Source organism: Fuscibacter oryzae, from assembly GCF_016765795.1.
GTDB classification, from domain to species: domain Bacteria; phylum Pseudomonadota; class Alphaproteobacteria; order Rhodobacterales; family Rhodobacteraceae; genus Fuscibacter; species Fuscibacter oryzae.
Map to the genome: position 1 here is coordinate 56,924 of NZ_JAESVP010000008.1, position 103,054 is coordinate 159,977.

General features: G+C 61.7%; 98 protein-coding genes and 2 pseudogenes (1 of these 100 only partly in view). 42 read left to right on the forward strand and 58 right to left on the reverse strand.

Annotation, left to right across the window (positions count from 1 at the left end; genetic code table 11):
* The 4 genes from JI744_RS15195 to JI744_RS15210 form a co-directional block, all read left to right on the forward strand.
* A protein-coding gene (locus JI744_RS15195; protein WP_202661988.1) for a helix-turn-helix domain-containing protein crosses the window boundary here: on the forward strand, positions 1–689 show its 3' portion. It extends 424 nt beyond the left edge of the window; only the last 689 of its 1,113 coding nucleotides appear in the window; its start codon lies beyond the left edge, outside the window; the stop codon is at positions 687–689.
* A 127-nt stretch (positions 690–816) separates the two neighbouring features.
* Positions 817–2,988, forward strand: a complete 2,172-nt coding sequence (locus JI744_RS15200; protein ID WP_202661989.1) for a ParB/RepB/Spo0J family partition protein — start codon at positions 817–819, stop codon at positions 2,986–2,988.
* Between the two features lie 99 nt (positions 2,989–3,087).
* The gene (locus tag JI744_RS15205) at positions 3,088–3,561 is read left to right on the forward strand and encodes a hypothetical protein (RefSeq protein WP_202661990.1); all 474 of its coding nucleotides are present in this window, start codon (positions 3,088–3,090) and stop codon (positions 3,559–3,561) included.
* A 388-nt stretch (positions 3,562–3,949) separates the two neighbouring features.
* Entirely contained in the window at positions 3,950–4,114 is a 165-nt protein-coding gene (locus JI744_RS15210; protein ID WP_167384016.1) for a hypothetical protein, read from the forward strand.
* A gap of 241 nt (positions 4,115–4,355) precedes the next feature.
* Here the strand turns inward: JI744_RS15210 and JI744_RS15215 are convergent, their stop codons facing one another.
* The 3 genes from JI744_RS15215 to JI744_RS15225 form a co-directional block, all read right to left on the reverse strand.
* Positions 4,356–6,791 (reverse strand): S8 family peptidase, encoded by a 2,436-nt coding sequence (locus JI744_RS15215; protein WP_236019482.1) that lies wholly within the window; start codon positions 6,789–6,791, stop codon positions 4,356–4,358.
* Positions 6,697–7,779, reverse strand: a complete 1,083-nt coding sequence (locus JI744_RS15220; RefSeq protein ID WP_202661991.1) for an AAA family ATPase — start codon at positions 7,777–7,779, stop codon at positions 6,697–6,699. The genes JI744_RS15215 and JI744_RS15220 overlap by 95 nt, the downstream gene beginning before the upstream one ends.
* Before the next feature lie 291 nt (positions 7,780–8,070).
* The gene (locus JI744_RS15225; protein WP_202661992.1) at positions 8,071–8,391 is read right to left on the reverse strand and encodes an H-NS histone family protein; all 321 of its coding nucleotides are present in this window, start codon (positions 8,389–8,391) and stop codon (positions 8,071–8,073) included.
* 426 nt (positions 8,392–8,817) lie between these two features.
* Between JI744_RS15225 and JI744_RS15230 the strand changes: the two genes are divergently transcribed.
* The gene (locus tag JI744_RS15230; protein ID WP_202661993.1) at positions 8,818–9,222 is read left to right on the forward strand and encodes a single-stranded DNA-binding protein; all 405 of its coding nucleotides are present in this window, start codon (positions 8,818–8,820) and stop codon (positions 9,220–9,222) included.
* Positions 9,223–9,361: 139 nt separating this feature from the next.
* Here the strand turns inward: JI744_RS15230 and JI744_RS15235 are convergent, their stop codons facing one another.
* Positions 9,362–10,501: a hypothetical protein gene (locus tag JI744_RS15235; RefSeq protein WP_236019483.1), complete on the reverse strand. Its 1,140-nt coding sequence runs from the start codon at positions 10,499–10,501 to the stop codon at positions 9,362–9,364.
* A 304-nt stretch (positions 10,502–10,805) separates the two neighbouring features.
* On the opposite strand from JI744_RS15235, the gene JI744_RS15240 reads away from it, so the two are divergent.
* The 4 genes from JI744_RS15240 to JI744_RS15255 all read left to right on the forward strand — a co-directional run bounded on the left by JI744_RS15240 (position 10,806) and on the right by JI744_RS15255 (position 15,119).
* On the forward strand, positions 10,806–12,005 hold the full coding sequence (locus tag JI744_RS15240) for a DUF932 domain-containing protein (RefSeq protein ID WP_202661994.1): 1,200 nt from the start codon (positions 10,806–10,808) through the stop codon (positions 12,003–12,005).
* 138 nt (positions 12,006–12,143) lie between these two features.
* Positions 12,144–12,644, forward strand: a complete 501-nt coding sequence (radC, locus tag JI744_RS15245) for a RadC family protein (protein ID WP_202661995.1) — start codon at positions 12,144–12,146, stop codon at positions 12,642–12,644.
* Positions 12,644–12,820, forward strand: coding sequence for a hypothetical protein (locus JI744_RS15250; RefSeq protein WP_202661996.1), 177 nt, complete (start codon positions 12,644–12,646; stop codon positions 12,818–12,820). Before radC ends, JI744_RS15250 begins: the two co-directional genes overlap by 1 nt.
* 160 nt (positions 12,821–12,980) lie before the next feature.
* A complete protein-coding gene (locus JI744_RS15255) occupies positions 12,981–15,119 on the forward strand; it encodes a ParB/RepB/Spo0J family partition protein (RefSeq protein WP_202661997.1) in 2,139 nt (712 codons plus the stop codon).
* A gap of 63 nt (positions 15,120–15,182) precedes the next feature.
* Here JI744_RS15255 and JI744_RS15260 read toward each other — a convergent pair whose 3' ends face one another.
* Positions 15,183–15,410: a hypothetical protein gene (locus JI744_RS15260; protein WP_202661998.1), complete on the reverse strand. Its 228-nt coding sequence runs from the start codon at positions 15,408–15,410 to the stop codon at positions 15,183–15,185.
* A gap of 695 nt (positions 15,411–16,105) precedes the next feature.
* Here JI744_RS15260 and JI744_RS15265 point away from each other — a divergent pair.
* Positions 16,106–16,430 (forward strand): annotated as a pseudogene (locus tag JI744_RS15265) (DUF736 domain-containing protein).
* A 63-nt stretch (positions 16,431–16,493) separates the two neighbouring features.
* On the opposite strand, the gene purU reads toward JI744_RS15265, so the two are convergent.
* The 4 genes from purU to JI744_RS15285 form a co-directional block, all read right to left on the reverse strand.
* Positions 16,494–17,390, reverse strand: a complete 897-nt coding sequence (gene purU / locus JI744_RS15270; protein ID WP_202662086.1) for a formyltetrahydrofolate deformylase — start codon at positions 17,388–17,390, stop codon at positions 16,494–16,496.
* Between the two features lie 16 nt (positions 17,391–17,406).
* Complete coding sequence (folD, locus tag JI744_RS15275; RefSeq protein ID WP_202661999.1) at positions 17,407–18,288, reverse strand: bifunctional methylenetetrahydrofolate dehydrogenase/methenyltetrahydrofolate cyclohydrolase FolD; 882 nt, start codon at positions 18,286–18,288, stop codon at positions 17,407–17,409.
* Between the two features lie 19 nt (positions 18,289–18,307).
* On the reverse strand, positions 18,308–19,633 hold the full coding sequence (locus JI744_RS15280; RefSeq protein ID WP_202662000.1) for a D-serine ammonia-lyase: 1,326 nt from the start codon (positions 19,631–19,633) through the stop codon (positions 18,308–18,310).
* A 66-nt stretch (positions 19,634–19,699) separates the two neighbouring features.
* Entirely contained in the window at positions 19,700–20,965 is a 1,266-nt protein-coding gene (locus tag JI744_RS15285; RefSeq protein WP_202662001.1) for a serine hydroxymethyltransferase, read from the reverse strand.
* 132 nt (positions 20,966–21,097) lie between these two features.
* Here JI744_RS15285 and JI744_RS15290 point away from each other — a divergent pair, with 132 nt between their 5' ends.
* On the forward strand, positions 21,098–21,991 hold the full coding sequence (locus JI744_RS15290) for a LysR family transcriptional regulator (protein WP_202662002.1): 894 nt from the start codon (positions 21,098–21,100) through the stop codon (positions 21,989–21,991).
* Here the strand turns inward: JI744_RS15290 and JI744_RS15295 are convergent.
* The 4 genes from JI744_RS15295 to JI744_RS15310 all read right to left on the reverse strand — a co-directional run bounded on the left by JI744_RS15295 (position 21,988) and on the right by JI744_RS15310 (position 26,148).
* On the reverse strand, positions 21,988–22,761 hold the full coding sequence (locus JI744_RS15295; protein WP_236019485.1) for an amino acid ABC transporter ATP-binding protein: 774 nt from the start codon (positions 22,759–22,761) through the stop codon (positions 21,988–21,990). The two genes, JI744_RS15290 and JI744_RS15295, sit on opposite strands and share 4 nt — an antisense overlap.
* Positions 22,758–23,894: an amino acid ABC transporter permease gene (locus JI744_RS15300; protein ID WP_202662003.1), complete on the reverse strand. Its 1,137-nt coding sequence runs from the start codon at positions 23,892–23,894 to the stop codon at positions 22,758–22,760. The genes JI744_RS15295 and JI744_RS15300 overlap by 4 nt, the downstream gene beginning before the upstream one ends.
* Positions 23,894–25,036, reverse strand: a complete 1,143-nt coding sequence (locus tag JI744_RS15305) for an ABC transporter permease subunit (RefSeq protein WP_202662004.1) — start codon at positions 25,034–25,036, stop codon at positions 23,894–23,896. Before JI744_RS15305 ends, JI744_RS15300 begins: the two co-directional genes overlap by 1 nt.
* Before the next feature lie 95 nt (positions 25,037–25,131).
* Positions 25,132–26,148 (reverse strand): transporter substrate-binding domain-containing protein, encoded by a 1,017-nt coding sequence (locus JI744_RS15310; protein WP_202662005.1) that lies wholly within the window; start codon positions 26,146–26,148, stop codon positions 25,132–25,134.
* Between the two features lie 881 nt (positions 26,149–27,029).
* Between JI744_RS15310 and JI744_RS15315 the strand changes: the two genes are divergently transcribed.
* The gene (locus tag JI744_RS15315) at positions 27,030–27,353 is read left to right on the forward strand and encodes a DUF736 domain-containing protein (protein WP_202662006.1); all 324 of its coding nucleotides are present in this window, start codon (positions 27,030–27,032) and stop codon (positions 27,351–27,353) included.
* Positions 27,354–27,481: 128 nt separating this feature from the next.
* Here the strand turns inward: JI744_RS15315 and JI744_RS15320 are convergent, their stop codons facing one another.
* The 4 genes from JI744_RS15320 to JI744_RS15335 form a co-directional block, all read right to left on the reverse strand.
* Complete coding sequence (locus JI744_RS15320) at positions 27,482–28,807, reverse strand: type II toxin-antitoxin system HipA family toxin (RefSeq protein ID WP_202662007.1); 1,326 nt, start codon at positions 28,805–28,807, stop codon at positions 27,482–27,484.
* 1 nt (position 28,808) lies between these two features.
* Positions 28,809–29,057: a helix-turn-helix domain-containing protein gene (locus JI744_RS15325; RefSeq protein ID WP_202662008.1), complete on the reverse strand. Its 249-nt coding sequence runs from the start codon at positions 29,055–29,057 to the stop codon at positions 28,809–28,811.
* 172 nt (positions 29,058–29,229) lie between these two features.
* Positions 29,230–30,276 (reverse strand): zinc ribbon domain-containing protein, encoded by a 1,047-nt coding sequence (locus JI744_RS15330; protein ID WP_202662009.1) that lies wholly within the window; start codon positions 30,274–30,276, stop codon positions 29,230–29,232.
* A complete protein-coding gene (locus JI744_RS15335; protein WP_202662010.1) occupies positions 30,266–30,931 on the reverse strand; it encodes a DUF6088 family protein in 666 nt (221 codons plus the stop codon). The genes JI744_RS15330 and JI744_RS15335 overlap by 11 nt, the downstream gene beginning before the upstream one ends.
* A 643-nt stretch (positions 30,932–31,574) precedes the next feature.
* On the opposite strand from JI744_RS15335, the gene JI744_RS15340 reads away from it, so the two are divergent.
* From JI744_RS15340 to JI744_RS15380, 9 genes are all read left to right on the forward strand, one after another.
* Complete coding sequence (locus JI744_RS15340; protein ID WP_202662011.1) at positions 31,575–31,739, forward strand: hypothetical protein; 165 nt, start codon at positions 31,575–31,577, stop codon at positions 31,737–31,739.
* Between the two features lie 185 nt (positions 31,740–31,924).
* On the forward strand, positions 31,925–32,419 hold the full coding sequence (locus JI744_RS15345) for a DUF6878 family protein (RefSeq protein ID WP_202662012.1): 495 nt from the start codon (positions 31,925–31,927) through the stop codon (positions 32,417–32,419).
* A gap of 9 nt (positions 32,420–32,428) precedes the next feature.
* Positions 32,429–32,806: a DUF6915 family protein gene (locus tag JI744_RS15350; RefSeq protein ID WP_202662013.1), complete on the forward strand. Its 378-nt coding sequence runs from the start codon at positions 32,429–32,431 to the stop codon at positions 32,804–32,806.
* A 1-nt stretch (position 32,807) separates the two neighbouring features.
* Positions 32,808–33,014, forward strand: a complete 207-nt coding sequence (locus JI744_RS15355; protein WP_202662014.1) for a hypothetical protein — start codon at positions 32,808–32,810, stop codon at positions 33,012–33,014.
* A gap of 75 nt (positions 33,015–33,089) precedes the next feature.
* On the forward strand, positions 33,090–33,527 hold the full coding sequence (locus JI744_RS15360) for a hypothetical protein (RefSeq protein ID WP_202662015.1): 438 nt from the start codon (positions 33,090–33,092) through the stop codon (positions 33,525–33,527).
* Entirely contained in the window at positions 33,524–34,402 is an 879-nt protein-coding gene (locus JI744_RS15365; RefSeq protein ID WP_202662016.1) for a DUF7007 domain-containing protein, read from the forward strand. The genes JI744_RS15360 and JI744_RS15365 overlap by 4 nt, the downstream gene beginning before the upstream one ends.
* Positions 34,403–34,527: 125 nt before the next feature.
* A complete protein-coding gene (locus JI744_RS15370) occupies positions 34,528–35,091 on the forward strand; it encodes a hypothetical protein (protein ID WP_202662017.1) in 564 nt (187 codons plus the stop codon).
* Positions 35,092–35,269: 178 nt separating this feature from the next.
* On the forward strand, positions 35,270–35,524 hold the full coding sequence (locus JI744_RS15375; RefSeq protein WP_202662018.1) for a type II toxin-antitoxin system prevent-host-death family antitoxin: 255 nt from the start codon (positions 35,270–35,272) through the stop codon (positions 35,522–35,524).
* Positions 35,514–35,933, forward strand: a complete 420-nt coding sequence (locus tag JI744_RS15380) for a hypothetical protein (RefSeq protein ID WP_236019486.1) — start codon at positions 35,514–35,516, stop codon at positions 35,931–35,933. The genes JI744_RS15375 and JI744_RS15380 overlap by 11 nt, the downstream gene beginning before the upstream one ends.
* A gap of 19 nt (positions 35,934–35,952) precedes the next feature.
* On the opposite strand, the gene JI744_RS15385 is transcribed toward JI744_RS15380, so the two are convergent.
* Entirely contained in the window at positions 35,953–36,243 is a 291-nt protein-coding gene (locus tag JI744_RS15385) for a hypothetical protein (protein ID WP_202662019.1), read from the reverse strand.
* Positions 36,244–36,408: 165 nt separating this feature from the next.
* Between JI744_RS15385 and JI744_RS15390 the strand changes: the two genes are divergently transcribed.
* Positions 36,409–36,831: an antirestriction protein gene (locus JI744_RS15390; RefSeq protein WP_202662020.1), complete on the forward strand. Its 423-nt coding sequence runs from the start codon at positions 36,409–36,411 to the stop codon at positions 36,829–36,831.
* Between the two features lie 780 nt (positions 36,832–37,611).
* Entirely contained in the window at positions 37,612–37,935 is a 324-nt protein-coding gene (locus tag JI744_RS15395; protein ID WP_202662021.1) for a DUF736 domain-containing protein, read from the forward strand.
* Between the two features lie 273 nt (positions 37,936–38,208).
* On the opposite strand, the gene JI744_RS15400 is transcribed toward JI744_RS15395, so the two are convergent.
* Positions 38,209–39,234 (reverse strand): GlxA family transcriptional regulator, encoded by a 1,026-nt coding sequence (locus tag JI744_RS15400; RefSeq protein WP_202662022.1) that lies wholly within the window; start codon positions 39,232–39,234, stop codon positions 38,209–38,211.
* Between the two features lie 332 nt (positions 39,235–39,566).
* Between JI744_RS15400 and JI744_RS15405 the strand changes: the two genes are divergently transcribed.
* The 3 genes and pseudogenes from JI744_RS15405 to JI744_RS15415 all read left to right on the forward strand — a co-directional run.
* Positions 39,567–39,803 (forward strand): hypothetical protein, encoded by a 237-nt coding sequence (locus JI744_RS15405; protein ID WP_202662023.1) that lies wholly within the window; start codon positions 39,567–39,569, stop codon positions 39,801–39,803.
* 74 nt (positions 39,804–39,877) lie between these two features.
* Positions 39,878–41,239 carry an FAD-binding oxidoreductase gene (locus tag JI744_RS15410; protein ID WP_202662024.1) on the forward strand — a complete coding sequence of 454 codons (1,362 nt, stop codon included), beginning with the start codon at positions 39,878–39,880 and terminating at the stop codon, positions 41,237–41,239.
* 4 nt (positions 41,240–41,243) lie between these two features.
* Positions 41,244–41,804 (forward strand): annotated as a pseudogene (locus JI744_RS15415) (tyrosine-type recombinase/integrase); the annotation flags it as partial.
* A gap of 285 nt (positions 41,805–42,089) precedes the next feature.
* On the opposite strand, the gene JI744_RS15420 reads toward JI744_RS15415, so the two are convergent.
* Together JI744_RS15420 and JI744_RS19355 are read right to left on the reverse strand one after the other, a co-directional pair.
* Positions 42,090–42,563: a cupin domain-containing protein gene (locus tag JI744_RS15420; protein WP_202662025.1), complete on the reverse strand. Its 474-nt coding sequence runs from the start codon at positions 42,561–42,563 to the stop codon at positions 42,090–42,092.
* Positions 42,564–43,685, reverse strand: coding sequence for an Rrf2 family transcriptional regulator (locus JI744_RS19355; RefSeq protein ID WP_202662026.1), 1,122 nt, complete (start codon positions 43,683–43,685; stop codon positions 42,564–42,566).
* Positions 43,686–43,773: 88 nt separating this feature from the next.
* Between JI744_RS19355 and JI744_RS15430 the strand changes: the two genes are divergently transcribed.
* Complete coding sequence (locus tag JI744_RS15430) at positions 43,774–44,220, forward strand: group III truncated hemoglobin (protein WP_328757405.1); 447 nt, start codon at positions 43,774–43,776, stop codon at positions 44,218–44,220.
* Between the two features lie 209 nt (positions 44,221–44,429).
* On the opposite strand, the gene JI744_RS15435 is transcribed toward JI744_RS15430, so the two are convergent.
* From JI744_RS15435 to JI744_RS15445, 3 genes are all read right to left on the reverse strand, one after another.
* Complete coding sequence (locus tag JI744_RS15435; protein WP_202662027.1) at positions 44,430–44,813, reverse strand: response regulator; 384 nt, start codon at positions 44,811–44,813, stop codon at positions 44,430–44,432.
* Positions 44,814–44,904: 91 nt separating this feature from the next.
* Complete coding sequence (locus tag JI744_RS15440) at positions 44,905–46,485, reverse strand: ATP-binding protein (protein WP_202662028.1); 1,581 nt, start codon at positions 46,483–46,485, stop codon at positions 44,905–44,907.
* 157 nt (positions 46,486–46,642) lie between these two features.
* Positions 46,643–50,161, reverse strand: a complete 3,519-nt coding sequence (locus tag JI744_RS15445) for a CHASE domain-containing protein (protein WP_202662029.1) — start codon at positions 50,159–50,161, stop codon at positions 46,643–46,645.
* A gap of 286 nt (positions 50,162–50,447) precedes the next feature.
* Here JI744_RS15445 and JI744_RS15450 point away from each other — a divergent pair, with 286 nt between their 5' ends.
* Together JI744_RS15450 and JI744_RS15455 are read left to right on the forward strand one after the other, a co-directional pair.
* Positions 50,448–51,455 carry a response regulator transcription factor gene (locus JI744_RS15450; RefSeq protein ID WP_202662030.1) on the forward strand — a complete coding sequence of 336 codons (1,008 nt, stop codon included), beginning with the start codon at positions 50,448–50,450 and terminating at the stop codon, positions 51,453–51,455.
* A gap of 20 nt (positions 51,456–51,475) precedes the next feature.
* Positions 51,476–51,814: an Hpt domain-containing protein gene (locus JI744_RS15455; protein WP_202662031.1), complete on the forward strand. Its 339-nt coding sequence runs from the start codon at positions 51,476–51,478 to the stop codon at positions 51,812–51,814.
* Positions 51,815–52,045: 231 nt separating this feature from the next.
* Here JI744_RS15455 and JI744_RS15460 read toward each other — a convergent pair whose 3' ends face one another.
* Complete coding sequence (locus JI744_RS15460) at positions 52,046–53,455, reverse strand: DUF2235 domain-containing protein (protein WP_202662032.1); 1,410 nt, start codon at positions 53,453–53,455, stop codon at positions 52,046–52,048.
* Between the two features lie 509 nt (positions 53,456–53,964).
* On the opposite strand from JI744_RS15460, the gene JI744_RS15465 reads away from it, so the two are divergent.
* The 3 genes from JI744_RS15465 to JI744_RS15475 all read left to right on the forward strand — a co-directional run bounded on the left by JI744_RS15465 (position 53,965) and on the right by JI744_RS15475 (position 60,593).
* Positions 53,965–58,278 carry a strawberry notch family protein gene (locus JI744_RS15465; protein ID WP_202662033.1) on the forward strand — a complete coding sequence of 1,438 codons (4,314 nt, stop codon included), beginning with the start codon at positions 53,965–53,967 and terminating at the stop codon, positions 58,276–58,278.
* On the forward strand, positions 58,278–59,342 hold the full coding sequence (locus JI744_RS15470) for a DUF7146 domain-containing protein (RefSeq protein ID WP_202662034.1): 1,065 nt from the start codon (positions 58,278–58,280) through the stop codon (positions 59,340–59,342). Before JI744_RS15465 ends, JI744_RS15470 begins: the two co-directional genes overlap by 1 nt.
* 324 nt (positions 59,343–59,666) lie before the next feature.
* Positions 59,667–60,593, forward strand: coding sequence for a DUF2493 domain-containing protein (locus JI744_RS15475; RefSeq protein ID WP_202662090.1), 927 nt, complete (start codon positions 59,667–59,669; stop codon positions 60,591–60,593).
* Between the two features lie 375 nt (positions 60,594–60,968).
* Here the strand turns inward: JI744_RS15475 and JI744_RS15480 are convergent, their stop codons facing one another.
* The 13 genes from JI744_RS15480 to JI744_RS15540 all read right to left on the reverse strand — a co-directional run bounded on the left by JI744_RS15480 (position 60,969) and on the right by JI744_RS15540 (position 71,640).
* Entirely contained in the window at positions 60,969–62,345 is a 1,377-nt protein-coding gene (locus JI744_RS15480) for a ubiquitin-activating E1 family protein (RefSeq protein WP_202662035.1), read from the reverse strand.
* A 2-nt stretch (positions 62,346–62,347) separates the two neighbouring features.
* Positions 62,348–62,869, reverse strand: a complete 522-nt coding sequence (locus tag JI744_RS15485; protein ID WP_202662036.1) for a Mov34/MPN/PAD-1 family protein — start codon at positions 62,867–62,869, stop codon at positions 62,348–62,350.
* Complete coding sequence (locus tag JI744_RS15490) at positions 62,823–63,308, reverse strand: DUF7665 family protein (RefSeq protein ID WP_202662037.1); 486 nt, start codon at positions 63,306–63,308, stop codon at positions 62,823–62,825. The genes JI744_RS15485 and JI744_RS15490 overlap by 47 nt, the downstream gene beginning before the upstream one ends.
* A 3-nt stretch (positions 63,309–63,311) precedes the next feature.
* Positions 63,312–63,803, reverse strand: a complete 492-nt coding sequence (locus tag JI744_RS15495) for a hypothetical protein (RefSeq protein ID WP_202662038.1) — start codon at positions 63,801–63,803, stop codon at positions 63,312–63,314.
* Between the two features lie 82 nt (positions 63,804–63,885).
* Positions 63,886–67,197, reverse strand: coding sequence for an ATP-dependent helicase (locus JI744_RS15500; RefSeq protein WP_202662039.1), 3,312 nt, complete (start codon positions 67,195–67,197; stop codon positions 63,886–63,888).
* Positions 67,198–67,200: 3 nt separating this feature from the next.
* Positions 67,201–67,812 carry a hypothetical protein gene (locus tag JI744_RS15505; protein ID WP_202662040.1) on the reverse strand — a complete coding sequence of 204 codons (612 nt, stop codon included), beginning with the start codon at positions 67,810–67,812 and terminating at the stop codon, positions 67,201–67,203.
* A gap of 2 nt (positions 67,813–67,814) precedes the next feature.
* Positions 67,815–68,606, reverse strand: coding sequence for a hypothetical protein (locus JI744_RS15510; protein WP_202662041.1), 792 nt, complete (start codon positions 68,604–68,606; stop codon positions 67,815–67,817).
* Positions 68,607–69,129: 523 nt separating this feature from the next.
* Entirely contained in the window at positions 69,130–69,525 is a 396-nt protein-coding gene (locus tag JI744_RS15515) for a type II toxin-antitoxin system VapC family toxin (protein ID WP_202662042.1), read from the reverse strand.
* 11 nt (positions 69,526–69,536) lie between these two features.
* A complete protein-coding gene (locus JI744_RS15520) occupies positions 69,537–69,806 on the reverse strand; it encodes an antitoxin (RefSeq protein WP_202662043.1) in 270 nt (89 codons plus the stop codon).
* A 68-nt stretch (positions 69,807–69,874) separates the two neighbouring features.
* Entirely contained in the window at positions 69,875–70,177 is a 303-nt protein-coding gene (locus tag JI744_RS15525) for a type II toxin-antitoxin system RelE/ParE family toxin (RefSeq protein WP_328757411.1), read from the reverse strand.
* Positions 70,178–70,225: 48 nt separating this feature from the next.
* Positions 70,226–70,519: a hypothetical protein gene (locus JI744_RS15530; RefSeq protein ID WP_202662044.1), complete on the reverse strand. Its 294-nt coding sequence runs from the start codon at positions 70,517–70,519 to the stop codon at positions 70,226–70,228.
* Between the two features lie 103 nt (positions 70,520–70,622).
* Positions 70,623–70,958, reverse strand: a complete 336-nt coding sequence (locus tag JI744_RS15535) for a hypothetical protein (RefSeq protein ID WP_202662045.1) — start codon at positions 70,956–70,958, stop codon at positions 70,623–70,625.
* Between the two features lie 55 nt (positions 70,959–71,013).
* A complete protein-coding gene (locus JI744_RS15540) occupies positions 71,014–71,640 on the reverse strand; it encodes an acyl-homoserine-lactone synthase (RefSeq protein ID WP_202662046.1) in 627 nt (208 codons plus the stop codon).
* A gap of 102 nt (positions 71,641–71,742) precedes the next feature.
* Here JI744_RS15540 and JI744_RS15545 point away from each other — a divergent pair, with 102 nt between their 5' ends.
* A complete protein-coding gene (locus JI744_RS15545; RefSeq protein WP_202662047.1) occupies positions 71,743–72,429 on the forward strand; it encodes a helix-turn-helix transcriptional regulator in 687 nt (228 codons plus the stop codon).
* Between the two features lie 52 nt (positions 72,430–72,481).
* Here JI744_RS15545 and JI744_RS15550 read toward each other — a convergent pair whose 3' ends face one another.
* Positions 72,482–72,715 carry a WGR domain-containing protein gene (locus JI744_RS15550; protein WP_202662048.1) on the reverse strand — a complete coding sequence of 78 codons (234 nt, stop codon included), beginning with the start codon at positions 72,713–72,715 and terminating at the stop codon, positions 72,482–72,484.
* Positions 72,716–72,794: 79 nt separating this feature from the next.
* Positions 72,795–72,992 carry a hypothetical protein gene (locus tag JI744_RS15555; protein ID WP_202662049.1) on the reverse strand — a complete coding sequence of 66 codons (198 nt, stop codon included), beginning with the start codon at positions 72,990–72,992 and terminating at the stop codon, positions 72,795–72,797.
* Positions 72,993–73,155: 163 nt separating this feature from the next.
* On the opposite strand from JI744_RS15555, the gene JI744_RS15560 reads away from it, so the two are divergent.
* A complete protein-coding gene (locus tag JI744_RS15560; RefSeq protein ID WP_202662050.1) occupies positions 73,156–73,542 on the forward strand; it encodes a hypothetical protein in 387 nt (128 codons plus the stop codon).
* Positions 73,543–73,581: 39 nt separating this feature from the next.
* Here JI744_RS15560 and JI744_RS15565 read toward each other — a convergent pair whose 3' ends face one another.
* Together JI744_RS15565 and JI744_RS15570 are read right to left on the reverse strand one after the other, a co-directional pair.
* A complete protein-coding gene (locus tag JI744_RS15565) occupies positions 73,582–74,241 on the reverse strand; it encodes a hypothetical protein (protein WP_202662051.1) in 660 nt (219 codons plus the stop codon).
* Positions 74,238–75,005 carry a ParA family protein gene (locus tag JI744_RS15570; RefSeq protein ID WP_202662052.1) on the reverse strand — a complete coding sequence of 256 codons (768 nt, stop codon included), beginning with the start codon at positions 75,003–75,005 and terminating at the stop codon, positions 74,238–74,240. Before JI744_RS15570 ends, JI744_RS15565 begins: the two co-directional genes overlap by 4 nt.
* A gap of 910 nt (positions 75,006–75,915) precedes the next feature.
* On the opposite strand from JI744_RS15570, the gene JI744_RS15575 reads away from it, so the two are divergent.
* Genes JI744_RS15575 through JI744_RS15585 form a run of 3 tightly spaced genes read left to right on the forward strand, consistent with a single transcriptional unit; the run spans position 75,916 to position 80,162 of the window.
* On the forward strand, positions 75,916–76,458 hold the full coding sequence (locus tag JI744_RS15575; RefSeq protein WP_202662053.1) for a helix-turn-helix domain-containing protein: 543 nt from the start codon (positions 75,916–75,918) through the stop codon (positions 76,456–76,458).
* Positions 76,455–78,329, forward strand: coding sequence for a relaxase/mobilization nuclease domain-containing protein (locus tag JI744_RS15580; RefSeq protein ID WP_202662054.1), 1,875 nt, complete (start codon positions 76,455–76,457; stop codon positions 78,327–78,329). The genes JI744_RS15575 and JI744_RS15580 overlap by 4 nt, the downstream gene beginning before the upstream one ends.
* A gap of 12 nt (positions 78,330–78,341) precedes the next feature.
* Positions 78,342–80,162: a type IV secretory system conjugative DNA transfer family protein gene (locus JI744_RS15585; protein ID WP_202662055.1), complete on the forward strand. Its 1,821-nt coding sequence runs from the start codon at positions 78,342–78,344 to the stop codon at positions 80,160–80,162.
* Between the two features lie 183 nt (positions 80,163–80,345).
* Here JI744_RS15585 and JI744_RS15590 read toward each other — a convergent pair whose 3' ends face one another.
* The 6 genes from JI744_RS15590 to JI744_RS15615 form a co-directional block, all read right to left on the reverse strand.
* Entirely contained in the window at positions 80,346–81,305 is a 960-nt protein-coding gene (locus tag JI744_RS15590) for a dihydrodipicolinate synthase family protein (protein ID WP_202662056.1), read from the reverse strand.
* 97 nt (positions 81,306–81,402) lie between these two features.
* Positions 81,403–83,001 (reverse strand): choline dehydrogenase, encoded by a 1,599-nt coding sequence (locus JI744_RS15595; protein ID WP_202662057.1) that lies wholly within the window; start codon positions 82,999–83,001, stop codon positions 81,403–81,405.
* Positions 83,002–83,014: 13 nt separating this feature from the next.
* On the reverse strand, positions 83,015–84,106 hold the full coding sequence (locus JI744_RS15600; RefSeq protein ID WP_202662058.1) for an ABC transporter ATP-binding protein: 1,092 nt from the start codon (positions 84,104–84,106) through the stop codon (positions 83,015–83,017).
* A 4-nt stretch (positions 84,107–84,110) separates the two neighbouring features.
* Positions 84,111–84,899 (reverse strand): ABC transporter permease, encoded by a 789-nt coding sequence (locus JI744_RS15605; protein ID WP_202662059.1) that lies wholly within the window; start codon positions 84,897–84,899, stop codon positions 84,111–84,113.
* A complete protein-coding gene (locus JI744_RS15610) occupies positions 84,899–85,771 on the reverse strand; it encodes an ABC transporter permease (protein WP_202662060.1) in 873 nt (290 codons plus the stop codon). The genes JI744_RS15605 and JI744_RS15610 overlap by 1 nt, the downstream gene beginning before the upstream one ends.
* A 69-nt stretch (positions 85,772–85,840) precedes the next feature.
* Complete coding sequence (locus JI744_RS15615) at positions 85,841–86,983, reverse strand: ABC transporter substrate-binding protein (protein ID WP_202662061.1); 1,143 nt, start codon at positions 86,981–86,983, stop codon at positions 85,841–85,843.
* Positions 86,984–87,257: 274 nt separating this feature from the next.
* Here JI744_RS15615 and JI744_RS15620 point away from each other — a divergent pair, with 274 nt between their 5' ends.
* The 5 genes from JI744_RS15620 to JI744_RS15640 all read left to right on the forward strand — a co-directional run bounded on the left by JI744_RS15620 (position 87,258) and on the right by JI744_RS15640 (position 93,236).
* A complete protein-coding gene (locus tag JI744_RS15620) occupies positions 87,258–87,929 on the forward strand; it encodes a GntR family transcriptional regulator (RefSeq protein WP_202662062.1) in 672 nt (223 codons plus the stop codon).
* Positions 87,930–88,009: 80 nt separating this feature from the next.
* On the forward strand, positions 88,010–89,524 hold the full coding sequence (locus JI744_RS15625) for an aldehyde dehydrogenase (NADP(+)) (protein WP_202662063.1): 1,515 nt from the start codon (positions 88,010–88,012) through the stop codon (positions 89,522–89,524).
* 30 nt (positions 89,525–89,554) lie between these two features.
* Entirely contained in the window at positions 89,555–90,583 is a 1,029-nt protein-coding gene (locus JI744_RS15630) for a proline racemase family protein (RefSeq protein WP_202662064.1), read from the forward strand.
* A 49-nt stretch (positions 90,584–90,632) separates the two neighbouring features.
* Positions 90,633–92,081 (forward strand): aldehyde dehydrogenase family protein, encoded by a 1,449-nt coding sequence (locus JI744_RS15635; protein WP_202662065.1) that lies wholly within the window; start codon positions 90,633–90,635, stop codon positions 92,079–92,081.
* A 150-nt stretch (positions 92,082–92,231) separates the two neighbouring features.
* Positions 92,232–93,236, forward strand: coding sequence for an Ldh family oxidoreductase (locus JI744_RS15640; protein ID WP_202662066.1), 1,005 nt, complete (start codon positions 92,232–92,234; stop codon positions 93,234–93,236).
* Positions 93,237–93,358: 122 nt separating this feature from the next.
* Here the strand turns inward: JI744_RS15640 and JI744_RS15645 are convergent, their stop codons facing one another.
* From JI744_RS15645 to JI744_RS15690, 10 genes are read right to left on the reverse strand one after another with little or no spacing between them, the layout of a single operon-like run.
* Positions 93,359–94,336, reverse strand: a complete 978-nt coding sequence (locus tag JI744_RS15645) for an ATPase, T2SS/T4P/T4SS family (protein WP_202662067.1) — start codon at positions 94,334–94,336, stop codon at positions 93,359–93,361.
* 10 nt (positions 94,337–94,346) lie between these two features.
* Entirely contained in the window at positions 94,347–95,669 is a 1,323-nt protein-coding gene (locus JI744_RS15650) for a TrbI/VirB10 family protein (protein WP_202662068.1), read from the reverse strand.
* A gap of 1 nt (position 95,670) precedes the next feature.
* Positions 95,671–96,432, reverse strand: a complete 762-nt coding sequence (locus tag JI744_RS15655; RefSeq protein ID WP_202662069.1) for a TrbG/VirB9 family P-type conjugative transfer protein — start codon at positions 96,430–96,432, stop codon at positions 95,671–95,673.
* A complete protein-coding gene (locus tag JI744_RS15660; RefSeq protein ID WP_202662070.1) occupies positions 96,429–97,088 on the reverse strand; it encodes a virB8 family protein in 660 nt (219 codons plus the stop codon). Before JI744_RS15660 ends, JI744_RS15655 begins: the two co-directional genes overlap by 4 nt.
* A 34-nt stretch (positions 97,089–97,122) precedes the next feature.
* Positions 97,123–98,142: a type IV secretion system protein gene (locus tag JI744_RS15665; protein WP_202662071.1), complete on the reverse strand. Its 1,020-nt coding sequence runs from the start codon at positions 98,140–98,142 to the stop codon at positions 97,123–97,125.
* Positions 98,143–98,145: 3 nt separating this feature from the next.
* Entirely contained in the window at positions 98,146–98,631 is a 486-nt protein-coding gene (locus JI744_RS15670; protein ID WP_202662072.1) for a hypothetical protein, read from the reverse strand.
* A gap of 17 nt (positions 98,632–98,648) precedes the next feature.
* On the reverse strand, positions 98,649–99,446 hold the full coding sequence (locus tag JI744_RS15675; RefSeq protein ID WP_202662073.1) for a type IV secretion system protein: 798 nt from the start codon (positions 99,444–99,446) through the stop codon (positions 98,649–98,651).
* Entirely contained in the window at positions 99,436–100,542 is a 1,107-nt protein-coding gene (locus JI744_RS15680) for a lytic transglycosylase domain-containing protein (RefSeq protein WP_202662074.1), read from the reverse strand. Before JI744_RS15680 ends, JI744_RS15675 begins: the two co-directional genes overlap by 11 nt.
* A 6-nt stretch (positions 100,543–100,548) precedes the next feature.
* A complete protein-coding gene (locus JI744_RS15685) occupies positions 100,549–100,755 on the reverse strand; it encodes a hypothetical protein (RefSeq protein WP_202662075.1) in 207 nt (68 codons plus the stop codon).
* 14 nt (positions 100,756–100,769) lie between these two features.
* Complete coding sequence (locus tag JI744_RS15690) at positions 100,770–102,842, reverse strand: VirB4 family type IV secretion/conjugal transfer ATPase (RefSeq protein ID WP_328757422.1); 2,073 nt, start codon at positions 102,840–102,842, stop codon at positions 100,770–100,772.
* Positions 102,843–103,054 lie beyond the last annotated feature (212 nt).

Genomic DNA, 103,054 nt, shown 5'->3' on the forward strand with positions numbered 1-103,054 from the left:
CCGAGGCCTCAAAGGTCGCGGAAGAGCGTGAACGCCTTCGCTCCCTCAAGGCAGAAGCTCTGGCCCTGCGCGCTTCGCTCCTTCAAGACGAGCGCCTCGTTGAAGAACGGTTGTCTTCCCTCGGAATGGTCAGGAACATCCTTCGACGAGCAACGCTAACGGCCGACGCAGTGTTGCAGATCATCGCTGGTCTCCGCGAGCTCGGAGCCAACACCGCGCAAAGCTACGGAGAGAGCCAGAGTTCAGGCGCACCCGTAGATGAAATCCAAGCACGCGACCAAGCCCACATCGATGATTGCACGCGCGAAATGTCCGCCAGAAACGGACAAAATGACCGGCAGATAGAGTCCATAAAAAAAGAACTTATAAAGAAAGACGGGCACGCAAGGCAGACCAGCGCTGACGAAAGCATTGCAGGACCATCCATGAACCGCGACCCTGCAAGAATGGCATGGACAGACTTCTCATATGTCGCCGACTTCTTTCCAGACGCGCCTCAAACAGGAGAAGCCCTCAACCGCGTTCTCTTCGACATCGGTCGATTGCTTAGAATACGCCAAGAAAAACTGATGCGTGGCCTCCAGAAAGCCGGCGCTGGACGCCTTCTACTGATCTTGGACTACCTATTGGGGAAGGGCGAAGCGATCAGGCAGCCCGAGGCATACTTCGAAACGATCCTGCGCGCATAGAACATCCTGGTTGCACTTCTTGACCGCGGTCAAGACCGGCGATGAGAGGGAAAGGACCGAAGGCTGAGGGGTGACGGGAAGTGAGATCGGGAGAGTGGCTTCCGGTGCCCGTCGTGGAGAAGATCTGATGGCGAAAGCAGCCCAGAAAGTCACCCTGTCTCCCTCGCGGGACATCCCCTTCGACAAGCTCGTGCTGAGCCAGTCCAACGTGCGGCGCATCAAGGCGGGCGTCTCGGTCGAGGAACTGGCCGAAGACATCGCGCGGCGTGGGCTCCTGCAGAGCCTGAACGTCCGGCCCGTGCTCGACGTTGACGGGGTCGAGACCGGCACGTTCGAAATCCCGGCCGGTGGCCGTCGGTTCCAGGCGCTGTCGCTGCTGGTGAAGCAGAAGCGGCTGGCGAAGACGGCGCCGATCCCCTGCATCGTGCGGAATGCTGCGTCGGAAATCCTGGCCGAGGACGACTCGTTGGCGGAGAACACGCAGCGCGTCGCCCTGCACCCGCTCGACCAGTTCCGCGCCTTTCAGGCCTTGCGCGAGAAAGGTCAGGGTGAGGAGGCGATCGCGGCGGCCTTCTTTGTCACGCCCCAGATCGTCAAGCAGCGCCTGAAACTCGCCTCCGTGGCCCCTGCCCTGCTTGATGTCTATGCCGAAGACGGCGTGACGCTGGAACAGCTCATGGCCTTCACCGTGAACCCCGATCACGCGCGCCAGGTGCAGGTCTGGGACGCAGTGAAGAATTCCTGGAACAAGGAGCCCTATGCGATCCGGCGCATGCTGACCGAGGCCGCGGTTCGGGCATCTGACCGTCGCGCGGTTTTCGTTGGCACGGAGGCCTACGAGGCGGCGGGAGGTGTCGTATTGCGCGACCTGTTCGAGAGCGACGCTGGCGGCTGGCTCAGGGACCCTACCCTGCTCGACCGGTTGGTCGCGGATAAGCTTCACGCCGAGGCACAGGCGATCGCGGTCGAGGGCTGGAGGTGGATCGAAGTCTCGACCGACTTGCCCTATGGCTACAGCCACGGGCTGCGCCGCCTAGCGGGTGACCCCGCGCCGATGAACGAGGAAGAGAGCGCGGCGCATGCGGCGCTGCTCGCGGAGTATCGCGCGTTCGAGGAGGAATACTCGGGCCAAGACGAATACCCCGAGGAGATCGACACTCGGCTCGGCGAGCTTGAATTGGCGACGGAGATTCTCGAGCAGCGGCCGCTGATCTTCGATCCCACCGAGGTCGCCCGTGCGGGTGTCTTCGTGACGCTGGATCGGGACGGAGGTCTCACGATCTATCGCGGCTACGTCCGTCCCGAGGACGAACCGCGGGAAGAGTCCGCGGTCCAGAACGTCGGTGACGCGGATACCATGGGGCAGGGCGGCGATGCAGGTGTTTCCGGATGGCAGCCCACTGCGTCGTCTGGTGGCGGAACCGTCATCACCTCGGGTGGTCAGCCGATCGGCGCGGACCTGTCCGAGGATGAGGATGACGGGGCACTGAAGCCGCTGCCCGAGCGGCTAGTTTTGGAACTGACTGCCCACCGGACCCTGGCTCTGCGCGAGGCCATTGGGCGTTCCCCCGACGTGGCGCTGACGCTCCTGCTCCTGAAGTTCGTCACGGATACCTTCCGCACCTCCTCCGCGTCGGGCAGCTGTCTCGAAGCCTCGGTGCGTCACGTCTACATGTCGGCGCAGGCGCCCGATCTGAAGGACAGCGTGGTGGCCAAGTTGGTCGACGAGCGTCACGCGGCCTGGGAGGCCGATCTGCCCCTCGGCAATGATGCTGCGCTCTGGGACTATCTGACGGTGCTCGACCAGGGCAGCCGTCTCGCACTCCTGGCGCATTGCCTCAGCTTCGGGATCAACGCGCTCCATGAGAAGGTGAACCCCTATGGTGTCGGTATATCGGCCTCCGGCCTGGCCCGACGCATGTCGCATGCCCATCTCGTGGCCCGCGCGGTCGATCTCGACATGGTCGAAGCGGGCTGGGAGCCGACGGTCGACGGCTATCTCAACCGTGTGCCCAAGGCCCGGATCCTCGAGGCCGTGCGCGAGGCGAAGGGCGAGGGGACCGCGCAGCTCCTCGACCATCTGAAGAAGGGCGAGATGGCCACCGAGGCCGAGCGGCTTCTGAAGGGCAGCGGCTGGTTGCCCGAGGTTCTGCGCCGCGGTGATCTGGTCGCGCTGGACGGCCAGGAGATCGCGGAAGGGCAGGGGGAAGACGCGGTTCAGCCCGAGGAGGTTGATCTCCCGGCCTTCCTGACCGCCGATCTGCCGGAGAGCGTCGCGCCGATGATGGCTGCGGAGTGATCTGAGCCATCCGGGGGCGGGGAAACCCGCCCTCTCTCTCACAAAATACAATAATATCAATATGATGAATGCGGATTCTCGCATTCGGGATGAGGAATCATGTCTGCAACAACCATCATCGACACAGCCCCACTGGGGGCGCTGATCCGCTACACCGACGGCAGTCCCAAGCCGCCGGCACGTTTCACCAAGAAGCTCGCAGCCTGGGAGAGATCGAACGGCGTCGGCCGTCTCGTGAAGAAGGAACCGTCGCGGGCCTATCCGACCTGGACGGCACCGGCGTCGTTCACGCTGCACGAGGGGAACTTCTCCTCGGATGGGGTAATCCTCGTCACCATCATGCGCAGCCATTCGGCGGACAGCCGGCTGATCTTCGAGGTGGCCGAGGAACCCAAAGCCGGACAGGTGCGCGTGCTGGTGGACTTCGGCGGCAACACCGAGCTGCTGCATTTGGCGGAGTCCATCACCGCAGCCGAGCTCTGGATCGCGCGGGAAGGCTATCGCAACGCGCGGCTCGAAATCGTCGGTGCCGAGGACGGCGATAGGGCAGGGGGCACGGACTTGGCCGCCTGAGCCCTGACATGGCGTGAGGGGCAGGTCCGCGGGCGGGCCTCTCACCGACCACAACCCGTCCCGCGATACCGCGGGGCGCCAAAGGGTCCATCCCCCAAGACGGAGGTCTTCAACCAAGAGCCTGGCCGGGAGGCTGGTGGCGTTACAAGCATCAGCGGGACAACCGGCTCCTTACGTTTGGGCACCATCCCCCGCTCGCCATTCCCTTCTTTGCCCCGAGTCCTGTCTTCGAGATCAACCCGCGAGGGGTCGGACTGCGGGCGGAGCCCGTGCCGCCGGGTGGATTCGGGCGAGCCGAACGCACCCGGTGATGTCAGCCAGTCTTCGGGCCTGCGGGGTCCTGTCGCGCGGGGGATGGTCCCCCGCCTCCAAGACAGGAGCCAAACAGATGTCCCGTAAAGATGCTCACGCCTTCGCCGCCTCCCTCGCCGCCACGCTCATGGTTTCGATCGTCGTCTTCCAGGCAGGGGATGGAACCTTTGGCGCTGTCCCCGCCGATGAAATCGACGGCGACGAGGTTCAGGTGATCGCTGAGGTCGACCCGTGGGCATGATGCCCACGGCCTCGAAGGAGGCTCAGGATCGGAGCAAAGGCTCCGCTCCGAGCCTCTCGCCCGTCAACCGTTTCGGCGGACCACCAGTCCGCGTCCATCCTGCGATGCCCTAGCCATCCTGCATCGGCTGGCCCGACGGGCTGCCGCACAGAGCGGGAGTGCCTGATGCAGGTACCGCGTCGCGCGCAGCATTTCGCAAAAGCTAGGAAAAATGCCTTTGCCGCTGAGCACCGCTTGGACGCTACACTGCAATTTGGGCAATGTTCAGATTCGCGATCGCCGCTTCGATTTCTGTGTAGAGATCGGCCTCAACAGCACCGGCATCCAATTCAACGACAAGCACAAATCGTGCCGTTTTCTGTCCCACATCTTTAATCGACTTAGATTTCCACCATCCCGCCACCGGGTGGACAGCAAGGAGATTTCGGCGGGCAAGATCCGAGGCGGGACCACGAAATTCATCGATGTGCAGGGAACCGACATCACGTCGGTTACGACCGAATATCCAGCCATCATTGTCGGCAACCGGCTCCGCGTCAGGGTCATCAGCCAGTTTGTTAATTCTCGCCTGGAACTGCGCCTGGTTTTCGTTCGCACGGTTCAACTTGAACCTAAGATTATGGGAGGCGTAGCGGAACTTCGACCCGCGGGCGGCTTCCGAGGGATTTGGTTCGATGAAAGTGCTGAGGGTCACCCGAAGCGTGACTTCGGTTGCGCCTAGCTGCCGAAGCACTTCTTTGGGCCACGGAAGTTGGAAGAATTTCATTTGGTTATGGATAGGCTCGGCACCAGCGGTCGTACTCGGTCGATACGGGTTGATCGTATCCTGGACGATGAGCGACAGGGCATTTGCGGCGCTGCGGCGGGCGCGCGCCTCGTCGGGGACGCCGTAGCCGTACCTCTGAAACAGCCGGGTGAAGTCGCCCTTTGAAGGATTTGCCGGAAGGTGCGACTTCATCTGCCGCGTCCATCGTGCTGACGAGACGAAGATCGCCCGGATCGTTTCCGGCCAGAGATGGGGATAGTCTTCCCAGAGCTCTGTAATCGCTTTGGCCGCCAGCGCCGTCGCAGCGCTCGTATCGGCAGTCGTTGTGAGCGAGCGCAAAGGATACTGGTGATCTGTGGTGAGCAGCGAGAGCGCCGAATGCTTCATCGGCGGTGGAAGGCGATCCTGAACCCAGTTGCCGCCTTCCATTACCACGTCCGGCTTGATCGGCCAGTGACTCGACCAGCTAGCCGTCCGGGATGACGGAGCCAGATCGCCGGGAAGGGCAACTGCCTGCCCGGGCAGATCAGCAGGTATCCTCACCTTCTCGGTGTAGGCGCCAACACAGATGGAATTCCACGCCTGGGCTGGAGACTCAATCTCGTGGTCAGGATCATCGCAGATAGAGAGGTAGTCTGCACCTTGGAAACGATTCTGGTCCGTATTGCCTGCCGAAATCACGAACAGCCGCTGTCGATGTTGATTGCCTGACACCCCTGCAGTCAGTTGATCAATTTCGCTCGACCATGATGTCGGCGCGCCGTCATGGGGCGTGTCTTCGTCAGTAGTGCTTGCCATAGAAAAGGTTCGCCCGCGTTCTGCATTCGCTTCGACCGCGTTGACGGCATTCAGCACCACGGCTCCCAGCAGATGGTGCGGGTTCTGGCCTGCATCAGGGATGATCTTCGCGGATTCGAGTCGGTGCCCGATATGCACCGGCACGTTGCTTTGGATGACCGGGAGAAGGTCTCCGTAGAGCGAAAGACCCGCCAATTGCGTGCCGTGCCCATGAACATCGTTCAGACCCCAACCCGGTTCTGCTGCATGGCGGTCGACAGGGTCAAGGAAGGGCTGGATGAGCGGGTGGTTTAACCCGATGCCGCTGTCGAGGAGCGTGATGAATCGCGGGTTCACAGAGTGGGGCGGCTGCACCAGCCCTTCCATCGCCTGAGCCCACGCCGCCTGTTCCTCCGGCGGAATTCCTTCGAAGTAGTCGGACAGAACGGAGGGCGCTGCCAGAGCCTTCACCGTTCCGAAGCTGCGAACGGCGTCAGCGATCTGATCATGGGTTCCATGACCGACGACGACAACGTCTTCGGGAAACTGCAGGCGATCGCCTTCAAAACGGATCCCGAGCGCCACCGCACGCTCCAGAAATCGGTCGGCTTCGGCTCGCTCTAGCCATATCTCCCAAGGATGGACCTCTCCGTGGGCGGGGAACTTCGCGGCCGGACTCCGCCACAGTGCCCTCAACCCAGCTTCGACGATGGCGGAGATGCTTTGCACCAAGTCCGCGTTCTTTGGTCGGCCTTTTGGCGTCTCTTCTCCCTGAAAGGCCTCAATCTTTTCTCTAAGTTTGCCAACACCCGCAGCCGAAGCAAAAACGGTGGCCCTGGCTGGCGCGTCTACGTTCTCGGGGTCGGTGGAAACTCTGAGAAGATGGAGGCCACTCGCATCCAAGCTCTTCGTCACGAAGGGTTCGTTCGGCCTAGCCTGGATTTCGAGGTAGACGCCGGGCCGGTTCTGTGCGGTGGGATCACCGAGGGCGTCAATTGCCCGCAGCAGCGCCTGAGCATGCGCGCGCCGGTTCGGGACGTCACTCGGTCGATTTGCTTGGCCGCCGCCCTTGGCCCGAAACGCGACTGCTTGTCCTAGGCCGTTTATGATCAGATGAGGGCGATTTCGTTCCATTCAGCGATGTTCCAAGTCCTTGCAACGAACGCCTGCGCTCCATTGAGGCGACAAGCGTATCCGTCAGAATATTGTCTGTGGAGGACAAAACAGCGCGTCTTCCCGCGTCTTCGCCCGCTGCAACAACATCTGCCGTCGATAGGCCTTCGGCAACGCTAGATACAGCGTCCCAGTCCACACCATCAACATTGAAACCGACAAGACGGCGGCGCATCGCCTTCTGGACGGCCTCTCTGGAAGGCAGCTCGTAGGGCAGCACCAGTTCAAAACGCCGAAGAATTGCCCGGTCGAGGATTTCGGGAATATTCGTCGTCGCGACGACTATCGACGGGCCAGTATCCTCATCGAGGAACTGCAAGAATGAATTCAGAATTCGCCTTGCTTCACCAACGTCGTTCTCGTTCCCACGAGATGCCGCCAGTGCATCGATTTCGTCGAACAGGTAGACCCCGCGCGTCGTGCGGATTGCATCAAAGATTAGGCGCAGTTTTTGCGCGGTCTCACCCATGAATTTGGTGATGAGCCCATGCAGAAGCACAGTGAACAAGGGGAATTTCAGCTCGCCGGCCAATGCCTCGGCGCTCAGGGTCTTTCCTGTCCCCGGTGGGCCAGAAAAAAGAAGGCGTCGCCGCGGGTGCAGACCTTTCTTCTCGAGAAGGTCGCGCTTCCGGGTCTCGACGACGATGTGCCGCAATTCTTCGGAGAGGTGGTCCGGCAAGATCAGATCGCTGATCGTGGACGCGGGGTAGCGCGCACCCAAGATGCCCGCCAGATCGCCGCGCGGTGCTGCCAGCGGGGTAAGCTTTGCAATACTGCTCTGGCGCGGAACGCTGGATGCCTCCGCCCACTGGCGCAGCTGTTCTGCGAGCCGAGTATGGCCGCGCTGGTCTTCCGCGGCGGCAAGCTGCATCGCGAGATCGAAGAAACGCTCTTCGTCCCCCTCCGCATGGCTCTTTACGAGCCCGATAAGTTGCTGTGCCGACGCCATAATCGAGCCTTTTCGACCTTCTTGCGCGCGGTCAAATATTTCGCGCCTCCGGTGACAGTCTAGCAATTTCGCGGACTGAAACACCAGCGAAACCGGCCTTGCAGCTAGGTATTTCCCGCCACGTTGCCTGAGGGACTCAGCTGTTCACCTGCGCGTACGTCCTTGTCCGTGAACGCGCCGATCCGTCCGTTTTGACATCTCCAGTTCACGTCGTGAATTGTGTGTTGGGTGGAAGGTTATGGCCGGCAGCCAAGGGGTGGACCTGAGGATGTTTGGCTCGGGCATCGCCATTCAGGCGATGGCGAGGTCCTGCGGGATATTCCCCGCATCCAGCGCAGCGACAAACCACTGCGGTTTCCGGCCCCGGCCCGACCAGGTGAGGGTCGCGTTCTCAGGGTGACGGTACTTCGCCACGGCAGGCGCTCGAGAGGCTTTCACCTCGACACCGATCAGCTCGGCGAGGGAGTAGCCCATCTCTTTGGCAATCGCGTCGAGCTTGGCGCGGGCTTCGGCCCTCTGCCGGTCTTCGTAACTGGAAATCGCCTTGGTGAGGTCCTTCTGCAATTGCTGCAGTTCCTTGAGCGACAGTGCCTCGAGATCGAAATCAGCCATTTGGCACTCGTGTCCTGAATGATCGATCCCGGATAGCCGTCCAGTCGCGATATCGCAAATCCCTTGGAGTTCCCTGCGATAGGGCAGGTGGTGGGTTCCCACGTCTGCCGCAGGGTCGTTTCGCTGGAACAGGCCTCAGACCTGCCGCCCCGGCAAGGAAGGACGGGTTCTGCAAGGGCCTCAGGTCGTTCCCATCCCCGGCGCCATCCCTTCGACTGACAATCCCCTAAGCCTGTTCGGCCTCATGCGAGCAACCCCGCGTCAGTCCGGGCCGTGTTGGCCGCCTTCGGCGACCTGCCCGCTCCACCCCGGCCCTCTGGGGGTTTCCGGCCGCCGTTCCGTCGCCCGTGCACGCCTCACCCGACAGGCTTTTTCCGGGTCTTGTCGAAGGGACGGTCCCGGGGACAGGAAACACAGGAGCTTACCATGCAGAACATCGTCATCCTCGCCGGTAACATCGGTCAGAAGCCCGAAGTCCGCTCGACCCAAAGCGGCACGACGATCACCAACTTCACCCTGGCCACCTCGCGGCCGCGCCTCTCGGAAGGTCGCGTGATCCGCGACGAGAACGGCTACCGGGTGATGGACACCGAATGGCACCGCATCACCTGCTTCAATGGCCTCGGCAAGACGGTCGCAGAGCACTGCGACAAGGGCATGAAGATCCTCGTCCAAGGCCGCATCCACTACACGAAGTGGACCGATGCGGCCGGTGTGGACCGTTACGGCTGCGAGATCATCGCCGAGAAGGTCGACTTCCTCAGCCGCCCGAAATCGGCCGAGGGTGAAAGCCCCGAACTGGTCGACCGCGACGACGAGATCCCGTTCTGAGGAACGGGGTCTCCCCCTCGGGCCCGGCGGGGAAACCCGCCGGGCTAAAGGCTTCTTGGAGCCGCCGCACATGGCACGAAGGCTCGCCCACCAGTGCCGAACAACTTCGATGCGCCTGATCGCCCACTGTGCGCGACAACTAGCTTCCGTCCTCGTCTCCGGTGGCGCCGTGACTGCGATAGGCGTCGAGCATCAAGCACGTATACTCGACGGTGCTTTGCGTTGTGGTACCCAAGCCGGGCCATGCGAAAAGAGGATCTGACCAAACGACTTCTTGTTCGATCTCGATCCCGAGCAGTGCTGCGACTTCGACTGCTGTGCTCGGTTCCTTGTCCTCAGGCCAGTAATGCGTCTCGAATGACACGACCACGTCGAGATCGTCATCAACCCAGATCTCGGCCAAGCTCGCTCCCAAGCGCTCGCTGGCATTGGTGGCATCTTCGAACAGAGCAGTCCTGATCAAATGGGTCACCTTGTCCTTGTTGAGATCAAGTCTTGGCCGCGGATCGACGATAGAAATGACGGGCTCGATTTCTTGGCCTTCGGCGCGAGTTTGGACCGGCACAGGTTTTTCCTCGTTCGGTTTCAGCCAAAAGGCGTCTGGGAAGATGTTGAGCGGAGATGCACCGCAGCCGGGGCAGTGCCATTGGTGCGTAGCGATCTGCGGCCCTGTGATTTCTGTGTTGCAGTGGAGGCAGTACCAGAGGTTTGACTCCGCCATGTCCAGGAACGGATGACGGACTTTCCCCTCTGCATCCGGCTTGGTGGCGCGCCGTGGCCAATCGGCAAATCGTCGCGCCTTGACGCTCTGCATCAGCTCCTTGGCGATCCCGACCGCCTCCGCAAGCAGCTCACGATCATTCATCGGGCTGTTCTGGGCGTGCGGTAGGTCGATTTCAACTTGCGGCGCTGCCAAGGGGTTTTCCCGCAGAAGAATACGCCAGCCGTGACCATTCATGCAGACATCGCCGAGCATCGTTTTCAGCTCGTATGAATACCCCTGTACCTCACCACGGGTGATGACATCAGGCCCCCCGAAGACATGGTCGAAAGTTGCGCCCTCGTAGGAAGGGATCTTGTCCACAATGGCTTTGATAGCGGCGACCTGCGCTTCGGACGGGGCCCACTCCCCTTTGGCGCTGCCCGTCAAAGCATTCCAATGAGGAAAGCCCAATCGAGTAGCAACAAAGTCGAGCGCCACGTGCTGCGCTTGCCCCGTTGCTCTGGCATAGCGTTTTGCCAGAAGTTTCAATGCCTTAAGTTTGTCGTTGTCTGTCATGATCCATGTCCAAGCTGGATCCGACTAGGTGCCCGCTGCTAATCAGACCCGCCGATGGCATGAAGTCTGCTTTACGAAGTCGAAAACGCTGCAAAGCTTCGCGTGGCGGGCACACCGGCCTGCGATTGAGGCCGCCTTCAACCTCTGCCATTTTCCGGAGACGGTCAACACCAATAAGCTGAGGGCGCGATGTTCCTCCGACTGAGCGCCGTGCGCCCGAGAGAGTCCGAGTTTGGCTGAGTTTCCGGTGACGGGTTGAGGATTCGGGAGAGTGGCTCCCGGCGCCTGTCGCGGAGGGATGTCGATGGGCGTTGTGGAAGTTTTGGATCCGGTCGCGCCGGTGCGGGCCGGTGGCTGGAAGGTAGATGCAAGTCGGGGGGAGCGGAACGGGCGGGTGTCGTCCGAATGGTTCAACCGGCCGGACGACGAGCGCTACCTCTCGCTCGACGATCTCTGGTCCTCGGTAAAGGGACGGTCAGAACGGAGCCGTTCCCGCGTCGTAGCCACGGCGGATATTCGTGTCGAGGCCTCGCGCGACAATGCCGAACGGATGCACCTGATCCTGCCGAAGGCGCAGGAGCCGGTGGCGCCGACGCATTGGGCCTTCGGCCAACTTGCCAGCATCGTCGGCGCGCCAGCCTCCTATCTGCGGCAGTTGCCTGCGCCGCTGGCGGGCATCAACCTGCAGTACGGTCTGAGCAACCACCGCGCTGAGCAGGTGAAAACGTTCGAGACCGAGGATGGCCGCACGGAACTGCGCGCCGTGACCGGCCCCGACTACGGTCGGATCCATGACCATGAACTCGTCGAGGCGGTGCAACGCATCGCGGGCAATGGCACCGGCGACACCCGCTGGAAGGTGCCGGGCGTCCTCGACTGGTCAACCGGGGTTTACAACCCAGATGTCGAGATCAGCCGCGATACGACCACGCTCTATGCGTCGGACCGGGATGTCTTTCTGTTCCTCGTCGATGACCACAACCCGATTGAGGCGGGCCGACTGGTTGATGGTTCGCCGGACCTCTACTTTCGCGGATTCTATTGCTGGAATTCCGAAGTTGGCGCGAAAACCCTTGGCATCGCCAGCTTCTACCTGCGCGCCGTGTGCCAGAACCGCAATCTCTGGGGCGTTGAGGATTTCCAGGAGATCAGCATCCGTCACTCGAAGAATGCGGCGTTCCGTTTCGCCCATGAGGCAACGCCCGCTCTCGAGCGCTTTGCCAATTCCTCGCCGCAGGGTTTCGTGAACGGCATCAAGGCGGCGCGGCAGCAGATAGTGGCGCGCACGGATGAGGACCGGGATGACTTCCTGCGGAAACGCGGCTTCTCGAAGGCGGAGTCGGGCAAGATCATCGAAAAGGTGCTGCTGGAAGAAGGCCGCCCGCCCGAGAGCATCTTCGACTTCGTGCAGGGCATCACGCGGCTCGCCCGCGACAAGACCCAGCAGGATGCGCGGCTCGACATGGAAGGGCGCGCCAAGAAGCTCCTCGACCGGGTCAGCTGACGTCTGCGGCAGAGCAGGGGGCCTGGCGGCCCTCTGCTCGCACAAGCTTCTTCCCCTTTCCTCATCCCGGCCAACTCCGCCCGCGCAGCGCGCTGCTGCCTTTCGGGGGAGTTGGTCGGTTCAACTCATGAGACCCAAATGTCCCGATTTTCTGAAAAGGCCGCGCCTTTCGCCTCGCGGCGCTCTGGCGGCATTGAGCTGACCGCGCAGGAGCAGGCCACCGTTTTCGCTGCACGCGAAATCCTGTCCCGTCACATCAGCCGCAACCCCGTCCTGACGTCCTGGCAGGCGGTGATTGATTATTGCGCCCTGTCGGTGCGTGGCGAGGTCGAGCGGTTCCACGTCCTCTATCTCGACCGCAAGAACCGGCTGATTTCTGATGAGCGGCTTGGCGTCGGCACGGTTGATCACGTCCCCGTCTATCCGCGTGAAGTCGTTCGACGCGCCTTGGACCTAAACGCTTCGGCATTGGTCCTGGTCCATAACCACCCGTCGGGCGATCCCGAGCCGTCGGAGGCCGACATCGCCATGACGAAAGAGGTGCAGAAGGCCTGCGAAGTGCTTGGTCTTGCACTGCATGACCACATCATTGTCGGAGCCGGTCGTGAAGTCAGCTTGCGCGGTCGGGGCGATATCTGATGTTCAGCCATGCGTTTGATTTTGCGTTCGAGCTTGCCTCAAGACAGCAGGACGCCGCCGATGTGACTGCTGAAATGCTGCGCACAGCACTGATCCGGCGGGCCAGAACCCTGTCTGGGGAGGAGCTCCTCGAGGCCTGCGGTCGTTTTGATACGGTCGAGGTGGCGGATGGCTGAATTCTGGGCCTCTGGTTTGCATCTGTGGGCGACGGGCCAGCCTTTCGGCCGCAACTTGGTCAGGCACGCCGTTAGGATCAGAGGAAGAGAAGGGCAGGGGGTTTTCGACAGGTTGGAAGTCGAGAGAGAGGCTCTCGGCGCCTGTCGGGAGTTCGGTCCGATGACCACCATGCAGAAAATCACTCTCGCCTCGTCGCGGGATATTCCCTTCCACAATCTGGTCCTGAGCCAGTCCAACGTCCGGCGTGTGAAGGCTGGGATCTCTGTCGATGAACTGGCCGAATCCATCGCCCGCCGGGGCCTGATCCAGAGCCTGCACGTTCGCCCGGTGATCGGCGAAGATGGGGCGGAGACCGGCAAGTTCGAAGTTCCGGCCGGTGGCCGCCGCTACCGGGCGTTGGAACTGCTGGTGAAGCAGAAGCGCCTGGCGAAATCGGCACCGGTGCCTTGCATCGTCAGCGCGGCCGATGATTCCGTCCTGATCGACGAGGTCTCGCTGGCCGAGAACATCGAGCGCGCCCCGCTACACCCTCTTGACCAATTCCGCGCCTTCCAGGCTATGCGCGAGAAGGGCATGACCGAGGAATCCATCGCGGCGGCCTTCTTCGTCGATGTGAAGGTGGTCAAGCAGCGCCTGCGCCTCGTAGCGGTCGCGCCCGCGCTCTTGGACGTCTACGCCGAAGACGCCATGACCCTGGAACAACTGATGGCCTTCACCATCTCGGGCGATCATGCACGGCAGGCGCAGGTCTGGGAGGCGGTCAAGAACTCCTGGTCGAAGGAACCCTATCAGATCCGCCGCATGCTGACGGAAACCGCCGTGCGGGCCTCCGACAAGCGCGCGCGGTTCCTCGGGCTTGAGGCCTATGAAGCGGCCGGTGGCTATGTCCTCCGCGACCTTTTCCAGCAAGATGACGGGGGCTGGTTGCAGGACCCCGTGCTGCTGGAGCAGTTGGTGGGCGAAAAGCTGAAGGTGGAGGCTGAGGCCATCGCCGCAGAGGGCTGGAAGTGGATCGAGGTCGCGGTGGGCTTCCCCTATGGTCACACCATGGGGCTGCGCGCGCTTATGGGCACCACGGTCGATCTGACCGAAGAGGAGCGGGCCACGCGGGAGGCGCTGCGCGACGAATACGACCGGCTGGAGGCCGAATATGCCGAGGCCGACGACCTGCCCGAGGACGTCGATCAGCGGCTTGGTGAGATCGAACGCGTGCTCGGTGCCTTCGACAGCCGCCCGATGGCTTTCGATCCCGTTGATCTCGGCAGGGCAGGGGCCTTCGTCAGCATCGACAGCGATGGCAGCCTGCTGGTCGAGCGTGGCTTTGTCCGGCCGGAGGATGAACAGCGGGCTGCGCCCAAGGGTGATCCGTCCAGCGAGGCCATGGGCGGTGATGCACCGGCCGAGGGCGACCGCAGCGACAACCGCACAGCGGTGATCAACATGGCGGGCGAGAACCGGGGGCAGGAGGATGACGAGGACGAGGGTGATGCGATCAAGCCGCTGCCCGAACGGCTCGTCATCGAACTGACGGCGCATCGCACGCTGGCGCTGCGGGATGCGGTGTCAAATAACCCGCGCATCGCGATGACAGCGCTCTTGCACAAGCTGGCGACTGACTGCTTCGTCTCCCGCGCCTCCGGTTCGGCGCTCGAAGCCACGGTGCGGGATATCCACCTGCCCGTGCAGGCTGCCGATCTGGCGGACAGCTTCCCGGCGCAGAACATCGACACGCGGCACGCAGGTTGGAAGGCAGACATGCCGCTGGGGCAGGGGGATGATTTCCTCTGGGACTGGCTCCACGCACTGGACGAGGCCAGCCGTCAGGCGCTTCTGGCCCATTGCCTTAGCTTCGGGGTAAACGCGCTCTATGAGCGTCCGAACCCCTACAGCGGCATGGGGATCAGCCAACACGGCCTCGACCGTCGGCTGCGTGAGGCGGATCGTCTTGCTCGCACGACCCAGCTTGATCTGGTTGAGGCAGGCTGGAAGCCGACGGTGGCCAACTACCTCGGCCGCGTCACCAAGAGCCGCATCCTGGAGGCCGTGCGCGAAGGTGCCGGGGCCCAAGCCGTCGAACTGATCGCGCACCTGAAGAAGGGCGACATGGCACGCGAGGCTGAGCGGCTCCTCGACGGTTCCGGTTGGCTGCCTGAGCCGTTGCGGATGGACGACCTGGACGGTGGCAAGGACACCGTGGCTGAGGATGCTGCCGTCGAACTTCCCGCCTTCCTGACCGAAGACGAAGAGGTTGCTTCCGACGACGAAGATGAGCGCCAGCACCTGATCGCTGCTGAATGACCTTGAACGGGGCGGCTTCGGTCGCCCCGTTTTTTTATGCGGGCGGATTGAGAGGCGGTGTGTTCAGGCAAGCCGCTCGGAATAGCGCTTTTTCACGGCTCGGTTGATGAATTCGTTCAGCCCATCTCCCGCGCGCGCCAGCACAATCATGCGGTCGATATTGGCCTGCCCTGCCGATACAGAGGTGTATCGGTAAACTGCCCCATCCTTGAACGCGACATCCATATGCGTGGAGCCAAGCTTGTAGGCCCGGATGCCAGAATCCTTGTCCCAATCACGATATGGCGTCATCAGAACCTCACGTCACAACATGCTGAACAAGCATATCGCCTGTTCGTGCTTTGTTCAAGCGGGGGTGATGCGACTATGGCCCCAGGTTTCGACGGGTCTTTGCCAAGCGATCATTGTGCCGGCAGGAAGTGGGGCGGGGCGCGAGGGCTAAGGCCTCACCGTCAGATCATTGTCGAGTTGCGCGGGTTGGGATGGCGTCTAAGCCTGGTTCGACCAGCATTTTGGCCCGGCCGCAGCTGGTTCGAATCTCGTCCTTTACCTGCCATCACGCTGTCCGGCCTGAACCAAGTGGAGCGGCGGTTTCCGCGAGGCAACAGGGCAGGGGGAGGCGCAAGCTGGCCTGTGGCCTCCAGCGGTGGTTTCATCGCCTGTGGTCCCAGACCTGTCTCTCTTGACGGGCCTTCAGGGTCGCCTTGATCTCCGTGGATTGACTGTACCAGTCCGCGTTTGGGCGGCCTCTGGTGATGGGCTGATTTGCCCGAAGGACGTCTTCGCCTCGACCGCTTCGGCGCAACAGCGTCGTCACAACTTTCATCCCCTGCCGGCAGAGCCGCCATTCCTCGCGGGGCAAGAAAGTTCCTCCTGTGCTGTCCGGCCCCCGTGAACGGGGTGCGCCACCGGTCGCCTCCGGGCTGTTGATCGCCATCGAGGCGGCAAGGACGCGGGCCCGAAACAGAGCAAAACGGAGAAAGAACATTGCGACCATCGGCACCTTCAAGAAGACCGGCACCGAATACACCGGCGAAATCTTCACCCTCAGCCTGCAGGCCAAGGGTGTGCGCCTCGTCCCCGACCTGCGCGCCTCGGGCGAGAACGCGCCCAGCCACCGGGTTCTGGTCGGCCGCGCCGAGATCGGCGCCGCCTGGACGAAGAAATCGAACGAGGGCCGCGAATACCTGGGCCCTGAAGCTGGACGATCCGAGCTTTGCCGCCCCGATCTACGCCAACCTCTTCGATGACGAAGACGGCGAGGGCTCAAGCCTCATCTGGTCCCGCCCCAACACCCGCCGCGGCGACTGATCGCCTAGGCAAAGGCCCCGGTCGAAAGACCGGGGCCGACGGCGAATTCCTAAGCGAGGAGGCTCACCCCATCCTTTCGGACGCGAAGGAGCCGGGCGAAGCCGGAAACACGACTGTCTTTCCGCCGTTCAAGAAGACCCGGCCGTGAATATGGGCGTGGATGGCTCTCGCCAGCACGTTCGCTTCAACGTCTCGACCAAGGCTCACATAGTCGTCAGGCGATTGGGCATGCGTGACCCGGACGGTGTCCTGTTCGATGATCGGGCCTTCATCAAGATCGGCTGTCACATAATGCGACGTCGCGCCGATCAGTTTCACGCCGCGCTCATAGGCCTGTTTGTAGGGGTTCGCACCTTTGAAGGACGGCAGAAAGGAATGGTGGATGTTGATGATCCGACCCGACATGACGCGACACATCTCATCTGACAGCACCTGCATATAGCGCGCGAGCACGACAAGTTCGGCCCCGGTTTCGCGAAGGATGCGCATCTGCTCGGCCTCGGCCTGCGCCTTGTTTTCCTTGGTGACCTTGATGCAGTGAAACGGGATGTCGTGGTTTACCACGACCTTCTGATACTCCATGTGGTTGGAGATCACGGCCACGACGTCAATGGGCAAGGCCCCTATCTTCCAACGGTAAAGCAGGTCGTTCAGGCAATGGCCGAAGCGGCTGACCATCAGCACGACCTTGCGCTTGGTGCCCTCGTCGAACATCTCCTGCTGCATCTGGTATTTCTCGGCCAGGGGCACAAAGGCGGACCGCAACTCCGCTAGGCCCATCCCTTCGTCGGACCGAAAGCTGACGCGCATAAAGTAGCGTCCCGTGGTCTCGTCATCGAATTGGGCGCTGTCCTGGATGTTGCAGCCATGGGCCGAGAGGAAGGTTGCAATCTCGGCTGTCACGCCACGGACCGAAGGGCACGTGACCCTGAGGGCGAAGCGGTTTGGGCTTTGTGTCATCTGGTGTTCCTTTGGCTCAGGCATCCGCCAGGCCATGTTGGCGGGCAAAGGCGGTGAGGGTGTTTGACAGAAGGCAGGCGATGGTCATGGGGCCAACTCCGCCCGGCACCGGCGTGATCGCGCCGGCATGGGACGCCTCGGCAAAGGCCACATCCCCGACCAACCGGCTTTTTCCGTCACGCTCGACGCGATTGATGCCGACATCGATCACTGTGGCTCCGGGGCTGATCCAGTCGCCACGCACCAGTTCCGGGCGACCGGCGGCGACCACGACGATATCGGCAGCGCGGCAAAGCGCGGGCAGGTTCCGGGTCTTCGAATGCGCGACCGTGACGGTGCAGTTTTCTGCCATCAGAAGCTGTGCCATGGGCTTGCCCACGATGTTTGATTTGCCGATGACTAGGGCATTAAGCCCGCTCAGATCGACCAACCGGTCCTTCAGAAGCATCAGGCACCCGAGGGGGGTGCAAGGCACAAGTGCCTTTTGTCCCGTCGCCAGCAGGCCCGCATTCGAGATGTGAAAGCCGTCGACATCCTTGGCGGGTGCGATCGCATTGATGACCGCTGCGGCGTCGAGATGCGCGGGCAGAGGAAGCTGCACGAGGATGCCGTTGACGTGCGGATCAAGATTTAGCGCATCCACAAGCGCCAGCAAGGCGTCGGATGATGTGTCGGCCGGCAAGCGATGGACGAAGGACTGCATCCCGGCAGCGGTGGTCTGGCGATTCTTGGCGTTCACATAGACCTGACTGGCCGGGTCGTCGCCAATCAGCACGACGGCCAGCCCCGGCACCCGGCCTGTGGTGGATTTCAGAGTCTCGATACGGGCGGCAAGGCGCTGCACCAGCCCGGCCGCGAAGGCCTTGCCGTCGATCAGCGCCGCACGGGATTTGTCCATGCGTCTCTCCTTGGATGGGTCAGGTGTTCAGGGCGGCGCCCCGGCGCAGGAAGTCGTGGAACTGGTCGGCAGGCACGAAAGACCCGCCCGTGGCCCAGAGAATGTGGGTCGCGTATCCGACCTTGTCGGTCAGGTCCCGTTCCCGAAGGTAGCGCTGGCCTTCGGGCGACTGGACAATGAAATCAGGCCCGGCGAAACTGGCCGTGGCCGAAGGCTCCAGCATGATGCCCTGAAGGCGGTTTGCCTTTTCCAGCCAGCGAAAGAGATCGTCGTCGGCCACCGTAAAGACGCCCGACAGCATTGGCCGCATGACCTCGGCCACGAAGGCCGACATTCGGGCCACCGCCATGCCATCGGCCTCGGTCCGGTTGGTCAGGCCGACATCATAGACCGAAACAAGATCGCGCTGGCCGCTCATCATGTGAACTATGGCGCAGGGGGACTGGACCGGCTCGACGAAGAAGGCGTGGACGGCATCGCCGAAGATCGCCTTCAACCCGTAAGCCACGCCGCCTGGCGCCCCGCCTATCCCGCAAGGAAGATAAACAAACAAAGGATGGTCGACATCGACCGTCACCCCCGACGCCTGCAACTGAGTCGCCAGTTCGGCGGCGGCGGCGCTGTAACCGAAGAACAAGGTCTGCGAGCGTTCGTCGTCGACAAAGTAGATCAGCGGATCGCTTTCGGCCTCGTCACGGGCTTTTTCGACAGCGGTGGTGTAGTCTGCCTCGTGCAAGACCACCTCGACGCCCAGCTTGCGCAGCCGTTCAACTTTCCACGGCTTGGCATCAAGCGACATGTGAACAGCGGCCCGGAAACCCAGGGCCCGCGCGGCGATCCCGACGCTTAGGCCCAGATTGCCGGTGCTGCCAACCGCAATCATGTGGCGGGCGAAAAGCGCCCGCGCCTCGGGTCCTGCGAGTTTGGTGATGTCGTCGGTGGGCGACAGCAGGCCGTTTCGGCGGGCCAGGTCCTGGGCGAACATGAAGACCTCATAAACCCCGCCGCGCGCCTTGATCGAGCCTGCGACGGGCAGGGCATTGTCGGCCTTGACGAAGATGCGCCCGAATTCGAAACCACCATATCCCAGTGCAGGGCGCAATGCGGTAGCCTCGATCAAGTCAGAGCGGATATGGCCCCCAGTGGCGCGAAGTTCGGGAAAGACGGCCTGAAGCAGCGGCGCGAGGTGTTGCCAGTTGGCGCTGGCCTCTGCCACCTGTTCAGGGCGCACCGGCAGGTCCGGATCGGCGATACCGCCCGAACGCAGGTCCGGATTCAGCCAAAGTGTAGGCCGGGCGGCCAGAAGATCGGCTCGGGCCGGGGTGTCGGGAAGCTGAACGCGCATCGGGATCATCCGTCAATCAGAAGAAGGATCGGCAGGGAAGGCGAGCCCTCCCTGCCGGGTGTGGGGTCACGCATAGATCGGGAAGCGGGCACAGAGCGCCGCGACCTCGGCCTTGATGCGGGCCTCGACCTCGGCAGTCTCGCCTGCTTGGGCCGCATCGAACAGATCGGCGATCATGGTGCCGATGGCGGCAAACTCGGCCGCGCCAAAGCCGCGCGTGGTGCCCGCCGACGATCCAAGCCGCAGCCCTTTCCACTCCGACGGCTTGGCGCTGTCAAAGGGGATCGGGTTCTTGTTCGAGGTGATGTCGACCTTGTAAAGCAGATCCTGCGCCTGCTGTCCGCTCAGGCCCTTGGACGAGACATCGACCAGAACGACATGGGTATCCGTGCCGCCGGACACGATGGCCACACCGCGCGCCATCAGCGTTTCGGCCAGAAGATGGGCGTTCGCCTTGACGTTCGCAGCATAGACCTTGAACTCATCCGTCAGCGCCTCACCCAACGCCACGGCCTTGCCTGCGATGGTGGCAAGATGCGCGCTGCCCTGCACGCCTGGGAAAACGGCGGCTTGCAGTTTCTTCACCAGATCCTCGCGGTTCGACAGGATCAAACCGCCACGGGCGCCGCGCAGAGTCTTAGTTGTGGTGCAGGTCACGATATCGGCGAAAGGCACGGGCGAAGGATGCACGCCACCCGCCACCAGCCCCGCGAAATGCGCCATGTCGACCAAAAAGATCGCCCCCACCTTGTCGGCAATCTGGCGCATCCGGGCAAAGTCGATCTCGCGCGGATAGGAGGAGCCGCCCGCGATCAGCAGCTTTGGCTGGTGTTCGATCGCCAAAGCCTCCGCCGCGTCATAGTCGATCCGGCCAGTGTCGCGGTGGACACCATAGGGGATGATCTTGAACCAGCGGCCCGACTGGTTGGGTTTCGCGCCGTGGCTGAGGTGACCGCCCGAGGCAAGATCAAGGCTGAGAACGGTGTCGCCGGGTTGCAGCAGCGCAAAGAACACCGCCTGATTGGCTTGCGTGCCGGAATGCGGCTGCACATTGGCATAGCTCACACCGAAAAGAGCTTTGGCACGGTCAATGGCGGCCTGCTCGACCACATCGGCAAAGTCGGCCCCGCCGTGAAAGCGATTGCCCGGATAGCCTTCGACCGTCTTGTTGGTGATGACCGACCCCAGGGCGTCCAGCGAAGCAAAGCTTACCGAATTCTCGGAAGCAATGAGTTCGATCTGCCCTTGCTGACGCTTCTTTTCCGCTTCGAGAGCGTCAAAGATCAGCGGGTCGCGTGTGGCGAGATGGGTTCTGAAAAAAGCGGTCGTCATGGATGTCTCCCGGTTCCCGATGGGGGTGATGAGGTCACCCTAAAACAGGCAGACGGTTCAGAAAAAGTGAGTAATGTTGGCATATACGTTCTGATCGGCTAATGAATTCATGAATGGCAAAGGGAGGTCAGAATGGATCTGGGCAGATTGCGCGCCTTGCGGGAACTGGCGGTGCGCAAGACCATGGCGGCTGTCTCTGAGGCGCTGCTTGTTTCTCCTTCAGCGGTCTCGCAACAGATTTCACTTCTGGAGCAAGAGGTTGGCATCAAGCTGATCGAACGTCGCGGGCGGGGTGTTGAACTGACGCTTGCCGGCCACAACCTTGTGCATCGGGCTGAACGCATCTTTGCGGAAATCGAATCCGCCCGCGCCGACATTGCCGAGCTGAAACAGATCATCGCGGGCGATCTGCGGGTCGCGGCCTTCCCTTCCGTCGCGGCCGCCGTCATTCCGGGCACGATCCGCGCGTTGATGCAGGCGCATCCGCAGCTTTCCATCCAGTTCGACGAGATGGAGCCAGAGCAGGCCCTGGCAGCCTTGCGCAGTTGGCAGACCGATGTGGCGCTGATCGACGATCTGAACGTGCCGCCCGGCGCGCTGGATGCCAATATCGAGACGATGCCGCTGATGGAGGACGTCTTTAACGTCATGGTCAGCCTTGACCACCTGCTTGCCGAAAGCCCCTCTGCCACGCTGGAGGATTTGCGCGACGAGGCTTGGGTGATCGACACCGCCTCATCGAACTATACCCGCATGTTGACGCAGGCCTGCCAGACCTCGGGCTTTACGCCCCGCATCATGGCGCGTTGCAACGGGTTCGAGGTGACCGTGGCGCTGATCCGCGAGGGCTGCGCCATTGCGATCCTGCCGGGCCTGCGCGCCAGCCATGACCTTGAAGATGTCTGGGTCTGCCGGCTGAAACCCGAGATCCGCCGCAAGATTTCCATCGCCTTTCGCAAGGGCGAAAAACGCAGCCCCGCGCTTCAGGCCTTTCTTGCCAAGGTCAAAGAGCAGGCGCGCGCCTAGTGCTTCAACACGCGGGACAAGAAGGCGCGGGTGCGTTCGTTCTGCGGGTTGTCAAAGAACGCGTCCGGTTTGCTGGTTTCGGTGATTCGCCCCTGATCAACATAGATCACCCGGTCACTGACCTCGCGGGCGAACCCCATTTCATGGGTGACGATCATCATGGTCATGCCCTCGCGCGCCAGTTCGCGCATGACGTCCAGCACCTCGCCCACCATTTCGGGATCAAGGGCCGAGGTCGGCTCATCGAACAGCATCAGATGCGGCTCCATCGCCAGAGACCGCGCGATGGCGACACGCTGTTGCTGGCCGCCGGAAAGGGCGCCGGGGTATTTCAAGGCCTGATCGCGCAGGCCCACGCGGTCCAGAAGCTGCATCGCCTGCGCCTCGGCCTCGTCGCGGGATTTGCCGCGCACGCGGATCGGGCCAAGGGTGACGTTGTGCAGAACCGACAGGTGGGGAAACAGGTTGAACTGCTGGAACACCATGCCGACGCCGCGGCGGATGTCGCGCAGGCCCTTTACCTCGCCGAACTCACGCTCCTCGGCGCGGGGCATCCGGAAGCCGTCCACCTCCAGATTGCCGGACTGGTATTCCTCCAGCCCGTTCACGCAGCGGATCAGGGTGGATTTGCCAGAGCCAGAGGCCCCGACGACCACCAGAACCTCGCCCCGTGCGACCTCAAGATCGACGTCTTTCAGGACGTGAAAGCTGCCGTAGAACTTGTTCAGGTCCTTGATACGGACGATGGCTTGGCCTTGGCTTTCGGTCATTTGCGGGCTCCTTGGGCAAGTTTGCGTTCCAGCCGTCGGGCCTGAAACGTGATGACGCTTCCGACTGCAAAATAGACGAGGAACAGGAAGACGTAGATTTCGTAGGTGCGCCCGCTGTTTTCCGGGTTGGCAAGGATCATCTGGCCCGCACGCAGGAAGTCGGTCAGGCCGATGATGAAGACCAGGGGCGCGTAGTTGAAGATATCAAGGATGTTGCCAACCAACCCCGGCACGGCCACGCGAAGCGCCTGCGGCAGGATGACAATGCGCTTGGTGTCCATGTCCGACAGTCCCAGCGATTCAGCCGCTTCGGTTTGCCCCTTGGCGACGGATTGCAGACCCGAACGGATGAATTCCGCCGCATAGGCCGAGTAGAACAGCGTGAAGCCGATCAGACCCCGGACCACATCCGGCAGCGGGAACTGCGGTGCGACCAGCGGGAAAGCGACCCAGATGCAATAGACCACAAGGATCAACGGCACCGAGCGCATGACCTCGATGTATCCCGTGCAAAGCGCGCGCAGGCTGGCGATCCGGCTTTGCCGCCCAAAGGCCAGAAGCACGCCCAGCGGGATGGTCAGAAGCGCCGCGGTCAGGGTCAGCACGATAGACAGCAACAACCCGCCCCAGGTCGAAGGCCCGGCGGGTGACAGAACTAGAAGCACCGTGATCAAGACGCCAAACGCAATGCCTGTCAGGTTTGCGCGCAGGGTTTCACTGCGGCTTCCCGCTGCCCAGACGGCGAAAAAGCTGGCGACGACCAGCGCGGTCTGGGCAGAGATTGTGTCGAACCACGCCGCAGCAATCAGCGACAGGGCAACAAGGGCAAGCGCCGCAAGCAGGGCATTTCGGCCAAAGGGCATGGTGGTGGAACTGGCAAGCCCGGTCAGCCCGGCAATCAGGCATAGCGCGATCCAGACCAGCCACAGCTTTTCAACCGGGAACAGGCCCGTCATCAGCACTTTGATGCTGGACAGAACCACCGACCAATCCGCCAGCATGATCGCCCAATCCAGAAATCCCCAAAGCACCCAAGCCAGAAGCGGCAGCACGATCAGGGTCAGCCCCGTATCGAAGGGCTTTGCGAAAAGGTTCACATGCAGCCAGCGCAGGGATTTTGCAAAAGTGGTCATCAGCGCGCTCCCGGGATTTTCATACGGCGGTTGACGAGGTTGACGGCAAGGCTGATCAGCCAGCTAAGACCAAGGTAAATGCCCATCGCCAGGAGTACGCCTTCCAGACTGCGACCGGTCTGGTTCGACACGGTGCCGTAGACATTGAAAAGATCGGGATAGCCGATGGCAATGCCCAGCGAGGTGTTCTTGGCCAGGCTGATGTATTGGTTGCCGAAGGACGGCATCACCACCCGGAACACCTGTGGCAGAACGACATCGCCCAGGACATGCCGCCGCGAGAGGCCGATGGCATCCGCCGCCTCCCATTGTCCGCGGGGCAAGGCCTCGATCGCCCCGCGCACGATCTCACTGATATAGGCGGCGCTGTTGACGGTGATGGCGATAAGAAGTGCGGCATATTCCGGGCTGACAGCCATTCCGCCCGAGGCCCGGAACCGTCCCGCCTCTGGCAGATCGACCCCCAGCCGCAAGCCAAGAAGAAAGGCCAGACCAAGGATGACACCCACCGCGACCCCAAGGCCCCGCCTGCGCCCCTCGGCGGCTTTGATGGGCAAGAGGCCAAGCGGTATTAAGGCCATGGCCGCAATCAGAAGGCCAGTGCCACCTGTTACCGTAGGCTTGGGCAGCCAAAGCCCCTGCTGGCTGATGATTGCGCCCAGAACCTGCGGGGCCTCTTTGATGCCGGGCAGTTGCAGCACGACGGCCACATACCAGAAGGTCAACTGGATCAGCAGCGGCGTATTCCGCAGAAACTCGGTCAGACCAAAGGCCAGGGCACGCACCAGCCAATTCGTCGACAACCGGCATACACCCATGGCGACGCCCACAATCGTGGACAGCACGATGGCCACAAGTGCCACCTTGACGGTATTGGCTAGGCCGGCGCCTAATGCCTGCAAATTGGTCATCGACGACGCATAGGCCGTCAACCCATCTGCGGTCAGGGTCACGCCCTCGGATATCTCGAACCCCGCCGGGGCCTGCAGGAAATCGAAACTGAAATCGACGCCTCGGGCGGCAAAACCCTGCCTTACGCTGTTTCCAAGCAGGGCCAGCAGCGCAAGCGCAATGCCAAGAACGACGATCTGAGAAGCGGCCCGCTTCAGGCGGCGCAGATTGTAGGGGGTGAATGCAGACATCTGGCCTCGCAGGGCCGGGGGGACCGTGACATTTGCGGCGGCACCCGGCGGCAATGAAAAGGGCGCGGAAACATCTCCGCGCCCCAAGGTCATGATCAGTTCCAGAGCGGCGAAATCATCGTGCCGCCTTCGGTCCACAGCGCGTTCAACGTGCCCTTGCGGTCGATGGCAATGGTCGTGGTCGGGCCGAGGTTGCGATCATACATCTCGCCGTAGTTGCCGACTTGGGCAACGGCCTGCGCCATGAAGTCCGCCGGGATGCCGAAGTCAGCGCCAAAGGTGCCTTCCACGCCCAGGAACTTCCGGATCGCCGGATCGGCCGAGCCCTTGGTCTCTTCGACATTGGCCGAGGTGATGCCCGATTCCTCTGCCTGGATCAGGCCATAGGTGATCCAGCGCAGCGCATTGCGCCAACGGCTGTCATTGGCCGCGACGAAGCCCGCGAAGGGCGATTTCTCGATGATCTCCGGAAGAATGGTCAGATCATCGGGTTTGGCGGAATTGCCGCGCCAGGCCGCGAGCGCCGACTTATCAGTGAACATCGCGTCGCAGCGGCCGCTGTCCAGCGCACCATAAAGCTTTTCGAGGTTCTCGTAGGTCAGGACTTGGTTCTTCCATCCCTTGGCTGTCAGGATGTTGGCGATCGCGGCTTCGGTCGATGAGCCCTGCGTCGTGCAGAGATTGGCGCCTTCGAGGTCGTTGATGCTCTTGACGCCCGACGCGGTTTTCACCATTGCGCCGGTCCCGTCCCAGAACATGATCGGGAGGAAGTCGACCGTGATAGCGGACTCGCGGCCCGGCTTCACAGTCGTGTGGGCAAAGACAACATCAACCTGGCCGGTTTGCACCGCGGTGAAGCGGCTCTTGTCGGTCACGGTAACGTAGTTGACCTTGTTGGCATCTCCCAGAACGGCAGCCGCGACGGCGCGGCAGAAATCGACGTCCAGCCCCTCCATCTTCCCACTCTTGGTGTTCAGATAGCCGAAACCCGGTGCGGTATTGTCGGTCCCGCAGTTCAGCGTGCCGCGCGCCAGTACGTCTTCAAGCACCTCTGCCGAGGCCGGAACTGCGGCCATAAGCGAGAGGGCAAGCGTCAATGAAATCTTCTTCATACGTGTTTCCCCTGTTGTTGCCGACCCGCAAGCCACTGGTCAGCACCAGCCTGGCGGGCCGAGTTGCAGCCCCAGCTCAAGGGCATGTATGCAGGCTAGGGGTGAGAAACCGTTCAATCTAGTTAATTGGAATCACGCTAAGCATTAGCCTTGCTTCACTATTGGCAACGAGGCGGCAAAGGCGTTTGCAACCTTGATCATGGGAGTGCCGGTCACTGTCATCGCGTCTCTACAGTCCTATTGCCGCGCGATCATTGAAGCCACTGGAATTGGGGCGGGGAATAAGGGCATTGGCCTCACCGTCAGATCATCATCGAGTTGCGCCGGTTGGAGGGGAGTCTCTGCTTGCATCGACCAGCATCTGGGCACAGTGGCTACCCTCGTTCGAAAATCGTCCTCTACCTGCCATCACGCTGACAGACCTGAACCAAGTGGAGCGGTGGAAGCCGCGAGGCAACAGGGCAGGGGGGATGCGCAGCTTGGCCTGACTGTCTGCCAGAGGTGGTTTCTACGCTGGTGGTGCCTGTCCTGTCTCTCCTGACGGGCCTTCAGGGTCGCCTTGATCTCCGTGGATTGTCTGTCCCAGCCCGCGTTTGGACGGCCTCTGGTGATGGGCTGATCTGCCCGAAGGACGTCTTCGCCTCGACCGCTTCGGCGCAACAGCGTCGTCACAACTTTCTTCCCCTGTCGGTGCGGGCACCGTCATTCCTCGCGAAGCAAGAAAGTTCCTCCTGTGCTGTCCAGCCCCCCGACCCACCCCAGCATTCAAGCGTGCCGGGGACCCCGGGATACGGGGGGTGCGCCAGCGGTCGCCTCCGGGCTGTCGATCGCCATCGAGGCCGCAAGGACGCGGGCCCGAAACAGCAAAACGGAGAAAGAACATGGCGACCATCGGCACCTTCAAGAAGACCGGCACCGAATACACCGGCGAAATCTTCACCCTCAGCCTGCAGGCCAAGGGTGTGCGCCTCGTCCCCGACTTGCGGGCCTCGGGCGAGAACGCGCCCAGCCACCGAATCCTGGTCGGCCGCGCCGAGATCGGCGCCGCTTGGACGAAGAAATCGAACGAGGGCCGCGAATACCTGGGCCTGAAGTTGGACGATCCGAGCTTTGCCGCCCCGATCTACGCCAACCTCTTCGATGACGAGGACGGCGAGGGCCACTCGCTCATCTGGTCCCGCCCCAACACCCGCCGCGGCGATTGATCGCCAAGGCAAAGGCCCCGGTCAAAAGACCGGGGCTAAGGCTTCAACCCGAACAAGATTTTCAACATCTGTTGAAAACCCGGCATTCAATGAAAGATCGGAAGTGGCAAAAGCCTATTGGCGATGCCTTACAAGACCTTTCGGACCTGTTCCGCGCGCTCCATTGAATCCATGATGATCGCATCGATGACGCTGCCCGGTACTTGATCGCCCAGGCTGAGCTTTGTCCGTTCCAGCGCCGGACCGAGGCCGTCAGCCATGTCTGAAAGAAGCTCCAGCGCACGGTTCCTAGGAAGGCCACAGGCCTTGCCCTCGGCTTCAAAGTGGCGCGGCACGATTTCGTCAATGCCGTAGTGGCCGTCGATCGACATGGCGAGCCGGTAGCGTTTGCGCTGAAGGCGTCCGGCATGGACGACCGGCGCAACACTCAGGATGTCGTAGAGCGGAGCGAGACGGAAGCGGCCGCGGCGCCCCAGTTGCAGGCTGAAATTCTTGGCGTGCCCGTCAGAGGCGCCGATCAGGAAGTAGAAGATCTGGGCGCGGAAGAAGGTTTCTCGATCCCGGATAGGATCGTCAGATTCTCGCAGGAGTTCCATGATTTGGCTAATGCCGGGCCCACCTGCCTTTTGGTATTTCCGGGCCGAGGGGAAACCTAACGATTGGCACATGTCTTCCTGTGGCAAGCGCTTCAAGGATTCGTGATCCCAGACTCGGTCGAAGCGTTCGACCGCGAGTGCGACCTGTCCGGGCAGGACGATTTTCCTGACCGTAGCAACTGGCAACCCGATCTCACCGGCCAGAGTCATGCAGAACAGCTCGTTCTCGACGCTGTCGCTCATGTCGATTTCGTCCGGGCCGGGCAGGATGCCCATCGGAGTCTTGAAGATGTGGCTTGTTGGCGTAATACCGCGTGGTTTCGCCCAATGGTCGCCGATGCGAAGATAGGCGGTCTTTTCCTGTGCCCCGGCGATGGAGATCCGGAAATCCTCGTCATCCCCGAGTGCCAAAGGCGCGGCAGCAAGATTCTTCAGATCAGCGACCATTTCCTCTTCGGAAATCTGGCGATAATCCATATCTTGGGCCGCGGGTTCTTCCTCCAAGGGCAAGAATTGCAGCGCCCCCACACAGTCCCGCCCAAGCGCAGACAGAAGGGAGAAGACATCTTTGCCTTCGGCGCCGACTCGCGCCGCGATCTTTTCGCGCAACTCTCCTTCGGCATCGGGCAGCAGGTTGTCGAAAGCGGCAATCACCGGATCGCCTTTCCAGTCTTCTTGGGTCAGCGGCAGCACACTGGCGACGGGGAAAGCCAAGTCCGAGGCCAGCCAGGCTGGATCGTAGGAAAAGGCAACGCCGCCATCGGTAGCCCTGATCAGCGTGCCGACCCGTGTCCGTTCATACCAGACTGCCGTCTTGCTACGCCGGATGCCAGCCCGCCTGCGTGCCAAGCGCGCCATGTCAGTTCGTATCCTGATCAGGCATGCGCCCGGTCACGGTCAACTCAGCACCGAGGGCTTCGAGAAGGCGCAGATAGACGTCGAGGCTGACCGAAACGACGCCCGTCTCGATATCCGAGATGGTGGATTGGGCAGTACCCGTCGTTTCAGCGAGTTGCTTCTGGGTCATCCCCTGTGCACGCCTGCGGGCGCGAAGGGCTGCTGCCGCCTGCCGGAGGCTACGTATGGAATGGGTGAGGGGCTTTTCCATACCAAACTGATAGTCTGTCGGCGATATTTCGTCAATATAGCCAAAAGACGATTTTTCTGTGATATCCCAGTTAAGCTATAATTGGGAAATATCGTTCAAGGGCGATGCGGAAGTCTCAGCAGGGCGCAAAAAGAAGTAGAACTCGGCTAAGGCGAGCCGGACAGATCAAGCGTCAGCCCGTTGGGATTCCGGGCCTTCCATCGCCGCATTCCGGGCAACGGCGCTGAAAAACGTCTGAACCGTTCGCACCGTACCGCGCCCCGCAGTGGCGACATTGCAGGATGTAGACGATCTGGTTGTGGTCAGTGCCCGGCTGTCCGGTGCGGGACAGCACTTCCTGACTATTGCGGTTCACGTAACCTGTTGCCGTGGTTGAGGATCTGCGAGGGCCTTTACTCTTTGGGCGGGAGCGGGGCTTGTCAGTCGGGGGCCAAGTGGTTCCGAGAATCCAGCCTTCGACCTGAGCTGTCATCGCCACACTTTCCGGCTGGGGCGGCGCAAACGCCTGTTTGATTTCACCGCTGATATCGGCCTCTTGGAGCCAACGCGCGATTGCATAGGCATCGTGCTGGTCCTGAGTTCTTGCCTCGCTGCCATAGAGGCTGCTCCACAGCCTCGGATAGGCCTCGAGGATCACGGAGGCGTCCTGAGCAGGTTCCCAACCATCAAAAGGCCAGAAATCGACTTGCGGGCGAGCCTGTCGAATTTTGCGAAGCCATGGGATGCCGGCATGGGTTGATTTGGCGACCGTTCCCTGAACGTCGAAATGGAAAACTGACTTTGCCGATCCGGTAGCCTCTTCGGTCAGCCGCCGCCAATGCCTCTCTCCTTGCCGCGCCGCGCCATTCCCAACTGACCCGTCGCGAACGAAATCGACATAAGTGTGCTTGCCATCTGTCGGCCAGTGCGCACAGAAATCGTCGAGGAAATTCGACCAATTGGGCTCAAGGCCATGCCGCTCGAAATAACGTATGGGGAATGAAAAGCCGTGATCAATGCCGACTACAGTCGGCACCGATCCATCCAAGGTGTCGATCAGCCAATCGGCGAGGCTGTGCCTTGTCCAGTATCTCTTGGGGCCGGCGGGCGGCAATACCTCTTCGGCGACGCTGTCGCCCGAGGTTTGATAGACGCGCAGCCCTTTCAGGCTGGCCTCGGCGGTTTCTGCCCCTGAATAGTCGATGCCGATGGTGCGACGGAATCTGCGATTACCCATCATTGGAAGCTCGCCTGAAACTGTGTGGCGGTTCTTCAATGCGGTCGCCCGTCCCGAGATCGGCAATCGACAGCAAGGTGGCGCGCATCCAGGCAGGCGCTTGGGCGGCGCTTTTGGCGAGGGTCTTCTTGTCGCTGTCAGTGAGGCTTCGGGCAGCGACCTGCAACACATCTGCAGCCCGCGCCGCACCCACATGGCGTAGCGCCTGAACCACGGTTCCTGCCGGGCTGCCGGGGGCAATCAGATGCTTCGGTGATGCGTGGCGGAGATCGACCACACGCTTGCCCAGAACCACGCGCCGGGATGGGCCGTCGGTCAGCCAAGAGCTCTGGGCCGCGACCTGCGTCGAGAGGCCAAGTGCATTTGCGGCGCGCGCGCCATCGATCTGCAGATGCGATCCGGTTTCCCGGGCGAGGGCTTGCGCCACATCATCGGGCGCGGGGGTGAGGGCCCCTAGCTTGGGGTGTAACTTGGGGAAGTCGTAGAGCCCGCGTGCAAGCCGCCGGAGATGGCCTGCCTTGGCCAGGCGTGACAGGGCCTGATCGACGGTCGCACGGGCGGCCATATCGAGGAAGTCGCGCGGCGTGAACACGCTGCCGCGCCCGCTTGCACGGACGCGCTTCATGACCCGATCGGGAACAGAGGCGGACATCGACATCATGTGTCAGAAAATCGCTCATGTTTTTCTGACAATCAAGTGCGGAGATTTCAAGGTGGGTTTCGCATTGATCGACTGCAGGACTTCGGCAAGGAAGAATATGGCGCACCCCGGCAGGGCCGGGACCGGGCTCTGGTCGTCCCGACTGGAGCCTGCTGAGCAGTCTCCCCCCATTCGGGCAAAGATCCCTTGCGCGACGGCCAGTCTGGCCGGCAAGAAGTAGGTCCCGAAGGGTTCGGCACTTTGACCTGAAGCCAGGAATTTCCAGGTGGCGGGCAAGCCCGCCCGTATTCATCAGTTGCAGCGTTCCGCTTTTCCTTTCCGGCCCGAACCCCGCCAATCTTCTGGGACCCGCATAGCGGCACGGCTGGCGAGCAGTGGGCATCCTGTGACGGGGCAGGGCACCTGTCCTGGGTCAAAGCCCCATCCCCCGCTTCCATTCGCTGTCCTTGGTCTGATCCGTCTCTTTGACACTCAACCCCAGAGGGGTCGGCTACGCGGGCGTGCCGCCCTCGCGAATTCGGCCCCGAATTGGAAGAGCTGGGCCGAACGCACGAGGGTGATTGCAGATCCGGTCAGACACTTCGGGCGCCTGTCGCGCGGGGGATGGTCCTCCGCCCCCAAGAAGACAGGAGCCAACCCCATGTCCTACAAGGATGCCACCGCTTTCGCCGCCTCTCTCGCCGCCACGCTGATGGTCTCGATCGTCGTGTTCCAGGCCGGGGACGGCACCCACGCAGCGATGCCGTCCGATGAATACGATGGCGACGAAGACCTCGTCGCCCTGGAAATCGACCCCTGGCAATGAGGCGCGAAAGCGCCTCACCCCCCCATCCGGGAGCGCTTCATCAGCGCGCCCGTCCTGGGAAACGGCACCGAACCGAGGGGTCCGGCAAGGGAGAGATCGAGGAGGGAGCGGGCAAGGCGAGCCCGCTGAGACAGAGAGAGCGGCGGCGGGCTCGCCTGTAACCCGCTCTCCCCGGAGATCCCGAAATGACCATTCATCTTCCCGGCCGCGCTGCGCCGGCCTCTGACATCTCATCCGAACTGTCCCGCATCCTGGCCGATCAGGCCGAGCGTGATGCCGCCGAGGTGGAACTGCACGCCCGGAACAAAGAAGTGCTGTTCGACGGGCTCCGCCATGTCGGCGTTGCCCATGTGCTGGTCAGCTTCGATGGCTCGGGCGACAGCGGGCAGATCGAAAGCATCGAGGCCCGGAGTGATGCCGACCAGAGCGTCACGCTGCCCGCCGCTCAAATCACCTTTGCCGGCATCGACTGGCAGAGCGGGGCACCCACCGAGCGCCGTCTGACCCTTGAAGGTGCCGTCGAAGAACTGGTCTATGACCTCCTCTCCCATACGCATTCTGGCTGGCAGGACAATGACGGCACCTATGGCGAGTTCTGCATCGATGCCCGCGCCCGGACCATCCATCTCGAGTTCAACGAGCGGTTCACCTCGTCCGAACTCTACACCCATGATTTCTGAGGGGCGGCGATGGCACATCCGTATCACCACGCCCTGTCCTCGGTGAAGAAATGGGGCGGGACGGTCGACGATTATCTCGCCTGCCATGAATTCTTCGATGCCTCGAAGCTCATCCTGGCGGACTTCCGACACCGGGCGCTACGCCACCATGCCGAGGGGATTTTCTTCCTGGAGCAGGTCCAAGGGAAAACCTTGACCCTGTCGACAGGTCGGGTCATCCCGACCCGCTGGGTCGGCGAACAACATGTTCGCGAGGATCTGGGCTTCATCCCAAGCTTTGCCGACTGGGCGCGGTCGATCCGGGCCGAGCCCTGGATGGGCCGGACCCAGAAGATCGAGGCTGACGTCGATCCGCATCTGGCTAGCCCCGTGCGGGAGGTCATCTGACATGAGCCGAGCATATCAGAACCTCGGTCTTCCGCTTGAAGCCTCTCCCATCACGGTCGTCCGCACGGCGATCCGGCGGTTGCACCCCGACACGCTCGCAGTCCGCAGCTGGCGCGAGGCGCGTAAGCGCTACTATCGCGAGCTTTTGCAGGCCCATGCCGCCGCGCAACTCGCCGACCAAACCCCTCAGCCCGCGGAAGCGGGCTGATTTCCCTCTCACCATCGCAACCCACTGTGACCCGGCCATCGCGGCATGGGTTTTTCATGCTGAAAGGAGCCCATCGTGGCTGACTATTTTACCCAATTCTCCTGCGTCCTGGACGTGGGGACACCTGACAAGGCTGTCGCTGCGCTCGATCTCTTCCTGCGCTTGCGCGAGGAAGACGAGGCTTCGGACGATCCAGAGTTCTCGGGCTTCGCCCTTTCGCTGCCGGATGGCCCGGGCAGTTCCGTCCTCTGGATCCATGATGACGGCCAAGGCGATGTCGAAGGGGTCATCCGCTTCGTGCTGCGCCTCGCGGGAGACCTCGATCTCACCGGCCTCTGGGGTTTTGACTATGCAAACACCTGTTCCCGACCCCGGCTGGAGGCGTTCGGCGGCGGCGCGCATGTCATTGACCTCGGCGCGCGCAAGAGCGTCGGCTGGATCAGCACCCATGAATGGCTGACCGCAGTCCTGAACGGCGAAGACATCGACGCGGTGGAGGCGCTCGTCGCATGAACACTGCCGTTCTTTGCCGCAATCCCGCCTCTTTCCCCATCCCGGAATTCGGCTGCAGTGCCGATGGCATGATCGTTGCCCGGATCGGCGATGCCGCCTATGCCATGATCCCCACGGCTGATGGTCGGCATTTCCTCGGCAGCGGCTGGCGACTTTCCAAGCCTTTGTCGGACTGGAAGCGGTCCGACTTCTACGGCCATAGCGGCGATGTCGCAGACGAGGCTACTTTCCACGCCTTCGTTCAGGAACAGGCCGAGCATCAGGGCGAGAAGGCCGCCCTCGGTCGGCAGGACTTCCGCGCCTATGCCAACACACCCTGGGGCCCATCGCAGGGCGCGGTCCGCTACGGCGAGGGCGTCGTCTTCCACTCGACCTCCGGCCATGGCGGGTTCCACCTGACGGCGGACCGCAATGCCCAAGTCCATTCCTTCCTGCGCGCGACGGGCGGTTGGTACGAGGAGGATGCCGCCTGGGCCGCTGTTGCGACGGCTTGGCCCGATCTCTTCACGGGCTTTGAACGCCGGCAGGCCGAAGAGGCTCTGCGCCACAGCTGGCCGGATGCCGGGGAGGCGATCCATGGCCGGGCGCTCAAGCCCGGTGAATCCCGCACGCGTGATGGCGAAGCCTTTGCGCGCGACCATGCGAGCGATTGGGTCGTGATCTCGGCGATCTATTCCGACCAGCATCGCGGCTTCACCGAGGTGATCGCCACGCGGGGCGGACGGCGTGAACCCAAACCCGAGGAGCGCCGTTTCCTTGTCCCCTCGGGGGACTACAAGGTCGGCACCTTCGGTTTCGTCATCGATGAGGCGCGCCATGCCGTCTATGACGGCCCGTCGAGCTTCATCGGCTGGCGCGGCAGGGCAGGGGGGTGAACCTCAGATTGGGGGTGCCGATCTTGGCGTTCGGGCAACCGCCAGAGGAAGAGACGGGCGGGGGAATCCGTGACGGGTTTCAGGGTGGGAGAGAGTCTCCTGCCGCCCGTTGCGGAGTGATCCCGATGTCTGCACCCATTTCCCAAACGGCCTTCCGTGGCCCCGGCGACAACTTGATCGGCGGGGTTCTTGCCCGTCTTCGCCTCGCGGACCGCTTGCCCCTGCGGGTCATCTGCCGCTGCCTTGCGCATTGGGACGATCCGGCACTCGATCAGCTGTGCATCAACCGCGCGGTCGATCTCGGCACCTGCGGTGAGCTCGCGGCTGCCATGACCGTGGCCCGCAAAGCTGTCGCCTCCGGCCCTGTCGACGCCGGGCGAGATCCGGCCCTGCGCCTGGTGCCACAGTTCGTCACCATCCTGGATTCCGAACACTGTATTGTGCTGGCGGGGGAGGTGCAGGCAGGCGACATTCACTGGTGCACGCCGGTCGACAGCGATGCCGAAGCGCGGCGCGTGGTGAGCGAGGCCTGCGGGTTTCGGGCCAAGGTCCGCGCGGCCACGGACGCCGACGATCCCGCATCTGCCGCTGCGCTGCTCACCCACGCCCAAGCGCTGGAAGGTCGTCTGGTCGACCCGTTCTGGCGCGACTTGGCGGCTGCCGCAGTCGATCTTGTCCTGGCGGCCTGATCCTTACCCGCACTCGGAGACCGAACGGCCTTCTGGTGATGCCGTGGATGAAACTCTTGCCGCCAACGGCCATATCTTCCCCAAAGAAAGGCAGCTGTTCGGATCGCATGGGCTCAGATCCGCCCACTTGCAGAATATCCAGCATATCTGTATATTCTGTCCAAATGGAGGTTCCGGCATGCAACACCTACCCGAGTTCAAGGCCGCAGACCTGACGCGGCACACCAGCGAGCTTTTCGATGCGGCAATCCGCTCTCCGGTCGCCATCACCAAGCATCGCAAGCCAAAATTCGTGCTGATGAGCATGGATCAATACCAGCAACTCGCCAAAGGCGCGACCCAACAGGTTCACATGCTGGATGAAATGCCGGACGGCCTCAAGGCGCTGATGATCGAAGGGCTCGAGCGGGACATGAACCAGGATGCCGAATAAGCCCACAGCCGGAGAGGTCTTCCGCTACCCGTTCCTCTGGAAGCGGGAAGAACTGTCCGGCGAAACCGAGGGCCGCAAGAAGCGCCCCGTTTGCATTGCCGTGACGGTCGCCAAGCAGGATGGCGAGACGGTGGTCTTCATCCTGCCGATCACGACACAGCCGCCACAGGCCGCGCGCCATGCCCTTGAGGTGCCCGAAATCGAGTCGCAGCGCGTCGGCCTAGAGACCCATGTGCGCAAATGGATCATGCTGGACGAGGTCAACACCGACATCGTCGAGCGCTCCTATGTCTGGGATGACCGCAAGCCGCTTGGCGCCTTCAGCCCAGCCTTCACGGCCAAAATCCGCGTCACTCTCCTTGCGCTTGCCAAGGCGGGTGCCGCAAAACTCGTGGACCGCACGAAGTAACCGCCGATGGACTTCGGCCTCACCGGTTCCCGTCGATCCACTTTGACATCAGCCCTCGGTCCCGAAAGCATTCGTCCGGCACGGCGCGGCGCTTGATCAGCGCGAGCCGTTCGGCAAAGGCGACCTGCTTGGAGGTCGGATGGCTGGTGTCAGCAGGTTTCAACTTCGCTTGCGCCTCGATCCAGGCGCTGAGCGAACGGCGGTCCTGTTGGACTTCCCAGGGCAGCAGGCTCTGGTTGCGCAGCGCCAGCGACCGCGCATAGGCGATCTGGCGTTCGGTGGCGGGCAGGGCAAATGTGGCAGCGTCCATGATGGGTCTCCCATTCGGATCGTCCCTCTAATATAGAACATATAGGGAACAAAATCAACTCCGCGTCTGCCAGAGAGCGAGAGTTGGGTCGGAAATCGGGGGCGTTCGTGCGGGTCGAGTGAGCCGCCGGGGCGCGCCATTCACCCCTGATCCGGAGGATTTCCGATGACCCAAGCTGCAATTGCCCAGAAACCCGTGACCCTCGTGCCCGAGGCGCGCCGCATGGCATTCCTGCCATTGCTCTTCAGCCCCGCCCTGATGGTGATCGGCGAGCGGGCCGTCTTTCAGTTCATGTCCTGGCTGGCCCCCGACGACTACGCCGGTGGACTTTGGCATTTCCACGAGCGGGGCGGCCAGCCTCTGTTCATGTCGCCCGACGCTGACAAGCGGTTCCGCATCTTCTGCGAGACCAACGGCTACATGGGCGAGGTCTCGGCCGAGGCCGCCGGGATCATCGCCACCCTTTTCGCGCTGTCGCATCTCTCGTTCCGGCATGAGGCCGACGAGCTGGCCGATGCCTACATGCGGCTTTACGAGTTCGCAGGTGACCACCCAGAGGCGGGCGAGATCTTCAAGGCGATCGACTAACGCAGGCGCCGCACAAGCCGACGGACAATTCCTGACCCATTCGCACCCTCCGGCGGTTTCGTCGGGGGGTGTTTGCATTTGCCGGGTGCAGGCTGGCACAGTCAGCATTGGCCATCGTCTCGCCGGTTGCGGCATGCGGATTTCCACGGCTGGATGGCCCCGGGGGTTTCGACGGACCTTTGCCAAGCGATCAAGCGGCAGGAAATGGAGCGGGGACGTGGGCACGGGCCTCACCGCCAGATCGTCATCGAGTTGGGCAAGTTGAACTGGTCGTGTCAGCCCGGAATGACCAGCGACGCGGCCCAGTCGCAGCTGTCGTTCGATGTTCGTCTCGTTCGCTGCCTTCACGCTGACAGACCTGAACCAAGTGGAGCGGCGGGCGCCGCGAGGCCGCAGGGCAGGGGGGAGATGCGCAGCTTGGCCTGACTGGCTGCCAGAGGTGGTTTCATCGCCGGTGGTGCCTGTCCTGCCTCTCCTTCCGGGCCTTCTGGTGCGCCTTGATCTCCTTGGATTGTCTGTCCCAGCCCGCGTCCAGTGGCCTCTGGTGATGGGCTGATCTGCCCGAAGGACGTCTTCGCCTCGACCGCTTCGGCGCAACAGCGTCGTCACAACTTTCATCCCCTGCCGGTGCTGGCACCGTCATTCCTCGCGCGGCAAGAAAGTTCCTCCTGTGCTGTCAGGCCCCGCGAGCGGGGTGCACCAGCGGTCGCCTCCGGGCTGTCGATCGCCATCGAGGCCGCAAGGACGCGGGCCCGAAACAGAGCAAAACGGAGAAAGAACATGGCGACCATCGGCACCTTCAAGAAGACCGGCACCGAATACACCGGCGAAATCTTCACCCTCAGCCTGCAGGCCAAGGGTGTGCGCCTCGTCCCCGACCTGCGGGCCTCGGGCGAGAACGCGCCCAGCCACCGGGTCCTGGTCGGCCGCGCCGAGATCGGCGCCGCCTGGACGAAGACATCGAACGAGGGCCGCGCATATCTGGGCCTGAAGCTGGACGATCCGAGCTTCGCCGCCCCGATCTACGCCAACCTCTTCGATGACGAAGACGGCGAGGGCTTCAGCCTCATCTGGTCCCGCCCCAACACCCGCCGCGGCGACTGATCACCAAGGCAAAGGCCCCGGTCGAAAGACCGGGGCCGAAGCGCTGCTTTTCGACACAAAGGGCGGATTGTAGACAGATGCCGATACGACGATGCGTTACGGTATCCGGATGGAGCGGAGTTCGTTTGCCGTGCAGCAATTTCAGCCACCTCCGACGTGGAGGGCGAAGAGTTGACTGGCACGACCGCGACCGCGTAGTCGCGAAATTCGACAGATGCGGCCGTCCGATCAGGTTGCAGGTGCTTCAGGCGACGACTTTGCGCAAAGCGGTGCCTAGCGAGACGATCTGTCTGGCCCCCACGCCCTGCCCTCAGCAAAAGTTCGAAGTGGTGCGAACTTCTTTCTGTAGGCGGCTGGCGACAAACCAACTTCACGCCTGAAGATACGTCTGAAAGAGGCGGGGTCCTCATAGCCCACCAGCGCACCGATATCTTCGGCAGGCGTCGAATTGTTTTCAAGAATGCGCTTGGCTTCCTCGATCCTCAGGCCCTGCACATATTCGATGGGCGAGCGGCCGGTCGCAGCCCCGAAACGACGCGAAAGCGTGCGGCCGTTCAGTCCCGTCCGTGCCGCCATGGCCTGAACCGGATTGGGTAATGTGAAGTTCTCGGCAAGCCAAAGCTGGCATTCGGAAACCACGAGGTCAGAGGTGTTGACCCGCCGGTTCATCGCCGCGAAGGGCAGTTGCCCATCTTCGTGACCTGCGAGCAGGTGGATCTTCGCGGTCTCGCAAGCCTGCCTGTGGCCGCAAAAGGTGGCCGTTAGATAGAGCGCCAATTCCTGCCAGGAGGTCACGCCGCCTGCGGTTACAATGCCGTCCGCCTCGGCAGCAAGACAAAGCACACAGTTCTTTTGCACCCGAACCAGAGGATAGTTTTGGGCAAACAACTCGCCATAGGCCCAGTGCACTGCCGCATCGCGACCATCCAGCAGCCCCGCTTCTGCCAGAACAAGGGCGCCCGCGCAGACTGAAGCGACCAGCGCACCCCGTTCGTGCATCCCGCGCAACCATGCGGCAATCTCGGGGTACTCTCCCGTCGGCGCCTTGCTGATCGGGCTGTACATGTCACAAACGACGACGGCATCTGCCTCTTCGATGGCAGACATGGCGGCCTGTGGTTCGACCAGAACATTGCTGGCGCATCTGAAGGGCCGCCCGTCTTGGGAAACGATCTTCACATCCATGGATTCCGGGCCAGGCGCACCTTCGGTCATATCCGCGAAGACGGCACCGACGGAATACAGCACGTCATACAGGCCGTAGAGCACGGATGGCGTCGTGTTCTCTGCCGCCAGCAAGACGATCTTCGGCTTTCTTGTGGTGTCCATCAGCGTCCCCGTTGGCCTCCGATGCACTTTTCTTGGCGAGACTGTCCGTTTTGCCTTGGTTTCGTCAGTTCTGCCTCTGACTTGAGGCCCCGCGCAAGGCTTAAGTTGGGATGCAGGTTGGAAGTGTCAGCCTGACGGACCCAAACGATGTCCAAAGCCCAAGATAAGGATCCAAACGCCTCCGAGCATGGCCTCCACCAAGTCGGCACATCTCATGCGCCGACATCGCTCATATCCTCTGTGCTGATACGCAAACACTGTCACGGCCAATTCGAAACCCATCTCAAATTAGGAGCGCCAAAATGACATCTTCTCTGGCAGTCGTCGCCCCCGCGCAGCGGTCTCGTTCATTTCGCCTCGCCTTGCGGTCCACTCTTTCGCGGATTGCTGAAAAGATTGGTTCCGGCTGGGCACAGGAGGCTGATCTTGCGGACGTTATGGAGCTGTATCACGTCGATGAATCCACGTTGAGGGACAAAGGCTTGACCAGAATGGATGTCATTCGTCTTCTGGAAACCAGGTGCTCGACCGTTGAATAGAAAACCTGCGGATCCACAGATATGCCCTCCCGACCAGAGACAGGGGATTGAAAATGGGAAATGCTTCAGCGCCAATGTCATTGGACGAAGTCACTGGAGTGGTACTACGGCCCGGAGACGCCGATTACGATGCGGTGCGCTTGGTCTGGAACGGCATGATCGACCGCCGCCCGGCCGTGATCGTCCGGTGCCGGACGTCCGGCGATGTCAGGGCCGCAGTGCTGCATGCACGGCGCGAAGGCCTTGCCATAGCGATCCGCAGCGGCGGGCATAACGTGGCGGGATATGCCGTCTGCGAGGGTGGGGTGATGATCGACCTCTCGCTGATGAATTCTGTTCGTGTTCACCCCGGCCTGGAAAAGGCCACGGTCAGTGGCGGTGCGACCTGGGCCGATGTCGACGCGGCCACCACGCCTTTTGCACGGGCGACACCTGGCGGTCTGATCTCGGCAACCGGGGTTGCGGGGTTGACGCTGTCTGGCGGGATCGGCTGGCTGCGCGGCACGCACGGGCTGGCCTGCGACAACCTGCTTGCTGCTGATGTGGTGACCGCTGAGGGTGATCTGATCCGCGCCAGTCAGACCGAGAACTCCGATCTGCTCTGGGCCCTGCGGGGAGGGGGCGGCAATTTCGGCGTCGTCACCGCGATGGATTTCGCCCTGCATCCCATATCGCCAGAGATATTCTTCAACGCGCCGCTTTACCCCGAGGAAATCGCCGCCGAGATCCTGCCGCGCTGGCGCGATTTCATGCAGGCGGCACCCGATACTCTTTCCGGCCTTGCCGAGTTCTCGACCATCCCCGAAGACCCCTCCTATCCCCGCGAAACCTGGGGGCGTCGCGTGGTGGCGCTGGCAACGGTCTTTGACGGCCCTGCGGACGAGGGCGAGCGCGTCACCCTGCCGCTGCGCCAACTGGCCGAACCGCTGCTCGATTTCAGCGGGCGGATGTCCTATCGCGTGCTGCAGACGCTGTACGACGGGCTGTTCCCCAAGGGGCGCGACCGCTGCTACTGGAAATCGACCTACCTGAAGGGACTGGACGATGAAGTCATCTGCGACGTCCTTGCCGGCCTGTCGCGTCGCCCTTCGGAGATGACCTTCTCCTCGATCTGGTGGCTTGGCGGTGCGGTGTCGCGCGTGGCACCCGAGGCCACAGCCTTCGGCGACCGCTCGATGCGGTGGATGCTCAGCCTCGACGCGATCTGGTCAGCGGCAAAGGATGACACGACGAACATGGGCTGGGTCCGGGGTCTCTGGCAAGAGTTGCAGCGCCATTCGACCGGACGGCTCTATCTGAACTTCCCCGGCCTCGGCGAAGGTGACAGCTTGGTCCGCAATGCCTTCGGCCCAGATACCTATGCCCGACTGCAAGGTGTCAAGCGCCGCTACGATCCGGGCAACGTGTTTCACCTCAATCAGAACATCCAGCCATAGGCCTCTGGACGCTGCCGCCGACCGGCGTGCAACCGACATAATCCGCCTCTGCATGTCGACCGGCAGCCGGGTCGGCGAGGTGCGGCAGGCCCGGTAGGAATAGTTCAACCTCGAACTCAGCATCTGGAGCAGGCGCGCCACCACCACCAAGCAGCGCAAGGTCCATCGCGCCCCGATCTCTGGAGAAGTCGTCGGCATCGTTCGCTATCGTCAGCTGCTGTGCCGAAAGGCAACCCTTGGCTGTTTCCGGGTGATACGCCCGGCCAGCCGGTGAAGGAAATTCGCCGCTTCTTGGTTTCTATCCAGAAACAGGTCGAGCGGTCAGGCGTCCGCATTCATGACCTGCGTCACGCCTTTGCTCCGCGTTTAGTCAACGGCGGCGCCTCGCTCGAGATGATTGGCAAGCACCTGGGCCACAGCCAGATGCGGACCACCCAGCCCAATGTCCGCCTGATGGATGCCCGCACTGCACGCATGCGTCGATGCTGTCGCCAGCATACTCCGGCGACGCCCCAAGCTGGTGCATGGCGCTGACGCCCTCGCTGCGGCTCGCAAGACTGCCTGATCTGCTGCGTCTTAAGTCGGGCAGTAGCTGAAACCGCCTGATCATGTTGTTTGGGGGTGGAAAGCAGTCATTCGCGGTAGGGTCCGGCTCGCCAGGGGCGATTCCAGTGAGAATGCGAAGAGAACCTGGATTGGTCCGGGATTCGGAGAAACGGGTGATGAACTTTGCAATCGACCGGGCCGGTCTGCGCGGTCTCTCGATATCGCAACTGATTGAAATTGGGGATGACGATTGCGCGACCCCCAAACTAGAACTCACGATAGGTCGCGAGAGCCAAAAGCGCTCTTACGCGGCCTCGAGCATCTGGATCCCGTGGCGCTGGCAGGCGGCGACGATCCGGCCGATCATCTCGTTGGAGGGCGGACCGGGCGGCGGCATGACGTCAGAGCCCGCATCCTTGAAGAAATCCACCATCTCGTGTTCCAGCACGGCCGCAAAGCGGGCGGGTTTGCCGGACTGGTTGCTGTAGTTGTGCCCCAGCCATGAGGGAACCGTCACAACGGTGCCGACACCGGCGGTGATCATGCGCGGCGGGCCGTCACCGAAGATGCCGAAGGTCACTTCGCCTTCGGTCACGCGGAAGATTTCAGGCGAGGCATGGCGATGCGGCGGGGTGCCCGAGCCGGGCATCACCGTCACGTCAACAACGCTGAGGTTAGCGCCGTCCACGTCGCCCATGAACCGGACATGATCGCCGATCACCCAGACACTCGGGGCATCGGACAACGTGGTCACGCTGGCGGATCTTGCAGCAGTCATTCAGTCTTCTCCTTTTGCGGTCAGGGTTGCGCCTCTCGACTCCGACCGCAGGGCAGTCATCAGAAGCGTCAGGGCACGTGACACGGTCTTGCCCGCGTCCTGCCCCGAAAGACCGGCATAGTCCTTCAGGGTTTCCCAGGCGGTCGCGCTAAAAAGCAGATGGGCTAGCGCCTGGAATTCGTGCCTTTGCGTGGCGGAGAGGTCGTGCAATCCGGCATCGACGATGCGGGCAAAGCTTTGCCTGCGCGCGGGAACGGCTTCCTGGCGCATGGCGCGCCCCGAGGGCGAATGCAGGCTTGCGCGGATGACATTTTCATGCGCGTCGAAGCCGGCAAAGATCTCGGGCGGCATTGCCAGCAAGTCGGCCAGCGTCGCCGGCAGGATCTGCGGACCAATCCGGGCACCGATCCAGACCCAGAAAGCGCGGAGCAGCTCGGTCTTGTTCGGGAAATGCCGAAAGACCGTGCGGCGTTCCACGCCCGCAGCCTTGGCGATTTCGTCGAACATGATTTCGTCACCTCCGGTGGTGTCCAGCACGTCTGCCAGGGCCTGGAGGATCCGGTCACGGGTCGCATCCGCCTGGGCCCGGCGCAACGGGCTGTCATAGGGTCTGGAATCAGGTGTATTCATGCCATTATAAGTGACATCAATTTCTCCACTCGTCAAGTCCCCCGTGATGGCACTGGATGCGGCCGGGGCCGACTCTGGTGCGGAAGCGGTCGTCGGGCGCAGCGCGACATCGGCCAGTGTGGTCGCGTCCAGCACGTCCATGAAGGCCTGTCGCGCCCGGCGGAAGACGCGCGGTAGGCGGCAGATCCCCGCAATGGCGCAGTCATTGGCCTCGCCCAGGCACTCCACCAACGCAAAATCCGTCTCCATTGCCCGGACGACATCACCGATTCTGATCTCAGAGGCCGGTCTGGCAAGCCGCAACCCGCCGGAACGGCCGCGAATTCCGGTCAGGACTCCGTCGGAAGTGAGTTCATTCGCCACTTTCATCAGGTTGGCGCGGGACAGGCTGAACCGTTGCGCAGCCTGTTCGATGGTGACCAGGCGACCATCAGCCTCGTACACAATGAGCAAGAGCCGCAGGGCATGATCGGTGGAATTGGTGAGCCGCACGCTGTTCTCCTTTAAGATGCAGTTTATATGTATATTAAGTCAGTCTATCTAAAAATATGCAATCTATAAGCATCTATTGGGGGCGGCCGTGAAAGCCAATCCCTCCCAGACTTCGGATGAAAGAAGCGACCGCAAACTGATCGCGCTTGTCGTCCAGCGCTTCTACGCGCGAGTGCGGGCAGATGCAGTGCTGGGCCCGATCTTCACCCCCCGCGTCGAGGACTGGCCGGATCACGAGGCGAAAATCACGCGATTCTGGTCCTCGGTGCTTTTGATGAGTGGCGAGTATCATGGCAGCCCGATGCAGGTGCATCTGAACATTCCCGCTCTGGGCCGGACCGACTTTGACCGCTGGCTGGCGCTGTTCGACGAGGCGTTGACGTCAAGCTGCAATGCGGACCAGGCCGCGGCCTGTCAATCGGCACGCAAAACTGACCCCCTATCGGCGTCCAAAATTGACCCCCCCTGTGGGGCGTCGAGATCAGGGCCTGAGCCGACGGAACTGATCACAGAGTGGAGGCGGGTCAGGCCCTGATCGGGGGCATCAGTGCGAGGCCACCTGCGTCCTGACTTGGGCGTGACGCAGGATCTCAAGAATATGCGTCTCAGTGTATCTGCTTGTGTTCATTCAGAATCTCTAGGTTCATCGAGGCGAGAACCTCTAGTTATGCAGCCCTTACTTTCGGGGGATTACCCCGAAACACAAACATGCACGCGCTGCCGCTCTCTTGGAGTTTCGCAAGCCTACGGTCTGCGAGACCAGATCGCGATGACCTGAGTGGCTAGTTGCATCGGGTCGAAGGGCTTCACGATCACATCTAAAGCGCCTGCAGCAACTAGTTTGTGGAGGTCAGAATGCTGCGCCTTGGCAGTCATGAAAATCGCGGGCGTAGCACAAAACTCCGGCATTGCGCGGAGGCTTTGCAGAGTTTCCTCACCATTCATGCCCGGCATCATGACATCAAGGAGGAACAAATCTGGTCGCGCCGCTACTGCACCATCCAGCGCCTCCCGGCCCGAAGAAAACTGCACAACTTCCAACCCACCAACCATTTCCAGTGCGATCAGCGCAATCTCTCGGATGTCTGGGTCATCTTCAACATGCACTATTCGGGGCAATAGGGGCATCGCATCTCCGTGCGGACTGTATCAGCAAAAGGGGCTAACCCCGTCCTACCAAGGCCAAACATTTCCTGGCAAGCTCGTTGCTGCGCCCCCATCAGGCAACAGCCCTAAAGCCTTCGGATATCGGCAGATCGACATGGAACGTTGTCCCCACGCCAACCTTGCTGGTGAACCATATGCGTCCGGCCTGCTTTTCGATGATCGTCTTGGCGATGCTCAAGCCGAGCCCGGTTCCGACATGCTGTCGATCGATCTGAGTATGCGCTTGAACAAACCTCGAGAACAACGTGTGATGGGCTTCTGGTGGAATGCCGCAGCCGCGATCAATTATCGATAGGCGTATGCCACCAGGCCGCTCGACAACCTCTAGGTCAACGAATTGCCCCCTTGGAGAAAACTTGACGGCATTGGACAACAGATTTGTCAGGACCTGCATCATGCCGTCCCGGCTGATCATGGCGAAAATCGGCGAAGTTGGCCCCATGTAGCGCAATTCGACCCCGTATTCATGGCCGTATCCCGCATTGGCAGCCACCACTTCTTCGGCGAAAGACACGATATCGACTGGCGCCACAGCAAAGTCCGTCATATTGGCGTCCAGCTTTTCTAGGTCGAGCAGATCATTGATCAGGCGCAGCAACCGATCCACGTTGCGTTGCGCCACTGTGATCAGGCTGCCTACACGTTCAGACATAGGCCCAGCCACGCCAGAGGCAATGAGGTTAAGCGATCCCTTGATCGACGTCAGTGGAGAGCGCAGTTCGTGGCTGACCGTCGCGACAAATTCGGCCCGCTCGTTTTCGGCTCGCTTGCGTTCCGTGATGTCACGCACCACTGCTACAAAACGCGGTGTGCCATCAAGGCTGTGCTCCAGCTGCAGATTGACCTCGACGGCGCCTCCACGGAATATTGTTTCGTATAGAATTGAATCTACATCACCCTGCAGGAGTGGCGTGACACGAGCCCGAAATGCCTGCTCGTCGAAGACCTCACTGAGATCACCAAGGCGCTTGCCTACAGTCTCAGACTCACCCCAGTTCGACGACGCCAGGGCGCGTTTGTTAAGGTAGAGGAGCTCAAAGGTCTTGGTTGAAAAGATATAGACCTCATCCCGAAGCCGGTCGATCATCGCACGGTCCTGGCGCTCTGCCTGAAGCAGCTTGGACTCTGTGATATCTGTCCGCAGTGAAATTGTGCGGAGCAAGGTGCCAAGGTCGTCGTGGACCGGAATGATTGATGACCGGGTCCACATGATTCCGCCGTCCCTGCGCCGGATCTTTGTCTCGCCCGTCCAGACTTGGCCCGCGCGCAATTTCGAGGTCAGCCCTAGGCACTCATCTTTCGGATTTGAGAGCAGAATATTCCGAAACTCGTGCCCTACCAACTCATCTGGGGCATAGCCAGTTGCCCTGGCGAGACTGTCGCTGGCAAAGGTGATCCGCCCGTCGGCACCCGTAATGTTGACCATCGCATGGGCGTTCAGAGCACGCAGGTAAACTGCAATCTCATCGTCCTTTAGACGCAGAGCGGCCTCATACTGCTTCGACAGTTGCTGAGCGCGTGCCAAGTAAAGAAGCAAGCTAAGCGCCAAGATGATCACGAGCATGTAGTGATCCAGGACCAGTCGGACATAGGGAGAAAGCATGATGATGGTCTGGTCAGTCAAATCGTTCATCAAGCCCCTCCATCGTAGCTGTGTCGCTCCGATGCTGTGTGGCGCAAAGCCAAGTTCGTCCGTGCCCTAAGCATCAAATAGTTCAGGACTGTGGCCAATTTGGGCTCCCATTCCGGAAACTAGGTGGCAGAAATGGTGTCTGCAGCTGCGCCTTAGCTTAGCCGAATGGCACGGGTCCGGCCGGTCGGCGCTGCGCCGCAATGAGTGCAAGGCACTGGCGCGTCATGTCATCAAGCCGTACGCGGGATTTGACAAAGGTCATTTGCAAGCGGGGATCGCTACTAAAGTGCTCGGTCGAACTCAGGGCGACGACCTGGGTGGATGGATGCCACAGCGCTAGATACTCGAGTAGGCTCGAACCATCCCTCTCGCTGAGACCTCTATCCAGGATAATCAGGTCAAAGCTGTTGCGTGAAAGGATATCTTGGGCTGCGGCTCCATTCGCCGTGTTTACCATATCGGCGGCGGAACCGAAGGCCGCTGTCAAGACCTCTGAAAAGTCATGGTCGTCTTCGACATGCAGGATGCGCGGTGTAACCATCGCTGTTGCACCGGATAGCTCGGTTGTAGCGGCATGCTCCGCATTGGCCGTTGTCTCCTCCCATGCGGCCAGCGTCACCCAGAACGTGGTCGACACCTGTGGCTCGGAAACGAAGCCAATAGAGCCATCCATTTGCTCGACGAGCCGTTTTGCGATGTGCAGGCCCAGACCCGTCCCTTCGGTCTGCCGATTGGCTGTACCGTCGACCTGCGAGAACGGCTTGAAAATGCGGTCGCTGAAGTCAGCAGGGATGCCACGCCCATTGTCCGTGACTGATACCCTTATCCGATCGTCAAGCCGCTCGATCGCAATCCGGACTTTCCCACCCTTCGGCGAAAATTTGGCCGCATTCGACATGAGGTTGGACATAATCTGCTGAAAACAGCGATCATCAAGCTGCACAAGTAGGCCGGGAGCATCCCGCACAAGATCGTAGGTTACGCCAAACTGTGCCGCGAACGGCTGGTTCACCAGCATGGCCTTTTTCACGTGCACCGATATATCTGCGGGGACAAGCATCGGCTTAGGAGGACCGGACTCAAGCCTTTCAAGATCGAGGATATCGTTGACCAGTAGGATCAGGCGATCGCAGTTCTTCTGTGCGATCGAGAGCATACGCTTAGCGCTGTCGGTAAGGCCGTCAGACATTGCGTTCAGCAATAGTGAGATTGATCCGTTAATCGACGTGAGGGGCGTACGCAGCTCGTGACTTACGGTTGAAACAAACTGCCTTTTCAGCTCATCTACCTGTCGCTGGTCGGTGATGTCTGTTTGCAGACCGATCAGCCGTGAGGCACGCCCATCTGCATCGCGTTCTTCGCCAGCCGCATCTGATCGCATCCAGTGCCAGGCTCCGTCCTTCATGCGGACCCGGTACTCCGAGACTGATCGCGGCGAATGACCCTCGATGCATGCGAGGTCCGCTTCCGTCACGCGTTGCAGATCGTCTGGATGTATCCTTTGAAGCCAGGCCTTCTGGGGATCGATGTCTTCATCACCATCATATCCCATAAGCTCGCGCCAGGTGTGCGATACAATCGACGTCCCCGTTCTCAAGTTAATATCGAAGACCCCGATCTTTGCACCTGTCAGTGCCAGATCCAGCCGCCGTTGCGTGCTGCGTAACTGGTCCGCAGTACTGCGTTGTTCGGTAATGTTGCGCATTACGGCCGTGTAGCGCCGCTGGTCATCACTGTTTTTCCACGGGATGATCTGCACATCAAGTATGTGGCTCTGTCCAAGATTTGACGTCGTCGTCAACTCACCACGGTAAGGCGCACGATCCCCTGCAGTTTCGGATTGGTCGAAGTAGTCGCCGATCTGACCATTCAACAACGAGGTAAACGGCTTGCCTAAGATATCTTGCGGGTTGCAGGCCAAAAGCTGCGGCAGGGCGTCATTGGACCTGAGCACGTGCCCTCTTTCGTCAAGAAGTGCTATCGTTGCAACGGCAGTTTCGATGATCGAGCGGTTTTCATCGACTTGTGTAGCCAGTTCGCGAGTGCGCAGAGCGACCATTTCGCGGACCAACTCCTCGCGGCGGAATGCACTTACAAGGAAAAACGCCAGCAGTACGGAGAAAGACAATCCTCCAATCAGAAAGCTGGCTGGTTTCAGGCTGAACAGCCGTGCTTCGAGTTCCGGGGTGCTTTCCGACACAATGGTCCAGATCTGTCCATAAACCTGAAGACTGTCGATCACCCGAAACTGCGCAGTATGGGCCTTGATAGAAGGTGTGTTATCGCTGGCATAGAACCTCCGGTCTGGATCGGCCGTGGGACCATTGTAGATTGAAATGCGCAGGTCCTCACTCTGGCTTGTGGTCAGATCCGCCATTAACCGGGACACTATGATTGGCGAAAACACCAAACCAGCGAAAGCGGCGCGGCGATCGGCGACAGTCCGCAGTTCTGCTTCGCCGGAGTAGACCGGCATCATCAGTGCGAGGCCAGCACCCCGTGCTTCGTCCTGAACCAGGGTGATCGGCTCTGTCAGGGAGACCTCGCCGGTATCGCGCGCTCTTGCCGCAGTGACGTAGCGGTTAGTCTCGAAAGCAATGTTCAGCCCAAGTGCCGTCTTATTCGTAGCCAAGGGTTCGATGTACTTGATGACAAGCATCGGGCCAGCACTAATCGCGGGTCGGATTTTCAGATCGACGACACCATCGGCTCTTGTTTCAGCTAAAAAACTTTCCGCCTCGCCCGGCGCAACAGGCTCTATGAAGCCGATCCCCTCAAGCCCGAACAGACCTTCTGACAGTTTCAGTGACCCCACATAGTTTCTCCAATCAGCCGAGCTAACGCTCTCTGACGCCCGAAACAGGCCAACTCCGCCGCCCAGCCCAAGTTTATAGACTTCAAGCCGATGTTTAAGTACTTCGCGGGCGTCATGCGCCAGCGTTTCGAACTGCGCCCGGTCAGACTGATTGCCAACGCGTGACATCTGGGCCCATGACAGAAAGGTTATCGCCACCGACAGAGTGACATAGAACAGTGCTTGCCAAGTGAACCGAGGCAGTGCGGTACCCTTCCAGAAGGCGACGGCTATCCTGTTCCATGGGCCCAAAACGGCCACTGATAAGGCAAGTACGACCGCGATCACATCGCCGACCCACCAGACGACCCAGTGGTGCACAAGGTCTGCCGAGTCTATGGTTTGCGATAAAGAAAACAGGCCGATGCCGGTGGACGGAACAATCAGGCATGTTAGTGGAACGACCCCGCAGACTATAGCCGCGAGATGCGCCCTACCTCGAAGCCGAAGTGGAAATCCACAGATGAGACGGATAAGCGTCGCCCCGATCAACGCCTGCAAGGACATAGCCAGCGCCAAGACGAAGGTCCGGAAAATATCGTCGAACTCGGTGAATTCCCAGTAGTGTACCCAAGCAAGGATGACCCGGCTTGCAACCGCACCGAGAAATACGCCCGGCCACAACTGGCGCCCAAAAACAAGGAGGGCACCAACTGCTGCCCCGGCACCACGCAGGATCACTACATCGTCTGCCGTCGCCGGTACAAAAATCACTCCCGTCAGGCTGAGCGCGCAAAAGATGAGCGCCAGCAAGATGATCGGCGCTATGCGAGGGGCCGATGCGCGCAAAAACACAATCTCCGCCTGCTGTTTGCTGGCCATATAGATCTACTTTCACTCGCGAGACGATGTGCTATACACGTTATGGTTGACCCACAAAAGGGCAAACTCGACGAAGTCTTCCCTCAGGGACTGAACTGCAAAGTCCGGAGAAATCCGGGCCCAATCTGAGATGCTTGCAGGTGCCACGTGACTGATTTTAATGTGCTTTGCCATATTCTGGCCGAATTTCCTTACAATCAACGGGCGAGTAATGAAGTGGCCTTGGTTCGGTGGGTTCGAATCGCAGAACGTGGATCTGCAAAATAGCTCTTCCAGAGGCTGACTGATGATGAAGATACTTGCTGTAGATGATGATGAGCTCATCCTCGAGCTTCTGGTCGAAAGCCTGCGCGCGAGCGGATTTTCTTCAGTCCAGACCGCCACCAGCGCCAACGCAGCCGCGCGATTGATCTCGACCGCAACTGAACCGTTCGACTGCTTTCTGTTGGACGTCGTGATGCCAGAAGTAGATGGCATTGCGCTGACCCGCTGGATCCGAAAGTCACCGCTGTACGGCGCCGCGCCGATTGTGATGATCACCTCGATGGCTGAGAAAGCCTTTATTGACAGAGCCTTCCGGGCGGGCGCAACGGACTATGTCACTAAACCGTTTGATGCCGTCGAAGTCACCACGCGGGTTCAATTGGCCGCGCGGCAGGTACAGGCCAACCGAGCGGTACATGATGCTGGCATGCAGGTTCAGGCCCTGCGCGCGAAGATTGACGCTCAGCACCACACGCCCCTGTCCGAACCGGTTGCTCTGAACGATGTTGAAGGACTTATTGATTTCCTTGCCCTTCAAAACTATTTGCTTCAACTATCGCGAGGGTCTTTCTTAGCTACAAGTGTCGTTGCCCTGCGCATCGTCGATGTAGGCAACATCTATGCACGTTGTTCACCCGCTCTGTTCCGAGATGTTTTGGCCGACGTGGCCGAAAGCGCTCTCGGTGCGATGAGCGGCTCCCAATGTATAATGGCCTATACCGGGAACGGTACCTTTGCAGGCGTTGTTGCCTGTTCAGACAGAAATGATTTCGAAGACGTCGAGCTTATGATTAACTTGACGATCGAGCGTTTGGAATTGGTCGATGATCAGCAGCGCCCTCTTGAGGTTCGCGTTGCAATGGGTACGCCGCGTGCCATCGGAGTGATGCAATCGGGTCGTGCAGCGGTTGCGAAGATGCACCGTGCGATTGAGGATATTTCCTGGAACATGCCGCAATTGGCCACGCTCAAGACCAAGACAAAGCGTGGTGCAGGGATGCTGCTGAGAGCCCTCACACAGGCGATATGACTCAATTCCGGAGTTGTGGCGTGCTACAGTCCCAGACCATTGATAAAAAAGTCGCGGAAATTCGTCCGCGATTTCTGCGACTCCTGGCACAGCGCCTGAATAGATTCGAAGAAATTCGTGATCTTCTGGAGACAGAACCGAACTTGGCGCCGTTGCTTGAGGAGATCGGTACGGGTGCGCATAGCATTGTTGGCTTGGCTGCGACACTCGGCTTCCCCGACCTTGGCAGTTTGGCGCAGAATGTGGAGCTGGTGGTCAATCGTGTAACTAGCGCAGAAACGAGCACGCGGTCCACAATTGAGTTTTTTGATAGCATCGACGATCTGCTGGGAGAGATGGCCCTGATCTTGCAGGCTTGATCGCCTCTGAGGCAGAGTTTGTTCCCAGAGAAGGTCCGACCGCAGTCCTGCCCCCTCCGCCAGTTGGATCTGTCAGACGGCACTCGCTCCAGAACCTTTTCACATGGCTGCCGTTCGCTTAGACCCTCACGAACGGCAGCTACGGGCCGAATTGGCGCCGACCGCTTGAAGAATGTCACGGTCATGCCTTTCTCGTGCCGCCCAGCGGAAAGGTGGAGTGTCGTGCCCTTGCTAGGTGGATGACTTGTTGGAAACAGATGCGTCCATCAAAGCCTCGAAGTGGTTGGAAAGTTTCCCATGCCCCCGAAGCCCTTCCGGTCGGTACGGGCGCTCTAGGTCATAGTGCAAAACACCAGTCGCCCCGAAACGCTCGTATACTGTTGGGTGAACAATCGCCTCGGGATGGATTTTGCGATCGATTTTCTTCGCAAACCGGAAAGCTAGGCTGCGTGTTTCATCGTGCTGCATACCAAGCGCCGAAGGGTAGGTTCTCAGCACACTGCCATCTAACTGCAAATTACCAGGTACGCTTTGCGCGGCCGCGACCATCCAGCCAAGGGCAATATCAGAGAGCCGCGACTGATCTTCGGGATAGCTACCACCGATGTCTGAATGATTTCCGGCAAACCAGATTTGCTCGAACCACGGCGGCTCGCCTCTACCGACTTGCCGCCACTCGCCAGGGTGCCCCCAAGATACTCTATCAAAATCGCGACGCCGTTCATCGATCGCGAGTGCATGTCTTGCCCACCCGACGTTGATGTTCAAGGTGCGGTCATAGAACTGCATCTTGAATTCGGTGAGGTGAAGTGTCCGCAACAAGTGAAACTCTGGTAGCCCGAATGCTACCTTGAGGTGCGTCTTCAGGTAAAGGACTGTGCCTAAGAAGGTGCAGAATGCTCCCAGGCTGGCAACCCAGATCCAAAATCCGCCCGTTAGCCACCAGCCAATGGTGCCAGCGACAAGAAGGGCCGTAACGCCCAGAGTTGCAGCTACGAAGATTGATCCCCAACTCGCTAGTGATGCAACCGTATCGAATACGCCAACGAAGTGCGGATAGACGTTTGGGTGCTCGCTGTTTCCCGAACTATACTCGGTCCGAAAGCGTTTGGCCAACGCCGCACGCTGGTGCAGATAGGCAGTGTCTCGGGGAGAACTGACATGCTGATAGATCTTGGTAACTGCTTCTCGCGCGATCCGTTGGCAGCTTGCCGTATCTCGCTTGAGCGGGCTACCATCTTTCATGCGGGTTGGGACGCCGCATAGCGCGATCACGCCACCCAGGCAGCGGACGGTGTAGGCGCCGCGACTAAACCCGAAGAGCCATATCCTGTCACCAGGAGACCAAGTCCGAACAATCTCAGCGTAACAATCTACAATATTCTTGGTCAGGCCCAAACCGGTTGCTTGGCAAACAACATTGTAGATCTTCTTGCCGATTGCACCGAAGAAGCCCAAACCCGGAGGCAATGTTCCAATGCCGGCATCGTAGTATGCAAACTGCTTTGTTGGATCGACCGTGCTCTCCGGCCCGCAACGTGTGGCCCGGTACATTTTGTAAATGTTGCTGCGCCGCTCGTCGAAGCGCACTCCACTACTCTGACCAGTACCGTCGGCATAGATGAGAATGTTCTTTTCCATGACGCATGATCCAACGCACAAGACGCACACGACTCATGGTACCCACAATTCACCCGACCTACAACCTATTGTACGAAAGTCGCAGAACTCGGTTGTAAGAGGCACTCTATTAGATTGTTCTCTCGCAGGCCTTTCTAGGAGCCTTCGAAAGGTTGGACTGCCTTAGATGCTTTGGACGCGGCAATCTTGGCAATCAGTAGTGAGCTTCCAATGGCACCTCACTGCCGACCGCCTGACCTGGCCGTTGGGGCCTCCGCAATCCCAGGCTCGATCGTCCGCTAAGGGCCGGCTTCGACCTATGCTTGATGTCAGTATGTGGCACCTCCCGGCGTGCCGCCGGGACCGGGCCCTAGTCCTTCGGACTGGAGCCTGCCGAGGCAGTCTCCCCCCATTCGGGCGACTGTCCCTGGCGCGAAGAGGGAGAGAGGTGCCGGGACGGGTCAGGTCCGGCGGGTGAGAGAGAGCACTGATCGGGCCTGACCCGTTCCAGCTCTCTTGAGGAATTCCCGATGAACGATCTTTCCCCGGCGACTTTGGCGCAAGCGCCGGTCGCCTCGGCTACTGCTATCCTGGCTGCGGCTGGCCTTTTGCTACCCTCGCTTGAACGCGGGAAGCGGGTCGACGCCCCGATGCTGCGCACGGCGATGGAATCTGCCTTCGGCGCTTCGGACGCTTCCGGCCTTTGGGACTGGAAGGCGAGCTATGAGGCCTGCGAGGTCGCGACAGCCCTCTTCCTGCGGAAGTACGGTCGGGCGATTTTTCGCCAAGCCGACGCACCTGCAGCGCGGCTGGCCACCCTTGCCAAGATTGTCGACCTCCTGCCCAGCCACACACGCCGCTCCGAGGAGAGCCAGGCGCTGCAGCAGTTCTCCACACCGATCCCGCTGGGGCTCGCTGCGCTGACTGCTGCCGCGATTGGCCACGACGACGTGGTGCTTGAGCCTTCGGCAGGCACTGGCCTCATGGCGATCCTCGCCGAAATCTCGGGCGGCAGCCTGATCCTCAACGAGTTGGCCGACACCCGGGCTGACCTACTCGCTTCCCTCTTCCCGGCACTTTCCATCAGCCGCTTCGATGCCGCGCAGATTCACGACCACCTCGATCCTGCGGCCGTGCCGTCGGTCGTCCTGATGAACCCACCGTTTTCCGCGATGGCAAATGTCACCGGCAAAGTTCAGGACGCCGCCTTCCGGCATATCGCTTCCGCTCTCTCGCGCCTTGCTCCCGGCGGGCGCTTGGTCACGATCACGGGCGCCGGATTCGGTCCCGACATGCCTGCCTGGCGCGATGCCTATGTCGGGCTGCAGGCGAGGGCGCGCGTGGTTTTCTCGGCGGCGATCGACGGCTCGGTCTATGCGCGGCATGGCACGACGTTTCCAACACGGTTGACGGTGATCGACAAGATCCCCGCCGACGATCCCACGCGCTTCCCCGCCTCTCCCGGTATCGCGCCCGACGTTGCGACTCTGCTCGGCTGGATTGCCGACCGTGTGCCGCCGCGTCCTACAGTCGAATTGCCGAAACCGCCGTCACCTACTTCGCCTGCGCGCTCAGTCCGCGGCTATCTCGCTCGGGCCAATGCCGCCCCCGCCGTCCGCAAGCCGGTTTCATCCCCCACCGCCGTCGAACTCGTCTATGAGACCATTGACGCGGCACGCTCCGACGCCGCCCGCCTGTCAGATGCGATTTACGAAGAATACGGCCTGCAATCGGTCCGGATTCCCGGTGCCGTGCCGCATCCGACCAAACTGGTGCAATCGGCAGCCATGGCCTCGGTTGCGCCGCCACACCCGACCTATCGGCCCTTGCTGCCTGCCGACATCTGCCAACGGCTGTCCGATGCCCAGCTGGAGACTGTGATCTATGCCGGAGAGGCCCATTCCGACCATCTTGCCGGAAGCTGGACCATGGATAAGACCTTCGACACCGTCAGCGCTGCGGCCGAAGCCGCCTCGGGCGCGGTTCGTTTTCGCCGCGGTTTCATGCTGGGCGATGGCACCGGCGCTGGCAAGGGCCGCCAGTCGGCCGGGATTATTCTCAACAACTGGCTGCGCGGGCGTCGCAAGGCGGTCTGGATCTCGAAATCCGACAAGCTGATCGAGGACGCGCAGCGCGACTGGTCGGCGCTTGGCCAAGAACGGCTTCTCGTCACGCCGCTTTCGCGCTTTGCCCAAGGCAAGCCAATCACCCTGTCGGAGGGCATCCTCTTCACCACCTATGCGACGCTGCGCTCGGATGATCGCGGCGAAAAGGTTTCGCGCGTCCGCCAGATCGTCGACTGGCTGGGCCGCGATTTCGACGGGGTCATCATCTTCGACGAAAGCCACGCCATGCAGAATGCGGGCGGCGGCAAGGGCGAGCGCGGCGATGTCGAGGCGTCGCAACAGGGCAGGGCGGGCCTGCGCCTGCAACATGCGCTGCCTGATGCAAGGGTGGTCTATGTCTCAGCCACCGGGGCCACGACCGTTCACAACCTTGCCTATGCGCAGCGGCTCGGCCTCTGGGGCGGCGAGGATTTTCCCTTCGCCACCCGCGCAGAATTCGTCGAAGCCATCGAGGCCGGGGGCGTTGCGGCCATGGAAGTTCTGGCCCGCGACTTGCGCGCCCTCGGCCTCTATACGGCACGATCGCTCTCCTATGATGGCGTCGAATACGAATTGGTCGAGCATCAGCTGACTGAGGAGCAGCGTCGCATCTATGATGCTTACGCGGGGGCCTTCGCCGTCATCCACAACAACCTCGATGCGGCGATGGAGGCGGCCAACATCACGGGGTCCGATGGGACGCTGAACCGGCAGGCCAAATCCGCCGCGCGCTCGGCCTTTGAATCCACCAAGCAGCGCTTCTTCGGCCATCTGCTGACCTCGATGAAGACCCCTACGCTGATCCGGTCGATCACCGCCGATCTCGCGGCGGGCCAGGCGTGCGTCATCCAGATCGTTTCGACCGGCGAGGCATTGATGGAACGGCGCCTCGCCGAAATCCCGACCGAGGAGTGGAATGACCTGACAGTTGATGTCACTCCGCGTGAGTATGTGGGCTCTTACCTTCAGCATTCCTTCCCGGTGCAGCTCTACGAGCCCTTCACCGATGGCGAGGGCAACCTGTCGTCGCGCCCGGTGTTCCGCGATGGCCAGCCGGTCGAATGCCGCGAGGCTGTTCGCCGGCGCGACGAGATGCTGGAACAGCTCGGATCGCTGCCACTCGTTCCGGGCGCGCTCGATCAGGTGATCCAGCACTTCGGGACCGAAGTGGTTGCGGAGGTCACAGGCCGCTCTCGCCGCATTATCCGCAAGGGCGAAGGCCCTGCAGCGCGACTGGCGGTCGAGACCCGTGCGCCTTCGGCCAATCTTGCCGAAACCTCCGCCTTCATGGATGATCAGAAGCGCGTGCTGATCTTCTCCGATGCCGGCGGCACCGGGCGCAGCTATCACGCCGAGCTTTCGGCCAAGAACCAGAGGCTCAGGGTCCACTACCTGCTGGAGCCCGGTTGGAAAGCGGACGCTGCCATCCAGGGCCTTGGCCGCACCAACCGGACCAACCAAGCGCAGCCCCCGCTGTTCCGGCCGATCTCGACCGATGTGAAGGCGGAGAAGCGCTTCCTCAGCACCATTGCTCGCCGCCTCGATACGCTGGGCGCGATCACCCGCGGCCAGCGCCAGACGGGAGGGCAGGGGCTGTTTCGGCCCGAGGACAATCTCGAAAGCCTCTATGCCCGCGACGCCCTGCGCCAGCTTTACCTTCTGATCGTGCGCGGCAAGATTGAAGGCTGCTCGCTGCAGCGCTTCGAAGCGGCGACAGGCCTGAAGCTGATGGACAGCAATGGCATCAAGGATGACCTGCCGCCGATCACCACGTTCCTGAACCGCCTCCTGGCCCTAACCATCAAGATGCAGGGCATTCTCTTCACAGCCTTCGAGCAACTGCTTGAAGCCCGGATTGACGGGGCGATGGCCTCTGGCACTTACGACCTCGGGCTGGAGACGCTCCGCGCCGAAAGCTTCCGCGTCACCGACCGACAGGTGATCTACACCCACCCGACCACCGGCGCAGAAACACGGCTTCTCTCCATCACGGAACGCCGCCGCAACCGGCCGCGACTCTTGGATGAGGCTCTCGCCGAACTCGACGACCCCCGCGCTGCCCTGATGATCAACACCCGCTCGGGCCGGGCGGCAGTGCAGGTGCCCACCACCAGCCTGATGCTGGACGATGGCGAGATCGAACGGCGGGTGCGGCTGATCAGGCCCACGGAAAGCCAAAACATAGCCATCCGCCTGATGGGTGGTACGCAATGGGTCGAGACGGACCGCCCCACCTTTGTCGCCGCTTGGAATGCCGAGGTGGCTGAAGTGCCAGAGTTCACCGACAGCACACTGCACGTCGTCTCGGGTCTTCTCCTGCCAGTCTGGAAGCGCCTGCCCCAGGACGAAACCCGCGTCTATCGCCTTCAGACCGATGACGGTGAGCGGATCATCGGCCGCAGGGTCTCGCCCGCTTGGGCAGCGACGGCGACAGGGGCAGGGGTGCCGAACCTTTCCGCCGATCAGGCTTATGCCGCACTGATCGAGGGCAAGACGATCATCGATCTGACAGAGGGCCTGCAACTGCGCCGCTCCCGCGTGATGGGGGTGAACCGGATCGAGTTGACCGGGTTCACCGAAGGAATGCGCGAACGGCTGAGGGCCTACGGCCTCTTCAGCGAAATTATCTCGTGGAAACTGCGCTTCTTTGTGCCGGTTGGATCTGATGGCGCGTGTGTGCTTGCCAAGCTCTTCAACCTTTGGCCTATCTCCCGCATTTCTGAGCGTGAGGTTGCCTGATGTCCCGTATTGATGCCGCAGATTTGGCGCAGCGCCTTGGCCAACAGGCCGAGGCTGTCTGTCGAACCTATCTTTCCAACGGGCGCAGACAGGGCAACTACTGGCAGGTTGGCGATGTCCGCAACACGGCAGGGCGCTCGATGTTCGTTCGCCTCACCGGCCCCGCTTCAGGCAAGGGTGCCGCTGGCAAGTGGCAGGATCCATCAGAAGGCAGCCACGGTGATCTCCTCGACGTGATCCGCGAAAGTCTCGGGCTTAGGGACTTCGCCGACGTGCTCGAGGAGGCCCGGCGCTTCCTTAGCCTGCCGCAGCTGGAACCGATCCCAAACGCCCCAACCCCGAAGCTCGCCCCCGCACTCTCTGGATCGTCGGAAGCGGCGCGGCGGCTCCTCAGTATGTCCAGTCCGCTCAAAGGTTCGCTGGCTGCAACCTATTTACGGTCCCGTGGCATCACAGAACTCCGCGACACAAGCGCCCTGAAGTTCCACCCCAACTGCTACTATCGGGGGCAGGGCGAGGATCAGACCGAGACCTGGCCCGCCATGATCGCTGCCGTCACCGACCATGCAGGCAAGGTCACCGGTGTGCACCGCACTTGGCTTGCGCGTGATGGCGGCTCAAAGGCTCCTGTCGACACACAGCGGAAGGCGATGGGGGATTTGCTCGGCCACGCGGTCCGGTTCAGGGTGGCCAAAGAGGTCATGGCAGCGGGGGAGGGCATCGAGACCGTGCTCTCCCTCCGACAGGCCCTGCCCAAAATGCCGATGGCTGCAGCGCTGTCGGCCGGACATCTCGCAGCCCTCCTCTTTCCGGCACATCTGCGCAGGCTCTATATCGTCCGCGACAACGATCCGGCGGGGGACGGTGCAAGGGATAGCCTGGTCGCCCGGGCCCACGAGGTTGGGATCGAGGCCATCACGCTCTCGCCAAGCTCAGGGGATTTCAACGACGATCTCACCACCCGCGGTCTGGATGCACTTCGGGCGCATATCCGGGTGCAACTCGCGCCAGAGGACGTCAGTCACTTCCTGACGCAGGATCATGTGACCCGTCGCAGCGGGTGATCCCAGAGGTCCGATCTCATCACGGGCATACGAGGCTGCAGTTCCATCAGCGGGACCGCGCCTCGGCCTTCTAGAGGGCGAGCGGCCCACAACCGGTCCGGTCAGGCAATGGCGGCGCCCGACTATTTTCCGCCGGCGGCGATCCACCCCACGCGACAAATCGCGCGGGGACCCCGTCTCGCCGCCTTTGCATCGCGAGGCAAAATAGTCGGGCTTGGCCATCGAGGCCCTCGCAAGAGGCTCGGGCTGCCAGACCGGACCGCTTGTCGGCTTTTCGTCGCCATGAAGGCCGCGACGGTCGCGGTCCAGACGATGGAGCATCCCATGTACGCCCATGACGAATTCGAACCTGATCACACCTCCTCGCCGACCGACACCATGATCCAGGACCTTCAGCTTTATGGCTACCGTCCCGCAGCGGGCGAGGCCGATCCCCGGATCACGCCCCAAGACCACGTCATCCAGACCGCCGTCGCCGACATCTTCGACGCCTTGATCTCCACGATGGCCGACACCAGCCTCGATTTCGACCTCGACGAGATCCTCTGGTCGACCGTCAACACCTTCCACCGCGCCGCCGAGCGGATCGAGACCAAGCTCGACGATAACGAGCAATCGCAGAAACGCCTTCAGCGCGAACAGGACGGCTCCGAGGTGAAATCCGTCCAGCTTGAAACCCTGATCGACATCGGCCAGGGCCTGATCGACCGGCGCGAGAGCATGGAACTCTTCCGCGAAACCGCCGCCGACCTCTTCCTCAAAGCCACCGGCACGCACTGGTCACCGCGCTCGGGCTCGCGCACCAGCCATCGCCACCTGACCGCCGCGATGATCGACAGCCGCGACTTCATCGCCGCCAAGAAACGCGCGGAGACCGAGAGCCTGGTGCCTCCGGGACCCAAGGTTGCCTTCTCGGGCGGGGACACAACCGATCACCGGCTGATCTGGGACCGTCTCGATCAGATCCACGCCAAACACCCCGACATGGTACTGTTGCACGGCGGCTCACCCAAGGGCGCCGAGCGCATCGCGGCCACCTGGGCCTCCAACCGCAAAGTGCCGCAGGTCGCCTTCAAGCCGGACTGGACCAAACACGCCAAGGCCGCGCCCTTCAAGCGCAACGACCAGATGCTAGACTGCATGCCGATCGGTGTCGTGGTCTTCCCGGGCACCGGCATCCAGGACAATCTGGCTGACAAAGCCCGCAAGATGGGCATCCCGGTCTACCGCATGGCGACGGGCAGCGCGTAACAGGCCGTGTGAAAACTCGAGTGTGCCTCGTCATCGACGGGGTACCTTCGACGTGCGTCAGACTTCCCCGTCATCTCGGTGGCTGCCGAAGGCTGATGCTGCGGATTATGTTGTAAGCCAGTACCGAGAGCGCCATTTCCGTTTGGGTTCCCCGAAGGCCGCGGGTCAGGAACGTTCGCTTCGCGCCCCCATTTCAGTCGTTTGTCAGACTGCCCGCAAACGGCCGCGTCTGGCCAAACCGCCACGCGATACTTTGGTCAAACACTGCCAGCCGGCATCGCGGCGCCAAGTCATTGTCTGTCGCCCACGTGGGAACGCATAGACCCGCCAGCACATCGGCGACGTGGCCGTCCATCGCCCCAAACCCGGCGAGCTTCACCTAGCGGGGGCCATTGGCAGAGCGGAAACGTGACCGTGGCTGTAAACAGGCGCAGGCATGATGATGGTCGCTACATCGTCAAGTGAATCGCTCGCGGTCGCAAGAAGCTCGTAGGCGCTGCCCCCATGAAGTCGGCGTAACAACTCCGAAACCGCCAAAACTGCTGCCAGCAGCCCAACAAACGGCACGCCCACAGTTCGCGAGGCGAGTGTGGCCAATCCACATTCGTCCATCCCGTCAGCAGCCATGGTCGCATAGGCGGGCAGGTGAAGATCGCCGCTTGCCGGCACGTTTACGCCAGACCAGATCGACCGCGCAGAGCGCGACGCGGGAAAGGTGTGCAACGACAGGCCACGGAAGCCATCGGGACCGGCACCGAGCCCGGCCTCGACCACCAAATCGAAGAGCGCATCTTCCAGCGCGCTACGCGCTAGTGCATTGTCGACACCGCAGAACGCGACTCCTGGTTCACTGGCATCACGCCCCGTCCATGCGCCGAAGCGACGCTCTTCGATCACCACCTTGAATCCGCGTGTCTCGAGCCAAGCGGCCGCCATCCGAGTCTTCTTTTGCCCGACCGTAGCAGGAAACGTCAGTAGCGAGGTGCTGACGTTAGAATCGGCCAGTGTATCGAAGTCCTGAAGCATCAACTCGACCTCATACGGGTTGGCATATGGCAGGGCAGCTAGTGCCCAGCAGAATGCCTGGCCAAGATTGCCAAGCCCAATCAGCCACAAGCGCGACGGCAGAAACTCAATCACCGGCTCGTCCAGATCCACATCGTGCCAAGATGCTTCAGGCCGCCACAGCGAAAGGCCGGTAGCGCGGTGCCCGGCCATTGGGTGATCGTCTGCGAGATAGCTGAAAACCTCGCCAACGCAGCACGCAGCAGCCACCATCGGCGCAAGCGCGAAATTTTCATCGTCGGCAAGGCTCACCCCATGCTGCAACGGTGCAACGCCGCCTCGCCACCCCTCCCAGGTCATCCGCCACGCCGGCACCCCTGTCGGCACAGAGAGCGCGTTGCCAATCACCGCGACCGGCAAGTTGCCGGGGGATGTGTCGGAGCATCTGCCTCCCAACTCTGCAACGGCGTCCCGTAGCTTGCTGGCTTGGGCCAGCGCAGTGAGGCTTTGGCAATCCGGAACGCCCACGACCGTAACCCCTCCGAGAAGCGTCCGGTGCGCTAGATTCACCAGCGTCAGTACAGCCACTTGTTTGGCGCGCGATGTCTCGATGTCGGCCCCGACATGTACTGCCAGGCTGAAGCCTTCCAGCATCGTAAGCGCCGCGGCGTAGGTGTCGGCGCGCCCGCTGTCCATGAAATATTTTGCGGTCCGGTGCAGGTTCTCTGCGCTTATCTCGTTGCTCATCCTCATGCCCAAAACCCATAATAGAAGTAGCCCTTGGCGTTCGCCACGGTGCGGTCGAACCACATGTGCGAGCCGCGATACTCGAAAATGCCGAGCGCGTTTTGCTCCACCGGCTCCGCCGCGAAATCCGGGACGATGATCGCGATGTGGCCTTCACGCGCCACCATCGGATTCTTGCGATCACTGCCGCTCTGGTGAGCCGCGCCTCGATGGGTGTGTACATCGGCCACCACGGTCAGCTCATGGTCACGGCAGTACGCCCAGAGCTTGGCGAAGGCATCGCCGTGCAGGACGCAGACGCCGGACGAGTACGCGGCGGGATCAAGCTGGTCGTAGTAGATGATCGACGTCGCCTTCCGGCGATTCCCCTCGGCCCTGCCCAAGAGAAATGCGCCGGCTTCCGTCTTCCCGCCACCCCGGCGGCGCAGTTCGGCGAGCATCACGCGCCACATCGCGTGCGGCATCGACAGCCGATGATCAGGCGCCACGAATGCCCGAATAGTCGCTTTGATGGAAAAGGTCATAGAGTTGCTCCAGGTAACAAACGATCCCACGGGTCGGATTCCACAGGCGGCTCGGATGGACGGTGATCCAGTCCGGGTGCCCCTCGATCGAGAGACGGTCGCAGGGCAAGTAGAGGCACCGTCCCTCCCGCCAATCCGGCCGGAAGACCGACGCGACGATGGCCCCCCCGGCGGGCCAATCCTTTGGTGCGAGTGGCCCGTTCGTTTGCAGGTTCCAGGGCTGCGCGCTGACCGGCAGCTGCGGATACCCGGTGCAATCGAAGCGGAAGCCGAACTCCGCCGGTGCATTTGGGTTCGGCGGTGCACTGACCGCGATCAAGGCGTGTGGCCAGGTCATGGCGACGATGCGCCAGCGACCTTCCAACTCGCCCGCACGGAAGCTGGAGGCCGCGAGCGCGGCCTCCAGCAGCAGGCGATCTGGCGGCATCACCAGATTCATGCTTTAGCCCTCCACTCGCTTTTCCGGGACGAGATCGAAGCAGACGGCGCAGGTTTCGCGATCCGTCAACTCGTTCAGCGGTGTGTCGCTCGCCGGGCGGCGCGTCGTGCCGCACATCTGCAGCACGTGCTCTGCAGCGTCATGGGCACTGAGCTTGAACTTCTCGGTCGCCCATGCCTTGGCGCGACGCACGCGCGCGCCAGGGGTGAACTTGTGGGTCTCTGTCTCGGCCAAATAATTGACCGTAACCTCGATCTTCTTGCACTTGGTGACATGCACATGCGAGCCCTGCTTGATTCCGACGACGGAACCCGTCGGCGTCATGTCGTGCGGCAGTTCGGCCTCGTCGACGAAGATCACCGTCTCGTCGTCGACTTCGACGCCGGCATTCGCAATGAGGGCCAGCAGATCGCTTACGAACGCCGCCTCGGCAATCTCGACTTCGACTGCGCTTTGCAGCGCATGGCTGCGGATGAAGATGGTTTGGTTGGGCATCGGGTGTTTCCTTTCCGGGTCAGTTGGACCCTCTGAAAAGGAAGCGCCGCCAGCGCCAGAAAATGGGGCGGTCGGCTAGGCTCTAGCCACCGCAGGTGAGATAGTAGGGACAGCCCGGACAGTTACGGCCAACCTCGGGATGAAAATCGCCCGCCTCAATACTTGCGATCGCCTCAGAGTATCGTTCTAGCAATTTGCCATCGTCCTTGAAGGGCTGTGCTACGCGCTCACCTGAGGCGAGGTAATAGGTTTCGACAACACTTCGACGTCCCGGGTACAGTTGGCGTACCCCGAGCCGCAGCAGCGCGTAGATCGCCTTGTTGTGTTCAGACTTTGACTTCTTGCCGGTCCGCACCCGCTGAACGGTGACAGTTCCGTCAACGCCCATGATCACGCGGTCTGGGATCAAGGTGATTGAGCGGCCGTCGAGCGGAACGGTCCATTCACGCCGGTCGTAGTGTCCCGTCTCGGCGAGCACAGTCTCGGCCATGCGTTCAATCATCTGCCGCGCGATACCGCGATAGTATTTCTCAAATGGATGTTTTGTGGGGCCGCTCGATTTCCAGTCAGCCTCCAGACGTACAAGCGCGCTGGTAACGGACACGCTATTCCCGGCGGCCCGCTCTGCCTCCATCCATCCGACCGTCCTGTAGACACACCCATGAAAACTGACATATGCGGAGCCTTCGGGACCGCCCTGCAGCCCGTCTGCGGCTTGATAGCCATATCGGGCGGGACAATCGATATAGGTGTCGAGGTCGGTAGCTGCATAAGCAACCAAGGGATGTAGGGCGCGTGTGAGACCTGTCTGGCCGCTGGGCTGAGGGGTCGGCGAACGATGGGTGGTTGTAAGCGGGCCGAGCACACCGAGGAACTTGGAGGCGCTCGCCGCCCGCGATGTATATCTGTCGGCGCGGCTTAGGGCCAGATGGTCACGCGCGCGCGACATTGCAACAAAAAACAGCGATCGTTCTTCGTTGTCGTGATCGTCGGCACCCATTGCGAGGCGCGCAAGCGAGGGTGGCGGCGGAATGCGGACTGGCTTTCGGCTACTTGGCATGTACATCGTGGCGATACCCGGCAAGTGCACACCGCGGAACTCTAGGCCCTTGCTGCCGTGGATCGTCATGACGCGTACAGCGTCCATATCGGTCGCTTCCGAGGAGATCGCGCGGTACGCAGTGTCTTCGTTGAGTGCCTCGATGCGCCTGATGCGCGCAAGGAATCGACGCCGGCTCCGTTCTCCTATCGCCCCGAACTCTGCCGTGACCTTGAGAAACTGGTAAATCGCTACGAGTTGCTGTTGAGCGGCTGGGTCCTGTCGTACAAGCAGGGGGCGCAGATAGTTACTGCGCTCAAACAGCCACGTCGTGAGCATTGTCCACGGTGAAGCATGGAGCATGCCGCTGAGTTGAACACCCAGCCTTGCAAGGCCAACCCGCCCCCGATCGCTTAGATCTGGAACGTCCGCTGTCCGGGTGAGGGCGTCCAACACGCCTATTTCATTCGCACGACTCCATTTCACCAGAGCAAGCGCGTCGACACGCAGCACGCCGTATTCGGAAAGCCCCGCGAGCCGAGCAAGGCCGATGGCCCCACTTTCAGCATCTAGTGCCAGCAGGGAAAGCAGATCGCGAATTTCCGGTCGTTCAAACAAGTCGCCCAAATAGAGGAGCGGTACATTCATCGCTTCAAGCGGCGCGGTGATGCGCGCCAATGTCAGGTGCGAACGGGCTAGGATGACTTGATCGGCAAGGGCTATTCCTTCAGCACGCAGTGCCTCGATCCTATCACGAATCCCTTCCGCCTCTTCTCGGGCGGAGGGAGCTACCAACATTCCGATGCTGCCGGGCTCCGTGCGCTTGACTTTCCAGGTTCCTGCCGAATTCATTTCATTATTAGCGAACCGCTCGAACGCACTGACGATGGGCCGCGTTGAGCGATAATTGGTGCTCAGCGCACGACGCGCACCTTGGAAGTCGTTGACGAACTGGGCCACATTATCTGGCTCGGCACCCCGGAAGCGGTAAATCGATTGACGTGGGTCTGCGACGACCCATAGGTTGGGATTGGCGCCAGCGAACGCCTGTAAGAGCTGAGCGCTCGCGAAGTTGACGTCTTGGTATTCGTCAACGAGCACGTGCTTAAACCCCGATACATACTCCCGCACATCCGGATTAACATTGATCAGCGTGATCGAGAGCTGAATGAGATCGCCAAAATCAACGGCATTCGCCTCACGGAGCGCCTGGTCGTAGACGCGGTAGATGTGTGCGAACTCCAGCATCTTGTCTGCGGCTTCATTGGCTTCATCGCCGCTTGCGGCACGTTTCGCCTCTCCCGCCGCGTGGGCGTAGTCGTCTGGCGAGACTAGCTCGTCCTTGCAGCGCGAGATGGCGCGCAGAACCGGGGCAAGTTCGTACGCGGGCTCATAGAGGTTTTGGAAGTGAACGAGATCGAGTTTCTCAAGGTTCTCTTCGAGCACTGCAATCGAACCGGTCTGGTCGAGCACGCGAACGGATGCGCTGAAGCCAAGCGCGGAGGGCCACTTCTTGATTAGCTCCAGCCCGAACGCGTGAAACGTGCCTACCCACATTTGGATAGCAGCTTCCGGATCGGCAGCAGATATGCGCTCGCGCATTTCTTCCGCAGCGCGGTTCGAGAAGGTGAGCGCGAGAAATTCGGTGGGCCGAACGTTCTGAGCAAGTAGGTGGGTGATGCGACTGACGAGTGTACGCGTTTTGCCCGTGCCGGGACCTGCATCGAGAAGAAGTGGACCGGCATTCCATTCCACGGCTTCCCGCTGACTTTTGTCCAAGCCGATAAGCTCGGTGGCAGGAAGCGGCGCTGCGTCGCGAAGCGGCGGTAGGAGCAGAGCACGCGCCATCTGGCTGGTGACCAACGCCACTGGCAATCCAAGCTCGGCTGCGACATCGGTGGCCCCACGCCCGTTGTCCACAAATTCCTTGCGCAACCAGTCGGCGGGACAAAGAAACTCTCCTGCGAATACGTCCGCTTGGACTTCCTTACGTTCGCTTGGCGAGTAGCCCTCCACCCGCCCCGCCCCGCTGTCAATTGGGTCCCCGCCAAGGGCGTGCGCTGTTGCGTGCACCTCGGTCCGCGCGTCCTTGTGGAGGTGGAAATGGCCGAGTTCATGCGCGATGACTACGTGCTCGTTTATTGCCTCCTGACCCGTCGCGACATTCACGATCTCTGAAAGGCGATCAAGCGAGCCAAGTACGCCGGGCGCGAGCGCGATACGTCGTAGTTGGAGGTCTTCCGCAGCTAAGCCGCCAAAAACAAGCGCTGCCGCTCGCCGGTCGCCATTAGCGCGACCCAGTGCAGCGAGATGGGCCTCGCGCGCCTTTCGCCGAACATCGATCCATGCATCCACGCCCTAGTCCTCTTCAAGCCAATACCGCATCCGCTCCGGCGACATGCCGCTGCTCTCAATGCTTTCCCGATAGCTGAGTTGTAAGATCTGTGGTGGTCCGGAGGCCTTAGCCTCACCAAGACGCGGATGGGCCAGTGAATAATTGACCTCACGATCGAACATAACTTGATCGAGTCCAAGTGCGCCCATAATGGCGCACGAAAACCGCCTACCAATCGGTGGGACAATCCAACCATTGAAAAGGTCGCCGATGGGCGCTCGTGCGATGTCCATACGGGCTGCAATCGCCGACACCTTGATGCCTCGGTTCTGCATTCGCACCCAAAACCCAACCGCCGGTTCGTCGTCCCGCTCCGCTTCGTCCGTAGTGCTGTATATGATGTTAAGCGCGAGGCTACGCGCGCGCGCGAGCGCCTGGTCGTCCACGTCCGCCGCCAAGTCGTCAGCGTCGTTCAGGGCCGCCCAGTCGCGCGCAATCGCGGCGTGCGCCCGGATATCGTCGGCATATGCCGGGAACCTTCCCACCCATTCGAAAATCTCGGCGGCCGTGGGTTCCGGGCAGGCGACATGAAAACTGTAAAGGACCTGATCTCGATCTTGCGTGTTGATCTTCATCATCATTCTCCCGTAGTGCGCCGCTGCAATGTTTGAACTTCTGGGACTTGTGTGAGTAGGAACTCGCGGACTTCTTCGATCCAGTGCTCCACAGTCTTCCGATCTACGCCAAGGGTGCGTGCGATCGTTAACGCCGCCTTGCCCCCGATCGGCACAAAGTCCATGTGGAGCTGAAAAGCTAGGCGTTTCCGCGGGTCGATCACCTGCGCAACAATACGCTTCACGTCGATGTCTTCGATCATCGTGTCAACCCCAGCAAGGATTCCCGGGTCGGGTCGCTGGACTCCGTCACCCGACAGTTCTTCGCGCTCGAAGAACGCATCGGAATCCACTTGGTTGACCTCGGGAACTCGCACAAGGGCCCCGAGCGGTGAGCCGTCATTTGGCTGGGTACGCCTGCCCGGCTTGATCACCGCCGCTTGCTGTTCCGCCGACAATGCGTCTTTTAGCCGGAACAGTAGTCGTGACGCAAACGCGGTCCGATAGCCCTTGGCATCCGCGCACGTCGTGTCGCAATTCGCGGCAAAGAAGCTTGCATGGACCCTGTCGATGATGTCGTTGCCCTCGTTGGGCCTGTTGCGCCCGACCCGGCGGCGGAGAGTTCGGTAAACCATGTCCGACAAGTAACCGGCCATCAGTTCCCGAAGATGCCGGTCGCGTCCCCCGGCATCTTGAAACGCCGCGATGATCTCCTCGGCTGTAAACTGGCTCAGTTGCTTCGCGCTTACAATTGCGAGCCACGCGTCCACGTCCGTGGACGGTGGCGGCTTTCTATTGTTGGTCTTGATCACCATCGACTGTGGCCCTCATTGAGCATCTGAAGTGCAGCGGCGCGAGGATGAAAAAATGGGAAATTCGGTCGCTGAAATCTCATATTCGGGACAAACTCGCTAAAATCGGCCATACGCTGACACTAGGTGAGTTCGGCCCCGCGCAGAACAACAATTCCGCTGTTGAGCCCCGCGAAGTTACGCCCCTTTTCGTCCTGATGCGCCCGAGCACCAACGACCGCCCGTACCGGGGACAACGGCGTCCATCTGCCGCCAAGCATCGGCCTTGAGGGCGTGAAGCGCGCAAAGCAAAGCGACCGTCGGTGTTGGCGTCTGCTTTTGGGTGCTTAGTCGGCATTCTGAAACACTTTGAATGATGGCAGCCTTCGGCGCTGAGCCGGCCATTGGTTTCCACTGCAGAGGCCGTCAGCTTCACACCAACAATGCCAAATTATTACATAATCATCATTATCAGAAATTTAGTAATGCGTTGATTTTAATATATAAATATCCGATTTAGAACTGCCATGCGTCACTCAGACTCTTGTTACGCCTGGCTCAACCAGTTTTCGAGCTGAAGGCCCCGTATCCGGGTGAACTCGCCTGTGTTTGCCGTGACCAGAACGGCTCCGAGGGAATAAGCATGTGCAGCAATCAGAAGGCCGTTCGGCCCGATGGGCTTCCCGGCAGCCTCCAACTCGGCCCGGATCCCGCCATAATCGGCATCGGCCGGCACATCGAAGGCAAGCACCTGGATGCTGCCAAGAATGGCTTCGACATTGGCAAGTAGTTTGGCTGATCCTTTTCGGGCACAGCCGTAGCGAAGCTCCGCGGCCGTGATGACGCTGACGCAGATGGCCTCTGACCCAACCCTGACGATATGCCGCAGTACGAGACCTCGCGGGTTGCGGACCAGGTCGGACACGATGTTCGTGTCCAGCATGTAGAGCCGGCTCACAGATCGACCGCGAGCAATGGCAACAGGGTATCGTCGATGTCGGGGAACTGATCTTCCGGCCCAAGCGGCTCAAGATCTGCCAGCACGGCAAGAAGGCTCCGGCGCCGAACCGGTTCCAGGATGAGGCGATCACCGTCCCGGTGGATCATCACGCGATCACCCGGCATTTCGAAATCTGCCGGAATGCGCACGGCCTGGCTCTTGTTGTTGCGGAAGAGCTTGGCTTCCCGGCCCGGCAAGTGATCATGGGTGTGAGGTTGCGGCATGGCGGCCTCCCTTGCATATGCATAAGCATATACAGCGGCGCTGTGCGATTTTCAAGGTCCATGCGTTCTTAGCAAGAAACGCAGCCTCTGAACTCTGCACCTTTCGGCCCCGCACCCAATGGCTCCCAATCCTGCCCGCCAAAGGCAACAAGCGCGATCTGAAGCACGTCGCCTTGGAGGTCGGCGCGGAACACGCTGGTCAAGCGATGGCCGCGTCCGCCGTGCCGGACCAGCCATCCGTCGAGCGAACCAGCAAGACGCATGCCAGACGTCGGGTTTGCAGCGATGTCGCGGATGAGATCGTCGATTTTTTCAAGCTGACGTGCGGTGGCGTCGAAGTCGCCCTGCGTCACCTCGACGATACGGTCCACGAATCCGATCAGGCCACGCTCGACCAGCGGATGCTTTGCTCTGGCGCATCAGGATTTCGCGCGGCTCTCTTTGGCGGACTTGAGCCGGACCAGGTATTCGCGCGCGTAGGATGTGAAGGTTTCAACTACCGCCACCGGTTCCCATTGATCAGCTGGCCAAGCGAGGCGCCGTTGCACCTCCGCTTCCAGCATTTGGAGTTCGCGCTCCCTCGCCGCCTTCGCACGGGCCATTTCACCAGAGACCGCGGCGCTGACATTGGGATATTCGCCGGCCTCGACCAGCTCCCTGGCGAAGGCGAAATCGGCATTGGTGAAGCTCACGCTCTGCTTATGGGCAGTCATCTTGGACCTCGAACTGGTGTTCCAATGGGACACCGTAGCGCAGACTCCAGATTCAGGGAATCGATGGTTGGCTTCGGGAACCAAGCCGGTGTTGGCACCTTCCCTAATGGAAAGGCAGCTGCTGACCCAAAGAGCCCTCTGGCAGCAAACCTGCCCAGAAACGTTGCAGCACAGCTTCTGCCTTGAGCGGCTCGGGGTGACCGTGCAAGAGGGCCAGCGCAAGAACGCGGCAAGCCTCGGAGCCGATGGTGCGGTAGGCGGTCAGGCCATACTGAAGGAGCACATTGTAGGCTGGCAGTCTTGCCAGTTCCTGGTCGGTTGCCTCTGCATTGCAGCTGACCAGCACCCAGAACTCTAGCCGGCGCTCCTCGAATTCTGCCCAGATTGAACGGCCTTCCGGCATCGGGGCTGCCGAGCGCGCGCCTGTTTTCATATCCATCTTTTACCTCGTTCTTGATGTGCTCGCGGGCTGCGCCAGTTGGCGAGCGGGCCTATCAGATAATCGTCAAGTGTTGTGCATCTTGCGGTGTGGAGGCCCATTCCGTTTCTCTTGTTGGACAGGCAAAGGCCAGAAACCGGCCAGATCTATTGGAGACAACATTTCCCAAAGCCCTGGGTGCGTAGCCGTAGCTGCGCGCCATGCGCATAAAGCCAGGCCCGCCCAGAAAAAGGCACTGTTTGCCTCCCCGATCGCGAATGTAATCATTTGCGGCATCAAGGACCCGGCGGGCCGCGACAGGCGATGCGCTGTCAGACACGAGCCGGGTAAGCTCCCAAGATTCCGCATCTGTTGGTGGCTCATCCCAGCACAGGTCTTGCGGCAGATCGATGATACCTCTCACGGCATCCCGGATCATATAGCTATAGCTTACCGTCCCTGAGCCGATGCTGACATCACATCGCAGCAGGCGTGCGCCGGCAACGACCCGATCGCCTTCGTGCGCGATGACATAAGTGGCGTGGCCTAGGGTGTCGTATTGTTCGAATTCGATGTCTTCGTGGCTCCGCAACGACCAGTCCATCTGATCAATGAACACGCGCCGCCGCAGAACCAGAAATGCGCGCACCAAATCCCATCGCGCAGGGGCTTCCGCAATGGAAGTCACTGATACTTCTAACATATTCTTACACCTTTGGCTTGTGTTGCCGAAGGAAATACATCAAAGGGGAGTTTCCACCAGTGCCTTACCTTTTATGGTAAGGCTTCATGCCGAGTTGTTTTGATGTCTATGTTAGCCCGTCTCGTTCCAGGTTTTTCCCAGATTGACGAAGCCCTCCGCGCGATTGCACCCTCGGGATATATCCTTGCGCTGAACGTTCGATATATGGCCCCGGAGTTTTATCATGTGACCTATCCCGCGGAGTGGGTCGAAACCTACAACAACCGGCGCTACGTGATGTTCGATCCCATAATTCTCTGGAGCATCGTCAGCACAGGCGCAAAACGTTGGAGCGAGATATCGGTCGCCGGGATGAAAGCGACCTCGCTGCGCGTCCTCAATGAAGCTCGGGCATATGATCTTAATTTCGGGGTGATGATCGTGGCCCGAAATGCCGCCGCAGAGAATGAGAAATGCCTGTTCTCCGCCTCTCGCCCTGATCGCGAATTCACGGACGACGAAATCGAAACGCTGGACGAGATATTCCACCATCTTCTGTGGGCCGTCGGCAAGCATGCCGGTCTCGCAGCTACTGAGCGGAGTGCACTTCAGGGACTTGCCGAGGGCCTGAGCCAGGAGGAGGTTGCGCTCAGGGACGGGGTTAGCAAGGACACCATCAAGAAGCGCATCGAGCGCGCCAGGAAAACTCTGGGCGCGGTGAATGCAACCCAGGCAGTTGCGATTGCCCTGATGAAAGGGCTGGTAACGCTTGACCATGTCGAGGCCTACCGCTTTACCAAGAAATGCTAGGATGTTTGGTCCAAAGGATTGGCATTCAGACTGGATCGCGGCGCCTTTGGGTTCAGGCCGCAGGCCGATATCCACGCCCTTGCTTTGCATGAATCAAGCTGGAAGCCGCTGCTTCCGCAAGCGCGGTCGACGGATACGAGGCCACTAGACATTGCCCCCTGCCCCCGATGCGACCCCAGCGACGTTCAACAACCACTTCGCCAAAAAGATCTGAAAGCACCTCGACCCGGTAAAACCGGGCCATGTTCAGATCAGGATCGACGCGGTGGAGCACATAGCACGACATAGAAGCCTCTTGTCACCAGGATGTGCCCTCCGCCCTGCCCTGTCCAATCAGAAATTTGAATCGAAGCGCCACTACCGATTCAGGATGCTGATACATTGCCCTTCTCGTCGATGATGTCTTCAACCCACATCACTCCAAAGATGGACTTGGGGTTGATATGCCATGCCATCGTCAGAAGGCCGTCTTGCCCGCGGAAACGTTCGCCAATCAGTACTGGCCCATCCGCGTCCTTGACCCAGATCCGTGCGTCCAAGGAGCCAGAGGTTTCATCGTACATGCTCGGGCCTCCGGTAGAAAACATGCGCTGACACGGTGGACAGTAGGCCTGTCGAAACATATCTGTTGATGTCAATAGTAGTGTAATGATGCCATCGAAATTCGCTCGAAAGGTTTCCCTGTCTATGCATGTTCGGTCTCTCGCTCTCTGCGCTTTCACATTGATGTCTGTTTCTGCCCCGGCCCTAGCGCTCGACAGCTGGGCCACCACAACAGAACGCGGCCTGCCGGTTATGAGCCTGACACAGGGTCAAGGGTCCGTTCGGATCATCTGCGATCCTGATCGTCTCTTCGGGCCAACACCGAATGGTGCAGTGATCGTGGCACTGCCCAAGGACAAGGCCCCGATCAACGTGGCATTTCTGGCCAAGACGGGCGAGCAGGCCCGGTTCACCATCTCGAACGGCAGCACTGCGCAGGCCAAGGCCGATGCAGCGGAATGGGCCAAGATGGTCGAAATCCTGCGCAAGGGCGGAGAATTCGCAGTGGTCTCTGCCCATGACAGCCTGAGCTTCGAGACCGCGCCTTTGCCCAACCTCGCCTGCGAGTGACCTTGGGCGTATGCAAAAGCTGCTTTGCATCTTTGATCTCTACCCAACCCGGCGCGCCCTGATCAGGCGCGCCACGATGGCTGTGAAGTATGCCCCGACGACCGTCGCACGTGGCAGTGAGCACCAGGGGTCCGCTGCCGCGCGGTGCATGGCCTGCAGGGCTTCGGGGCGGACATAGACCGTCATCGGATTGCCGAAGAGCTTGACGCCTTCCGTCGACCGCCGGAGGCTCGCCGCGGCCTCCGTAAGGCCACGGATATCTGCCTCCCCGCTCAAGGCTCGCAGGGTCTTGCGGGCCTCCCGCGCCAAGGCGCCCAGGATGTACTCCATGGTGACCCCGTCCCGCCCGGCAATGACAGCCAGGTCCGGCTGGAGTGTCGGCGGTACGCGGTAGAGCAGAACCAGCTTCACCTTCGCGCCCTTCGCCGCATCCACCTCTGCCTTCTGACCTGAACGCGCGAGTTCAACTTCCCTTTCCCTCTTTCCGGACATTCCTGCCCTGTCCGCCAGTCCAACGGTTGCAACTGAACTGGGACGATCAAAGACATCGGCTTCTGTTTTGACCGCATCGCGCCGTTCGGCCAAAAGGCGCGATTGCGCTTCACGCGAAGAACGAAGCCGGGCGACCGCGTTTTGCTGCCCAGGTTCCTCGGCTGCGGGGGACGGGGCGATACGGGGAGGCATGCGGAAACGGCTCAATCTGGTACCACCTCGTCAACACCGGCGAGGATCAACCGCGCGACCTCGAGTTGGCGGGTGATTGCATCCGCGACCAGTCTGCCACCGGGCGCGCGGGCATTGGCCGCTGCTGCCGGTCCAAGGGGGCCGTGGAAGCCCATCTGCTCCAGGATCTTCGAATGCGGCACGATCACATCGAGATGGTCGAGGCGCAAGATTTCCACCAGGACGTCCTGATCGCGCTTGGGCAGAAGACTGAGACCCCCTTCCCGCGTGGCGGCATCGATGATCTTCGGCCCCGCATCCATCACCAGCACCCGAACTGCGGGGAAGCGCTCGCCCTCGGCGATGGAAGCGCGCAGATCGTCCATCCAGAGGACGGCACGATGGGTCATCTCCCATTCGGCGAAGACGGGCCGCGCCGGGATCAGCACCAGGTCAGAGATCAGGCAGAAATCTTCAGTGTCGGTATGGGTGCCTGGCCGCGTGTCGATGACGACAAGGTCGACGCCGCGCGCCTCTTGCTCATCCAGGAGCGCCATCAGCCCTTCCACGCTTGCGGGGGGTGATTGGATGGACAGGGCGTCGGGCCAGGCCGGTTTCTTGATGGTCTCCCAGGCCGCCAACTCGAAACTGTCGCGCCAGCGGCCGAGTTGGGCATTCACATCGCCATCAATCAGCGTAACGCGCCGTCCGGCATCGAGCGCCGCCGAGGCCAGAAGCATGGCGGTGGTGGTTTTGCCACTGCCACCTTTGGTCTGAACGATCGTAATGACCTGCGTCATCTGGCACCTCGCGGTTCGTCCATGTGACTGGACAGTCATCCTTGGGCCTTGCCGCTCACAGTGTTCAAACGGCAAAGACAGGTGTGAGCGCCTTTGGCGTACCGTCAGCGCATAGGGCGGGTGTCTAGGTGCCGTGCGATGCCATCGTCAAAAGAGTTGTATCCCAAACCTGGCTATTTACCCGATATGGTAATGGCTCTGGCCATCTTCGCTATCTGGCCGCACCGATTTTGTGATCTGATGACAGTGTCAGGGTCACGCGCTGCAGTGCGGGATCGCTTCGGTTGTCTGCCGTCTCGACCATCGGCATCGAGCAGGAACTGCAAGCCGGCCGGTTTGAACACCAGCCAAACTGCCTGCCTACCCGCAAGGACCACTGACTGCGGGGCAAGAAGCCAGGCAGCGCTTTTGCAGGATTGACCGCTTGCATGTTTGCCAACGCGCCGGCGAGCCTGTTGGCATGTGATGGCCGAAGAGGGGCATTCCAGGAGTCGGACCGTGCATTCGCGCGGCATGCCGCAAGCTCTGCGATTTGATTGGATTGCTTGCAAGAGCCCGACGCGGGGCACCTCCCCACCCTTCCCTCGTCCCGGAACTATCCAGCCGTCAGTTTTCTGCGGTCACGTCAGGAAACTGGCTCGCTGAGGTCAAAGAAAGGCGCAAAACTGAACAATATCAATGTGAAACGCGCGCTGTCCGCCAGAAGTGGAGGCCTTGTGGCCGGGCGCAGGGCGGTCCGTCGGCGGGCAAGCCGCCGACCCCTGACGCCATATGGAGTCCTCACCGGCTGTCCGGTTTCCGCAAGCGGGCTCCTCTTCGGAGGAGCGGAAACCGGCCGGTGAGGACGGTTGGCTGGAAAGGTGACCTGTGGTACATGAGCGTGGTGAGTTGATAGTATCTTAATGATGTCATGAGTAGTTCGACGATCTCCGATGACGACCGCGACCGGATTCGTGCCCACCTCGCCGCTGGCGAAACCGTGGGGGCCATTGCCCGCGCCCTTGGGCGGCACCGCCAGACGGTCTCACGGGTGAAGGCGGATCTGGACCGCCAGGACGGGACACGACTGGCGGTGAAGCTGAACTTCCGGGTGACGGAGGCAGAACATGCACATTTGCTTGCAGCTCTCCGGTCAACCGACCTGACGGTTTCCGAGGCAATCAGGCATCTTGTCAGACAGGCAACCAGCCTCCTTGCCCTGCAGTCACCCGAGATCGAGGCTGTTGCCGCCGCACGGCGCGATCTCGCGGCCGTGGGCAACAACCTCAACCAGCTGGCCCGACTCGGAGCCGTGGGCCGTTTGCACTGGAAGGCTGGGGACGCGGCCCTTGTCCGCAAAGTCGCGGCGCGGGTCGATGATCTGGTCGACGAAGTCGTGGGCCTGATCGCCGAGGCGCAGGGGCGTGCCAGCTTTGATCCCGTCGTGGAACAGACGAAGGCGGCAGCCAAATGACCCGCGCCAGCGTTGAAGATCTGGTTCTCGGCCATGTGCTGGACGGCAAGCGCCGAGGCCGGTCGGGCGGCGGCGGGGCCGAGGGTCGCCTTGGCTCGCCGAAGGAACGGCGGTCGCGGGCCCTTCTGCGCAATGCGGCAGCGCCGCGCAGCTGGCAGTCCGTCGTCAAGCGTATCGTGGGTGGCAGCACCCGCACGCCGCAAGAGTTGAAACGGCTTCTGGACTATGTCTCCCGGGAAGAGGGTGTGCAGAGCACCTGGTGCAATCTCGCGGGCTATGACCGTGACTTCGATCCAGAGCGCACCGGCCGAATTGCCCAGACCTGGTCCTCAACCTGGAACGGCGCGCCGAAGCGCGGCCATACTGACCACATCATCCTGAGTTTTCCGCGTGGCGTGGACGCCGACCGGGCAGAGGCTGTCGCCCGCGATTGGGGTCAGACCGTCTTTGGGTCGGGCGAGTATGGCGATGTCTGGCGCTATGTCGCGGCATTGCACAAGGACACCGATCATCTGCACGCGCATTTCGTTGTCGACAAGCACGGCATCGAACAGGGCCGCTTCATGTCGATCTGCCGCCATGCGGCGCTGAACTTCGGCGTGATGCGCGAGCTGCACGCCGAGATCTCTCAGGAACACGGGCTGAGCATCGTCGCCTCGACGCGGCTGTCGCGCGGGCTGATCGAGAATGCGCCGCGAGAAACCGAGATGCGCGCCGCCCATGCGTCCGGCAAGACCACACCGCCTCCTCCGCCGCCAATGTCGGATGGTGAGAGGGTGCGCAGGCTCGATGCCTTGCAGGGCTTTGCCCGCGACTATGACGAGCTGGCCCAGATCGCCGGCCTCGCCTCGGCCTCGGGTGCTGAACCAAGCGCCACAAGTTTCATGGCCCGCCTTGCCGCCGCGCTCGGCGCGTCTGCTTCCGCCTTAAGACAAGGAGTTCCCCAGATGCCCGATGCCACCCTTCACGCCGAGGGCGATGCTGCGGCCCGGATCGAGGCGGCGCGGGCGGAGATGATCGCCTCCGCCACCGAGGCCTGGGAGGCGATCCGCGCGATGGAGCCCTCGGCTGAGCGGGTCGAACTGGAACGCAGCTTTGCCGATCAGGCGCGCACTTCGCTGAAACTTGCGCCCGACAATCTGCTGCTGGCGGAACACGCTCGCGCTGCCGAGCGCAGTGAAGATCCTTATCACAACCCGACCTTGGCCTCTCTGGCACGGTTGGATCAGGGTATGACGGAAGGCATCTCGCTCGATGCGGGTCTGCGCGCCACGCTCGCGCATGTTCGCGACGAGATCGGCGAACGGCTGACTGCGCTGTTCTCTATCCGAGAAGACGAGCTTCGCATCGCAGGCACCTCTGTCGAAGAAATGATCGCCCGCTTCAGTTTGGCCGAACGTAGCGAAGGCCAGCGGGCGAGTTGGATCGCCGAACAGCCAAATACGATGCAAAAGGTGTTCTGGATGGAGGCGGAGCGCGCGCTCGGCCAGGAGGTTCGGGCAGAACTCGCCGCCTTCAATCTCGCGCCGGAGTTGACCGAGGCCGTGGCGCGCGAGCAGATGCTTTCCGCCGACCGGCATCTCCGCCTATCCGAGGTTCCGGCATTTGAAGCCATCGTCGATCGAATGCAGGAGAGCATGCGGCCGGAAGATCTGGAACGTGTGCGATCCGGTGACCTCGGTCCCCTCGCCGAACAAGTCCGCGATCCGGCTCTTCGGGCAGCAGTTGCCCACGAGTTGAAGAACGAAGGCGATCTTGGCCAATCTGGCACCGTCGGGCATTGGGCCGATCTGGCGCGCAGCCAGGCAAGGGCGGCTGACCTCGGTCAACGCGAGCGCGGCCTCGAGCGCGATCACGGCCACGAACTCTAAGGACACTCAGCCATGCTTTCGAACCTTGAATCCGCCTGGCGGTATCCGCTCGCTGTTGTCTTGGGTCTTGTGACGGGCCTCTACATCGGCGGCATGCTGGCCACGATCTATGTCATCGTGGCTTTCCGCGAGAACCTCGACACGCTCAGCCCCTTGGGCCTCTGGTTCCTCCGCTATCCTTGGGCCGACTTGGAAGCCCGCCCCGCCACCTTGCAGGGCGCGCTGATCATCACGGGTGCGGTGACGATTGCCCTCACGCTGGTCGGCCTCGCCGGTGTCCATCGCGGGCGGCTCAACCAGTATGACGACGCGCATTTCCAGACCAGGCGCGAGCTGAAGCGCAACAAGATGATCGGCAGCCTTGACCAGAACGGCTTCATCTTCGGCAAGCTCGGCTCCCCGAAATCCGACGCGCCTTTCGTCATGGCTCCGCCAGACCGCTTCCCCCATGCGATGATGATAGCGCCCACAGGTCGCGGCAAAGGGGTGGGCTTCGTCATCCCGAACCTTCTGCATTTCACGGGATCTGGCATCATCCTGGACGTGAAGGGTGAGAACTTCGCCAAAACCTCGATCCACCGGCAGCATGGGCTCAAAAACGCGATCTGGTATTTCTCGCCCTTCGATGACGAGCGCGGCTCGCACCGCTTCAATCCCCTCGCCCGCATCGCCGCCCTGCCCTCGGCCGAGCGTCAGTACACGGCGCTGAACTCGATGGCCGACCTTTTCCTCATCCCAGAGGGTGAAAGCGCGCAGAGCTTCTTCAACGCCGGCAAACGGCTCTTCATCGCCTCCTGCCTCTATGCCATCGAAAGGCGTCGGCCGACCTTGGGCTATGCGGGCGAACTCATGGCCGGAGGCGGCGACAAGAAGAAGACCTACACCACCATCGCCGAAGACACGCAGATCCCGATCGTCTCACGGACCTTCCTCGAAATGGCCGACGTCCCCGAAAAGACCCTCGGGGCCTATGTATCAGTGATCCAGGGTTCCGGCCTCGAGCTCTGGAACGACCCGGCAGTTGACCGCGTGACATCGGCCAGTGACTTCGACTTCTCGACGTTCCGAGCAAAGCCACAGAGCCTCTACATCGTGGTCCAGCCCGAGCATCTGAAAACCCTCGCCCCTCTTGTCCGCCTTCTCTTCGCGGATGCCATCGCTTCGCTGCAGCGCAAAGAACCTGGCCAGGAGGAGCCACATGCGGTGATGTTCCTGATGGATGAGTTTGACCAACTCGGACGCCAGCCGCTGGTCCTCTCCTCGATCAAGACGATCCGCAGCTTCGGAGGGCGGTTCTTTATCATCTCCCAGACGATTCCGGGTTTGGACGACATCTACGGCGAGACCGGTCGGCGGTCGCTGCAGGGTGGCGCGGGGGTGCAGATCTACATGACGCCACAGGATGACCGCACGGCCGATGTGCTTTCCAACGCCCTCGGGCGGTCGACCGTCACCGCCGTGACCGAAAGTCAGTCACGCATCCGGGCGCTGGAGGACAGTGCGAATGTCAGTCGGCGGTCGGAAGAGCGGCCGCTGATTTCGGCGAACGAGTTGCTGCGGTTTCCGCTGGATGAAGTGCTGGTGTTGCCCGAGGGGCAGTATCCGATCCGCGCACGGCATGTGCGGTATTATGAGGATCGGTGGTTTGGGCCGATTGACCGGGCTAGAACGCTGAATGGCACCAAATTTTTGCTTAGAATGTCTACGCCAATTGCGCTCAGTTCCACTGTTGGATTGTCTAGCTTCAGCTCACAAACCACCCATATCGACAATCTTGCTCGTGCGTCAGACGCGTTTTTAAGTTTGGCCACGCGAGCACAAGCGAACAGCTGATCCGCCCGACCGATACGACTAGAATTCTCAATTCTTCCCGCAGGCGGCACTCGATACTCGGCTAAGTCAGCCCGGTGAAGATCGATGCCCGCGCTTTGTATGGCCAGCCGTCCGTCCGCGATGTTATGCTCTCCCCCCACTTTTGTTTCGGGGGGAGAGAGCTCGGTTTTTTTGGGAAGCGTCTTACAGGCACTCGGCGATGACACCGCCCTGCTTCACCCAATTGGCATACCATGTGTTGAACTGGTGGAACTGCGCGGTGCAGAAGCCTGCCTGCGACGGCGTCAGAGCGTCGAATTCGTTCAGGTTCAGTCGGTATTCCTCTTCGCCCTTCAAGACCATCATGTGCTTGAAGTAAAGGACCAGATCGACGCCTTCGTCGAACTTGGCGATGACGTGGAAGGCCTCGGCCAACTCGCGGGAGCGGAGGTCGGCCTCGACATTGCCCTCGGCCGCCTTGCGCGAAAGGGCGACCTGCAGAAGGGCGACTTCGGGGAAGATGGTGCCGACGCCGGTGATGGCACCGACCGCACCGCATTTGACGAAGCCGTGGTAGACCTCGGTATCGACGCCGACCATCAGGATCACGTCGTCATCCTGCGAGGTGATGTATTCGGCAGCATAGCTGAGATCGGCCTTGTTGCCGAATTCCTTGAATCCGACCAGGTTGGGATGTTCCGCGCGCAGGGCAAAGAACAGGTCGGCTTTGGTCGAGTAGCCATAGTAGGGGCTGTTGTAGATGATTGCCGGGGTATTGGGCGCGGCGGCGAGCACGGCCTTGAAATGGGCGTGTTGGGCGCCGACCGAAAGGCTGCGCGACAAAAGCCGGGGGATGACCATCAGCCCGGCTGCTCCCACCTTTTCGGCGTGTGCGGCGATGGCGGCGGCGGTCCTGGTGTTGACGGCACCCGTGCCGACGACTACGGGAATACCCGCCTTGACCAGACGTTCAACGCCTTCCATGCGCTGCGCGTCGGTCAGCAGCGGCCAGTCACCGCAGGAACCGGCATAGACGACCCCGGACATGCCGGCTGCCATCATCTCCTTGCCCTTGCGGACAAGGGCGTCGAAATCTGGCTGGCGATCAGGCGTGCAGGGCGTAAGAAGTGCGGGAAGCGTTCCGTGGAATACGCTCTTGGTCATGGGGACTCTCCTTGTTCGGGTCGCAGGTGGGGGTTGGCCGCAGGGATTTGCGGAGACGGAAGACAGGCTGGAAAGGGGCGAGGAAAAGCAGCTGCGGTCAGGCAGTCGCCTTGATCGCGTCGGACAGTTTCTCGGCGATCATCACCGTGGGAGCGTAGAGGTTGCCGCTGGTCTCGGATGGCATGATCGAGGCATCGACGACCCGCAAGCCTCTGACGCCGTTGACCCGTCCCTGCTGGTCGGTGACGGCCCCGGGGTCGGCCCCCATCGCGCAGGTTGCGCAAGGGTGGTATTGCGTCGAGGCGTTCTGCAGGATCCAGGCATCCAGGTCGGCATCCGACTTGCCTAGCACATAGCCGTCGACGGCAGTGCCGCGGAACCGGTCCCAGGCGCGCTGGCGGATCATCTCCTCGGTGCGCTGCACGCCATGGCGCAGGTCGACCAAGTCCTGACGGTCGGCGAAGTAATTGTTTACCACCTTCGGTGCCACCGAAGGATCGGCCGAGGCGAGCGACAACCGACCCCGGCTGCGCGGCCGCATCAGGCATACCTGGTAAAGGAACCCGTCGCGCGCCGCGACCGATCCGTGGCTCAGGTCGCCGATCATCGGGATGAATTCGTGCTGGATGTTGGCATAGTCGGCGCTGTCGCTGCTGGCAAAGAAGGCCCCGGTTTCCCAGAAGTTCGACGCGCCGATACCGCGCCGCCGGAACAGCCAGTTCGCGCCGATCATGCCCATCTTGAAGAGGTTCATGTTGGTGGCCGGCGACACGCCCGCCTCCTTCGAGGCATGGCCGATACCGACACAGGGGTGATCCTGCAGGTTGGTGCCGACCGAGGGCAGGTCGGCCACCACCTCGATGCCAAGCCCGCGCAGGTCATCGGCGGCGCCGATGCCCGACAGCATCAGCAGATGCGGCGATTCGAACGACCCGCCGGACAGGATCACTTCCTTCTCGGCGGTCAGGCTCTGGAGGCCGGCCCTCGTCTTCACCACAACACCCGTCGCGCGGCCACCGTCGAAGATGAGCTTCTGCGCCACTGTCTCGGGCATGATGTGCAGGTTGGCGCGGCCCCGGGCCTGACGCAGATAGGCGTAGTCGGTACTGGCGCGGACCCCGTGGTCGATCGTCGCCTGATACTTGTGGACGCCCTCCTGGGTAGCGGCGTTGTAATCGTCGTTGCGGGTCAGCCCAGCCTGCTGTCCGGCCGCGAGGAAGGCGTCGAAGATCACCCCTTCGGCCTTGCACGAGGTGATGCGCAACGGCCCGCCCGTGCCGCGATACGAGTTTGCGCCGCGGTCGAAGTCCTCCATTTTGCGAAAATAGGGGAGGACTTTGTCATAGGACCAGTCCGTCAGCCCCCGGGCCGCCCATCCGTCATAATCACGCCGGTTGCCGCGCACGAAAACCATACCGTTGATCGAGCTTGACCCGCCCATGAGACGGCCCCGCACATGATGGATTTGCCGGTCGTGCAGCTGCGGTTCGGGGCCTGTTTCGTATTGCCAGATGAGGCGCTCGTCGGACAATGGATAGGCAAAGGCGGCCGGCATTGCGACATAAAGCGACCGGTGTTTGCGTCCGGCTTCGACCAGAAGCACGCGCGTGTTCGGGTTCTCGCTGAGGCGCGTAGCCACCACGCAACCGGCAGCTCCGGCACCGATGACTATATAGTCGTAAGTGGAAGGTTTCATCATCGGGCTCCGGTCAGGTCAGGGCTGCGGGGTAGATCGAGACATCTTCGGGAGACCAGAAGACGTCGACTTGGGCTTCGGGCGACACTGGCGGGCAAGCGGTGCCGCGCTGGATCTGGATGCGGAACCTGTCGCCGTTGGTGAGTTGCGCGGTCAGGAAGCTGCGGCTGCCGATGAACAGCTCATCGGTAATGCGCGCCTTGAAAGACTGACGGTGCCGCTCCGACGCTGCGAAATACAGCGCCTCGGGACGGATCGAGGCCAACGCGCTGTCGCCCTCTTTAAGGGGTTGGGGCTGCTTGCCGGTAAAGACGGCTCCGGTGGCGTGGACCGACCCGCTGGAACCGTCAGCCATAGCCACCATCCGTACGGGAAAGAGATTGGTTTCGCCCAAGAACTTGGCAGCGAACAGCGACTTCGGCTCGGCATACATCTGGTGCGGTTCGTCGATCTGCACCACCTCGCCCTTGTTCAGAAGTACGATGCGGTCCGACAGGATCATTGCCTCATCCTGATCATGGGTCACATAGATAAAAGTAGTGCCGGTCGCGGCGTGGATGCGCTTCATCTCCTCCAGCATGGTCTGGCGGATCTTCAGATCTAGCGCGGCAAGCGGTTCGTCCATCAGCAGGACCTGCGGTTCGTTCACCAGCGCCCGCGCCAGCGCCACGCGCTGGCACTGGCCACCCGACAGCTCGTTGATGTAGCGCTGCGACAGCTGGCTTAGCTGGACGATGTCCAGCATCCGGCGGACCTTGCTCTCGATCTCGGCGGCAGGCAGTCGGCGCACGCGCAGGCCGTAAGCGACGTTTTCATAGACGTCCAAGTGCGGGAACAGGGCATAGCGCTGGAAGACCATGTTGATGGGGCGCTTCTCGGGCGGGACGCCAACCATGTCCTTGCCGCCAATGCGCAGGTTGCCCGAGGTCACGTCCTCGAAGCCAGCGATCAGGCGCATCAACGTGGTCTTGCCGCAGCCCGACGGGCCGAGCAGCGTGACGATCTCGCCCTTCCTGACCTCGAGGTCGATGCCGTGCAGCGCTTGATAGGTGCCGAATTTCTTGCCGACATTAGCGATGCTGATAATGGAATCTGCGGTTGTCATGGGATCACTCGCTTTCGCGGGCGCGCAGCGATTGGGCGCGGCGGGTCCGTTCGATATGGCTGGAGATGAGGAGTATGGCCAACGTGGCGATCAGGATCACGGTCGAGATCGCATTGATCATTGGGGTGACGGTGCGCCGCATCATCGACCAGATGAACATTGGCAGCGTCGTCTCGGTGCCGCTGACGAAGCCGGTGACGATGAATTCGTCAAGCGAGATCGCGAAGGTCAGGACCGCTGCCGACACCAGCGTCGGCATGATCAGGGGTAGCGTCACCTTGCGGAAGGTGTAAAGGCTGTTCGCTCCCAGGTCGCGCGAGGCCTCTTCCAACATGGTGTCGAACAGCGCCAGCCGCGCCCGCATCGCGATCATCACGATGGGCATCGAGATCACGATATGGGCTATGATGATCGTCACCTTGCCAAGCGAGACCTGGAACAGCGCCAGCGCGATCAGAAGCGACACGCCGATGAAGAGGCCCGGCAGCGCGATCGGCGTGATGGTGACGGCCTCGACCGCTGCTCGGGCGCGCCCGCCGAGCCTCAGCCAGGCCAGGGAGGCGCACATCCCCAACACCAGAGTGGCTACTGCCGTCACCAGGGCTACCAGAAGGCTGGTAAGCATCGCATCGCCAAGCTGTGCGTCTTCGAACAGTGCCGCATACCACCGCAGGCTGAGCCCCTGGAAAGGAAAGGACAGGGACGCGGTAGCGTGGAAGCTGAACAGAACAATGATCAGCAGCGGCGCCACCAGAAAGCTGATGACGAGGGCCACGAAAATACGCAGGATCATCAGACAGCCCTCTGTTTGCGACGTTTCGGGATGAAGCCCAGTGTGCGGCCGGCGACGATGACGGCGACGAAGATCAGCACGACCAGAAGGAACATGATCACCGCTTGGGCCGAGCCGAGCGGCCAGTTACCGGTGCGGCGGAACTGGTCGGCGATCAGAAGGCCGGTGGTCTGCCCCGTTGTGCCGCCCAGCATCTGTGGGGTCACGAAATCGCCCATCGTCATGATCAGCGTCAGCATGAATGCTCCGACCAGCCCAGCCGAGGCGTTGGGGACTACGACCGAGAAGAATGCGCCGACTTGTGAGCGGCCAAGGTCGCGCGAGGCGTCGATCAGGTCCTGTCTGATCTCGTGGAAGGCGGTCATCACTAGGATGATACAATAAGGCAGGTAGAGGTGGATCAGCGTTACGCCCACCGCGAAGCGGCTGTATAGCAGCGCCTCGATCGGGGCGTCGATCAGCCCCAGGCTTTGCAGGACGGTGTTGATGACGCCATCGTTGCCCAGAAGTGTCCGCCAAGCGAAGATGCGGACGAGATAGCTGGAGAACCAAGTCACAAGGATGATCTGTTCGAGAAGGCGCGAACGGCTGACGAAGACGAGGTAGTAGCCGACCGGCAGCGCCATTGCCATGCAGACCACAGCCGACATCAGACCGATGATCACCGCGTTGAACGTGACCCTCCAGAACAGTTCATCCGTCAGTGCGCGGACGTAGTTGTCGAACTGAAAGGCGGGAGTGATCTGGAAGGACGAGGCTTTCCAGAAGCTGTAGACCAGCAAGAACAGGCTGGGAAAGACGAAGAAGGCCAGCATGAACAGGATCGTTGGCGATGCCAGTGTCCAGCCAGACCAGCGAGCCGATAGCTTCATGGCGGGCCTCGAAGTCAGTGGGAAAGGCAGGGCGGCGGCGCCCGGGAGCGAGGCGCCGCCGTGGGGCGATCAGATGCCGGCTTTGAACTCTTGCCAGGCGCTGATCCAGTCGTCGTAGGTGGCGAATTCCTCGGACTCGAGCGGCGGGATGCCCGGGAGACCGCCTGCGAAATAGGCCTCGAGGTTGTTGTAGTCGATCCGCGTCCGCGCGGCATCGTCCATTAGCGCGACCGCCTGTTTCGACACAGGCGCCTGGTTCAACCGCATGCAGATATCGGCCTGCGCCTGCGGCGACAGCGCCTCGTTGATGAAGGCCAGCGCGGTTTCAACGTTGTCGGCCGACGGCGGGACGAACCAAGCGTCAACCCACAGGACGACGCCCTCTTCTGGCACCGCCATCTTTAGCTTGCCTCCCAGTTCTTCGGTCATTTTGATGACGGCTGGGTCGGCGCAAAGCACGGCCACTACATCGCCCGAGGCCAGCGCGGTCGCGACGTCACCCATGTTCAAGGCGATCATACGCGCTTGGTCGCGGTACTTTGCCAGTTCGGCAAACGCGGCAGACAGCTCGTCGCGGGTCAGGTTCGGATATTTTGCCCCAAGTCCCGCCACCCGCGCCGTCACCGGCCACATCGTGACGCTATCGTCGACAATGGCGATCTTTCCCTTCAGCTCGGGGGCCAAGAAGTCCTTGTAGGACTTCGGCTCGGCCATCGCTTCAGCGTTGTAGAGGGACGTGTTGAAGCCCCAGATCCACGGCACGCCCGTCAGCTTGCCGTCGCGTTCCCATTCGGCCTTGCCGAGGAATTGCTCAAAGATGTTGTCGGCATTGAAATTGGGAACGGCGACCGGATCGATCGGCGTCGTGATGCCAAGCTGGTCGATGTAGAGGTTGGCATAGGCCTGGTTGTACTCAGCCAAGTCGAAGGGTGGCGGGTTTCCGGCCATGAACTTGGTGTGGACGTCGTCTTGCGACGTCATCGACGTGGTTTCCACCTTCACCCCGTTTGCGTCGCGCCAGGCTTGCAGCTCGGGCACCAGATCATAGCCTTCCCAGGCCATGATTTGCAGGTCGCCCGAAGGCGCCGCCCAAGCAGCCGACGAGGTTAGGCGCATCAGCACCGCGGAACCCGCGAGGCCCGCTGACATGCGAAGCAGGCCGCGACGGGTTGGGGCAGTCGTGAGCGCAGGCGTGGTTTTCCCGTTGGTCATTCCGATCTCCATTTGCTTGGTGATTCTTCCCAATCTGGATACAATATACATCATGGAGAAAGGCTGGCAAGTAGTTAGAATCTTGCGCGTTTGGCCGCGCATAACTCACTAAAAATCAATACCTAGCTGGAAACAGCACCAAAGCGGTTGCAGATTTGGGGCGGATCGATTCGCGCAGCGGGTCCCGCTTGACATATCGCGCCAATACAAGGATATTGTATCCAATGGCTGCGAGTCCATAGGGGCTGATTAGAGAATGGCGTCGGAGAAACCTATGAAGCGGCAGACCGCGAGTGAACAGGTCGCCAACCATATTGGCGCGATGATCCTGAGTGGCGAGCTTGTCGGCGGCGAGCAGCTGCGGCAGGAAGCGCTTGCTGACCGGCTCGGCGTAAGCCGCATCCCAATCCGGGAGGCGCTACTGATTCTCGAGGCCTCAGGGCTGGTGGTCAGCCGCCCGCACCGCGGAGCGGTGGTCGCCGAACTGACGGTCGAAGATGCGCACGACCTCTTTGCTTCGCGCCTGATTGTGGAGCCCGCATTGGTCGAAAGGGCTTGCGAACTGCATGATGCATCCGAGGCCGCAACCGCAGTGGCGGCAATGAAAGCCTATGAGGATGGAATTCGGGATCACGCGCCCGAGGCCGAGCTCAGCCGACTGAACTGGGAGCTGCACCTCTGCCTGATGAAGCCGTCCCGAATGACGCGGATGCTGGGTTTCGTCGAGACCCTGCTCGCCTCTGCCGATCGCTACCTTCGGATCCAGATCCGTCCTGCCGAGGCCCAAGAGCACGCGTTAGAGGATCACCGCAACCTAGTAGAGGCCTTCTGCCTTCGCCTGCCCGAGCGCGCGCGCGACATAACCGCGAAGCATATTATGCGCGCTCGGGAAGAGACGATTATCGGCCTCGGGAAGCTGAAGGGCCCGCTAGCTCCGCGAAAATAGGAGAGCTCGGCGCGGCACCTGGCGCGCCAGATGGAAACAGCGGTCGAACAGCGCTTTGACCGCCGCAAGGATTGTGACCCATGACCATGCTTCACGGCCAGCACCTCATCGCGGGAACCCGCTGCGCAGGTCCCGGAACCTTCCGGTCCAGCCCCGCGACCGGGCCTGCCCACGACCATGCGATCGGCTCGGCCGATCTGGTCGACCAAGCCTGCCGCGCGGCCGATGCAGCCTTCGCGGTCTTTGCGGCCACGTCGTGGGCGGTGCGGGCCGATCTGCTCGAGGGCATCGCCCGCCGCATCGAGGATCGGGCTGAAGTTATCACCGACATAGCCACGGCCGAGACCGGCCTGCCCGCCGCCAGGATCGAGGGCGAGCGGCAGCGCACCTGTGGACAGCTGCGGCTTTTTGCCAGTCATATCCGCGCCGGAACCCATCTCGACCTGCGCCACGACCCGGCGCTGCTCGACCGTAAGCCGCAGCCGCGCCCGTCGCTGACGCTCATCCAGCGTCCGATTGGTCCAGTGGCGGTGTTCGGCGCGTCGAATTTTCCGCTGGCGTTTTCTGTCGCAGGCGGTGACACCGCTTCGGCCCTTGCGGCGGGGTGTCCAGTCGTCGTTAAAGGCCACTCCGGCCACCCGGGTACCAGCGAAGTGGTCGGCGACGCCATCGCCGAGGCGATCGCGGCGGCGGGGCTTCCCGGCGGGGTATTCAGCCTTGTGCAGGGCGGGTCGCGCGCCGTGGGTGAGGCGCTTGTTCAGCATCCCGCGATAAAGGCTGTGGGCTTCACCGGATCGACCGGTGGCGGTCGGGCGCTCTTCGACCTCTGCGCCGCTCGGCCTGAACCGATCCCGTTCTTCGGTGAACTCGGCTCGGTCAACCCGGTCTTCGTGCTGCCAGAGGCCGCTGCGGCGCGGGCGGCGGGGATCGGGGCCGGTTGGGCCGCCTCGTTGACCCTGGGTGCGGGCCAGTTCTGCACCAATCCCGGTATTGTGGTGATGATAGCGGGTCCAGACGCCACGACCTTCCGTGACGCGGCCCTTGCGGCGCTTGGGCAAATCGGCCCTCAAGTCATGCTGACCGACGGCATCGCCGAGGCCTACCGCGCCGGGCAGCACCAGATGGCCGCTGCGCCGGGCGTCTCCACGTTGCTCGGCCCGGAAAACGAAGGGCGCACCGCCCGCCCGGCGGTGTTCCAAACCAGCGGCGCCGATTTCCTCGCCAGCCATGACCTGCAGGAGGAAGTCTTCGGTCCGCTCGGCCTGATCGTCACCGTGGCTGACATGGGCGAGATGCGCCGCGTGGCCGAAAGCTTTCAGGGCCAGCTGACCGCCACGCTGCAGATCGACGACGGCGACATCGAGGCAGCCCGAACCCTTGTGCCGATGCTGGAGCGGCTTGCCGGTCGGCTGCTCGTCAACGGCTTTCCTACAGGTGTCGAAGTCGCCGATGCAATGGTCCACGGCGGCCCCTATCCGGCCAGCACCAATTTCGGCGCGACCAGCGTCGGGACGATGGCGATCCGGCGTTTCCTACGGCTGGTCTGCTACCAGAATTTCCCCGCCGCCCTGCTTCCCGAAACCTTCCCCGCCTAACCGGCGCATCCAGATCCAACGGAGACTTTCATGCAGCTTGACCGCGTTATAACAGTCGTCGGTGCCCATGCCGAGGGCGAAGTCGGCCGCGTCATCACCGGTGGGGTACTGCCCCCGCGCGGCGCCAACATGTTCGAGCGGATGATCAACCTCGAGGCTGACAGCGCTTGGCTGCGCAATATGCTGTTGTTCGATCCGCGCGGCAGCGTAAACGCCGCAGTGAACCTCATCACCCCCGCGATCCGCGCTGACGCGGATTTCGGGATGATCGTCATGGAATCCGACTATTTCGTTCCGATGTCTGGTTCGAACCTGATATGTACCGTCACCGTGGCGCTGGAAGCCGGGATTATCCCGATGAAAGAGCCTGAAACGATCGTCCGCGTCGACACGCCGGCGGGCTTGGTCGAGGTGACAGCCACTTGCCGCGGCGGCAAGTGCCGGGGCATCACCTTCCGGAACATCCCCTCGTTTGTGATGCACCGCGACGCCATCATCGAAGTACCGGGCATCGGCAAGCTGCGAGTCGACGTGGCCTATGGCGGGATGATCTACTGCATCGTCGAGGCGGCCGATGTCGGTATGACGCTGGCGCGGAGCGAGGCCCGCCAGCTGGTCGAAATCGGCGAGCGGATCAAGGCGGCGGCGGCAGTTCAACTACCTTCGATCCACCCCGAGAATCCGGGAATTCACACCATCAACCAGACCGAATTCGTCGGGCCGCTGGAAATCGTTGACGGGGTCAAGACCTCGAAGAACGCGGTCGTGGTGTCGCCCGGGCGACTGGACCGCTGCCCCTGCGGCACCGGCACCTCGGCCCGGATGGCGCTGTTGCACGCGCGGGGCGACCTAGCGGTGGGCGAGCGCTTCCGTCACCTCTCGATCCTCGACACAGTCTTCGACTGCGAAGTTCTGGCCGAGGCAAATGCGGGCGACGTTCCGGCGGTGATCCCGCAGGTGTCGGGCCGGGCCTGGCTGACCGGCGTCAGTCATTACGGCGTCGACCCCGAGGATCCGTTCCCCGAGGGCTATCGCCTGTCGGACACCTGGTTCAACTGACAACCGGCGCGCCTGCGGGTTGCGCCATGACTTGCCAAGGAGACTTTACATGTTGATGCACGATCCCTGGATCGACGGTCGGACTGTCGCGGATGCGGGATGGGCCCGGATCATCCGCACCTCTCCCTCTAACGGAACGCAGATCGCTTCGGTCGCCGCTGGAACCGCCGAGACGGTTGTGGCCGCCATCGCTGCTGCCCGCATTGCCTTCGACGCCCGCATCTGGGCGGACATGCCGGGCAGCGCACGCGGCAAGGTGCTTTCGCGGATGGCCGACCTGATGGAGCGCGACCTTGATACGATCGCACAGCTTGAGGCGGATGAAGCGGGCAAGACCATCGCCGGCGGCAGGGGCGAGACGGAATGGGGGATCGAGCTTTTGCGCTATGGCGCCGCCTTGGCCTGGAACCTTTCAGGTAAGGCCTTTTCGGACGGCGGCCCCGACAATCTGGGCTTGGTCTTGCACCATCCGCGCGGCGTCGTCGGCATGATCACGCCGTGGAACTTCCCCATCGTGACGCTGATGCAAAAGCTGCCCTATGCCCTTGCCGCCGGCTGCTCTGTGGTGGTCAAGCCGTCCGAGATGACCTCGGGGACAACGCTGATGCTGGCTCGGCTGGCCAGCGAGGCGGGTGTTCCGCCAGGCGTGTTCAACGTGGTGACGGGCGAGGGCAGCGTGGTTGGCGAGGCGATGTCGACTCATCCCGGCATCGACATGATGTCCTTCACCGGATCGACCGCCGTGGGCCGGCGCATCGCCCGCCATGCCGCCGACCGTATCCGCCCCGTGGCGCTGGAACTAGGCGGAAAGGGAGCGAACATCGTCTTCGCCGATGCCGACCTGGACGCAGCGGCCAAGGGCGCGGTGGCCGGGTTCACTCTGAACAAGGGCGAGGAGTGCTGCGCCGGAAGCCGACTTCTGGTGCAGGAAAGCATCGCCGAGGACTTTGGCCGCCGCGTGGCCGAGGCCGCCGCCCGTGTGCGGCTGGGCACTGGGGAACACGCCGACATGGGCCCGCTGATCAGTGCGGCTCAGATGGAGAAGGTCCTGGCCTATGTGCAAAGCGGCCTCGACCAGGGTGCAAGGCTCTTGACCGGCGGTACGCGCGTGACCGAAGGCGGCCTTGCCGACGGCAACTATGTCGCGCCCACAGTCTTCGTGGGCGCCCGGCCGGGCATGAGGATCGTCGACGAGGAGATTTTCGGCCCGGTGACGGCGATCATTCCGTTCAAGGATGCCGCCGACGCCATCCGCATCGCGAACAGCACCGGCTACGGTTTGGCCAATGGGGTTTGGACGTCGAACCTCGATACAGCAATGGTCGTGGTGCGTCGGCTGCGCAGCGGCACGACCTATGTGAACACCTACTTGGAGACCGCACCGCAACTGCCCTTTGGCGGTCTCAAGGACAGCGGACTTGGCCGAGAGAACGGTATCGAGGGTTTGTCCGAATTCCTGGAAACCCGCGCCGCCTTCATCAGGCTGAAGGCAGTTTAGGGCAAGGATTCATAGGCCGTCGTTGCCAGCATTGTCTCAAAACCAAGGTCATGCTGAATCTCAGCGCCTACAGGCGTTTCCTGTACTGATCCGCTCAGTCGCCGGTGCCGTGTGCATCCGGCGACCCTTTCATGAAGGAGCCATCTACCGATGCGTACGTCCGACACGCACATAGGATTTGCCGACCTTGTGTTGCACCTGAAGGAACGGTTCGAAAGCGTCGGCGCCGACCCATGGATTGCCGCCTGTCTAGCGGAAAATTGCGCACTTTGTGAGCAAGCTGGCACACTCAGTCATGGCGTCTTTCGCATGAAGGGCTATCTGAATTCGATCGCTTCAGGCTGGGTCGATGCCAAGGCCAAGCCGGATCTGAACCGAGTTTCCCAGAGCTTCTTGCGGGTCAACGGCCGGAACGGCTTTGCGCAACCAGCGTTAGTTCGCGCCAGATCTGAGCTTCTGCGAATGGTCGATGAAACCGGCGTGGCGGTCCTTTCGATGTGCAACTCGCATCACTTCAGTGCTCTTTGGCCAGATGTCGAACCCTTTGCAGATCTGGGACTAATAGCACTTTCAACCGCAACTGGAGGCACCTCTGTCATTCCGCCCGGAGGGAACCGCAAAGTACTGGGTACGAATCCGATTGCCTTTGCTGCGCCTGTCAAGGGCGGCCCATCGTTCCTAATAGATCTTGCTACGGCTGCCATGTCTCAGGGTGACGTCACAATCGCACGGAATGAAGGGAGGTCGTTGCCAATGGGCATTGGAGTAGATCACGGTGGCCAACCAACCTCCGACCCCTCGGAGATATTGTCGGGCGGCGGCATCTTGCCCTTCGGTGGCTACAAGGGCACGGCGCTTTCCTTAATGGTTGAAGTGTTGGCTTCTGCGCTTAGCGGTGGCCAGTTTTCACACCAGGTCGATTTCTCGAACCATCCCAAGGCTGAAACATCGCGAACCGGTTATTTCCTTATGTTGATCGACGGCGGCCGCGGCCAAGATCTTCCGATCAATGAACGCACCATGGAGTTCTTTCATGCAGTCCGTGCCGCTGGAGTCGAACGTTTGCCCGGTGACAGGTTGCACGCCGCACGTCGTAGAGCGCAAACCGTAGGAATCCCGATTACTGAGACAATTCGTGACTTTCTGGCCCAGTAGTTCAATCTCCACAACGCAAAATCTTCGGCACCGCAATGTGTTAGTAGGCAGATAGGCCATATCATCCAGCGGCAGGTCAACACCGAAAATCAAAACGGTGACCATCTACCTACTGAAATAATTCAACATACGGAGACTTCCGCCACCCCTCTTACGCCACCCCGCCTTTCGAGTTGCACCACAAGATCAACCGACCCCAGGCAGTACCGTTTAACCTCTTCAAACCCCATCCCAAGTCCGGCTGCCACCACCATAATCGCCAACCGATCAATAGCCTTCCGCGCCGTATCGGCATGAATGGTCGTGAACGACCCACCATGCCCAGTGTTGATCGCTTCCAGAAACGTCCGGCTCTCCTCCCCGCGCAGCTCGCCCAGGATGATCCGATCCGGCCGCATCCGCAGTGACGCCTCAAGAAGGCGAGCCGGTGTCCGCTCCCCTTGGCTGTTCCTGTCGGCCTTCAGCCCCACGACATTCGCTTGTGTCGGAAAGAGCTCGTAAGCATCCTCGATGGTCACAAGCCGCTCAGCCGGATCGACCATCGCCAGCAGCGACCGGGCGAAGGTGGTCTTGCCCGTCGAAGTCCCCCCAGAGATCAGCACATTCAGCCGTTTGCGCACGCAAAGCCGCATCGCGGCTTCCACATCGCCCGCTTCGGCCAGTGCCAAAACTTCCTTCCCGAGCTCACGCTTGCGATGATCCAGATCGATCAGCGATCCATGCAGAAGCGTCGGCTTGATCGGCGCATCCGCCGCGAGTTTGAACGGCCGGAGCGTGATCGCCATCCCACCTTCGACGATGGGAGGCGCCACGACCTGCGCCCGGATCGCCGTGGCACCCCAAGTGATCTTGCCGGACACCGTCGGCTTCTTGTCAGAAAACTGCACCCCCACGGACGAGGCAATCGCCTGCCCAAGGTTTACCGAGAGAGCCGGGTCGATCACCAGATCCCGGACCAACTCCATGTGGCTGCCACCCCTGCGCTCGATCCAGACCTTTCCATCAGGATTAATGGCGATCTCGACCAGATCCTCGCGCTGCAGGATGGGCGCAAGGGAGGAAAGATAGGCCCCGAGAAAGGAGGGCTGCCCGTCCATCATTTCGCCGTCCTCACCAGAATTCCAGATCGCGGTCGACCATGACCGTGATCGCGGCCCCCGAGGCGACCGTGATGATCGGCGGCAGGCTGGTGTAGGCCTCAACAGCCGAGCCCATGGCGGAACTCAGTTCCTGCCCGATGTTTTCGGCGGTATCGGAGGAGATTTTGGTTGAGTATTTCGCGGCGGCAACGGCGGGAGCTGCCCCCAGGAGCGAGATCAGCGCCGCCGACCCGAAGCGCTGTCCAAAGCGGCTGTTCACCCTGCCGGTGATACCGGAGCGGCCTTGGGCATCGCCGCCGAAGGCCTCCATCTGAACCGATTGACCATCTGGCGTCACAAGCCGCGTCCAGGCCACGAGGATGCGGCCCTGCCCGATGGCCACTTCCGAGGAATACTCGCCGAAGAGCCGCGAGCCAGCAGGCACAAGGATCTGCGCCTGATCGAAGGACCAGACGGGCCGCGTGACGATGGCGGTGATCTGACCCGGCAAGCTAGAGTCCACGGCGTTCTCCAGTGTGGCTTCGATCATCGTGCCCTGCAGCACTGTGTTCGACGGATTGGCGATGACCTGGCTTGTCTCGACCTCGGTTGCTTCCCGACCCGATTGAACGAAGTCCCGACCGGCGGCATCGCGTGATCCCGATGTGGCCTCGTCAGGCATGCCCATGGCCGCCTCCCCTGCCCCGGACTTGTCGCCGCCATCATAGACGACAGAGGGCGAGGTGATCCGCGCGGCAAGCTGCTCTTCCCGCTCGGCGCGCTTGGCGGCCAGCTCGGCTTCGCGTGAGGCATCGGCCGCGCTAGAGCTGTGGGCTTCGGCCTTCAAGGCAGCGATCTCGCGGTCAAACTGCGTTCGCATGTCTTCCATCAGCGCGAGGTTCTGGGCTTGCGCCTTCTCCAGTGCGAGGGCCAGTTCCTTGGCTGTGGCGTCCTTTTCCGAATCCGGGCGGGTGGCGAGATCTGCCAACTCCTTCTGCAGACGCTCGACCTCCCCCTTCAGCGCAGCGTTGCGGCTCTCCAGCGTCTCGCGCTGCGCGGCAAGTTCACCTTCGATATTGGCAAAACCATCGCCACCCTCCGTCTTGGGCGCGGCTTCTATGGACCCGAACGGCGAGCCTCCTTCCTGATCCTGGAACTCCTCGACCGCCGAGGTCTCGACCTCCGGGATTGCCGGGGTCGCAGGCCAGATCGTCCAGATCGCAGCAATGCTTGCCCCGGCCAGAAGCGCGCCCATGCCGATCTTCTGCTGACGGGTCATCTTCGGCTTGGGGCGTTCGAACTTGTATTCGGCCTCGGGATTCGCTGGAGCATCGGTTTTCTGAGGATCGGTCATGTCAGAACTCCCAGCCCTGAAGTTTGGCGAGGAGGGCAGGATCGGTCGTTATGCCGCCCTCCGCATGCTCGATGCAGAGAACTTGGGTGCCGATGCGGATCGAATACTCGTCGCGCAAGCCCGGCACGCGCACGATGCTGCCGCGGGTGCCAGAGTTCAGCGTGACCTCGCGCCCGGTGGCATCGACCCCGAAGATCGACGGCCTGACGCCAGGCGCGAAGGCGAAATACGTTGCCTGCCCGTCGTTCCATATATGGACGGGCTTCAGCGTCTCGTCGCCCGACCAGGCATAGCCGATATCCCGCGAACCGGAAGCGACAGTGGGCTTTGCAGCCTTGCCAGCACCTGTCTCGGGGTAGCGCAACACCAGCCGGAAGGTCGGGTTCTGCGACCGGCCCTCGCTGATTGCCAGCGTGAAAGTGCGCCGTCCGGTGTAGATCGTCATATTGGTCTCGGCTCCGCCGATCACCGGTTTGATCGACACCGTGGTGCGGTTCGAGAGGACCTCAACCTCAAAAGCCTCGCTGTCGCCCAAGAGCACGGAATCGATCCGTTCCCCTGCCCCAAGCTCGATGGCGGTGTTCACCCGGAGCTGGGTGTCGAGGCGGATGACATCCACCGGGCTGTAGAGAACCGACCGCACACGGGCGTCGGCCCCCATCGAAGCAGGGGCGACCTCGGCGAAACTGGGCCATGCAACGACAAGGCTGGTTGCCAAAAGCCCGCGAAGGAGAAGGCCAAAAGGGACAGAATGGCGGGTCATGGGTTGGACTCCAGGGTTTCGGCATCGACGCGGTAGGAGGAGACGGTGAAGCCGAGCGGGTTTTCCCAGACATGGGCGAGGGAGCGTTCGGTCTTGGGCGCGAAGGAAAACTCGACCGTCGCCACGAAGGGCTGGGTCACCGGTTCTTGCTTGGTCTTGCGCAGGGTTTTCAGGAAGCGGATCTGGGCCACGTTCGGCGCGAGAAAGGTGATCCGGCGCACCGTCACGGAGACTTCCGCGCCCGGGCCATAGACATCGGGCGGATAGGCGGTATTGCCGCCGCCCTTGGACCAGAGGAGCCGCAGGCTTTCCTCGGCCCCCGCAGTTGAGCGGCGCTGCACGCTTTCGAGCCGAGCCTGGATTCCGGCGAGGAAATACCCTTCCCGGTCGGAGACATAGGCCACAAGCAGGCTTTGCTTCAGTGCCTCCTGATCCTCGATGCCGGTCCGGGCGACGGTCATGACCTTTTCGGCGTCGCCGGTCTGGCGATCCACCAGCACGGTGAAGACCTGAGTTTCCTTAAGTGGCAGAACCAGCACGAGGGCAGTGGCAAGAATGAGGCTGAGGGCGCCTGCCCCGCCAGCGATCACCCAAGCCCGGCGGGCCGAGAGGCGCGGCTCGAGAATGAGATCGACATCAAATCCATGCGCCTCCATCGGCGTTCCTCCGTTACTCGGCAATTTCTGGGGCTCAACTCTTGTTGGGGGTGCGGCTGGCGAGGCGCATCGCGGTCTGCACCGCTGATCGCCCGATCTGACCTGCGGTATTGCCATTGAGGCGCGCGTCCGATGGCCGCCGCCCACCGGCATCCATCCCCGCAGCACCACGCCCGGCCCCGATCCCGGCGGCAATGCCGGATCGACCATAGCCTTTGGCTGTGTCGGCCGTGCGGAAGGTGGAACTCGCGACCCCACCGAGGCCGGTTGCGGTTTGGGCCAGTGATTGGGCGATGGTCGGGACCATGGCCATGAGTCCGGTGCCGAGCATCATCACCACGACAAAGCTCAGGACGTCGCCGATGGTCTCGACATTGGTGAGCGAGGCGGGGGTGAGGTCGCGGGCAATGGCAATGGTAAACGCAGCCATGCCCGAGGTCAGCATCGGATAGAAAGCAAAGCCCAGGGCCAGATTGACCCAACGATCGAAGAGCGCCGCCGTCACCTTGAAAAGCGTGCAGGCGATCGCAATCGGCGCGAAGATGACCAGCACGCCGATCATGATCTTGGCCGCCGAGATCACGATGATCGACACCGTGGCCATCAGGGCGGCGACGAGGAACATCAGAAGGCCCGCGAGGGCACCCGTAATGTAGCTGCCGTTCTGGCTGATCGCCTGGCCCACATCGAGGGCCTGCAGATAGAGTGAATCCAGCCCATCATAGAGGTTGCCGCCTCCGCCCCCGAACGCGTTCATCACCACGGCACCGATCTCGCTCGGAGCATTGGTCAGGACGCCGTAGACCGCGTTGAAATTGGTCCAGGACGACAGGAACGCCGAGGCCACGGCGATACGGACCATCAGACCAAGCCCGTTACGGAGCGTCATGGGAACCGCCTGCGCCATCAGGTTGATACCCACCAGCGCCACCACCAATACCGACCCGATGCGGAAGACCGGCACGATCTCTGCGGCGACCGCATCAAAGGCGGTGGCACCGACCGCTGTCGCGGCGGCGTCCACTTGGGTCAGGATATCGGCGATGATGGCCATGGATCAATTCGCCCGACAGGATTTCTCAAGGGCGCGGTAGCGCGTTTCGACATCGCGCTGCTCGGAAGCGAGATAGGTTTCCAGCGCCGGGCGGTCCTCATCGGTCAGATCAACCAAGGACTTGCCCAAGACCTCGTTGGTGAAAGCATCGAACGGATAATCCGAGAAGAGGCAGCTGCAGGTTTCGCCTGCGAGCTGCCTCTTCTTTGCCGAGGTGATGTAAGCTTGCCGCGCAGCGCCTTTGAACCGCCAATCGGTGATCCCGTCCGGCAATGCGATGACTTCCTCACAGGCCGCCTTTTCGACGCCTGCAAAGATCCCCGTCCCGCGCCGCTGCATCTCGGTCAGCAATTCCAGCGCAAGATCAGCATCCTGCGCCCCCACCGCTTCCCGGGTCTGCTCCAGAAGATCAAGATCGCTGACGGTCGCAAGATCTTCGGCCCAAGCAAAGCCCGTGAAGGAGAGGGCGGCGGCGGCAGCTGCCGCCAATAGAAGTACGCGCCGCATCAGTTCGCCCCCGAATAATCAAAGAAGCTCTTTTCCTTGGCTTGTTCCGCCGCCCAGTTGACCCCAGTCTGCCCGGTGGCAAGACCCGTCGCGGCATTGAGCCGCCACATCTGGCCCAACATATAATTGGTCTCGGCCGCCATGCGGGTGTTAAGGTCGATGCTCTCCTTCAGAGTGTCCTGGCTCGCGATCTCGTCCACCAGCCCGTCGATCCGCTCGAGGCTTTGGGCCGCCTCTTCATAGGAGAGCTGCGCCACACCCATGGCCGTGGCACTCGCAGCCGCCGTCTGGGCGATCCGCTTATCCTGCGGGCTTTCCGAGGAGGACAGGCCCGCCAGCGTTTCTGACGAGAGGCCCGCACTGGCGAGCGTATCTTCCATATATTCGGCGGCCATCTTGTCGCCCATGGTGACATTGCCGTCGAGCAGGCTGTCCAACAGGCTGTCGAAATCCCCAATCGCAATGGCATCGGTGAAACCGGAGAGGTCGGTGATCTTCGCCGCCCGCGACCGCAGATCCTGGGCCGAGTTGTAGAGGCTGGCGATCTCGTTGAGACCGGAGATCGACCCAAGGATGCCTTCCAGATTGGTGATCTGTTCTAGGCCGTTCTCGACCTGTTTCTTCAGCTCCTCGATCTGCGCGATCTGGTTTTCGGCATCGCGCAGGGCCGCCTGCAATTGCTCGATATTCTTGGCGAGGTTGGTGCCGTCGATGACCGGCACGCCCTGCGCACGGGCCACCGATCCAAAAAGGCAAAGGCAGAGCGCGGCGGCGGACGCCATCCGTTTATTGACCATCAGAATACTCCCAGAATGTCGAATATTGCAGGGCTTGGGCTGAGTCAGAGAGGCCATGCGCCGCCTCGACCTTCACGGCCCCGGCCCGAAGCCGCAGCGTGAGGGCCATCAATCGGGCGCGCTCGGCGATCATGTAGGTGTTCTGATCGACCGCCTCTTTCGGGGTCTGGGGCTTCGCCTCTTCCAGAAACCCCTCGATCCGCGTTATGGCGGCTTCGATCTGCCCGCTCTGTTGGCCCGAATAGCCGATGAAAGCCGAGGACATGTTGCCCCATTCGGCACTGGCACCTTCAACGCCGGCCAGCGTGCCGGTCACATCGGCGCCGGTGATTTCCGAGAGATACGCATCGTAAAAGCCCGAAATCCGGCGGACGTAGTTCTGAGTTTCTTCGAAGGGTGGGATGCCGCCGAATTTCTGGACATTGCCAGGCCCGGCGTTATAGGCCGCAAGCGCGAAATCGATCCGGCCGAAAGCGTTGAGCTGCGTCGCGAGATAGCGCGCGCCGCCATCGAGGTTCTGCAAGGGATCGCTCGGGTCCACCCCGAGATCGGCTGCCGTGCCCGGCATCAGCTGGCAAAAGCCGAGCGCGCCCACCGGGCTGATCGCGGCATTGTTGAAGGCGCTTTCCTGTTTGACCAGCGACTGGAACAGGATGCGCCAGGTCGTGGGCGTCAGCCCGACTTTCGCCACGCCCGGATGGCTCTCATAGCGATGCGCCGTGGCGATGATCATTGCCTCGACCGTCTCGCCCTCACCGAAGAGCCGTTGGCTTTCTGGGCTGTTCTCCTCATGGGGATAGACTTCGTCTGCCGGTGGAAAATCCGCCCCGCCGTCCTCGAACCCGCTCAGATCCGTCGTGCCGGTCGTGTCCGCCAGGAACCGCTCATAGGCGGCGAGTTGTTCGTCTTCGATCTGATTGAGGCGCGTCTGCTGCCCGAGTTTCTCTTCCTGCTTCAAGGCATCCTGCGCCTGCTCGGCCAGGCGCGAGACCAGGTTCGAGAGCCGCGTACTGTCAATGATCGGCACGCCTTGGGCAAGACCGATCAGCGGCAGCGCGGTCGCACAGGCAATCCCGAGAAGGAGGGCAGAGCGCATGGAGCTTCAGTCCCCACAGGCCGCGGTCGGGGCGCTCATCGTGCTGACCACGACCCGACTGCCGTCGGTCTGGGTGCGGGCCGCGAAATACTTGCCCTCGGCGCGGAATTGGCCGTGACAGGGCGAGACAGCCCCGGTTTCCACGCCGTCGCAGCCCGAAAGCGCCGCGAGGCTGACCAAGAGCAGCATCGATCGCGCCAGTCTTCGGAGCATCAATCTGCTGGTGTTCATTGCATGTCCTTCCAGAAATCAGGGATGTCGCGCCAACCGAAGGGCGCACGGTCTTCGCCGGACCGCCCACCGCCAAGCACGGCGAGGTGTGGCCCAAGGGCTGCGAGGTCCATGTTGACGAAGACGGAATCGCCAGCGGACCGCAGAAGTGCCAGGCGTAATCCGCCGGTTGGGGTGCAGAGGAACTCGGATTCCTTCTCGTTCAGCCGCAGGATCCGGTAATCCTCAGGGTTTGCCCGAGGGTTCGGATAGAGAAGCTGCGTCACCACGCTTTCCGCGATGATCTGGCCGACTTTCGATTGCGTCAGATGCGTCGGCGTCTGGGTCAGCATCATCACGGCGGCGTTCTTTTTCCGCATCGTGACCAGCCAATCGTGCAGGCGTTTTTCGAAGATGGGATCGTCGAGCATCTTCCATGCCTCATCGATGACGATGAGGGTCGGGCGGCGGTCCTCAATCACCCGTTCGATGCGGCGGAAGAGATAGGCCAGCAACGCCGAGCGTTCGGTGCCGAGATCGAGAATCTCGGACATGTCGATGCCGACCACATCCTCGCCCAGACTGATTTCGGAGGCGGCCCCTGGCCCGAAGAGCCAGCCATAACGCCCGCCCTGCCCCCATTCCCGGACGCGGGACACCAGATTGCCCTCATCATCGGTTGAGGCGACCAGCGTGCCGAGCCCATCGAAAGTGCGCAGACGCGGATCGGCCGCCACGATCTGGCGCACGGCGGCATTGAGGCTGACCGTCTGCGCGGTCTCGAAGCCACGCGTGCTGGCCAGAATGTCGCCCAGCCAATCGGTGAGCCAGGCCGCACCCCGTTCATCGACCTCGGTCTGGAACGGGTTCAGCCCAGTGGCTTCGCCGATGCGGATCGCGGAATAACTGCCGCCCAGGGCGCGCACCGCCATCTCAAGGCCCCGATCCTTGTCGATGACAAGAATGCGAGCGTTTACCCGCCGCGCCTGTGCCATCAGAAACGCCGTGCCGAGGGTTTTGCCCGAGCCGGTGCGCCCCAGAACCAGAGTGTGACCGGCGCTTGGCTCGGCGCCACGCGCCCCCTTGTCGTGGAAATTGAAGCGATAAAGGCTCGAGGTCACCGTCGGCAGACCGGTGATCACCTCGCCCCAGGGCGACTGCGCTCTCGGGCGACCTTCTGCCACCCGGTGCAATGCCGCAAGATGTGCAAAGTTCTGTGCCGAGATCAGCGCGGTGCGCGGGCGGTAGGCCCAATTGCCGGGGGCTTGCGCAAACCAGGCGGCACGGGCGGCAAAGCTTTCCCGCACCAGCACCGCCCCGCAGTCTTGGCCCGCACGCCAGACTTCAGAGGCGGCTTCCTCCAACTTTTCCCGTGTCTCGGCTATGACCATGACGGTTAGATGGTGTTTGCCAAAAACCTGCCGACCGGAGGCGACATTGTCCGCCGCCTCATAGAGCTCTTGTCGCAGGGTTTCTGCGGCATCCTCGGAGGCCCGCATCTGCCGTGCGGTGCGCTTGATGCGTTCCTCGATCTCATTGTTCCGCACCGGGGTGAAACTGTTGGTGATGGTGATGTCATAAGGCAGTTCCAGCGCATCCAGCATCCGGGCCCAGGTCCGTGCCGGATAGGATTTGACGCCGAAGATCGCCCCGAAGCGCCGCGTGCCTGAGGTCTCGATCTCGATCTGTTTGCCCTTGAAGAGGAACTGGCTGCTCGACAGGCTTTCCGCGAGGAACAAACCCTTCATCGGCACGGATTTGACGACGGGTTGCCCGATCACGCCGCCCAGAAAGCCGAGCCATTCACCTGAACTGATGGTCAAGCGCCGGAAACCCATACCTTGGGCGACCCCGGCAAGAAGTCCCATGGCTTCATTGAGCCGCTCTGCCCGCGCGCCCAAATCATCCATGAAAGCTGCCTTGAACAGGCTGCCGACCAGCGGCAGGCGCTTGATCGCTGTTGGACGCAAGATCACCGAGACCATCAGCACGCGGCGCTTCAGGTTTCGGGAAAGAAGATGCGCTCGCCACCGCCGATCGACGGCGACGGCAAAACCATCCGAACCACCGACAGCACCGCGTGCATCCATATCAGCATCGAAGCCCTTGAGGCGCGGCCAATCGGGCAGGGTCAGTTTCGAGAAATGAAAGCCGAAACCTGCGCCGAGCTGTCCGATCAGCCTGACCTGCCCCCCGGTCGTCCCTCGTTCATAACGAGAGTCCTTGGGGTTGATAGTGGTCGGTTTCGGGTTGGGCAAGCGCGCCGGGCGCGGAGCCCTCAGATTGCTCAAGCGCCCGGCGC

Excerpts from the sequence above, each read along its gene's own strand:
- JI744_RS15580 (WP_202662054.1), top strand. The coding sequence starts at position 76,455 with ATGACCCGCGCCAGCGTTGAAGATCTGGTTCTCGGCCATGTGCTGGAC.
- JI744_RS15335 (WP_202662010.1), bottom strand. The coding sequence starts at position 30,931 with ATGTCGATGTCCGCCTCTGTTCCCGATCGGGTCATGAAGCGCGTCCGT.
- JI744_RS15590 (WP_202662056.1), bottom strand. The coding sequence starts at position 81,305 with ATGACCAAGAGCGTATTCCACGGAACGCTTCCCGCACTTCTTACGCCC.
- JI744_RS15470 (WP_202662034.1), top strand. The coding sequence starts at position 58,278 with ATGTCCCGTATTGATGCCGCAGATTTGGCGCAGCGCCTTGGCCAACAG.
- JI744_RS15490 (WP_202662037.1), bottom strand. The coding sequence starts at position 63,308 with ATGAATCTGGTGATGCCGCCAGATCGCCTGCTGCTGGAGGCCGCGCTC.
- JI744_RS15465 (WP_202662033.1), top strand. The coding sequence starts at position 53,965 with ATGAACGATCTTTCCCCGGCGACTTTGGCGCAAGCGCCGGTCGCCTCG.
- JI744_RS15210 (WP_167384016.1), top strand. The coding sequence starts at position 3,950 with ATGTCCCGTAAAGATGCTCACGCCTTCGCCGCCTCCCTCGCCGCCACG.
- JI744_RS15200 (WP_202661989.1), top strand. The coding sequence starts at position 817 with ATGGCGAAAGCAGCCCAGAAAGTCACCCTGTCTCCCTCGCGGGACATC.
- JI744_RS15395 (WP_202662021.1), top strand. The coding sequence starts at position 37,612 with ATGGCGACCATCGGCACCTTCAAGAAGACCGGCACCGAATACACCGGC.
- JI744_RS15440 (WP_202662028.1), bottom strand. The coding sequence starts at position 46,485 with ATGAACGATTTGACTGACCAGACCATCATCATGCTTTCTCCCTATGTC.
- JI744_RS15355 (WP_202662014.1), top strand. The coding sequence starts at position 32,808 with ATGAGCCGAGCATATCAGAACCTCGGTCTTCCGCTTGAAGCCTCTCCC.
- JI744_RS15635 (WP_202662065.1), top strand. The coding sequence starts at position 90,633 with ATGTTGATGCACGATCCCTGGATCGACGGTCGGACTGTCGCGGATGCG.
- JI744_RS15325 (WP_202662008.1), bottom strand. The coding sequence starts at position 29,057 with ATGGAAAAGCCCCTCACCCATTCCATACGTAGCCTCCGGCAGGCGGCA.
- JI744_RS15615 (WP_202662061.1), bottom strand. The coding sequence starts at position 86,983 with ATGACCAACGGGAAAACCACGCCTGCGCTCACGACTGCCCCAACCCGT.
- JI744_RS15225 (WP_202661992.1), bottom strand. The coding sequence starts at position 8,391 with ATGGCTGATTTCGATCTCGAGGCACTGTCGCTCAAGGAACTGCAGCAA.
- JI744_RS15320 (WP_202662007.1), bottom strand. The coding sequence starts at position 28,807 with ATGGCGCGCTTGGCACGCAGGCGGGCTGGCATCCGGCGTAGCAAGACG.
- JI744_RS15205 (WP_202661990.1), top strand. The coding sequence starts at position 3,088 with ATGTCTGCAACAACCATCATCGACACAGCCCCACTGGGGGCGCTGATC.
- JI744_RS15255 (WP_202661997.1), top strand. The coding sequence starts at position 12,981 with ATGACCACCATGCAGAAAATCACTCTCGCCTCGTCGCGGGATATTCCC.
- JI744_RS15315 (WP_202662006.1), top strand. The coding sequence starts at position 27,030 with ATGGCGACCATCGGCACCTTCAAGAAGACCGGCACCGAATACACCGGC.
- JI744_RS15390 (WP_202662020.1), top strand. The coding sequence starts at position 36,409 with ATGACCCAAGCTGCAATTGCCCAGAAACCCGTGACCCTCGTGCCCGAG.
- JI744_RS15435 (WP_202662027.1), bottom strand. The coding sequence starts at position 44,813 with ATGCCCCTATTGCCCCGAATAGTGCATGTTGAAGATGACCCAGACATC.
- JI744_RS15295 (WP_236019485.1), bottom strand. The coding sequence starts at position 22,761 with ATGACCGAAAGCCAAGGCCAAGCCATCGTCCGTATCAAGGACCTGAAC.
- JI744_RS15640 (WP_202662066.1), top strand. The coding sequence starts at position 92,232 with ATGCGTACGTCCGACACGCACATAGGATTTGCCGACCTTGTGTTGCAC.
- JI744_RS15510 (WP_202662041.1), bottom strand. The coding sequence starts at position 68,606 with ATGGTGATCAAGACCAACAATAGAAAGCCGCCACCGTCCACGGACGTG.
- JI744_RS15230 (WP_202661993.1), top strand. The coding sequence starts at position 8,818 with ATGCAGAACATCGTCATCCTCGCCGGTAACATCGGTCAGAAGCCCGAA.
- JI744_RS15655 (WP_202662069.1), bottom strand. The coding sequence starts at position 96,432 with ATGACCCGCCATTCTGTCCCTTTTGGCCTTCTCCTTCGCGGGCTTTTG.
- JI744_RS15290 (WP_202662002.1), top strand. The coding sequence starts at position 21,098 with ATGGATCTGGGCAGATTGCGCGCCTTGCGGGAACTGGCGGTGCGCAAG.
- JI744_RS15520 (WP_202662043.1), bottom strand. The coding sequence starts at position 69,806 with ATGCCGCAACCTCACACCCATGATCACTTGCCGGGCCGGGAAGCCAAG.
- JI744_RS15610 (WP_202662060.1), bottom strand. The coding sequence starts at position 85,771 with ATGAAGCTATCGGCTCGCTGGTCTGGCTGGACACTGGCATCGCCAACG.
- JI744_RS15560 (WP_202662050.1), top strand. The coding sequence starts at position 73,156 with ATGTCTGTTTCTGCCCCGGCCCTAGCGCTCGACAGCTGGGCCACCACA.
- JI744_RS15570 (WP_202662052.1), bottom strand. The coding sequence starts at position 75,005 with ATGACGCAGGTCATTACGATCGTTCAGACCAAAGGTGGCAGTGGCAAA.
- JI744_RS15515 (WP_202662042.1), bottom strand. The coding sequence starts at position 69,525 with ATGCTGGACACGAACATCGTGTCCGACCTGGTCCGCAACCCGCGAGGT.
- JI744_RS15535 (WP_202662045.1), bottom strand. The coding sequence starts at position 70,958 with ATGGATATGAAAACAGGCGCGCGCTCGGCAGCCCCGATGCCGGAAGGC.
- JI744_RS15665 (WP_202662071.1), bottom strand. The coding sequence starts at position 98,142 with ATGGCCATCATCGCCGATATCCTGACCCAAGTGGACGCCGCCGCGACA.
- JI744_RS15250 (WP_202661996.1), top strand. The coding sequence starts at position 12,644 with ATGTTCAGCCATGCGTTTGATTTTGCGTTCGAGCTTGCCTCAAGACAG.
- JI744_RS15650 (WP_202662068.1), bottom strand. The coding sequence starts at position 95,669 with ATGACCGATCCTCAGAAAACCGATGCTCCAGCGAATCCCGAGGCCGAA.
- JI744_RS15405 (WP_202662023.1), top strand. The coding sequence starts at position 39,567 with ATGACATCTTCTCTGGCAGTCGTCGCCCCCGCGCAGCGGTCTCGTTCA.
- JI744_RS15690 (WP_328757422.1), bottom strand. The coding sequence starts at position 102,842 with ATGGATGCACGCGGTGCTGTCGGTGGTTCGGATGGTTTTGCCGTCGCC.
- JI744_RS15330 (WP_202662009.1), bottom strand. The coding sequence starts at position 30,276 with ATGATGGGTAATCGCAGATTCCGTCGCACCATCGGCATCGACTATTCA.
- radC (WP_202661995.1), top strand. The coding sequence starts at position 12,144 with ATGTCCCGATTTTCTGAAAAGGCCGCGCCTTTCGCCTCGCGGCGCTCT.
- JI744_RS15345 (WP_202662012.1), top strand. The coding sequence starts at position 31,925 with ATGACCATTCATCTTCCCGGCCGCGCTGCGCCGGCCTCTGACATCTCA.
- JI744_RS15460 (WP_202662032.1), bottom strand. The coding sequence starts at position 53,455 with ATGGAAAAGAACATTCTCATCTATGCCGACGGTACTGGTCAGAGTAGT.
- JI744_RS15530 (WP_202662044.1), bottom strand. The coding sequence starts at position 70,519 with ATGACTGCCCATAAGCAGAGCGTGAGCTTCACCAATGCCGATTTCGCC.
- JI744_RS15550 (WP_202662048.1), bottom strand. The coding sequence starts at position 72,715 with ATGTCGTGCTATGTGCTCCACCGCGTCGATCCTGATCTGAACATGGCC.
- JI744_RS15475 (WP_202662090.1), top strand. The coding sequence starts at position 59,667 with ATGTACGCCCATGACGAATTCGAACCTGATCACACCTCCTCGCCGACC.
- JI744_RS15675 (WP_202662073.1), bottom strand. The coding sequence starts at position 99,446 with ATGGTCAATAAACGGATGGCGTCCGCCGCCGCGCTCTGCCTTTGCCTT.
- JI744_RS15385 (WP_202662019.1), bottom strand. The coding sequence starts at position 36,243 with ATGGACGCTGCCACATTTGCCCTGCCCGCCACCGAACGCCAGATCGCC.
- JI744_RS15545 (WP_202662047.1), top strand. The coding sequence starts at position 71,743 with ATGTCTATGTTAGCCCGTCTCGTTCCAGGTTTTTCCCAGATTGACGAA.
- JI744_RS15555 (WP_202662049.1), bottom strand. The coding sequence starts at position 72,992 with ATGTACGATGAAACCTCTGGCTCCTTGGACGCACGGATCTGGGTCAAG.
- JI744_RS15445 (WP_202662029.1), bottom strand. The coding sequence starts at position 50,161 with ATGGCCAGCAAACAGCAGGCGGAGATTGTGTTTTTGCGCGCATCGGCC.
- JI744_RS15375 (WP_202662018.1), top strand. The coding sequence starts at position 35,270 with ATGCAACACCTACCCGAGTTCAAGGCCGCAGACCTGACGCGGCACACC.
- JI744_RS15260 (WP_202661998.1), bottom strand. The coding sequence starts at position 15,410 with ATGACGCCATATCGTGATTGGGACAAGGATTCTGGCATCCGGGCCTAC.
- JI744_RS15220 (WP_202661991.1), bottom strand. The coding sequence starts at position 7,779 with ATGGCGTCGGCACAGCAACTTATCGGGCTCGTAAAGAGCCATGCGGAG.
- purU (WP_202662086.1), bottom strand. The coding sequence starts at position 17,390 with ATGACACAAAGCCCAAACCGCTTCGCCCTCAGGGTCACGTGCCCTTCG.
- JI744_RS15585 (WP_202662055.1), top strand. The coding sequence starts at position 78,342 with ATGCTTTCGAACCTTGAATCCGCCTGGCGGTATCCGCTCGCTGTTGTC.
- JI744_RS15600 (WP_202662058.1), bottom strand. The coding sequence starts at position 84,106 with ATGACAACCGCAGATTCCATTATCAGCATCGCTAATGTCGGCAAGAAA.
- JI744_RS15410 (WP_202662024.1), top strand. The coding sequence starts at position 39,878 with ATGTCATTGGACGAAGTCACTGGAGTGGTACTACGGCCCGGAGACGCC.
- JI744_RS15280 (WP_202662000.1), bottom strand. The coding sequence starts at position 19,633 with ATGCGCGTTCAGCTTCCCGACACCCCGGCCCGAGCCGATCTTCTGGCC.
- JI744_RS15350 (WP_202662013.1), top strand. The coding sequence starts at position 32,429 with ATGGCACATCCGTATCACCACGCCCTGTCCTCGGTGAAGAAATGGGGC.
- JI744_RS15575 (WP_202662053.1), top strand. The coding sequence starts at position 75,916 with ATGAGTAGTTCGACGATCTCCGATGACGACCGCGACCGGATTCGTGCC.
- JI744_RS15685 (WP_202662075.1), bottom strand. The coding sequence starts at position 100,755 with ATGCTCCGAAGACTGGCGCGATCGATGCTGCTCTTGGTCAGCCTCGCG.
- JI744_RS15450 (WP_202662030.1), top strand. The coding sequence starts at position 50,448 with ATGATGAAGATACTTGCTGTAGATGATGATGAGCTCATCCTCGAGCTT.
- JI744_RS15485 (WP_202662036.1), bottom strand. The coding sequence starts at position 62,869 with ATGACCTTTTCCATCAAAGCGACTATTCGGGCATTCGTGGCGCCTGAT.
- JI744_RS15370 (WP_202662017.1), top strand. The coding sequence starts at position 34,528 with ATGTCTGCACCCATTTCCCAAACGGCCTTCCGTGGCCCCGGCGACAAC.
- JI744_RS15495 (WP_202662038.1), bottom strand. The coding sequence starts at position 63,803 with ATGCCCAACCAAACCATCTTCATCCGCAGCCATGCGCTGCAAAGCGCA.
- JI744_RS15605 (WP_202662059.1), bottom strand. The coding sequence starts at position 84,899 with ATGATCCTGCGTATTTTCGTGGCCCTCGTCATCAGCTTTCTGGTGGCG.
- JI744_RS15420 (WP_202662025.1), bottom strand. The coding sequence starts at position 42,563 with ATGACTGCTGCAAGATCCGCCAGCGTGACCACGTTGTCCGATGCCCCG.
- JI744_RS15305 (WP_202662004.1), bottom strand. The coding sequence starts at position 25,036 with ATGTCTGCATTCACCCCCTACAATCTGCGCCGCCTGAAGCGGGCCGCT.
- JI744_RS15625 (WP_202662063.1), top strand. The coding sequence starts at position 88,010 with ATGACCATGCTTCACGGCCAGCACCTCATCGCGGGAACCCGCTGCGCA.
- JI744_RS15660 (WP_202662070.1), bottom strand. The coding sequence starts at position 97,088 with ATGGAGGCGCATGGATTTGATGTCGATCTCATTCTCGAGCCGCGCCTC.
- JI744_RS15505 (WP_202662040.1), bottom strand. The coding sequence starts at position 67,812 with ATGAAGATCAACACGCAAGATCGAGATCAGGTCCTTTACAGTTTTCAT.
- JI744_RS15645 (WP_202662067.1), bottom strand. The coding sequence starts at position 94,336 with ATGATGGACGGGCAGCCCTCCTTTCTCGGGGCCTATCTTTCCTCCCTT.
- JI744_RS15215 (WP_236019482.1), bottom strand. The coding sequence starts at position 6,791 with ATGGAACGAAATCGCCCTCATCTGATCATAAACGGCCTAGGACAAGCA.
- JI744_RS15240 (WP_202661994.1), top strand. The coding sequence starts at position 10,806 with ATGGGCGTTGTGGAAGTTTTGGATCCGGTCGCGCCGGTGCGGGCCGGT.
- JI744_RS15365 (WP_202662016.1), top strand. The coding sequence starts at position 33,524 with ATGAACACTGCCGTTCTTTGCCGCAATCCCGCCTCTTTCCCCATCCCG.
- JI744_RS15630 (WP_202662064.1), top strand. The coding sequence starts at position 89,555 with ATGCAGCTTGACCGCGTTATAACAGTCGTCGGTGCCCATGCCGAGGGC.
- JI744_RS15680 (WP_202662074.1), bottom strand. The coding sequence starts at position 100,542 with ATGCGCTCTGCCCTCCTTCTCGGGATTGCCTGTGCGACCGCGCTGCCG.
- JI744_RS15300 (WP_202662003.1), bottom strand. The coding sequence starts at position 23,894 with ATGACCACTTTTGCAAAATCCCTGCGCTGGCTGCATGTGAACCTTTTC.
- JI744_RS15285 (WP_202662001.1), bottom strand. The coding sequence starts at position 20,965 with ATGACGACCGCTTTTTTCAGAACCCATCTCGCCACACGCGACCCGCTG.
- JI744_RS15310 (WP_202662005.1), bottom strand. The coding sequence starts at position 26,148 with ATGAAGAAGATTTCATTGACGCTTGCCCTCTCGCTTATGGCCGCAGTT.
- JI744_RS15340 (WP_202662011.1), top strand. The coding sequence starts at position 31,575 with ATGTCCTACAAGGATGCCACCGCTTTCGCCGCCTCTCTCGCCGCCACG.
- JI744_RS15620 (WP_202662062.1), top strand. The coding sequence starts at position 87,258 with ATGAAGCGGCAGACCGCGAGTGAACAGGTCGCCAACCATATTGGCGCG.
- JI744_RS15380 (WP_236019486.1), top strand. The coding sequence starts at position 35,514 with ATGCCGAATAAGCCCACAGCCGGAGAGGTCTTCCGCTACCCGTTCCTC.
- JI744_RS15235 (WP_236019483.1), bottom strand. The coding sequence starts at position 10,501 with ATGACAGACAACGACAAACTTAAGGCATTGAAACTTCTGGCAAAACGC.
- JI744_RS15595 (WP_202662057.1), bottom strand. The coding sequence starts at position 83,001 with ATGAAACCTTCCACTTACGACTATATAGTCATCGGTGCCGGAGCTGCC.
- JI744_RS15540 (WP_202662046.1), bottom strand. The coding sequence starts at position 71,640 with ATGTTAGAAGTATCAGTGACTTCCATTGCGGAAGCCCCTGCGCGATGG.
- JI744_RS15480 (WP_202662035.1), bottom strand. The coding sequence starts at position 62,345 with ATGAGCAACGAGATAAGCGCAGAGAACCTGCACCGGACCGCAAAATAT.
- folD (WP_202661999.1), bottom strand. The coding sequence starts at position 18,288 with ATGGACAAATCCCGTGCGGCGCTGATCGACGGCAAGGCCTTCGCGGCC.